The organism is Nocardia sp. NPDC050406 (genome assembly GCF_044459025.1).
Taxonomy (GTDB): domain Bacteria; phylum Actinomycetota; class Actinomycetes; order Mycobacteriales; family Mycobacteriaceae; genus Nocardia.
This window is the reverse complement of the sequence record NZ_JBITIM010000001.1, coordinates 2581536-2696878: the sequence shown is the minus strand read 5'-3', so window position 1 is coordinate 2696878 and position 115343 is coordinate 2581536. Positions and strand designations below refer to the sequence as shown.

Genomic DNA, 115343 nt, shown 5'->3' with positions numbered 1-115343 from the left:
GCGCAGGTGCTGATCGGCCATTCGATCGGCGAACTCGCGGCCGCTCACCTCGCGGGCCTGTGGTCGCTCGCGGACGCCTGCCGATTGGTGGCGGCGCGCGGCCGTCTCATGGGCGCGTTGCCCGAGGGCGGTGCCATGCTGGCGATCGGCGCACCCGAAGCCGAGGTGAACGACGTGGTGGCGCGGTATCGCGGCCGCGCGTCGGTGGCCGCGGTGAACGCTGCCTCTGCCCTGGTGGTCTCGGGCGACGAGGACGCCATCGTCGACACCGAGGCCCACTTCGCCGAGCGCGGCGCGCAGACCTCGCGGCTGCGGGTCAGCCATGCGTTCCACTCCCATCGCATGGACCCCATGCTGGCCGAATTCGAGTCTGTCGCACGGGATTTGACGTTCCACCGGTTGCGGCTGCCGCTGGTGTCGAATGTGACCGGACAGCTCGCCGGGGACGAGGTTCTCGAACCCGCCTACTGGGTTCGGCAAGTGCGCTCCGCCGTGCGCTTCGCGCCGGGCATCGACACGCTGTACGCCTCGGGCGTGCGCCGGTTCCTGGAGGTCGGGCCGGACGCGGTCCTGACCGCGATGGCCCGGCAGACCCTTCCGGAGGAGGTCGATCCCGGCACCGTGGTCGTCGCCGCCGCGCGCCGCGATCACGATGAGCCCCAACAGTTCTCGTCACTGCTGGCACATGCGCACACCTCGGGTGCGCATGTGGACTGGACCCCGCTGCTCGGTCACCGCACAACCCGAGTTCCCTTGCCCACGTATGCCTTCCAACACCAGCGCTTCTGGCTCCCGCCGCAGACCGAAGCCGGTTCGACACCCGGCCACCCCATCCTCACCGATGTGGTACCGGTGGCCGGTAGGGACGAATACGTTGTCACCGGCCGGTTCTCGCTCACCACCCACCCGTGGATCGCCGACCACACGGCGTACGGCACGGTGGTCGTGCCCAGCGCCGCCCTCGTCGAATTCCTCCTCGCCGCTGGCCACCGCATCGACTGCGGCGTCCTCGAGGAGCTGACCCTCGAAGCTCCCATCGCGCCCTCGGACACCGAGGAGATCGAACTCCAGGTAGCGGTACAGGAACCCGATCAGGCGGGGCGGCGATCGTTCAGCTTCCACTATCGCCAGGCGGGCGAGTGGGTGCGCAATGCCAGCGGCGTCCTGGCTCGGGAATGGGACGGCGACGACGCGCTGTCGGACCAGCTCCGCGACGAACCCTGGCCGCCGCTCGATGCCGAAACCCTCGACACCGCGGCGATTCCCGAGCGCATCGCCGCCTTCACCGGGCTCGAGTACGGCCCGGCCCTGACCGGCGTCACCGCCGCGTGGCGACGCGCGGACACCGTCTTCTCCGAGATCACCCTCGATACGACCGCCGCACCCGACTCGGAGCGGTTCGACCTGCACCCGGCCCTGCTCGACCTCGTCTTGCACGCCGGACTGGCGGGGCTGCTCTGGCGCGATCAGGACGTCGAGCCCGACACCGGCCGACTGCTGTTCCGTTGGGGCGGCGCGCGATCGCACCGGCCGCCGGTCCGGTCGACCACGCTCCGGGTCATCGCCACGACCTCGGGGACGGAGGCGATCTCCGTTGCGGCCGTGGACGATTCCGGTCGGCCCGTCATCTCCCTCGACGCCGTCGTCATGCGGGCCTTCGACGTGCGGCAGCTGCGTGGCACGGGTACGGCGGACTCCGCCGACCTCTACGAGATCGAGTGGACGCCCGCGCCCACGGCGGACGCCGCCATCGAGCGCATGGCTGTACTCGGCTTGGAGCCGATCGCGGGAATCGAAACCCGGTACCCGAGCGTCGCGGATATCGCGGCGGCGCGACAGCTGCCACAGATCGCGCTCTGGCAGGCCGGGACGGCTGCCGCCGCCGACGATCCGGCGGCGGTCCGCGACCACCTCGAAACGGTGCTGTCGACCGTCCAAACCTGGCTGGCGCAAGACCGACTGGCCGACACCACACTCTGCGTGCTCACCACGAACGGGGCCGCGTTGCCCGGCGAAGCCCCCGACCTCGCCGCGGCCGCGGTCTGGGGCCTGCTGCGCAGCGCCCAATCCGAATACCCGGGGCGGTTCACGCTGGTCGATGTCGCCTCTACGGTCGTCGCGACCGAGGATGTGCGTGCACTGGTCGCCGCGGTGGTCAGCGCGGGTGAACCGCAGGCCGCGGTGCGCGCCGGGGCGGTGCTCGTCCCCAGATTGGCGAAAACCCAAGCGGCCGACCCTCAACCCGCCCACGAGGACCGAATCGGAGCTGGTGACACCGTCGCGACCGGCCGCCCGGCGCTGCCGTTCGGCGACGGTACCGTCCTGATCACCGGAGGCACCGGCGGCCTCGGCGCGCTGCTGGCTCGCCATCTGGTCGCCGCTCACGGCGTTCGGCACCTACTGCTGGCGTCCCGGCGCGGCATGAACGCCGACGGCGCGGACACGCTGGTGGCCGAACTCGCCGCGGCAGGGGCCACGGCCCGGGTCGTCGCCTGCGATGTCGGGGACCGCGAAGCCCTACGCGCCCTGCTCGATTCGGTAGCGCCGGATCATCCGCTGACCGGCGTGATCCATGCGGCCGGTGTGCTCGACGACGCCACCCTCGCGGGCACCACCACCGAGCAGCTGCGGAAGGTGTTCGACGCGAAGGCCGCCGCCGCATGGCATCTGCACGAACTCACCCGGAACAGTGACCTGGCCGCTTTCGTCCTGTTCTCGTCGATAGCGGCGACGGTCGGATCGGCGGGCCAGAGCAACTACGCCGCCGCCAATGCCTTCCTCGACGCCTTGGCGCGCGGCCGCAAAGCCGAAGGGCTGCCCGCGATATCGCTGGCCTGGGGCCCGTGGGACTCCGCCAGCGGTATGGCCGGTCGCCTGGACCGCAGCGCCCTCGCTCGCTGGGAACGCCTCGGCCTGCACCCCATCGCCAACGATGCGGGGCTGCGGCTGTTCGACCGGGCCACCGGCCGCGCCGAGCCGTACCTCGCGGCGATGCGATTCGACCGAGCCCGGTTGCGTCGCGAAGCGCGGGACGGCGGCGTCCCGGCGGTATTGCGGGGATTCCTGCCCCGCGCCGCCCGCCGGGCGACGGCGGCATCGAGTTCACTGGCCGCCCGCCTCGGCTCGGTACCCGAAACCCAGCGCGCCGAAGTCGTCCTCGAGCTGGTCCGCGAGCATGCCGCCGCCGTCCTCGGGCACGGTTCGGCCGAAGACATCGCTCCCAGTGAGCGTTTCGACGCCCTCGGATTCGACTCCCTCGGCGGTGTGGAATTCCGTAACCGGCTGTCGAAGGCCACCGGGCTGCGACTGCCCTCCACACTGGTCTTCGACCACCCGACCGCGGCGGCGGTCGCGGCGTTCCTGCACGCCCGGACCGAGGGCGCGGACTCGAGCTCTCGCCAGCCCCGGGCAGTGCGGCGTGCCCGCGTCGACGAGCCCATCGCGATCGTGGGTATGGCCTGCCGGTACCCCGGCGGCGTCGAATCACCGGATGCCCTCTGGGATCTGGTCGCCTCCGGCAGCGACGGGACGGGTGATTTCCCGGCCGATCGCGGCTGGGATCTGGAGCGTCTGTTCGACGCCGACCCGGACAAGCCGGGAACGGTCGCCACCCGACGCGGTGGATTCCTCTACGACGCGGGCGATTTCGACGCCGGGTTCTTCGGCATCGGTCCGCGCGAGGCGATCGCCATGGACCCTCAGCAGCGGCTGCTGCTCGAAGTGTCGTGGGAGGCCCTCGAATACGCGGGCATCGACCCGATGTCGTTGCGCGGCAGCGATACCGGTGTCTACACGGGCGTGATGTACCAGGACTACGAGGCCGTCACCCGCAAGGCCGGGGCGGAGGTGGAGGGCTATCTCCTCACCGGAGGCCTGGGCAGCGTCGCCTCCGGCCGCGTCGCCTACGCGCTGGGCCTCGAAGGCCCGGCCATGACGGTGGACACCGCCTGCTCGTCGTCGCTGGTCGCCCTGCACCTGGCCTGCCAGGCGCTGCGTCAGGGCGAGAGTTCCCTCGCGCTGGTCGGCGGTGCGACGGTCATGGCGACACCCATGGTGTTCCAGGAGTTCTCGCGCCAACGCGGTCTCGCGCGCGACGGCCGATGCAAATCCTTCTCCGCCGCCGCCGACGGCGTCGCCTGGTCCGAGGGCGCGGCGGTGCTCGTGGTGGAGCGACTGTCGGACGCGCGACGGCTGGGCCACGACGTCCTCGCCGTGGTGCGCGGCAGCGCGATCAACCAGGACGGGGCCAGCAATGGCCTCACCGCCCCGAACGGACCCTCGCAGCAACGCGTCATCGCGGCCGCCTTGGCGAATGCCGGTCTACGCCCACGCGATGTGGACGCGGTCGAGGCGCACGGCACGGGCACCACACTGGGCGATCCCATCGAGGCGCAGGCCCTGCTCGCCACCTACGGGCAGGACCGCGCCGGAGCGCCGCTGCGGCTCGGCTCGCTCAAATCGAATATCGGGCACACCCAGGCGGCGGCGGGCGTCGGCGGTGTGATCAAGATGGTGCAGGCGCTGCGGCATCGGACGCTGCCCGCGACACTGCACGCGGAAGAACCGAGCCCGCACGTGGATTGGACGGCGGGGGAGGTCGAACTGCTGACCGAGGCCCAGCCGTGGCCGGTCGGCGACCGACCGCGCCGGGCCGGGGTGTCGTCGTTCGGCATCAGTGGCACCAATGCGCACGTGATTGTCGAAGAGGCTCCCGCCCCGGCGATTTCGGTGCCCGAGCCCGCCTCGACCGGACCGGGGACGGCGGTGCCGTGGATCGTGTCGGCCAAGTCGGACGAGGCATTGCGGCAGCAGGCCCAGCGGCTTCGCGCGTGGCTGACCGACCGTCCGGAGGCCGACATCTGGTCGGTGGCACGATCATTGATCGATTCGCGGGCACTGTTGGACCGTCGAGCGGTGGTCGTCGGGCGCAACCGGGACGAACTGCTCGCCGGTCTGGCCGAGGTGGCCGCCGCATCGCCCGGCGCCATCGAAGGCGTTGCCGGTGCGGGCAAGACGGCCTTCCTGTTCACCGGACAGGGAGCCCAGCGCGCGGGCATGGGCGCGCAACTGTATCGGGCGTTCCCGGCCTTCGCGTCGGCTCTGGACGAGGTGTGCGCGCGGATCGACCCGTTGCTGGGTCGATCACTGCGGGACCTCATGTTCGTCGACGCCGAGGGCGTCCTGCCTCGCACCGAATTCACCCAACCGGCCCTGTTCGCCTTCGAGGTGGCGGTCTTCCGCCTGCTCGAATCCTTCAGTGTGACACCGGATCTGGTGATCGGCCATTCGATTGGCGAACTCGCCGCCGCGTATGTGGCGGGCGTGTGGTCACTCGAGGACGCCTGTGCCCTGGTAGTGGCGCGCGGCCGGTTGATGGGCGCGCTGCCGGAGGGTGGAGCCATGCTCGCGGTCGAGCTCACCGAGGCCGAAGCGGCGCAGGCGCTCGCCGAATTCGACGGACAGGTCGCGCTGGCGGCGGTGAACGGGCCGACATCGGTGGTGCTCTCCGGTACGGCGGCCGCCCTGGACGAACTCGGCGAACGGCTGACATACGAAGGCGTGCGGACCTCCACACTGCGGGTCAGCCACGCGTTCCACTCGGCGCTGATGGATCCGATGCTCGACGAATTCCGCACGGTCGCAGCGAGATTGACCTATCGCACGCCACTGTTGCCGATCGTCTCCAACCTCTCGGCGACGGTGGTCTCCACGGAGCTGACCGACCCCGAGTACTGGGTCGAGCAGGTACGCGGATGCGTCCGATTCGCGCCGGGAATCGCCACCCTGGCCGAGGCCGGTGTGCGGCGATTCGTGGAGGTCGGCCCGGATGCGGTGCTGGCCGCCATGACTCGACAGTGCCTGGCCGAGAACCCCACCCACGAGGCCAAATCGACGGTCATCGCGGCCGCTCGGCGGTCGACCGAGGAATCGTCACAGTTCGTGTCGGCGCTCGCGCAAGCCGCCGTCATCGGCGTGGACGTGGATTGGGCTCCACTGTTCGACGGTCGACCCACGCGTCGAATCACATTGCCCACCTACGCCTTCCAGCATCATCGCTACTGGGCGCGGCCGGTCGACACGACGGATCTGCGGCAGTCGGGTCTCGACGTGGCCGGACATCCGCTGCTGAGCGCCCTGGTGCGATTGCCGGACTCCGAGGAACTCGTGTTCACCGGACAGCTCTCGCGAGCGAGTCAGCCCTGGCTGGCCGATCACGCCGTCGCCGGGGTGGCGCTGCTACCCGGTGCCGCCCTCGTGGAGCTGGCACTGCACGCGGGTACGGCAATCGCCCGCCCACACCTGGCCGAGCTGGTGATCGAGGCCCCCCTGCCGATTCCGCCGACCGGAACCGTCGACCTGCGCGTGGTGGCGGGCGGACCGGACGGGACCGTGACGGTGTACTCGCGGTCCAATGGCGAAGCTCCGGATTCACGCGGTGATGTAGCGCCGGACGGTGCGGCGGCACAGTGGACGCGCCACGCCGTCGCGACCGTCACGGCCGAGTCCACCACGCCCACAATCGATTCCGACCTGCTGGACTGGCCTCCCGCCGGTGCGACCGCGATACCGCTCGACCACTCCTACTCGAGTCTCGCCGAGCGCGGCTACGACTACGGCCCGGCCTTCCAGGGCCTGACCGCGCTGTGGGGCCGCGACGGCGAGGCGTTCGCCGAAGTCGCCCTACCCGAAGCCGCGGGCCCGGACGGCGCGAAATACGGGGTGCACCCGGCCCTGCTGGATGCCGCCCTGCACGCGATTCTGCTGGGCGGGCTGGTTCCCGCCGCCCAACACGGTGCGATCGCCGTCCCGTTCTCCTGGGAGAACATCGACCTGCACGCGACGGGCGCGACCACCGTCCGAGTCCGGGCCGCACGGACCGGTTCCGGGGCGGGCGGCGAGCGCATCACCCTGACCCTCGCCGATGTGGCGGGGCAGCCGGTGGCGGATATCGCGGCGCTCTCGCTCCGAACCATGTCGACCAACGCACTCGGCGCGGCCACCCGGCCTGCCGAAAGCATTGGCTACGAACTGAACTGGATCGCGGTGCCAGCCCCCGCCGACGAGGTCTTGGCGGTCCCCACCTGGACCGCCACGGACGATGGGGAAACCGTCACGGTCGCCGGAGAGGAAGCGACCGTGCTGCGGCTCGATACCCAGCATTGGGCGGAGTCACCGGATACCCGGGCGAATGTTCCTGGGGCAGTGGACGATTTGGTCGTCGAAGTCGCGGCGCGGGTGCGTGAACTGCTGGCGCGAGACCGACGGGCGGTCGTGGTGACCCGCCAGGCGGTCGCGGTACATCGGTACGAGCCAGTGGATCTCACCGCGGCGGCGGTTTGGGGTCTGCTGCGCACGGCGCAGAGCGAGAATCCCGGCCGCCTGCTCCTCGTCGATATCGAGGACTGGGCGGACTGCCGGACGGCGGTGGCCCTGGCCACCGATGCCGAACCCCAGATCGCCGTCCGTCGCGGCACGGCGTACGCGCCGCGCCTGCATCGCGGTGGCGCGGTCCCGCTCGATATCGCGGCGCGGGACTCGTCGGCTTGGGCGATGACGCTGCGGGACAGGGGAACACTGGCCGCGGACAACTTCGGTGTGAGCGACCGCCCGGAGGCGCTGGAATCCCTCGCGCCGGGGCAGGTGCGGGTGAGCGTGCGCGCGGTCGGCCTCAACTTCCGCGATGTGCTCATGGCGCTGGGCACCTACCCCGACAAGGCGGGCCGCCCCGGCGGTGAGGGTGCCGGTGTCGTCCTGGAGGTCGCCCCGGATGTGACCGAATTCGCCCCCGGCGACCGCGTTTTCGGTCTCATCCCGGGCGTCGGCTCGGTCGCGGTGGTCGATCGCCGACTGCTCGCGCCCATGCCGCGCGACTGGTCGTTCAGCCAGGCCGCCGCGATTCCCATCGTCTACGCGACCGCCTACTACGGCCTGGTCGACCTGGCCGCCGCGCAGCCCGGAGAGACACTGCTGCTGCACGCCGCCACCGGCGGCGTCGGCTTGGCGGCCGTGCAGCTCGCACGCCACCTGGGTCTGCGCATGCTGGTCACCGCCAGCGAACCCAAGTGGAATGTGTTGCGCGAACTCGGATTCGACGACTCGGCCATCGGCAACTCACGCACCCTGGACTTCGAGCAGCAGTTCCTCGACGCCACCGACGGTCGCGGCGTGGACATCGTCCTGGACTCCCTCGCGGGCGAATTCGTGGACGCCTCCCTGCGGCTGCTGCCGCGCGGCGGCCGGTTCGTCGAAATGGGCATGCTCGATCGGCGCGACCCCGCCGAGGTGGCCGTCGAATATCCCGGCGTCGAGTACCACAGCTTCATGCTCATGCAGGCCGGTCCGGATCGGCTGCACGAGATCCTCACCGCACTGGTCGAACTCTTCGACACCGGTGCGCTGCGACCGTATCCGTCCATCGCCTGGGATATGCGCTACGCGCCGGACGCCTACCGGTACCTGAGCCAGGCCCGCCACATCGGCAAGAACGTCCTCACCGTGCCCACCCCCCTGCACCCCGACGGCACCGTCCTCATCACCGGCGGCACCGGCGGATTGGGCGCTGTCACCGCACGCCACCTAATCACCGAATACGGTGTGCGCAGGCTGATCCTGGCGGGCAGGCGTGGCCCGGACGCCCCCGGCGCGGCCGAACTCGCCGCCGAACTGACCGATCTCGGCGCGCACGTGGAGGTCGTCGCCTGCGATGCGGCCGACCGCGCTGCCCTGGACGCGGTGCTGGCGGCCATCCCGCGGCAGCACCCGCTCACCGCCGTCGTACACGCCGCCGGTGTGCTCTCCGATGGCCTGTTCACCACCATGACCCCCGAGCAGTTCGCCACGGTACTGCGGCCCAAGGTGGCGGCGGCCTGGAATCTGCACGAGGCGACCGCGCACCTGGATCTGTCGGCCTTCGTGCTCTACTCCTCGATCGCGGGCGTGATCGGCAATCCGGGGCAGGCGAACTACGCGGCCGCCAATGTCTTCCTCGACGCCCTGGCACAGCACCGGCAGGTGCGGGGCCTGCCCGCGACGTCGGTGTTGTGGGGGCCGTGGGAGCAGAGCGGCGGTATGACCGCCACGCTCGGCGCGGCCGATATCGCGCGATTGCGCCGCGAAGGGCTGCTCCCGGTCGGCGACGCGGACGGCGTGCGACTCTTCGACGCCGCGCTCGCGGGCGGTCTGTCGGCCTTCGTCGCGGTGCGGATCGACCGGGTCGCGCTCGGCGAGGCGGAACCCGAGGCCGTGCGACCGGTCATGCGCGGCCTGGCGGCGACACCCGCGCGCCGGAAGGTCGAGGCGGGTGCGTCGCCGACCGGTGCCAGCGGGGGTGCGGGCGCGCTGGTGGCGCGACTGCTCGGCCGCCCGGTCGCCGAACAGGAACGCCTGCTGCTCGACGTGATCCGCGCCCAGGCCGCCGCCGTGCTCGGCCACGCCAGCGCGGACGCGACCCCGCCGGACAAACCGTTCAGCGATATCGGATTCGACTCGCTCGGCGTGATGGAGTTCCGCAACCGCCTGAAATCGGCTGTCGGCGTACAGCTCTCCGCGACCGCCATGTTCGACCACCCCACCCCGGAGGCCTTGGCCGAACACCTGCGCCAGGAGCTCGTACCGGTCGAGGACCCCACGGAACACATTGCGGCCGAACTCGATTCGCTGGCGCGCAGTGTCGGCGAGCTCGATCTGTCGGCCACCGACCGGGCGGCCATCGCGAGCCGGGTGAGCGCCCTGTTGCGCGAACTCGAAGGCGACGACACCGGCGGCGACCTCGATGCCGACGGACTCGACAGCGCGGACGACCGCGAACTCTTCGACTTCATCGACCACATCAGCTGACGCACGTTCAGCCGCCCCACAGCTGAGCACACACGATCTGGAGTTCCCCCGATGGCCGACAACGATGAGCTACGCCGGTACCTGAAGAAGACCGCGAAGGAGCTCTACGACACCAAGCAGCAGCTGCGCGCGCTCACCGACCGCACGCGGGAGCCGATCGCGATCGTCGGCATGGCCTGCCGCTACCCCGGCGGCGTGCGCTCCGCCGAGGACCTGTGGCGCATGACGGCCGAGGGCGTGGACGCCATCGGGACCTATCCGACCGATCGCGGCTGGGATCTCGACCGGCTGTACAACCCGGATCCCGATGTGCCGGGCGGCATCTACACCCGCGACGGCGGATTCCTCGACGCCATCGGCGAATTCGACGCCGCGTTCTTCGGTATCGGCCCGCGCGAGGCCGCGGCGATGGATCCGCAGCAGCGGCTCATGCTGGAGGCGTCCTGGCAGGCCCTCGAGGATGCCGGTATCGACCCGATGGCATTGCGCGGCAGCGATACCGGCGTCTTCGCCGGGGTCATCCATCAGAACTACGGCCCCCGCATCGGCTCGACGAGTATTTCGGCCGAGACCGAAGGACATGCCTACCTGGGTGTTTCGAATGCCGTGCTGTCCGGCCGCATCGCGTACTCCTTCGGTTTCAAGGGCCCGGCCATCTCGGTGGACACCGCCTGCTCCTCGTCGCTGGTGGCGCTGCACCTGGCCTGTCAGGCCCTGCGCCAGGGTGACACCTCGCTGGCCTTGGCGGGCGGGGTGACCATCATGTCCGATCCGTCGCTGCTCATCGCCTTCGCGCGACAGCGCGCGCTCTCGCCCGACGCACGCTGCAAGGCTTTCGCGGCGGCCGCCGACGGCACCGGCTTCTCCGAGGGCCTCGGCGTTCTCGTGCTGGAACGGCTTTCGGACGCGCGACGCCTCGGCCACACCGTGCTGGCGGTGGTGCGCGGCAGTGCCGTCAATCAGGACGGCGCGAGCAATGGCCTGACCGCGCCGAGCGGTCCGTCGCAGGAGCGGGTGATCGCGGCGGCCTTGGCGAACGCCGGACTGGAGCCCTGGGATGTCGACGCGGTGGAGGCGCACGGCACCGGCACCATGCTCGGCGATCCGATCGAGGCGCGGGCCTTGATCAGTGCCTACGGTGCGCGGCGCGACGGCGTGCCGCTGCGGTTGGGGTCGTTGAAGTCGAATATCGGCCACACCTCCGCGGCGGCGGGGGTCGGTGGCGTCATCAAGATGGTGCAGGCCCTGCGGTACGGGGTGCTGCCCAAGACCCTGCATGTGGACGCCCCCACCCCGCATGTGGATTGGTCGGCGGGGACGGTGCGGCTGTTGCAGGACAGCGAGCCGTGGCCGGTGGGGGAGCGGGTGCGGCGCGCCGGGGTGTCGTCGTTCGGTGCCAGCGGCACCAATGCGCACTTGATTCTCGAGGAAGCGCCCGCCGCACCGGCCGCCGCCGTGTCCGAGAGTGAGATCGCACCGAAACCCATTGCGGCCGAGGTCGTTCCGTTGGTGATCTCGGCCAAATCGGAGGAGGCCCTCCGTGCGCAGGCCGACCGGTTGCGGCAGTGGATGATCGACGACCCCGCCCGCGAGCCGCGCGATGTGGCGTATTCGCTGGCGACCTCGCGGGCCCGGCTGGGGCGGCGCGGCGCGGTGGTGGCGCGCGATAGGGACGAATTGCTCGCCGGGCTGGCCGCATTGGCCTCGGGCGCGCACGGCACGATCGAGGGGGAGGCCGGTGCCGACCGGACGGCGTTCCTGTTCACCGGTCAGGGTGCGCAGCGGGTCGGGATGGGCGCGGGTCTGTACCGGGCGTTCCCGGTGTTCGCCGCCGCGCTGGACGAGGTGTGCGCGCGGTTCGACCCGCTGCTGGGCCGGTCGCTGAAGGAGCTGATGTTCGCCGACGCCGACGGCGCATTGGACCGGACCGAATTCACCCAACCGGCGTTGTTCGCCTTCGAGGTGGCCTTGTTCCGGCTCGTCGAATCCTTCGGTGTCACACCGGATCTGCTCATCGGCCATTCGATCGGCGAGCTGGCGGCGGCGTACGCGGCGGGCGTGTGGTCGCTCGCGGACGCCTGCACGCTCGTGGCTGCCCGTGGCCGCGCCATGGGTGCGCTGCCGACGGGCGGCGCGATGCTGGCGGTCGCGGTGGAGGAGGCGCGGGCCGTTGAGATCGTCGCGGCGTACGCCGACCGGGTCTCGATCGCGGCGGTGAACGGTCCGTCTTCGACGGTCCTGTCCGGCGATACCGAGGCCGTCGAGGAGATCGAGCGGCAGCTCTCCAGCGCGGGTGTGAAGACGAACCGCCTGCGGGTGAGTCATGCGTTCCATTCGGCGCGCATGGACCCCATGCTGGACGAGTTCCGTTCCGTCGCCGCGAGTTTGACCTACCGCGAGCCCACCCGACCGATCGTCTCCAATGTCTCGGCGACGGTGGTCTCCGCCGAACTGACCGATCCCGAGTACTGGGTCGCGCAGGTGCGGGGTTGCGTGCGCTTCGCGCCCGGAATCGATGTGCTGATCGAGGCCGGGGCGCGACGGTTCGTCGAGATCGGACCGGATGCCGTGCTGGCGGCCATGACTCGGAGCTGTCTGGCCGAGCGGCCGCAGGTCGAGGCGAGCTCGATGGTGGCGGCGGCCGCGCGGCGCGCGGTCGACGAGGCGGAGCAGTTCGCCACCGCCCTGGCGCAGCTGCACGTCGCGGGTGCGCCGGTGGAGTGGGCGGCGTGGTTCGCTGGCAGCACCGCCAGTCGGGTGCCGTTGCCCACCTACGCTTTTCAGCGCCGCCGCTACTGGCTGTCGAGTGCTGTCGACTCCGCCCCGGCGACGGACCATCCGATCCTCACGGGCGTGGTCGGTGTCGCCGGAACCGACGAGTGGTTGCTGACCGGCCGATTCTCCCTGCGGACGCAGCCGTGGATAGCCGACCACAGGACCTACGGCGTGGTGGTCGTGCCCAGTGCGACCTTCATCGAATTCCTGCTCGTCGCGGGTCGCCGCCTCGGTTGCGGCACGGTCGAGGAGCTCACCTTGCAGGCCCCGATCCTGCCCACCGCCACCGACGAGGTCGAGGTACAGGTGCTCGTGCGGGCCGCCGACGACTCCGGCCGCCGCCCCTTCGAGTTCTACTTCCGCACCTCCACCGACACCGAGTGGACCCACAACGCCACCGGTGTGCTCGGCGCACGCGTGGAGGACACCGCCCCGCTGCTGGCGCGGTTGCGGGAGGACTGGCCGCCGGTCGATGCCGAAATCGTCGACAGCGCTGCGCTTCCGGCCCGGATCGCCACGCTCGCCGGACTCGAGTACGGCCCGGCCTTCCTCGGCGTGCGCGCCGTCTGGCAATCCGCCGACGCCGTCTTCTCCGAGATCACACTCGACACCGACGCCGCCTCCGATGTCGCCCGCCACGACCTGCACCCCGCCCTGCTGGATATGGTCATGCACGCCGGATTCGGATTGCTCTGGCGCGATGCGGATTCCGACCCCGACACCGGCCGACTGCTGTTCCGCTGGGCCGGTGCCCGCTTCTACGAGGCGACGACCAACGAAGTCACCTCGCTGCGGGTGGTCGCGGAATCCACCGGCCCCGAGACGATCTCGGTAGCGGCGGTCGATCCCGACGGCAATCCCGTCGTCTCGGTCGACGCGGTCGTCATGCGCCCCTACGCCGTCCGCGAATTCCGCGGCAGCCTCACGGGTGCGGCGGCGGCCCTGTACCAGCTGCGCTGGCAGCCCATGACGGAATCGCCTGCGGGAGCCAGCCAGCCAGCACCACTGCTCGCAACGCTCGGCAGCCCGACGGTGACCGGACTCGACACGGCATACGCATCCGTCGCCGAAGCTGTTGCGGCCGAGCACATTCCCAGCGCCTTGGTCTGGCGCGCGCCCGCACCCGCCGGGGCGAACCCGGAATCGGTGCGCGCGAGCGTGCACCAGACGCTGGCGACGGTACGGTCCCACCTCGCCGAGCAACGCCTCGCCACCTCGCAGCTGGTCGTGGTGACCACCGGTGTAGCCGACGAGACCCCGGACCCCACCGCCGCCGCCGTCTGGGGACTCGTCCGCAGCGCCCAATCCGAGCACCCCGACCGCTTCGTCCTCATCGACGAGGACCCGACCCAGCCGCTCGACGCGGCCCGGCTCGCGTCCGTCCTGCGATCGAACGAACCCCAGATCGCGGTCCGCGATGGAAACCTGCTCGTACCCCGGCTCGTGCGCGCGTCCATTCCGGACGAAACCGATGCGCGGTCGTCGGATCCAGGTAGCTCCGAAGCCCGCGCGGCGTTCCGCGACGGGACGGTGCTGATCACCGGTGGGACCGGCGGTTTGGGGGCGTTGTTCGCCCGACATCTGGTGGCCGAGTATGGGGCGCGCAGTGTGGTTCTGACGTCGCGGCGCGGGCCGCACGCACCGGGTGCCACCGAACTCGTGGCCGAATTGGCGCGCGGCGGGTCCGAGGCGCGGGTGATCGCGTGCGATATCGCGGACCGTGCGGCGGTGCGAAATCTCCTCGAGACGATCGGGTCCGGGCTCACGGCTGTCGTGCATACGGCGGGGACCCTGGACGACGGGACCGTCGAAACGCTCACCGCCGAGCAGGTGGACCGAGTGCTCGCGCCGAAGGTCGATGGGGCGTGGCATCTGGACGAACTGACGCGGGAACTGAATCTGTCGGCGTTCGTGATGTTCTCGTCGATCGCGACCGTGCTCGGGTCGTCCGGGCAGGCGAACTACGCCGCGGCGAATGGTTTCCTCGACGCGTTGGCGCAGCGGCGGCGGGCCGCGGGGCTGCCCGCCACCTCGTTGGCGTGGGGGCCGTGGGATCAGGGTGCCGGTATGACCGGCGGCTTGGACCGCGCCGCACTCGCCCGATGGGAGCGGATGGGGCTTCGCCCGATCGAAATCTCCGAAGGGACAGCGCTTTTCGACGAAGCGCTCGCACATCCGGACGCGCGACTGGCCCCGCTCCGATTCGACGCGAACGCACTGCGTTCCGAGTCCGCCCCGGCGGTGCTGCGCGGCTTCGTGCGCGCGTCCACCCGCCCGACCCCGAAGGCTGCCGCCGCGCCGACGGGCGCACTGGCCGCCCGAGTGGCCGAGGTACCCGAAGCCCGCCGCGCCGAGGTCGTGCTCGAACTCGTCCTGGCCCAGGCGGCGGCGGTGCTCGGGCACGACTCGGCCGCCGATATCCGTCCCGAACAGCGCTTCGACGAGATCGGCTTCGATTCGCTCGGCGGCGTGGAGTTCCGCAACCGGCTCGGCAAGGCCACCGGCCTGCAACTGCCGTCCACGCTGGTATTCGACCACCCCACCCCGGCGGCCGTGGCGAAGCTGGTGCACACCCGCCTGGAACCGACGGTCGGCGCACCGGCCAAGAAGACCGTGCGCCGCGTCCGCGCGGATGAGCCGATCGCCATCGTGGGCATGGCCTGCCAATTCCCCGGCGGCGTCCAATCACCGGAGCAGCTCTGGGAACTCGTCGCGTCCGGTATCGACGCGACCGGCGAATTCCCGTCGGATCGCGGCTGGGATCTGGAGCGGCTCTTCGACGCCGATCCGGACAAGCCCGGCACGGTCTACACCCGGCGCGGCGGATTCCTCTACAACGCGGGCGATTTCGATCCGGCGTTCTTCGGCATCGGCCCCAAGGAGGCCTCCGCCATGGACCCCCAGCAGCGCCTGCTGCTGGAGACCTCCTGGGAGGCCCTCGAAGACGCGGGCATCGACCCGAACACCTTGCGGGGCAGCGATACCGGCGTCTATGTCGGCGCGGGCTACTCGGGCTACGTCGACCGGGTGGCCGGTGACTTGGAGGGCTACCGGCTAACCGGCACCACGAGCAGCGTCATGTCGGGCCGGGTGGCCTACGTCCTCGGGCTCGAGGGCCCGGCGGTCACCGTCGATACCGCCTGCTCCTCGTCACTGGTCTCGCTGCACCTGGCCTGCCAGGCGCTGCGCCAGGGCGAGAGCTCCCTGGCACTGGCCAGCGGTGTGACGGTCGCGGCCAGCCCCTACCTCTATGTCGATTTCGCCCGCCAACGCGGACTCTCGCCCGACGGCCGATGCAAGGCGTTCTCCGCCTCGGCCGATGGCGTCGCCTTCGCCGAGGGCGTCGGCGTCCTCGTGCTCGAACGGCTCTCCGACGCGAAGCGTCTGGGCCACAACGTCCTCGCGCTCGTACGCGGTACGGCGGTGAACCAGGACGGCGCGAGCAATGGCCTGACCGCGCCGAACGGCCCTTCGCAGGAGCGCGTGATCGCGGCGGCACTGGCCAGTGCGGGACTCGAGCCCTCGGATATCGACGCGGTGGAGGCGCACGGCACCGGCACGCCACTCGGCGATCCGATCGAGGCGCAGGCGCTGATCGCCGCGTACGGACAGGACCGGGCGGGCAACCCGCTGCGCATCGGGTCGATCAAATCGAATATCGGCCATACGGTGGCCGCGGCCGGTGTCGGCGGCGTGATCAAGATGGTGCAGGCGCTGCGCCACGAAACCCTGCCCAAGACCTTGCACGCGGCGGAGCCGAGCCCGCACGTGGACTGGTCGGCGGGCGAGGTCGAGCTGCTGACCGAGGCCCTGCCGTGGCCCGCCGGTGGCCGGGTCCGTCGGGCGGGTGTGTCGTCGTTCGGTGTCAGCGGCACCAACGCACACGCCATCCTCGAGGAAGCGCCCGCCGCGCCGCCCGCCGCACCCCGCGCCGCCGACAGCCCGGCATTGTCCCCTTGGCTGCTGTCGGCCAAGAGCGACAATGCCTTGCGCGCGCAGGCGGCGCGGCTGCGGGACTGGGTGCTCGCGCACCCCGACGCGCACCCGGCGGACGTGGCGTACTCGCTCGTCTCGACCCGCGCTCAGCACGAGACGCGGGCGGCGATTCTCGGCGGTGACCGCGATGAACTGTTGGCACGGCTGACGCTGCTGGCTTCCGGAACCCCCTCTGCCGGAGTGGTTTCCGGAACGACGGGTGCCGGAAAGACCGCCTTCCTGTTCACGGGTCAGGGCGCGCAGCGGATCGGCATGGGCGCGGGCCTCGCCGCCGCGTTCCCCGTCTTCGCGACAGCCCTGGACGAGGTGTGCGCGCACTTCGATCCGCTGCTCGACGGCTCCCTGAAGCAGGTGATGTTCACCGGACACCCGACCGGCGATCACGGTGTCGCCGAAGGGATTCTGGATCGCACCGGGCTCACCCAGCCCGCGCTGTTCGCCTTCGAAGTGGCGCTGTATCGCCTGCTGGAATCGTTCGGAGTGGTCCCGGATGTGCTGATCGGCCACTCCGTCGGCGAACTCGCCGCCGCGCACGTAGCCGGTGTGTGGTCGCTCGCCGACGCCTGCGCGCTGGTCGCGGCGCGGGGACGGTTGATGGACGCGCTGCCCGAGGGCGGCGCGATGCTCGCGGTCGCTGTTTCCGAGGCCGAAATCGTCTCGGCAATAGCGGAATTCGGAGATCGCGTCTCCTTGGCTGCGGTGAACGGTCCGGCGGCCGTGGTGGTCTCGGGTGACGAGGACGCCATCGAGGTCATCGACCGCCAGTTCACCGAGCGGGGCCGCAAGACCACCCGGTTGCGGGTCTCGCACGCCTTCCATTCGCGGCGCATGGAACCGATGCTCGCGGAATTCGAGGCCGTGGCAGCTGGGGTCGCCTTCAACGCGCCACGGATCCCCTTGATGTCCAACGTTTCCGGCGAACCGGCTGGTGACGAGATCCTGACTCCGGGCTACTGGGCCGCCCAGGTGCGGGCAGCGGTGCGGTTCGCACCCGGTATCGAGTCGCTGGTCTCGGCGGGTGTCCGCCGCTTCCTCGAGATCGGGCCCGATGCCGTGCTGTCGGCGCTGACCCGGCACACCCTGCCCACGGAAATCGAGGCCAAATCACTGGTCGCCGCGGCGGCCCGCCGCGACCACGACGAGGTCGAACAGTTCCTGACCATGCTCGGCCAGGCGCACACCGCCGGTGTGACCGTCGACTGGCATCGCCTGTTCGCCGACCAGCCGGTGACGCGAGTCGCCTTGCCCACCTACGCCTTCGACCACCGCCGGTACTGGCTGGAACCCGCCCTCGGCGAGCCGCGCGACACCGCCGAACACTCGCTGCTCACCGATGTGGTGCGCGTGGCCGACCGTGACGAGTGGCTGTTCACCGGAAGGCTGTCGCTGCGCACCCACCCCTGGATCGCGGACCACACCACCTACGGCGTGGTGCTCGTTCCGAGCGCCGCGCTCATGGAGATGTTGCTGGTCGCGGGCGGCCGCATCGGCTGTGACGCCGTCGAGGAGTTCACCCTCGAGGCCCCGATCCTCCCGCCCGCCGAGGGAGCCGTCGACCTCCAGGTCCTGGTACGCGAACCCGATTCCGAGGGGCGACGGTCGTTCACCTTCCACTACCGCCTGGCCGAGGCCGCCGACGGTGCGTGGACGCGCAATGCCAGCGGTGTCATGAGCGGCCAACAGCTGCTCGATATCGGTCTCGTGGACATGCTGCGCACCGGCGCGTGGCCGCCGATCGACGCGGAACCCGTGGACGCCGAGTGGATTCCGGCCCAGGTGGCGCGGGTCGCCGGACTGGAATACGGTCCCTCGTTCCTCGGCATCGACGCCGCCTGGCGCAGCGGCGACACCATGTACTCCGAGGTCACCCTGAACCCGGAGGTTCCGGCCGACGGGTTCCGACTGCATCCGGCACTGTTCGACATGGCGCTGCACGCGGGTCTGGTCGGGCTGATCTGGTCGGATGGCGAAGGCGATCCCACGTCGGGCAAGCTCCTGTTCCGCTGGGGTGCAACGCAATTCCACACCACCGAGAAGGTCACCTCCCTGCGGGTGATGGCCATTCAGCGCAGCGCCGAGTCGATCACCGTGGTGGCCGTCGACCAGGACGGCAACCCGGTGATGTCCGTCGACGAAGTGGTCATGCGCTCCTACGACGTCGGGCAGTTCCGAGCCTCGCTCTCGGGTGGACGCGCCGCACGGTACGGCTTGCGCTGGACCGGCGTCGAGACCACCGAGGATTTCCCGGTTGGGGCGATGGCCGTGCTCGGGGACGCGCGGGTAGCCGGGATCGACGAAAGATATTCGGACCTGGCGGCATTGGCCTCGGCCGCGACCGTCCCCGAAGTCGTCGTGTGGTCAGAACACGCGGCAGTGCAGCGGGATTCGCTGTCGGCAGCCGATCGCGTGAAGGCCACTCTGCGACTGGTCCGAGACTGGCTGGCCGACGAGCGGTTCGCGCGGTCGCGGTTGGCGGTGGTGACGGGGCAGGCGGCCGTTATTGCCGACGAGACACCGGATACCGCCTCGGCGGCGGTGTCGGGGTTGATCCGGAGCGCGCAGACCGAGTACCCCGATCGGGTCGTGCTGATCGACACCTCCGAAACGGGTGATGGGCAGTCGATTTCGGCCGATGCGCTCCGCGCCGCACTGGCGACCGGAGAGCCCCAGCTCGCCCTGCGCGGCGACCGCGTCCTGGTCCCGCGCCTCGAGGCTCTGGCCTCCACCGCGGCCGAGCGAGTGTCGTTCGGCTCGGGAACCGTCCTGATCACCGGCGGCACCGGGGGATTGGGCGCACTGCTGGCCCGACACCTCGTCACCGCGCACGGCGTGCGCCGACTGCTGTTGGTCTCCCGCAGCGGCGAGCGAGCCGACGGCGCGAGCGAACTCGCGGCGGACCTGACCCGCGACGGGGCCGAGGTTCGGATCGCCGCATGCGATGTCACCGACCGTGCCGCTGTGCGCGACCTGCTCGCGACCGTGCCCGCCGAGCACCCCCTCACCGGTGTCGTGCACACCGCGGGCGTGCTCGACGACGCCACCTTCCACACCCTCACCGACGAACAGGTCGACCGGGTGTTCGCCCCCAAGGCGGAGGCGGCGTGGCAGCTGCACGAACTCACCCGCGACCTGAATCTCTCGGCCTTCGTGCTGTTCTCGTCCATCGCCGGAATGATCGGCTCCCCGGGCCAGGCGAACTACGCCGCGGCCAACAGCTTCCTGGACGCCCTCGCCGCGCACCGCCGGGCCGAGGGACTCCCGGCCCTCGCGCTCGCCTGGGGCCCATGGCAGCAGGACGCGGGTATGACCGGTGCGCTGGATCGCGGGGCCATGAGCCGCCTGGACCGCATGGGCCTGGCCCCGCTGGACCGCGTCGACGGCCTGCGACTGTTCGACGAGGCGCTGACCACGGCGGAACCGGTGTCGGCGCTACTGCACCTCGACACCGACAAACTGCGACTGGAAGCCCACACCGGTCCCGTCCCGCCCGTGCTGCGCGGCTTCGTGCGAGCCCGTGGCCGGACGGCCACCACCGCCAATGCCGGGCCGTCGCTCGGTGAGCGCCTGCACGGCGTGGCGGAGGCGAAGCGGCGCGGGATCGTGCTCGACCTGGTGCGCGAACATGTCGCGGCGGTGCTGGGTTACGCGTCCGCCGACGATATTCGGCCCGATCGCGGCTTCGACGAACTCGGCTTCGATTCCCTCGGCGGCGTGGAGTTCCGCAACCGGATGTCGAAGGTGACCGGGCTGTCGCTGCCCTCGACCCTGGTGTTCGACTATCCCACCGCGGGCGATGTCGCCGACTACCTGCTGACACAGGCCGAGGTGACCGAACCCGCCCAACCGGCGTCGGCGGTGTCCGACGACATCGCGCGCCTCGAGGCCGTGCTCGAGCGGGTCCTCGCGGGCGGCGACAGCGAGGAGACGCTGGCGCGCTTGCGCGGCGTACAGGAGCGGCTGCGCGCCCACCTGGGGGACAAGTGGTCCGACGGCGACTACGCCGATCTCGAATTCCACTCCGACACTGAACTTTTGGATCTGATCGACGAGGAGTTTGGCCCAGCATGAGCACCCCCGGCACCAGCAACGAGGAACGTCTCAGCCGGTATCTGCGCAAGCTCACCGGCGACCTCCGCACCGCCAAGAAGCACATTCAGCGACTGGAGGACCGCGCCAGCGAACCGATCGCCATCGTCGGTATGAGCTGCCGATACCCCGGCGGCGTCGAAACACCGGCGCAGCTATGGGATTTGGTCGCCTCCGGCACCGACGCCGTCGGACCCTTCCCCACCGACCGCGGCTGGGACCTCGAGCGGCTGTTCGACGCCGACCCCGAGCAGCCGGGCACCGTCTACACCCGCGAAGGCGGATTCCTGGACGCGGCAGGCGATTTCGATCCGGCCTTCTTCGGCATCGGCCCGCGCGAGGCCGCCGCGATGGACCCGCAGCAGCGGTTGTTCCTGGAAGCGGCCTGGGAAGCCCTGGAAGACGCGGGCATCGACCCGGTCTCGCTGCGCGGCGGCGACACCGGTGTCTTCGCCGGTGTGATCCACCAGGACTACGGCCCGCGCGTCGGCTCGCCGGGCCTCACCGCCGAAGCCGAAGGCCATGCCTACTCCGGTGTTTCGGCCAGCATCCTGTCCGGTCGCGTCGCCTTCACCTTCGGCTTCAAGGGCCCGACGCTTTCGGTGGATACCGCGTGCTCCTCCTCGCTGGTCGCCCTGCACCTCGCCTGCCAGGCCCTGCGCCAGGGTGAGACCTCGCTCGCGCTGGTCGGCGGCGTCACCGTCATGTCCGACCCGAGCCTGCTGATCGCCTTCGGACGCCAGCGCGCGCTGTCCCCGGACGCGCGCTGCAAAGCCTTCGCGGCCGCCGCCAACGGCACCGGGTTCTCCGAGGGCCTTGGCATGCTCGCCGTCGAGCGATTGTCGGACGCCCGCCGCAACGGCCACCGGGTACTCGCCGTCATTCGCGGCAGCGCGGTCAACCAGGACGGCGCGAGCAACCGGCTGACCGCACCGAACGGCCCGTCGCAGGAGAAGGTCATCGCCCAGGCCCTCGCGCAGGCCGGTCTGACACCGGCCGATATCGACGCGGTGGAGGCGCACGGCACCGGCACCAGCCTCGGCGACCCGATCGAGGCGCAGGCGCTCATCCGCGCCTACGGTCGCGAACGCGCCGGGAACCCGCTGCGCATCGGCTCGCTCAAATCGAATATCGGCCACACCTCCGCCGCGGCCGGTGTCGGCGGGGTCATCAAGATGGTGCAGGCGCTGCGGCACGAAACCCTGCCCGCCACACTGCATATCGACGAACCGACACCGCATGTGGACTGGACGGCGGGGACGGTGCGACTGCTCACCGAGGCGGAGCCGTGGCGCGCGGGCGAGCGGGTGCGGCGCGCGGGCGTGTCGTCGTTCGGTGCCAGCGGCACCAACGCGCACGTGATTCTCGAAGAGGCTCCGGCGCTGGAGGTTTCGGGCGATCCGACCGACGAGACCGCCGACAGCACGACAGCCGCCGCGGACGTGCGGGCGGTGACGGCCGCTGTCAGCCCGTTGCTGCTGTCGGCGAAAACCGAGGAGGGTCTGCGTGCGCAGGCGGCCAAACTGCTCGCGTGGGTGACCGAGAACCCCGGCCTCACCGTCGATGACATCGGCTATTCGCTGGCGACGACCCGGGCCAAGCTGGAGTGGCGGGGCGCGGTGGTGGCCGCCGACCGCGACGCCATGCTCGCCGGACTGGAGGTACTCGCCGAACCCGCGGGCACGGTCACCGGGGTGGCGACGGGCCGCGCGGTGACGCGTAAGACGGCCTTCCTGTGCACGGGTCAGGGCGCGCAGCGGGTCGGCATGGGACGTGAACTCTACGACGCGTTCCCGGCCTTCGCCGCGGCGCTGGACGAGGTCTGCGCGCAGTTCGATCCGCTGCTGGGCGGTTCGCTGAAGCAGGTGATGTTCACCGGCCGGGCCGACACCGACGAGGTACTGCACCGGACCGAATTCACCCAGCCCGCCCTGTTCGCGTACGAGGTCGCGCTGTACCGACTCCTGGAGTCCTTCGGTGTGACACCCGATGTGCTCATCGGACATTCGATCGGCGAGCTGGCCGCCGCGTACCTCGCCGGTGTGTGGTCGCTGCCGGACGCGTGCCGTCTGGTCGCGGCGCGGGGCCGCCTCATGGGGCGGCTGCCGGAAGGCGGTGCGATGCTGGCCATCGCGGCCAGCGAGCGCGAGGTCGCGGCCGAACTGGTCGAGGGCGTCGCGATCGCCGCCGTGAATTCGCCGGTGGCCGTAGTGGTCTCCGGCGACGAGGACGCTGTCGCGGCGCTCGAGCAGCGGTTCGCCGACCGTGGCCGCCAGACGTCGCGGCTGCGGGTGTCGCACGCGTTCCATTCCCCTCGCATGGAGCCGATGCTGGCCGAGTTCGAGACGGTCGCGCGCGAAGTGACCTACCGACGCCCTGAGATTCCGCTGGTCTCGAACCTCTCGGGGGCGATGGCCGGTGACGAGGTGCTGGAGCCGTCCTACTGGGTGCGGCAGGTGCGTGGAACAGTCCACTTCGCCAGGGGCATCGAGACTTTGATCGCCGCGGGCGTGCGCAGGTTCGTGGAGATCGGTCCGGATGCGGCGCTGACGGCCATGACCCGGCAGTGCCTGCCGGACGATATCGAATCCCAGGCCACCGTGTTCGCGGGCGCGCGGCGTGGGCACGCCGAGGTCCAGCAGCTCGTGACCTGCCTGGCGCAGGCACATACCGTCGGCTTCGAGGTCGACTGGGACGCGTACTTCGCCGCCCGCCCGGTCACCCGAGTGCCCTTGCCCACCTACGCTTTCCAGCGCCGCCGCTACTGGTTGGAGCCCTCGGCGGGTGCGGCCGGTGTCGAATCGGTGGGTCTGGGCGCGGTGGAGCATCCGCTGCTGGGCGCGGTGCTGTCCGTACCGGAATCCGGTGACGTGTTGCTGACCGGCCGCTTGTCGGTGGCGTCCCAGCCTTGGCTGGCCGACCACACCGTCGGCGGGTCGATTCTGTTGCCGGGCACGGGTTTCGTGGAACTGGCGCTGCGCGCGGGCGCGGTGGCCGGATGCCCGGCCATCGACGAATTGACATTGCGCGCGCCGCTGGTGCTGCCACCTGCGGGCGGCATCCACGTACAGGTCGTCGTCGGCGGACCCGGCGAGGGCGGCGCACAGCGGCCGATCTCGATCTACTCCCGTGGTGAGAACGACGGTGACGAGTGGGTACTGAATGCTCGCGGCCAGCTCACGGACCGCGACGAGCCGACCGAATTCCCCTCGCCCGCATGGCCTCCGGCCGCGGTGGACGATATCGACATCGCGGCCGCGTACACGGACCTGCTGGCGCGCGGCTACGACTACGGTCCGGCGTTCCAGGGCGTACGGGGCCTGTGGCGGCACGGCGCGGAGATCTTCGCCGAGATAGCCGTGGACATCGAAACCGGGGTACGCCCTGAAGGATTCGGTATCCATCCGGCCTTGCTGGACGCCGCCATGCACGCCGGACTACTCGCGAGTGTTGTCGAAAACGCGGCGACACAGGGTGATTCGCCGTTCGCCATCCCGCCCGGACAAGTCGTGCTGCCGTTCTCGTGGGAGTCGGTATCGCTCTACGCGTCCGCCGCGTCGGTGCTGCGCGTCCGGCTGACCACCTCCGGATCGTCGGTGGCGGTATCGATCGCCGACGAACAGGGACTACCCGTGTTGTCGGGAACACTGACGACCCGGTCGACGCCGCTCGCCCAGCTCACCGCAGGCACCGGCGCGGCCGCTCCGCTGCTGGAAACGCTGTGGTCACCTACCGCCGCCGAACCCCCGGCGACGACTGCGGCCGTCGGCCGATGGGACCGGTTGGCTGCCGAGTCCCCGGTTCCGCCGATCGTGGTGCTCGAGGCCGGATCGGGCTGGGGCGAGCCCGCCGACGTGGTCGCCGATACCCACACCGAGGTCGCCCGGGTACTCGCGGCGGTCCAGGAGTGGCTGGCGCACGACCGGTTCGCGTCGAGCACCCTGCTGGTCGCCACCCGAGGAGCTGTCGCACTGCCCGGCGCCGACCTCACCGACCTCCCGGGTGCGGCGGTGTGGGGTCTGGTGCGCACCGCGCAGACGGAGGACCCCGGCCGAATCGTTCTGGTGGACACGGACTCCGAGGTCGACGATCAGCTCGCGGCCACGGTGGTGGCCGTCGGCGAACCGCAGGCGGTCGTGCGCGCCGGTGTCGTCCACACCGCCCGCCTCGTTCGGTCCACGGCCGTATCCGACGGTGCCGCTGCCGGATTCGGCGCGGGCACGGTGCTCATTACCGGCGGCACCGGCGGACTGGGTGCGGTGGCGGCCCGGCACGTGGTGACCGAGCACGGGGTGCGGTCGCTCCTGCTGGTGAGCCGCAGCGGCCCGCGAGCCGCTGGCGTGGCGGAGCTCTGCGCCGAACTGGAACATCTCGGGGCGCGGGTGCGGGTGGTGGCCTGCGACGTCACCGACGCCGACGCGGTGGCCGCGCTGCTGGCCGACGTACCCGAGCAGTGGCCGCTGACCGGCGTGATCCACGCGGCGGGCGTCCTGGACGACGGCGTCATCGCGGCACTGACCCCGCAGCGGGTGGACGCGGTACTGGCCCCGAAGGTCGACGCCGCCTGGCACCTGCACGCCGCGACCGAGAATCTGAATCTCGCTGCCTTCGTGGTGTTCTCGTCGGCCTCCGGCACGGTCGGCGGCCCCGGACAGGCCAACTACGCCGCCGCGAACACCTTCCTCGACGCACTGGTGGCGCACCGGCGCGCCCGCGGGCTGGCGGGTCAGTCCCTGGCGTGGGGACCGTGGGCCCGCTCCAGCGGTATGACCGGACACCTCGACGACGCCGACGTGGCCCGGCTGAGCCGGGGCGGCTTCACCGCCATGCCCGACGAACAGGCCCTGGCCGGATGGCGGGCCGCCCTCGAACGGAATACGGCACACGCCGTCATCGCCGTGCTGGACACCGCCTCGCTGCGCGCCCAGGCCGAGGCCGGACTGCTGCCGCCGTTGCTGCGCGAGCTCGCCCCGGCGACCCGCCGCCAGGCGGCGGCGATATCGAGTCTGCGGCAACGGCTTTCCGGCTCGGACGCCGATCAGCGGCGGCAGACGCTGCTCGCCACCGTCCGCACCCATATCGCCGCCGTACTCGGCCATGACACCGTGGCCGCGATCGAACCCGATCGCGCCTTCCAGGATCTGGGCCTCGATTCGCTGAGCGCCGTCGAGCTGCGCAACCGACTCAAGACCGCCACCGGGCTGTCGCTCTCGGCCGCGGTGGTTTTCGACTACCCCACACCGCAGGCGCTGGCCGCCTACCTGGCCGACCAGCTCGCCGGAACCGGCGACGACCGCGCGTTCGTCGCCGCGAAAGCCGTTGTCGACGAACCGATCGCGATCGTCGGCATGGCCTGCCGCTACCCGGGTGACGTCGGATCGCCGGAAGAGCTGTGGACCCTGGTCGCCGACGGAATCGACGCCACCTCCGAATTCCCGGGCAATCGCGGGTGGGATACCGAACGCCTCTACGACCCCACCGGCGACAGGCCCAATACCACCTACACCCGCCAGGGCGGATTCCTGCACAGCGCGGGCGAATTCGATCCGGGCTTCTTCGGCATCAGCCCCAACGAGGCCGCCACGATGGACCCGCAGCAGTTCCTGCTGCTGGAGACCTCCTGGGAGGCCCTGGAACGGGCCGGTATCGATCCGGCGCGGCTGCGCGGCAGTGCGACCGGCGTCTTCGCGGGCATGATGTACCACGACTACCCGGCCAACGCGAACTCCGGATCCATTGCCTCCGGCCGGGTTTCGTACGTCCTGGGCCTGGAAGGGCCTTCGGTCACCGTGGACACCGCGTGCTCGTCCTCGCTGGTGGCCATGCACCTGGCCGCGCAGTCGCTGCGCTCGGGCGAATCCGATCTGGCCCTGGCCGGTGGCGTGGCGGTCATGGCGACGCCGGAGGTCTTCGTCGAATTCAGTCGCCAGCGCGGCCTCTCGCCGGACGGCCGGAGCAAATCCTTCGCCGATGCCGCCGACGGCGTCGCCTGGTCCGAGGGGGCCGGTGTCCTGGTGTTGGAGCGGCTCTCCGACGCCCAGCGCAACGGCCATCACGTGCTCGCGGTGATATCCGGTTCGGCGGTGAACCAGGACGGCGCGTCCAACGGTCTGACCGCGCCCAACGGCCCGTCGCAGCGGCGGGTGATCCGGCAAGCCCTGGCCAATGCCGGTATCGCCGCGGTCGAGGTCGACGCCGTGGAAGCACACGGCACCGGGACCACCCTGGGTGACCCGATCGAGGCCGAGGCACTGCTGGCGACCTACGGGCAGGACCGTGACCGGCCCCTCTGGCTGGGGTCGTTGAAGTCCAATATCGGCCACTCCCAGGCCGCCGCGGGCGTGGGCGGCGTGATCAAGATGGTCATGGCGATGCGATACGGAGTGCTGCCCCGCACCCTGCACGTGGATCAGCCGACGACCAAGGTCGATTGGTCCTCGGGACAGGTGCGCTTGCTGACCGAGCCGGTGCCGTGGCCGCGGACCGATCGGCCGCGCCGCGCCGGAGTGTCCTCGTTCGGTATCAGCGGCACCAACGCACACGTCATTGTCGAACAGGGCCCGGCACCGGCTCCGGCAATGGTGGACAAGAGCGTGCCAGCGGGCGGTCCGCTGCCGTGGGTGCTGTCCGCGCGCACCCGCGAGGCGCTCGCCGCGCAGGCCGCTCGGCTCGCGTCCTGGGTCGGCGACCAGGATGCGGACCCGGTGGACGTCGGGTTCTCACTTGCCGCCACGCGCGGGGTGTTCGAGCATCGCGCCGTTGTCCTGGCCGCCGATCGCGCTGGCCTGGTCGCGGGCGTGCGTGCACTCGCCGACGGCGGGCAGGCACCGGGCGTGGTCATCGGCCGCGCGACGTCCGGGTCGACGGGGCTGGTGTTCTCCGGGCAGGGCGCGCAGTGGGCGGGGATGGCCACCGCGCTGCGCGCCGGGTACCCGGTATTCGCCGAACACTTCGATGCGATCGTCACGCGACTGGAACCGCTGCTGGGGCAGACGGTTTCGCTGAGCTCCGCGCTCACCGACGCCGACCTGATCGATCGGACGGTGTTCGCCCAGGCGGGCCTGTTCGCCTTCGAGGTGGCGCTGTACCGCCTACTGGAGTCGTGGGGCGTGCGGCCGGACGCGGTGGCCGGGCATTCGATCGGTGAGATCGCCGCCGCCCATGTGGCGGGAGTGCTGTCGCTGGCCGACGCGTGCGCGCTGGTTGCCGCACGAGGAAGGCTGATGCAGGCCCTGCCCACGGGCGGGGCGATGGTCGCGGTGGGTGCGTCGGAATCCGATGTGCTGCCGCTGCTGTCGGACGGGGTGTCCATCGCGGCGGTCAACGGCCCGCGGTCCGTCGTGCTCTCCGGTGTCGAGGACGCGGTGCTCGCCGTCGTGGACACGTGTGTCGAACGTGGTTGGCGCACACACCGGTTGCGTGTCTCGCACGCCTTCCACTCGGCCCTGATGGAGCCGATGCTCGCCGAATTCGCCACGGTGGTCGAGGGTTTGGCCTTCGGCCGCCCCACCCTTCCGTTGATCTCCACGGTGACCGGCGCGCCCGTCGTCGACGAGATGAGCGACCCGGCGTACTGGGTCGGCCAAGTCCGCGAGACCGTGCGCTTCGCCGACGCCGTTGCCGCCATGGCGAATTCGGGCGTGACGCGGTTCGCCGAGGTCGGCCCCGATGCGGTGCTGACGCCGATGATCGCGCAGACGCTCGACGACGGCGCCGCCGTGGCCGTGGCGCTGGCGCGTCGCGAACACGACGCGTCCGCCATGGTGACCGGGTTGGCCGGGCTGTTCGTCTCCGGTGCCGATATCGACTGGAGCGCACTCTTCTCCGGTACCGGAGCCCAGCGCATCGACCTGCCCACCTACGCCTTCCAGCACGAGCGCTTCTGGCTCGATGCCCGACAGGCCTTGGCGCGGTCGTGGCTCGGCGCGGAGCTCGGCGGGGTCGACGCCGTCGGACTCGAGGCCGTGGATCACCCGCTGCTCGGCGCCCTTGTGCCGCACCCGGATTCGGGGGCGGTGAGCTTCACCGGCCGCTGGTCGATGGAGTCCGTCGAATGGCTCGCCGACCACAGGGTGCACGGGGTGGTACTGCTGCCGGGCACCGGTTTCGTCGAGCTGGCCAGCCACGTCGGCGGCCTGCTGGGCTGCGCGATGGTGGAAGAACTCGTCCTGCACACCCCGTTGACCATGCCCGCCACGGGCAGCGTCGCGGTCCAGGTGGTGGCGGCCGCCGCCGACGAGGCCGGTCGCCGCCGGTTGAGCGTGCACTCGCGCCAGTCCGGCGAGGGGCCGTGGACCCTGCACGCCGAGGGCGTGCTCGCACCGGCCGAGGTCGCCGCCGATTTCGATTCGTCCGAGTGGCCGCCCGCTGGTGCGGAGCCCCTGGATGTCGACGGCGCCTACGACGAACTGCTCGACCGGGGGTACGGGTACGGCCCGCACTTCCAGGGTTTGCGGGCGGCGTGGCGGCGCGGCGACGAACTGTTCGCCGAAGTCGCCCTGCCGAACCCGGAGGCGGCCAACGGTTTCGGCATCCACCCCGCGCTGTTCGACGCCGCCCTGCACGCCGGAATCGTGCACAGCGGCGGCGGGGGCGCGGTGCTGCCGTTCGCCTGGAACCGGGTGATCCTGCACGCTTCCGGTGCCGCCGCCGTGCGGGTGCGCAGTGTCCCCGAGGGGGACAACTTCGCCATCCAGATAGCCGACGACCGGGGCCGTCCGGTGCTGTCGGTGGGCGCGCTCGTGTCGCGTCCCGTCTCGGCCGAGCGGCTGGGGGCGGACCGCGTCTCCGATGCCCTCTTCGGTGTGGAATGGGTGACCGCACAACCGCTTTCGGGTCACCCGACCGACACCGGCCGGGTATCGGTGCTCGGTCCCGGCGGCCTCGCGGCATTGATCGCCGAGGCGGAGCCGAACGTGCCGGACACCGTGGTGGTCGACTGCGCCCGCCACGACGGCCCTCCGACGACGGCGGCACGGCGAGTGCTGTCCGATGTCCTCGACCTGGTCCACGCCTGGCTGGGTGAATCTCGTTTCGCCGCATCCCGTTTGGCGGTGGTGACCAGACACGCCGTCACCGTCGACGACACGGAACAGGTGCGTCTGGAACAAGCGCCGGTATGGGGGTTGCTGCGCGCGGCGCAGGCCGAGCACCCCGGCCGGTTCCAACTCGTCGACGCGGATCACGACGACCTGTCCGCTGTCGCGACCGCGCTGGCGGCCGTCCCCGGCGAACCGGAGGTCGCGCTGCGGGGCGGGGCCGTGCTCGTACCACGCTTGACCCGACACGCTCCGGGCACGATCGCTCGGTCGCTCGGGTCGGGCACCGTGCTTGTGACCGGCGGCACCGGAGGTCTCGGCGCGGTGATCGCGCGGCATCTGGTGACCGAACACGGTGTGCGCCACCTGCTTCTGACCTCCCGACGTGGCCTGGACGCACCCGGTGCCACCGAACTGCGCGGCGCATTGGCCGAACTCGGAGCGGCGGTCACCATTGCCGCCTGCGATGTCTCCGATCGCGCCGCCGTGGCCGCACTGCTGGACGCCATCCCCGACGAGCACCCCCTCGTCGGTGTGGTGCACGCGGCGGGCACCGCCGACAATGCCGTGATCGAGTCGATGACACCCGATCGCCTCGCGCACGTGTTCCGCCCCAAGGCCGATGCGGCCTGGCATCTGCACGAGCTCACGCGGGGCCGTCCGCTGTCGATGTTCGTCTTGCTGGCCTCGGCGGGCGGTCTCGTACTGGCCGCCGGGCAGGCGAATTACGCTGCCGCGAACGTCTTCCTGGACGCGCTCGCCGCGCACCGGCGCGGCCTGGGCCTGCCCGCCACCGCCCTCGACTACGGCATGTGGGCGCGGTCCAGCGGACTCGGCACCGAACTGTCCGAGGACGATTTCGAGCGGATGCGCAGGCAGGGCTTCCCGCCGCTGACCGAAGCCGAAGGGCTGGCGCTCTTCGATGCCGCCATCGCCACCGACACCGCCCAACTGGTGGCGTTGCGGGTGGATCCGGCGGTGCTGCGACAGCGGAGCGAGGTTCCGGCGCTCGTGCGCGCCCTCGCGCCGATTCCGGTCCGCCGCCACCGAGCCGTGGCCGACCAGGCGTACGTCCAGCAGCTCGCGGGCCTGTCGGACGCCGACCGCGACAGCGCGCTGATCGACCTGGTCCGGTCGACCGCCGCGGCCATTCTCGGGCACGCCACGGCGGCGGCCGTCGAACCCGACCAGGCTTTCCAGCACCTCGGGTTCGATTCCCTGAGCGCCATCGAGTTCCGCAACCGGCTCAATACCGCGACGGGACTGCAACTTCCGGCGACGCTCATCTTCGACTACCCCAACCCGCGGGTGGTCGCCGAGTTCATCGGCTCGCAACTCACCGGCACCGAAGCCGTCGAACAGCGCGCGGTCCCGCGGGTTCGGGCCGACGACGAACCCATTGCCGTGGTGGCGATGGCCTGCCGCTACCCGGGTGGCGTCGCCTCACCGGAGGACCTGTGGGACCTCGTCGTCAGCGGCACCGACACCACCGGCGCGATGCCCACCGATCGCGGCTGGGACCTCGACGGCATCTACGACCCCGAACCCGGCAAGCCCGGGAAGACCTACACGCGCAATGGCGGATTCCTGTACTCCGCAGCCGAATTCGATGCCGACTTCTTCGGAATCAGCCCCAACGAGGCCACCGTGATGGACCCCCAACAGCGTTTGCTGCTGGAGGTCTCGTGGGAGGCGCTGGAACGCGCCGGTCTGGACCCGCAGGCATTGCGCGGCAGCGCCACCGGCGTGTTCACCGGCCTGATGTACCACGATTACGCCCAGGCGACCGGAACCGGCAGCGGCGCGGCGGGCAGCCTGGTCTCCGGCCGGGTGTCCTACGTCTTCGGTCTGGAAGGGCCGTCGGTCACCGTGGACACCGCCTGCTCGTCCTCGCTCGTCGCCCTGCATCTGGCCGGGCAGTCCCTGCGGTCGGGGGAGTGCGATCTGGCCCTCGCGGGTGGCGTCGCCGTCATGGCCACCCCGGATATGTTCCTCGAATTCGGCCGCCAACGCGGCCTGTCGCCGGATGGCCGGTGCAAGTCGTTCGCCGAGGCCGCCGATGGCGTCGGCTGGTCCGAAGGCGCGGGTGTGCTGGTGCTGGAGCGGCTCTCCGACGCTCAGCGCAACGGCCATCGGATCTTGGCGGTACTGGCCGGATCGGCGGTGAACCAGGATGGCGCGTCGAACGGCTTCACCGCGCCCAACGGCCCGTCGCAACAACGCGTGATTCGCCAGGCGCTCGCCAACGCCGGGGTCGCGCCGACCGAGGTCGACGCGGTCGAAGCACACGGCACCGGAACGACTCTGGGCGATCCGATCGAGGCGCAGGCCCTGCTGGCCACCTACGGTCAGGGCCGCGACGCGCGGCATCCGCTGTGGCTGGGTTCGCTGAAATCCAATATCGGCCACGCGCAGGCCGCGGCGGGTGTCGGCGGTGTCATCAAGATGGTCATGGCACTGCGGCACGGTGTCCTGCCGAGCACCCTGCACGTGGATCAGCCCTCCACGAAGGTGGACTGGTCAGAGGGGCACGTCCGCCTGCTGACCGAAACGGTGCCCTGGCCGGAGGTGGATCGCCCGCGTCGCGCCGGTGTGTCGTCCTTCGGTATCAGCGGCACGAACGCGCACGTCATTGTCGAACAGGCCCCGGCGACGGCTCCCGCGCCCGTGGAACGGACCGCTCCTGGAGTGTTGCCGTGGGTGCTGTCGGCTCGCAGTGGCGTCGCTCTCGCCGAACAGGCCGAGCGACTGACATCCGTTGCGGCCGAGCGCGATCCAGTCGACACCGGCTTCTCGCTCGCCTCGACACGCGGTGTGTTCGAGCATCGGGCCGTCGTTGTTGGCCAGAACCGCGCGGACCTCCTCGAAGGGGTGCGGTCGGTGGCCGCCGGTACCCGGGCCTCGGGGGTCGTGGCCGGTCGTGCGGTGGCGGGCTCCACCGGTGTGGTGTTCTCCGGTCAAGGCGCGCAATGGGCCGGGATGGCCGCGGAACTGCATGCCGCCTACCCCGTCTTCGCCCAACACTTCGACGCCTTGGTCGCCGAACTGGATCCCGCACTCGGTCAATCGGTTTCGCTGAACGATGCGCTCGCCGACGAGGAACTGATCGACCAGACCGTGTTCGCGCAGGCGGGTCTGTTCGCCTTCGAGGTGGCCTTGTTCCGGCTGCTCGAATCCTGGGGTGTCCGTGCGGATGTCGTGGCAGGTCATTCGATCGGGGAGATCGCCGCCGCCCACGTGGCGGGCGTGCTGTCCTCGGCCGATGCGTGCGCACTGGTCGCCGCCCGCGGTCGGCTGATGCGGGCGCTGCCCGCCGGTGGGGCGATGGTGGCGGTGGGAGCCTCGGAAATCGATGTGCTGCCGCTGCTGTCCGACGGAGTGTCCATCGCGGCCGTCAACGGCCCGAAGTCCGTGGTGCTCTCCGGAACCGAGGACGCCGTCCTGGCGCTGACCGCCCGGTGCGCCGAACAAGGCTGGCGCACACACCGATTGCGCGTCTCGCACGCGTTCCATTCGGCACTGATGGAGCCGATGCTCGACGAATTCTCCTCGGCGATAGCGGGTTTGGTGTTCTCGCAGCCGACGATGCCGCTGGTGTCCACGGTGACGGGCGCCCGCGTGGACCAGGAGATGTCCAGCCCGTCGTACTGGGTCGACCAAGTCCGCGACACGGTGCGCTTCGCCGACGCGGCCACCGCGATGGCGGCCTTGGGCGTCACCAGGTTCGCCGAGGTCGGCCCCGACGCCGTCCTGACCCCCATGATCGCCCAGACCCTCGAGGACGGCGTCTCCCCGGTGGCCTTGGCCCGTCGGCGCCGCGCCGACGCGGCAACGCTGCTGACCGGTGTCGCCGAACTGTTCGTCACCGGCGCTCGAGTGGACTGGGCCGCCCTGTACGCCGGTACCGGAGCCCAACGAATCGACTTGCCCACCTACGCTTTCCAGCGGCGGCGCTACTGGATGCTCGAGGGCTCCGCCGCCAGCGGCGACGCCCGCTCCATGGGTCTGTCGACCACCGGGCACCCGCTGATCTCCGCGGTCATCGCCCAACCGGACTCCGGCGCGGTCATCCTCACCGGCCGTCTCGCGGTGCCGACGCACCCTTGGCTCGCCGACCACCGGGTCATGGGCACGGTGCTCTTCCCCGGCACGGGTCTGGTCGAACTCGCCCTGCACGCCGGGGAGCAGGTGGGCTGTTCGACCCTGGAGGATCTGGTCCTTCAGGCTCCGCTGGTATTGCCCGAATCCGGTGGCGTCGCGGTGCGCGTCGTCGTCGCGGCCGAGGACGAGACGGGTCGCCGCGCGGTGCGGATATTCTCCTGTCCCGAAGGGGAAGCCGACGCGACCGCGTCGTGGACCTCGCATGCCGAAGGCGTTCTCGCGCCGGAGTCGCTCGCGGCCGGTGGCGATCTCACCGCGTGGCCCCCGGCCGGTGCTCAGCCATTGGAGACCGACCGCGTCTACGCCGAATTGCTCGACGCCGGTTACGGATACGGCCCGGCATTCCAAGGGCTGCGTGCGGCCTGGCGGCGCGGCGAGGAACTGTTCGCCGAGGTGGCGCTCCCGGATCCTCAGGAGGCCAACGGTTTCGGACTGCATCCGGTCCTGCTCGACGCCGCACTGCACACCCTGCGGCTGGGCGGTCACCTCACCGCCGAGGACGGCGCGGTGGCCCTGCCGTTCGAATGGAACGGCGTCACCGTGCACGCGGCGCGAGCCAGCGCGGTGCGCGTCCGGCTGACCCCCGTCGGCGCGCACGCGGTGGCCGTGGAGGTCGCGGACCCGACCGGTGCGCCGGTGGCGACGGTGCGCCACTTGGCCTCTCGGCCCATGGATCTCGCACAGCTCACCGCTGGCATATCCGCCGTCGACAAGGCGCTGTTCCAGGTCGAATGGACACCGATCTCGGTATCCGACAGCACCATCGACGCTGTCGCCTGGCCGGAGCTCGGTGACGCGACCCCGGCCGTCGTGCGGTGGGACTGCCCCACGGGCAACGATCCCGCCGCCGTCCGGGCCGCGACACACGAGGCGCTGCACGTACTTCGGACCTGGATCACCGATCGCCGATTCTCGGAATCGGTGCTGGTGGTCCACACGGTGGGCGCGGTCTCGGTCGCGGGGGAGGACGTACCGAACCTCGCCGGTGCCGCCGTGAGCGGCCTGGTGCGTTCGGCGCAGGCCGAATCCGCCGGGCGAATCGTGCTGGTGGACAGTGATTCCGGCGTCCACGGGCTCGGCGGGATTCTCGAGGCCGAGGAACCGCAGGTGGCCGTGCGCGACGGTCAGGCGCATATCGCGCGGCTGACCCGAGCGGTCACCACTTCGGTCCCGGCTCCCGTATTCGACCCCGACGACACCGTCCTCATCACCGGTGCCAGCGGCTTCCTCGGTGGACTGTTCGCTCGACACCTGGTCGCCACGCGCGGTGCCCGTCGTCTGCTCCTGCTCAGCAGGCGCGGTGAATCCGCGCCCGGCGCACGGGAATTGCGCGCGGAACTAGCGGATCTCGGTGCCGAGGTCGAGTTCGCCGCCTGCGATGTCACCGACCGTGCCGCGCTCGCCGAAGTAGTGGCCGCCATCCCGGCGGACCGTCCACTGGCCGGTGTCTTCCATACGGCTGGCGTTCTCGACGATGGAGCCATCGGATCACTGACGCCCGAGCGCATGGATACGGTGTTGCGTCCCAAGGTCGATGCCGCGCTGCATCTGCACGAGCTGACGGCCGATCTGCCGTTGAAAGCATTCGTGCTGTTCAGTTCGGCGGCGGGTGCGTTCGGCAATCCGGGTCAGGGCAACTACGCCGCGGCCAATGCCTGCCTGGACGCCCTGGCCGCACACCGCAGAGCCACCGGACGCAGCGGGCAATCGCTGGCCTGGGGCCTGTGGGATATGGCCGGAGGTATGGCGGCCGAACTCAGCGATATCGACCGATACCGCATGTCGCGTTCGGGCATGCTGCCGCTGACGCGACAGCAGGGTCTGGCGCTGTTCGACGCTGCCGCCGGAATCGACACGGCGGCACCGGTTCTCGCCCGCCTCGATCCGGAGGCACTGCGCAGCGCCGGATTCGCCGCCGCCCTCGTCTCCGGACTGGCACCGGCGCGCCGTACCGCGGCCGCGGCCGCACCCTCGGCGCTGCGCGCCCGACTGGCCGACACCCCAGAGCCGGAACGCCTCGGCGTGCTCGTCGAGGTCGTGCGCGGCCAGGTCGCGGCCGTACTCGGCCACCGAAACGCGAATTCCGTCGCCGCGGACCGGGCCTTCAACGACCTGGGCTTCGACTCGATCACCGCGATCGAATTCCGCAATGCCCTGAAGGCCGTGACGGGGCTGCGGCTGCCCGCGACGCTGGTCTTCGACTACCCGTCTCCGCAAGCCCTGGCCGAGTACCTGGCCGACGAGCTCACCGACCACGCCACCGACCGGTCGACCGAGCACTCGGAGATCGATATCCGCACAGCCCTCCAGTCGATTCCGGTCGCGCGGCTGCGCGACGCGGGCCTGCTCGACGCTCTCCTGCGGCTCGCCCAGAGCCCGGACGCGCCCGGCGAGACCGACCGCGGCGAGGCGCAGGAATCGATCGACGAGCTCGATATCGACGACCTGATCGACCTGGCCTACAACAACTCCGCGGAGGACTGACGGCATCATGACCAAGCCCGACGACAACACTCAGAAGCTCGCTCAGGCCCTGCGCGTCTCGCTCAAGGAGACCGAGCGGCTGCGCGCCCGCAATCGCGCCCTCGACGCTGCCCTGCGCGAACCCATCGCGATCGTGGGTATGGCCTGTCGGTACCCGGGCGGCGTCGAATCTCCCGAACAGCTGTGGGATCTGGTCGCGGCCGGAACCGACGCGACCACCGAGTTCCCGGCGAATCGCGGCTGGGATATCGACCGCCTCTACGATCCGACCGGGGCAGCGCCGAACAGCACCTACACCCGCCAGGGCGGATTCCTGCACGGCGCGGGCGAATTCGATCCGGCGTTCTTCAACATCAGCCCCAATGAGGCCGCGCTCATGGACCCGCAGCAGTTCCTGCTGTTGGAGACCTCGTGGGAGGCGTTCGAGCGGGCCGGAGTCGACCCGACGACATTGAAGGGCAGCCGCACCGGGGTGTGGGTCGGCATGATGTACCACGACTATCCGGCCAACGCGAACTCCGGATCCATTGCCTCGGGCCGGATTTCGTACGTCTTCGGGCTGGAGGGGCCGTCGGTCACCGTCGACACCGCGTGCTCGTCGTCGTTGGTCGCCATGCACTCGGCCGCCGCGGCCCTGCGCGCGGGCGAATGCGACCTCGCCTTGGCCGGTGGCGTCGCGGTCATGGCCTCGCCGGAGACCTTCGTGGAGTTCAGCCGTCAGCGCGGGCTCTCGGCGGACGGACGGTGTAAGTCCTTCTCCGACAGCGCCGACGGCGTGGGTTGGGCCGAGGGCGTCGGCGTGCTCGTGCTGGAGCGACTGTCGGACGCCCAGCGCAACGGGCACCGAATTCTCGCCGTCCTCGCCGGTTCGGCGGTCAACCAGGACGGGGCCTCCAATGGCCTGACCGCACCCAACGGGCCATCGCAGCGGCGGGTCATCAAGCAGGCCCTGACCAATGCCGGGCTCACCCCGGCCGATATCGACGTGGTCGAGGCGCACGGTACCGGTACGACGCTGGGCGACCCGATCGAGGCCCAGGCCCTGCTCGCCACCTACGGGCAGGACCGCGAACAGCCGCTGTGGTTGGGGTCGTTGAAATCCAATATCGGTCACGCCCAAGCCGCGGCGGGTGTGGGCGGCGTGATCAAGATGGTCATGGCGATGCGCCACGGTGTGCTGCCGAAGACCCTGCACGTGGACCGACCCTCCACGAAAGTCGACTGGTCCGACGGGCAGGTGCGGCTGCTGACCGAACCGGTGCCGTGGCCGCAAGGGGATCGTCCGCGTCGCGCGGGGGTGTCGTCCTTCGGTATCAGCGGGACCAATGCGCACGTCATCATCGAGCAGGCTCCCGTGGCCGAACCGGTGACGCGGGAGGCCCCGGCGCCGGTCCACGGGCCGCTGCCCTGGGTGGTGTCGGCCCGTGGTCGTGACGCGTTGGCCGAGCAGGCGGCCCGACTGGTATCGCATGTGGGAGACCATGATCCGAGGGATATCGGATTCTCGCTGGCGTCCACGCGCGCGCTCTTCGAGCATCGGGCCGTGGTTCTGGGTCAGGACCGAACGGACCTACTTGCTGGATTGCGGGCGGTGGGTCGCGCCGACACCGTCTCCGGTGTGGTGACCGGTCGTGTGGTGCCGGGCACCACCGGCGTGGTGTTCTCCGGTCAGGGCGCGCAGTGGGCGGGTATGGCCGAGGCGTTGCGCGGGTCCTATCCGGTGTTCGCCGAGAGGTTCGATTCGATTGTCGCCGAGCTGGAACCGCTGCTGGGGCAGCAGGTTTCGCTGAGCGCCGCGCTGGCGGACGGCGAGCTGGTGGATCGGACGGTGTTCACGCAGGCGGGGCTGTTCGCCTTCGAGGTGGCCTTGTTCCGGCTGTTGGAGTCCTGGGGCGTGCGGGTGGACGCCGTGGCCGGGCACTCGATCGGTGAGGTCGCCGCCGCCCATGTGGCGGGGGTGCTGTCGCTGCCGGACGCGTGCGCGTTGGTGGCGGCGCGGGGCCGGTTGATGCAGGCGCTGCCGTCGGGTGGGGCGATGGTCGCGGTGGGTGCGTCGGAATCCGATGTGCGGCCGCTGCTGTCGGAGGGGGTGTCGATCGCGGCGGTCAACGGGCCGAAGTCCGTGGTGCTCTCCGGTGTCGACGATGCGGTCCTCGCTGTGGTGGACACGTGTGTGGAACGTGGTTGGCGCACACACCGGTTGCGTGTCTCGCACGCTTTCCATTCGGCGCTCATGGAGCCGATGCTCGACGAATTCCGGTCGGTCGTCGCCGGTTTGACGTTCGCGCGCCCCGCGATCGCCCTCGTTTCCACGGTGACCGGCGCGCGGGTGACCGACGAGATGTCGAATCCGTCGTACTGGGTGGGTCAGGTCCGGGATACGGTGCGGTTCGCCGACGCCGTCACCGCCCTGACCGATCTGGGAGTCGCCCGATTCGCCGAGGTCGGCCCCGACGCGGTGCTGACCCCGATGATCGTCCAGACCCTCGACGACACTGTAGCGGTTCCGCTGGCTCGCCGCGACCACGCCGAACCGGCCACCCTGTTGAACGCGGTGGCCGCGCTGTTCGTGGCCGGTGCGGCTGTGGGCTGGGCGGGCTTCTACACCGGTGCGCGGCATATCGACTTGCCCACCTACGCCTTTCAGCACGAGCGGTTCTGGCTCGACGCCAAACAGGTCCTGGCGCAGTCGTGGCTCGGAGCCGACCTGGGCGGCGTCACCGAGGTCGGACTCGATGTGGTGGACCACCCGCTATTGGGTGCCGTTGTGGCGCATCCGGATTCGGGCGGCATGACCTTCACCGGGCGGTGGTCGGTGGGCTCGGTGGAGTGGTTGGCCGACCACAGCGTGCTCGGCACCGTCCTGCTGCCGGGGACCGGCTTCGTCGAGCTGGCCAGCTATGTCGGTGGTGAAGTCGGCTGCGCGGTGGTGGAGGAACTGGTCCTGCACGCCCCGCTCACCATGCCCGCCGAGGGCAGTGTCGCGGTGCAGGTCGTGGTGTCCGCCGCCGACGAGACCGGCCGACGGCGGCTGCGCGTGCACTCCCGCCAGGCGGGCGAGGGGCCGTGGGTGCTGCACGCCGAGGGCGCGCTCGCACCGGGTGCGGTGGCGGCCCATTTCGATCTCGCGGTGTGGCCGCCAGCGGGTGCGCGGCCCGTGCCCATCGACGGGGTCTACGACGAACTGCTCGACATCGGATACGGGTACGGGCCGCGGTTCCAGGGGCTGCGGGCGGTCTGGCAGCGCGGCGACGAGCTGTTCGCGGAGGTCGCGCTGCAAGATGCGAAGGAGGCCGAGGGCTTCGGTATCCATCCCGCCCTGTTCGATTCGGCTCTGCACGCCGCCATCGCGCACGGACTGCGCGGTGCGGGGGAGGTATCCCCGGCGCTGCCGTTCAGCTGGAACGACGTGGTTCTGCACGCGGCGGGCGCCGTCGCGCTGCGAGTGCGCATTCGGACCCAGGGCGACCGGTTCGCGGTGTGGCTCGCCGATGAGCGGGGACTCCCCGTGCTCTCGGTGGGTAGTTTGGTGTCGCGTCCCGTCTCGGCCGAGCGACTGAGCGCGAAACCGGTGTCGGAGGCTCTTTTCGGCGTGGAGTGGGTCGCCGCCGCACCGTCGTCGAGTGTCGAACCGAGCCGAGTGGCGGTACTCGGTGCGGGTGTGAGTTCGTCCGAGGTTCGGGCGTTCGAGGACCTCGCGGCCTTGATCGCCGACCTGGACGCGGCCGCTGATTCGGTTGTCCCCGAAGTGGTTCTGTTCACCTGCCCCGATCCGCAGGGTGCACCACCGGAGGTGGCACGACAGCTCGCCGCCGAGGCGCTCGACACCGTGCGCGGCTGGCTGGCCGAAACTCGTTTCGCCGCATCCCGTTTGGTCGTCCTCACCGAAAACGCGGTGGCCGTCAGCGATACGGAGCGAGTGAACCTGGGACAGGCACCGGTGTGGGGTCTGCTGCGCGCCGCACAGGCGGAACACCCGGGACGATTCCAACTCCTGGACCTGGATCGTGGCGACCACGACCTGGCTTCCCTGGCCGCCGCCACGACGGAACCGGAAGCGGCGCTGCGCGGTACCGATCTGCTCGTCCCGCGCCTGACCCGGCACACGCCGGGCACCACCGCGCGATCGATCGAGCCGGGCACCGTGCTGGTGACCGGCGGCACCGGTGGACTCGGCGCGGTGATCGCCCACCATCTGGTGACCGAACACGGTGTGCGCCACCTGCTTCTGACTTCACGTCGCAGCCTGGACGCGCCCGGTGCCGCCGAGTTGCGCGCGGCATTGAGTGAACTCGGGGCCGAGGTCACCATTGCCGCCTGCGACGTTTCCGACCGAGCGGCGCTGGCGTCCCTGCTGGACGCCATTCCTGCCGAGTACCCCCTGGTCGGGGTGGTGCACGCCGCCGGGATCGCGGACAACGGTGTCATCGAATCGATTACGCCCGAACGTATCGACCGTGTCTTCGGCCCCAAGGTCGACGCGGCCTGGCATCTGCACGAGCTCACGCGGGATCGTCCGCTGTCGATGTTCGTCTTGCTGGCCTCGGCGGGCGGTCTCGTGCTCGCCGCCGGGCAGGCGAATTACGCTGCCGCGAACGTCTTCCTGGACGCACTCGCCGCGCACCGGCGCGGCCTAGGATTGCCCGCGACCGCAGTGGATTACGGGCTGTGGGCGCGCACGACCGGACTCGGCGCGGAGCTGACCGACGACGACTTCGAGCGGATGCGCAGGCAGGGCTTCCCGCCGCTGACCGAAGCCGAAGGGTTGGCGCTGTTCGACGCGGCCATCGCCACCGACGCCGCCCAGCTGGTGGCGTTGCGGGTGGATCCGGCGGTGCTGCGACAGCGGGGCGAAGTCCCGGCGCTCGTGCGTGCGCTCGCGCCGACCCCGGTGCGACGCGACAACCGCGCCCCGGCGGGTCAGGCGTTCGCGCGCACGCTCGCCGGTCTCACCGAGGCCGAGCGCGCGGGTGCGCTGCTCGACCTCGTCCGGTCCACGGCCGCCGAGGTGCTCGGACACGGCTCCCTCGAAGCCGTGGAACCCCAGCAGGCTTTCCAACAGCTCGGCTTCGATTCGTTGAGCGCCATCGAATTCCGCAACAAACTCAATACCGCGACGGGCCTCGCGCTACCGGCCACCCTCGTCTTCGATCAGCCCAACCCGCGCGCCGTCGCCGACTTCATCGATTCCCAATTGACCGGTGCCAGTGCCGATCTCGCGATCACCGCGACCCGAACCGGCGGCGACGACCCGATCGCGGTGGTGGCTATGAGCTGCCGCTACCCCGGCGGAGTGGACTCACCGGAGGCGCTGTGGCGGCTCGTCGTCTCCGGTGCCGACACCACCGGTGAACTGCCGGACGATCGAGGCTGGGACCTCGACGGCATCTACGATCCCGAACCCGGCCGAGCGGGCAAGACCTACACGCGACGGGGCGGATTCCTGTATGGGGCAGCGGAATTCGATGCCGAGTTCTTCGGCATCAGCCCCAACGAGGCCCTGGCCATGGACCCGCAGCAGCGGCTGCTGCTGGAGGTCTCCTGGGAGGCGCTGGAGCGCGCCGGTGTGAATCCGGCTGTGCTGCGCGGCAGTTCGACCGGCGTATTCACCGGTGTGATGTACCACGACTACGCGCAGGGGACCGGCAGCGGCGGCAGTGCGGGCGGCAGCCTGGTGTCCGGCCGCGTCGCCTACACGCTGGGGCTGGAAGGTCCCGCGGTCTCGGTGGATACGGCCTGCTCGTCCTCGCTGGTCGCCCTGCATCTGGCCGCGCAATCGCTGCGGTCGGGGGAGTGCGACCTCGCCTTGGCCGGTGGCGTGGCGGTCATGGCCACCACGGATATGTTCCTCCAGTTCAGTCGCCAGCGCGGATTGGCTCCGGACGGACGCTGCAAATCCTTCGCCGACGCCGCCGATGGCGTGGCCTGGTCCGAAGGTGCTGGCGTCCTGGTGTTGGAGCGACTCTCCGACGCGCGCCGCAACGGCCACGAGGTGCTCGCGGTCCTGGCTGGCTCGGCGGTGAATCAGGACGGCGCGTCGAACGGCTTCACCGCGCCCAACGGTCCCTCGCAGCGGCGTGTGATTCGCCAGGCACTGGCCAATGCGGGCATCGCGCCGAGCGAGGTGGATGCGGTCGAAGCGCACGGCACCGGAACGACTTTGGGCGATCCGATCGAAGCGCAAGCGCTGCTCGCCACGTATGGGCAGGACCGAGAGCACCCGCTGTGGTTGGGGTCGTTGAAGTCCAATATCGGTCACGCGCAAGCGGCGGCGGGTGTCGGCGGCGTCATCAAGATGGTGATGGCCATGCGGCATGGGCTGCTGCCACAGACCCTCCACATCGACCGCCCCAGCACCAAAGTCGACTGGTCCGAAGGGCATATCCGCCTGCTGACCGAGCCGGTGCCGTGGCCGGAGGTGGATCGACCGCGGCGTGCGGGCGTGTCCTCGTTCGGTCTCAGTGGAACGAATGCCCATGTCATTGTCGAGCAGGCCCCGGTGGTGGAGCGTGCTCCGGCGGTACGGGAAGTCCCGGTCGGTGGGCTGGTGCCTTGGGTCGTTTCGGCGCGCGGCGGCGCGGCCCTCGCCGACCAAGCCGCCCGCCTCGCCACGAGTGTCGAGGAGCAGGATCCGGTCGACGTCGGATACTCGCTGGTGACCGCGCGGGCGCTGTTCGATCATCGGGCCGTGGTGTTGTCGCCCGACCGTGACGGGCTGCTCGCTGGCATTCGTGCGGTGGCGCGCGGTGAATCCGCGACCGGCGTGGTGTCCGGACGGGTGGTCTCGGGGTCGACCGGCCTGGTCTTCTCGGGCCAGGGCGCGCAGTGGGCGGGTATGGCCGCCGAGCTGTGCGCTGGCCATCCGGTCTTCGCCGAGCACTTCGACGCCATTGTCGACACGCTGGAACCCCTGCTGGGGCAGACGATTTCGCTGCGGACGGCAGTGGCATCCGAGGAACTTGTCGATCAGACCGTGTTCGCGCAGGCGGGTCTGTTCGCGTTCGAGGTCGCGTTGTTCCGGCTGCTCGAATCCTGGGGTGTCCGAGCCGATGTCGTGGCCGGGCATTCGATCGGGGAAGTCGCTGCCGCGCACGTGGCTGGCGTGCTGTCGCTCGCGGATGCGTGTGTGCTGGTGGCCGCGCGTGGTCGGCTGATGCAGGCGCTACCGACCGGCGGGGCGATGGTCGCGGTCGGTGCGTCGGAATCCGATGTGCTGCCGCTGCTTTCCGCAGGGGTATCGGTCGCGGCGATCAACGGACCGTCCTCGGTGGTGCTCTCGGGCGTCGAAGCCGATGTCGTCGCCGTCGCGGACCGGTGCGCCGCACAGGGGTGGCGTACGCATCGACTGCGCGTCTCGCACGCGTTCCATTCGCCTCTCATGGAGCCCATGCTCGACGAATTCGCCACGGCGATAGCGGGTTTGTCCTTCTCGCGCCCGAGCATTCCGCTGGTGTCCACGGTGACCGGCGCCCGCGTCGATCAGGAGATGTCGGACCCGTCGTACTGGGTGGGCCAAGTCCGGGACACGGTGCGCTTCGCCGACGCGGTCACCGCCATGGCGGGCGCGGGCGTGACCCGGTTCGCCGAGGTCGGACCCGACGCGGTGCTGACCCCGATGGTCGCCCAAACCCTCGACGACGCCACCACCGTGGTGGCACTGGCGCGTCGAGACCACGCTGAACCGGGCACGGTGCTGCGAGGTACCGCCGAATTGTTCGTGACCGGTGCCGAGGTCGACTGGGCCGTCTTCTACACCGGGGCCCAGCGAATCGACCTGCCCACCTACGCTTTCCAGCGCCAGCGCTACTGGATTGCCGAAGGCTCCGCGGGCAGCGGTGACGCGCGGGGAATGGGTCTGGTGGCCACCACCCACCCCCTGGTCGCCGCCGTCGTCTCCCAACCGGACTCCGACGGTCTCGCCGTCACCGGCAGATTGTCGATTCAGACCCAGCCGTGGCTCGCCGACCACCGCGTCATGGATACCGTGCTGTTCCCCGGCACCGGCTTCGTCGAACTCGCGCTGCACGCCGGTGGTCAGGTGGGCTGTGCGAGCCTGGACGAACTGGTGCTGCGCGCGCCGCTGGTGCTGCCCGAGTCCGGCGGGACGGCGGTCCGTGTCGTGGTCGCCGGTGTGGACGAGACCGGTCGTCGCGCGGTCCGCGTCTTCTCGCGCCCCGACGAGGACGCGGTCGCGGCGTGGACGCTGCACGCCGAAGGGGTCCTCTCGTCGGAATCCGAGGACGCGCCAACGGTTCTCGGGCACTGGCCACCCGCCGGGGCGGCCCCGGTCGATGTCGAGGGGCTGTACGACGCGCTGGATGCGCAGGGCTACCACTACGGTCCGGTGTTCCAGGCGCTGAAATCGGTGTGGCGCACGGCGGATGCGGTCTACGCCGAAGTGGAGCTGCCCGAACAAGCCCGCGAGCAAGCGCAGCGGTTCGGCCTGCACCCGGCGCTGCTGGACGCGGCATTGCACGCCCTGCGCTCGGCGGAGGACTCGTCCCTCGGCGGGGCCTTGGCCTTGCCGTTCGAGTGGTCCGGGGTGACGGTGCACGCTACCTCCGCCGACGCGCTGCGGGTTCGGCTCACCCGGATCGGTGAGCACGGCGTGGCGCTGGAACTGGCGGATACCACGGGTGCTCCGGTCGCGTCGGTGCGGCATTTGGCTTCGCGGCCCATCGATCCCGCGCAACTCTCCGCGGGCGCGGCCATTGCCCGTAGTGCGCTGTTCCAGGTCGAGTGGACGCCGGTCTCGGTGCCCGAAGCCGAATTCACGGGCGTGGTGTGGGACTGCCCGGCGGGCAATGATCCGGCCGCCATCCACGCCGCGACGCATGAGGCCCTGCGAGTACTGCAATCGTGGTCCACAGAACAACGCTCTACCGATGCGGTACTGGTGGTCCGTACCAGTGGGGCGATAGCCGTTGCTGGAGAGGAGGTTTCGAACCTGGCGGCCGCCGCGGTGGGTGGCTTGGTTCGCTCGGCCCAAGCGGAGCACCCGGGCCGAATCGTCCTGGTCGATACGGATTCCGAAATCGACGGGCTACTCGGCGGGATTGTGGCCGCGGCGGAACCACAGGTGGCGGTGCGTGCCGGGCAGGTCCATGTCGCGCGCCTCGGACGGACCGTTGCTGACGAAAACAGCGCGCCCACCCTGGCTTTCGGACCGGAGGAGACCGTCCTCATCACCGGCGCGGGTGGCCTGCTCGGCAGCCTGTTCGCCCGACACCTGGTGAGTACGTACGGTGTCCGCCACCTGCTATTGCTGAGTCGGCGCGGTGAATCCGCACCCGGCGTCGCTGAATTGCGCACGGAATTGCGGGATCTCGGTGCCGAAGTCGATGTCGCCGCCTGTGACGTCGCCGACCGCGACGCACTCGCCGCCGTCGTGGCCGCCATTCCCGAGGATCGCCCACTCGCCGGTGTCTTCCACATGGCTGGCGTTCTCGACGACGGAGCCATCGCCTCACTGACGGCTGACCGCATGGATACGGTGTTGCGTCCCAAGGTCGATGCCGCGCTGCATCTGCACGAGCTGACGGCCGGTCTGCCGTTGAAAGCATTCGTGCTGTTCAGTTCGGCGGCGGGTGCGTTCGGCAACCCTGGCCAAGGCAACTACGCCGCGGCCAATGCCTGCCTGGATGCCCTGGCCGCACATCGCCGGTTCTCTGGTCGTCACGGACAATCCTTCGCCTGGGGCCTCTGGGACGGCGGGATGGCCGGGGAGCTCACCACCGCCGACCTGCATCGCATGTCTCGTTCCGGACTGCTGCCGCTCTCGGCCGAACATGGACTCGCGCTGTTCGACGCGGCTACTCGAATCGACGCGGCCACCCTCGTTCTCGCCCGGCTGGACCTGAACGCCTGGCAGGGCGGGGCGACCGCCGCGCCCACACTGCTGGCCAACCTGGTGCCCGCGCGCCGCCGAGCGGTCTCCGGCGCTGCCAGCGCCCTGCGCACTCGACTGTCGAGTACTCCCGACGGCGAGCGCCTCGGCGTACTGGTCGAGATCGTGCGCGGACAGGTCGCGGCGATTCTGGGGCACCGGGACACCGGTGCCATCGCGGCCGACAAGGCCTTCGGCGACCTTGGATTCGACTCGCTCACCGCCGTCGAATTCCGCAATGCCCTCAAAGCCGTGACCGGACTACAGCTGCCCGCGACCATGGTGTTCGACTACCCGACGCCGGAGGCACTGGCCCGCTATTTGGCCGATGAACTCACCGGCACGGGCGAGGATGTCGCGGTCACCGCCACGCGGATACTCGACCACGATCCGATCGCCGTGGTCGGCATGGCCTGTCGTTATCCCGGCGGCGTCACCTCACCCGAGGACCTCTGGGAACTGGTGCGCACCGGCGGGGATGCCATCACCCCGCTGCCGGTCGACCGCGGGTGGGATATCGACGGCCTCTACGATCCCGAACCGGGCCGGGCGGGCAAGTCCTACACGCGCGAAGGCGGATTCCTGCACACCGCCGCCGAATTCGACGCGGACTTCTTCGGTATCGGCCCCAATGAGGCCACGATGATGGACCCGCAGCAACGGCAGCTGCTGGAGACCACGTGGGAGGCGCTGGAACGCGCCGGTGTGAATCCCGCTGTGCTGCGCGGCAGTTCGACCGGGGTGTTCACCGGCGTGATGTACCACGACTACGCCCAAGGGTCCGGCAACAATGCTGGCGGCAGCCTGGTCTCGGGTCGCGTCGCGTACACGCTGGGGCTGGAAGGTCCTGCGGTCTCGGTGGACACGGCCTGCTCCTCGTCGCTGGTGGCCATGCATCTGGCGGCGCAATCGCTGCGGTCGGGGGAGTGCGATCTCGCCTTGGCCGGTGGCGTCACCGTCATGGCGACGCCGGAGACGCTGGTGGAATTCAGTCGCCAGCGGGGCCTGTCGCCGGATGGACGGTGTAAGTCCTTCTCCGACAACGCCGATGGCGTCGGCTGGGCCGAGGGTGCCGGTGTGCTGGTGTTGGAGCGGCTCTCCGATGCCCGCCGCAATGGGCATCAGGTGCTCGCGGTACTCGCTGGCTCGGCGGTGAACCAGGACGGCGCGTCGAATGGTTTGACCGCGCCGAACGGTCCGTCGCAGCGGCGTGTGATCCGCCAAGCGCTGGCCAATGCGGGGGTATCGCCGGGTGAGGTGGATGCGGTCGAAGCGCACGGTACGGGAACGACTTTGGGTGATCCGATCGAGGCGCAAGCCCTGCTGGCGACGTACGGTCAGGATCGGGAGCGCCCCCTGTGGTTGGGGTCGTTGAAGTCCAATATCGGTCACGCGCAAGCGGCGGCGGGTGTGGGCGGCGTGATCAAGATGATCATGGCCATGCGGCACGGCGTGCTGCCCAGGACGCTGCACGTCGAGACGCCCAGCGCCGAAGTCGACTGGTCCCAAGGGCATATCCGGCTGCTCACCGAACCCGTGCCGTGGCCGGAAGCGAATCGGCCGCGACGTGCGGGTGTGTCCTCGTTCGGTATCAGCGGGACCAACGCGCACGTCATTGTCGAGGAAGCGCCGGTGGTGGATACCGCCTCGGTGGTGAAGACCTCGCCTGCCGGTGGTGTGCTGCCGTGGGTCGTGTCGGCGCGCAGTGCGGAGGCGCTCGCCGACCAGGCCGCGCGCCTGGTATCGGGTGTGGGCGACCATGACCCGATCGACATCGGCTACTCGCTGGCCTCGACACGAAGTGCGTTCGAACATCGTGCGGTCGTCACCGCCGAGGACCACGACACTCTGCTCGCGGGGGTGCGGGCGCTCGCCGAGGGTGCTCCCGGTGTGGTGACCGGGCGGGTGATGTCTGGGACCACCGGCGTGGTGTTCTCGGGACAGGGTGCGCAGTGGGCGGGTATGGCCGCTGGGCTGCACCGCGCGTATCCGGTCTTCGCCGAACACTTCGACGCCCTCGTCGCCGAGTTGGAACCGAGTCTGGGACAAGCTGTTTCGCTGACAGCGGCGCTGTCGAGCGAGGAACTTGTCGATCAGACCGTGTTCGCCCAGGCGGGTCTGTTCGCGTTCGAGGTCGCGTTGTTCCGGCTGCTCGAATCCTGGGGTGTCCGAGCCGATGTCGTGGCCGGGCATTCGGTCGGTGAGATCGCTGCCGCGCATGTGGCCGGGGTGCTGTCGCTCGCGGATGCGTGTGTGCTGGTGGCCGCGCGTGGTCGGCTGATGCAGGCGCTGCCCGCCGGGGGCGCGATGGTGGCCGTCGGCGCGTCGGAATCCGATGTGCGGCAGCTGCTCTCGGGCGACGTATCGATCGCCGCGGTCAATGGGCCGTCGTCGGTGGTGCTCTCGGGTGTCGAAGCCGATGCCGTCGCCGTCGCGGATCGGTGTGCCGAACAGGGTTGGCGGACACATCGGTTGCGGGTGTCGCACGCCTTCCATTCGGCGGCCATGGAGCCCATGCTGGATGAGTTCGCCACGGCGATAGCGGGTTTGACGTTCTCGACGCCGAGTATCCCGCTGGTGTCCACGCGGACCGGTGTTCGTGTCGAGCACGAGATGTCGAATCCGTCGTATTGGGTCGCTCAGGTTCGCGGCACGGTGCGTTTCGCCGATGCGGTCACCGCGATGGCGGGTGCGGGGGTGACCCGGTTCGCCGAGGTCGGACCCGATGCCGCGCTGACCCCGATGATCGCCCAAACCATCGACAGCGCAACCACTGTCGCTCTCGCCAGGCGCACCACCGCCGACCCCGCGACCCTGCTGACGGGCCTCGCCCGCCTGTACGTCACCGGCGCGACGGTGGATTGGGCGAGCTACTACTCCGGTACCGGGGCCGCGAAGGTCGACCTGCCGACCTACAGCTTCCAGCACCGGCACTTCTGGACCACGGGCTCCCAACACGCCGGTGAGGCGCACGCGCTCGGCCTGCGGGCAATCGACCACCCCATGCTCGGGGCCATGGTGGCGCAGCCGGAGAGCGGCGGCGTGAGGTTCACCGGTCGGCTCTCGGCGGCCACCCAACCCTGGCTGGCCGATCACGACGTGCTGGGCGCGGTGCTGCTGCCCGGCACCGGATTCGTCGAACTGGCCCTGTACGCCGGAGACCAGATCGACTGCCCGGAACTGGAAGAACTCACGCTGCTCGCGCCCTTGGTGTTCCACGGGCACGGCGGCGTCCAGATCCAGGTGATCATCGGTGACGGTGACGAGAACGGACGCCGACGGCTGGAGATCTTCTCGCGCCGGGACGCGGACGATCCGGCACAACCCTGGACCCGCCATGCCGAAGGTGCCGTGGGTCCCGGGACGAGCGAACCGGGGGACTGGGACGACTTCGCGCACTGGCCACCCGCCGGTGCCACGGAGGTCGACGTGGACGGCGCGTACGACGAACTCGCCGATGGCGGGTACAACTACGGCCCCGCCTTCCAAGGATTGTCGGCGCTCTGGCGGCGCGGCGCGGATCTCTTCGCCGAAGTCGCGCTGCCGGAACAGACTGCCGCACAGGGCTATGGCGTCCACCCGGCGCTGTTGGACGCGGCCATGCACGCGCTGCCCTTCGGTGCTCGCGACGATGCGGACGAGCGGCCGACGCTCGTACCGTTCGTGTGGTCGTCGGTGCGCCTGCACGCGGCGGGGGCGCGGCGGGTGCGCGTGCGGCTGACAGCGGCGGACGAAGGTTCGGTCGCACTGTCCATAGCGGATTCCGTTGGCGCGCCGCTGCTCTCCGTCCGGGCCCTCGCCTTGCGTCCATTGTCCGCGGAACTGCTCTCGGCGGCACCTCGGTCGCAGGACGCGCTCTACGAGCTCGTCTGGCGGTCCGGACCGGAGCCACGATCCGCCACCGAAGTGTCCTGGGCCGACTGGGAGGCGGCCGAATCGGCGTCGGTGGTGATCTTCCGGCCACCGGCCGACAGCGCCGATGTGCCGGTCCGGCTGCGCACCGCACTGCACCGCACGCTGAGTGTCATTCAAGAATTCATCAGCGAAGAGCGCTATGCCGCAAGCACTTTGGCCGTGGTCACCGACAGTGCCGACGATCCGGCGGTTGCGGCGGTCTGGGGACTGGTGCGCGCGGCGCAGGCGGAGCACCCCGGGCGCATCGTGCTCATCGAAGCCGCCGCGTCGACGCCGCCGGAACGTGTTGTCGCAGCGGCCATTACGGGTGAACCGGAGTCGGCCGTCGATGCGGAGGGTATCCGCGTGCCACGGATCGTGCGTGCCACAGCTCCGGAAACGGCGCGGCCCGCACCCTGGGATGCCGAACGGACCGTGCTGATCACCGGCGGTACCGGCGGAATCGGTCGCCGTCTCGTCCGGCACCTCGTCGACGAACACGGTGTGCGACACCTGCTGCTGGTCGGGCGGCGCGGACCGGAGGCCGCCACCGATCTCGTCGACGAACTCGAGGCGCTCGGCGTCGACATACGGGTAGCCGCTTGTGATGTCACCGACCGGACCGCGCTGCGCGAGCTGCTCGCGTCGATTCCCGAGGCGCATCCGCTAGGAGCGGTCGTCCATGTGGCGGGCGTGGCCCACAACGGCCTCGTCGACACCCTGACACCGGCGCAGCTCGACTACTCCCTGGCCGCCAAGGCCGACGCCGCCTGGTATCTGCACGAGCTCACCCGCGACGCCGGACTCTCCGCCTTCGTCCTGATCTCCTCGGTGGCGGGGTCGATCCTGCCCGCCGGGCAGGGCGGTTACGCGGCGGCCAACCTCTTCCTCGACGCGCTCGCCGCCCATCGGCACGCCGAGGGGCTCCCGGCCACCTCGCTCGCGTACGGGCTGTGGGATATCGACACCGGACTCTCGCAATGGCTCAGCCAGGCCGACCGGCAGCGTATGCGCCGCCAAGGGCTGCCGCCGCTGGGCGCGGACAAGGCGCTCGAATTGTTCGACGCGGCAGTGTCTTCCGGACGACCGACCCACATACCGGTCGAGATCGACCTGGCCGCGCTGCGTGGCCGCGAGACCGTGCCCGCGGTGCTGCGGGACCTCGCGAAGAAGGCCGGGCGGCGACAGAGCGCGGGAACCGCGGACGCGGGAACGGTGCGCAGGCGCTTGGCGCAGCTCGCCGAACCCGAGCGCGAACAGTGGCTGCGCGACCACATCCTGGAGACCGCCGCGCGGCTGCTGGGACACGACAGCGCCGAGAACCTGGACCCGGAGCGGGACTTCCTCGAATCCGGATTCGACTCCCTCGCCGCCATGGAGTTGCGCACCACACTCAACGCCTCCACGGGACTCACACTGCCGACCGCCGCCGTCTTCGACCACAAGACACCGGCAGCGCTGGCGCGCTACCTGGTACGGGAGTTGAACGCCGCCTCGCGCGGCGACGAGCCCGGCGCGGACGACTCGCTGTACGGCATGTTCCGGGGTGCGGTGGCTTCCGGCCAGGCGGACAAGGGATTCGGGCTGCTGCGGGCTGTCGCGGAGTTGCGCGAGCAATTCACCACGGCACGGGAACTCGAGCGGCTACCGGCGCCCACCCGGCTGGCCGAGGGCACCGCCGCGCCGCGTCTCATCTGCCTCGCGCCGCCCCTGGTGACCGGCGGCGCGCATCAGTACGCGCGGCTGGCCTCCCACTTGCGCACCGGCCGTGACGTTCTGGCGCTGTCACCGATCGGATGCCGTGCGGGAGAACCACTTCCGGCGACGCCCACCGCGGCGTTGGAAGCGGTGGCGCGCAATGTCGTCGAAGCGGCACAGGGCGAACCGTTCGCGCTGCTCGGATACTCCTCCGGCGGGTTGTTGGCCTATCTCGTCACCGAGCACCTGGAGGCGGCCGGTGGACCGGCGCCTCAGGGCGTGGTCATGCTGGACACCTACAAGGTCAACGAGGACGGTGAATGGCTACTGCGCGCCATGGCCGAGCACATGGTGTCCAACGAGGCCGTCTTCGGACGCTTCGACCAGGCACGGCTGACCGGTATGGGCCGGTGGGTGCAGCTGCTCCAGCAGACCGTCCCCGGCTCGGTCACCGCGTCCGCACTGTTCGTCCAGTGTGAGCGGACCTTCCTGGGAGACGCGTCGGAGCGCATGAACTGGCAGGCCGCACCGTGGGATGCCGCGCACACCGTGGTGCCGGTACCGGCCGACCACTTCACCATTCTGGAGGACGGGTCGGAGCAGGTCGCGGCGGTGATCGAGGACTGGCTCGAGCGGTAGCGGAAAGGACCGGGCGGGCTCGCGCCCACCCGGTCCCCGGCCTAGGTCGACAGGAGCCGCGCGCTGTGTTCGCGGATCAGATCGCCGACCGCGCGGGCATTCGCGTCGAGGAAGAAGTGCCCGCCCGGAAAGGATTTCGCGACGAAGTCGCCGCGGGTGTGCGCGCCCCAGCCCTCGATCTGGGTGAAGCTCGCATCCGGGTCGCGGTCGCCGACCAAGGCCACGATCGGGCAGGCCACCGACGCGTTCGGCGCGCATTCGTAGGTCTCGATGGCCCGATAGTCGTTGCGGACCACCGACAGGATCAAGGCCCGGAATTCGGGGTCCTCCAACAAGGCCGCCGGGGTACCGCCGAAGCTCAACAGCTGCTCACCGAGCTCCCGGTCGTCGAGCAGGTGAATCCGCTGCTCGGGTATCGGTGCCGACGGCGCGCGCCGACCCGAGGCGAACAGGATCTTCGGATGCGCACCTTCCCGCTCGAGCCGTCGACAGGTCTCGAAGGCGACCACGGATCCCATACTGTGCCCGAACAGGGCGAAATCCTCGGAATCGCCTACCGCTTCGAGCAATTCGGGAAGTACGCCCTCGACGAGGTCGGCGATATTCCCGATGAGAGGTTCGCGTCGTCGGTCCTGTCGCCCCGGATACTGGACGGCCAGCACCTCGAACTCCCCGCCGACGCATTCGGCCAAGCGGCCGAACGACATCGCGGCGCCACCGGCATGCGGGAAGCAGACCAGGGTCGGAGCACCTTCCGTCGCCGAGGAGAGGCGACGCAGCCAGCTGTTACCCATGGGTGAGTCGCACCACCGCGCTCCACGGCTTCCACGCCTGGTTGATCGGCGCCCGCGGATCCGGCTGCGGGAGCAGCGTGAACGGCTTCATGAACCACGGCAGCCGGTGAAAGCGATGCGCCGCCCAGGCCAGATGCTCCACCTCGTCGGCGGTCCAGCCGAGGTCGGCGAAGAAGCGCAGCGGATCCACGGGGCCGAACTGCCAGGGCGCGTTGGCGAGCAGCTCGGTGGTGGCCTTGCTGATGCGCTTCACGATCGCCTTGTTGTTGACATCCACAGCCCACCAAGCGATCTCCGGGCGCGCGAGGGCGGCGGCCAGGCTCGTGACATCGTCGTCGGAGAGGTAGTAGATGAGACCCTCGGTGAGGACCAGCGCACGCTGCGCGCCCGCGAGGGCTTCGTCCAGGAACCGTTGGCGCGCTTGGGGATCGGCGAGATCCACCGCCGTGCGGGTGAGGGCGCAGCGCGGGGTCTCGTCGGCGAGCAGCGCGTCCTTCTCCGCGATCAGAGCGGGGAGATCGGCCTCGATCCAGGTGAGTTCGGCGGGCAGGTCCAGCCGATAGGGGCGGGTATCCATGCCCGCGGCCAGATTGATCACCCGGTCGCAGCCCTCGGCGATGGTCTGGATGATCAGATCGTCGATGAGTTTGGTTCGGGTGACGAGGTTCCAGCCATCGCGCATCATGCGCGGTCCGTGGGCGACTATGGCGCGGCCCCGGTCCCCGGCGACGCGGTCGGCGAGCGGATCGTGGAAAAGCGCGTCGGGGCGGGCGGATTCGGCGGCACGGAAGGCGGCCACCCAGCGGGCGGTGTCGGAGACATTCGTAACGAGTTCAGCGGTGTCGGCCACGGGTGCAGTCTTGCACAGCAAACCAAACAATGCTCAACGTTACGGGGCGGTCGGGGGTGCCGAGCCGACCTTCCGCCCTCTCTGCTTCGGATAGTGAATTCCGGTGTCCAACAAACATTCTCGTCGTATCCGACGACATGGGGCGAAGTGTCGTATCGTCAGTGCCCAGCACCGTCCGTCGCTGCCGGAACCCGGCGTGGAGGCCCTCCGCGTCACCGGGGCAGCCGAGCGGGCTGTGGAGTTTTCGCATGGCACAGGGGTTTCGATGAACGCACGGTACGCGGTCAGATGGCTTGCCGAACACGGGCTGCCGAGGGTGGCATTGCGAGTCCACAACCGGATGGGCGACCCATTCGCCCGGCTGCTCGGCTCCGAGGAGGGCCACCGCGATCCCTATGCGCTGATCGAGACCCTGCGCGGCACGGGCGGGGTGCGCAGCGGGCCGGTCGGATACGCCGCCTTCGACTATCAGTTGTGCCGGGAGATCCTGCGCGACAACAGCTTCGGCGTGCGCACACCCTTCGACCCGGCCGTGCCCGGTCCGCTGCGCCGCTACGCCGAACGAGTCGTCCTGCCGCCCAACCCGATCGAAGCGCCGTCGATGTTCATGGCCGACCCGCCGCAGCACGGTCGGTTGCGCAGGCCGGTGGCGTCCGCGTTCACTCCGCGCGCGGTGGCCCGGCTGGGCGACCGGGTGCGGGAGGTCACCACCGAACTGCTCGACGACATGGCCGCGCGCGGCTCGGTCGACCTCATCGGTGATTTCGCCGCGCGGGTTCCCATCGCCATCATCGCGGACATGCTGGGCTTCCCGGCCGCCGACCGGGAACTGTTCCTGCGCTGGGGCGATGTGGTCACCCCGCTGCTCGACGTCGGCATCTCCTGGCGGGCGCACCGTCGCGCCATGGCCGCGACGGCGGCGATGGAGGACTACCTGCGCGCCCACATCGACCAGATGCGCCGCGACCCCGGCGACGACATCTTCAGCACGCTGGTCTCCTCCGGCGACCTGGACACCACCGAGTTGATGGCCAGCGCGAACGTGCTCATGGGCGCGGGCTTCGAAACCACCGTCAACTTGATCGGCAACGCGATTCCGCTACTGCTGTCCCACCCCGACCAACTCGACCTGCTGCGGGCCGAACCCGAGCGCTGGCCCAACGCCATCGAGGAGGTGCTGCGCTTCGAACCACCGGTCCAGATGACCTGCCGCCGCGCCCTGCGAGCCGTCGACCTCGACGGCGTCGTCTTGCGGCCCGAGGAACGAATCATCATCTCCCTCGCCGGAGCCAATCGCGACCCCGCCAAGTTCCCCGACCCTCACCGCTTCGACATCACCCGCCCCAATGCCAAGGAGCATCTCTCCTTCGGCTCCGGCATCCACGCCTGCATCGGCGCGAGCCTCGCCCGCCTGGAAGCCGCACACGCCCTGCCCGCGCTCTTCGACCGCTTCCCCCACCTGCGCCTGGACGGCACCCCCCGCCCCTGCGGCCTGTCGACCCTGCACGGCTACGAGCACATGCCCGCCCGCCTGGGCCGCCCGGCGAATACCCAAGCCGTCTCAGCCCTGTCGGTCGATCGCACGCTCGGCAGCTGACGCGTCAACCGCCGAACTCCAAGATCGCTAGGCGCGGGCGTCCTCGCCCAGGGCCGCCCGTGCCTCTTGGCGCAGCCGCGCGACCTCTTCATCGAATCGAGTGGGCCCCCACCCGGCCCGATTCCGCCGTGCTCGCTTCCCGGTGACAGCCGCCTCGGCACTCACCGAGTGGAACTCGCCCCGCTGTTTCGACATCATCGTCGGCCTCCCGGCTTCGGTTCGACTCACAACGGCTCGCTCGAGGAGGGTTACCCGAAAACCGCAGCGGTGAATCCTGGGGCCTGGTCAATCCCGATGGTGTGCCGGTGCATCCCGAATCGCGCGCAGTATGCCGTCGAAAGCCTGGCGCTGTGCTTCGGTCAACGGGTCGAGGAGGCGACGCTGAAGGATTGCCAGATGACCCGGGAGGATGGCGGCGGCCTTGGCGGCACCGGCATCGGTGAGGCAGGCCAGCACCACGCGGCGGTCGGTGGGGTCGGGCGAGCGTGTCACGAAGCCTTGGGAATCGAGGCGGTCGATGAGGCGGGTCATCCCTCCGGAGGTCAAACCGGTCTGGGTGTAGAGGTCGGTGATGCGAAGCTGTCGCCCCGGGGAGCGACCGAGCCTGAGCAGGACGTCGAACTCCGCGACCGACAGGCCGTGGGCGCGTTCCTGGGCGGAGACCTCCCGCATGAGATCGGCGTAGGCCTCCACGAACAGGCCCATCAGCGTGATGCGGGGATCGCTCAGCAGGTCGGTCGAGGTCATGGCCCGAAGACTAACACTTGTCGACCTTGCTCAGTATCTGTACAGTCAGTCACTGACCAGTCAGATAACTGAAGGATTGCTATTTACTCGAAGGGGTGTCGTGCGATGACCGGTTACACAGTCGACAGAAATGTGCCGTGGCCCGTGCCGATATGGGATGCCGATACCGTGCGGCTGATCGCTCAGGATCTGGGATCCGGGGCGTACGCGGTGGTGGCCGACACCGCCGACGAACAGACCACACGCGGAATTCCACAGGCCACCTCGGGTGGGTTCATCGTCGGGGACGAGGCCGTATTCGTCGTCGAATCGATGATGACCCCGGGCTTGGCGCGGCAGGTATTGGATCTGGTGGCCGGAGTCACCGACAAGCCGATACGGTTCGTCGGCGTCACGTCCGACCATGGCGACCACTTCTTCGGCAACTACCTGATGCCCGCCGAGGCGCGAATCATTCAGCACGAGAACGCTTTCCGTGCCATCGAGGAGACCGGAATCGAACCGCGCAAACAAGCGCAGATCGGCTGGTTCGACCTGGGCCGAGGTATCGAGGACGTTCGCTACCGTCCCGCCGACCTCTTGGTCCCACCGGACGGCAAACTCACCGTCAACCTCGGCGGCGGAAAGTTCGTCGAGGTTCTCGACCTCGGTCAGGGGCAGACGTCGGGTGACCTCTGGTACCACGACCCGCATGCCAAGGTGATCTACGCGGGCAATGCCTTCATCGGTGAAAAGCCCGCCATCCCTTGGCTTTTGGACGGCGTCGCCGAGCGGCCCGCGCGAACACTACGCCGCATCCACGACTGGGTTCCCGACGGCACCCGCATCGTCCCCGGACACGGCCGGGTTACCGACAAGGACGGCATGCGCTTCTTCGTCGACTACACCGAGCAACTGGTCCAACGCGTCGGCGAGGCCGTCGCCGACAGACTGACCCTCGAAGAAACCCAACGCACCGTCACCATGCCCGAATTCGACGCGGGCTACCCGCTTTTCGGCTGGCTCCATTTCGACATCAACATCCCCTGCGCGTACACCGAAGCGCGGCAGCGCAACGCGTAGCCTCCGACCGCCCTCGCGCGGATGTCGCCACTGACATCGACTCGGCAGTGAGCTGCGCGAGGGCATTGCGGATCGTTGCGTCGAGCATTCGGTTCAGGCCGCGTCGAGCGCCTCGCCGATCTTGCGGGCCATGGCGGTGACGGCGGGGCTGGGCTTGCCGGACCGCGCGGCGGCCTCCACCGCGACCAGCACGGTGGCGCGGAAGTTGGCGGCCTCGGCGGGATCCTGGTCGTTGAGCAGGCACATCGCCGCCGTTACCGCGGGCAGTACCTGTTCGGCGAGTTCGGCGGTGTTCTTGCCCTTCAACTCGATGTCCTTGGACTTCGCGGCGAGAACGTGCCCGACCAGACCCGTCGCGGAAGTCAGGGCGATGGATCCCTGGGTGACGCCCTTGTGCGAGGCACCGGCGGCGGCGAGCAGCGAGACCGCGCCGTAGGCGGCGACGCGCACGATGGACTTGTCCTGGTCGGTCAGGGTGATGGTGGCGGACATGGTGTGCTCCTTCGGCTTTCGTGTTTTCGATCGGAACCGGGTCGGTCCCGGTCGCTTCGTTCGATGTACACACATTCGCCGGTCGCGCTGACAGCGCACTGATTCCGCGCTGACACAACCACTGACACCACGCGATCACAGCGGAGGGTTCGCGTCAGACCAGGGGCTTGCCGCGCCGCACCCACCCATCCGCGCCACCACTGATGCTGATTTGGCCTGGGCGGTCGGAGATCGTCTCGAGGGGGCGGAATTCGCTGTTGTGGTGCGATCTTCGACCGGTTAGGCCAAACTTGCCGACCTTGGATCTATCCGAACCAGAAACCGATGAGATCCTTGTTCGCCATTGTGGATTCACGGAACCATTCGACGATGGTGTCGGCGTAGTCGTTGTCGGGGCTGGCGGCGAGGGCTTCCCATTCGGGGAGTTGTTCCGCGCAGCTTTCCTTGTCGATGTGGCCCCAGCCGTTGTCCTCGGTGGAGGGGAATGGATCTTCGCCGTCCATATTGGTTGCCAGGCTGACGATTACGTCGGGGAGGCCGTCGTAGCCGAACCAGAAGTTCGTTTCACCGACGCTGTTGCCGAGGTCGGCGCAGATCGATTCCAGGGCTGAGACGTAGGCGTGGGCGTGGTTCTCGTTGAAGGGGCCGCCAGCGAAGATCGCGCGCAGTGCCAGTGGGAGAGCGGCGTCTTCGCAGAGGTAGCAATCCTCGCAGTCGGGGCCCTCGCAGTCGGGCTGGTCGCACGGATCGCAGCAGTCGTCTTCGGGGTCGTGCTGGGGGACGTCGACCAGGAGGCGGTCGAGAAACGCGTCGTCCTTGGAGCCGATGACGGCCTCGAGTTCCGTCAGATCGAGCAGGTAGACGTTCAAAGTGTGTGACACGCCGCGAATCCTAGCCAGCCACAAAGACACTCGAATTTGTCAGTGCCAGGCGTGGCGCGCGGGGTACCACTGCTCACCCACGGGTTCGCCCGCAATGTTCCAACTCCACGACTGCACCGGCGTGACTCGTAGATAGTGCCCGGGGCCCACCATGCCGACCCGTTCGATGGGCGGTTCGGCGCGGCCGTAGACGCGGATGCCGCGGGCTATGAACGGGTCGAAGGAGATGAGGTCGTCGATGACGAGGGCGACTTCGGTATTGCCCGCGGCGACATTGCGGGCCTTGCGAGTGGCCGGGAAGGTCGCGCCGCCGCCAATCCAGAAGTAGCTGCCGTCGTATTCGAAGGCGACGGGCACCACATCGGGTTGCCCGCCCGCCGTGTGGGTGGCGAACCGCGCGAGCGGTTGTGACCGGAGGTAGTCGATTTCGGCGTCGGTGAAGGCCATGTCCTCGGATTATCCCGGTCGGGGCAACCGACCCGCCGGGTTCGCCCGGATCGCGGGCAAGCGCCGATAGGATTCGCCACGCCTCGCCGGGCGGCGATCGGGCATCAATCGACGGACGGAGAAGGCGTGTACTGGGAGGTGTGGCAGCAGAGCTGGGATCGGCAGCAGGAGCTGTACATGCCCGATCGCGAGGAGCGATTCCGGGTGATGTGGCACGACATCGCCGCCGACCCGGTCCTCGCCGACGAATACGCCGCCAGCCGCGCCATTTTCGACGCCAGAACCCCCGGCGTGCCCCAACCCCTCACCTGGCATCTCGACCGCCTCGCCGAAGCCGGTTTCACCGAATCCGGCACTGCCTGGCGTTCCATCACCGACGCGGTGGTCGTCGCCATCCGGTGACGACTGCCGGATAGCCCGCGCGCCTGAGCGCGAATGCATTCTGGCGTTTGCTCGATGGTTACGGCGAGGGTGGGCAGAGGGCGTCCGTGCCGACGAAACGGACAAAACGGGTGGTCGGCGGGAGTAGCCGACGGAAGGTGAAACGTTGTGCGCGAGGGGGGACTTGAACCCCCACGTCCGTGGACACCAGAACCTAAATCTGGCGCGTCTGCCAATTTCGCCACTCGCGCTGATGGTACGACCGTCCAAACTCTACCGGGCTGAACGCGGTTCGCGAAGTACCGGGGAGGTGTGGCGTACTGGTCGGTAACCCTACCTGGGATTATAACAATTTGATTAAGAGGAACATGAGGGGGACTCAACTTTCCTTCAGTGGTGTAACCGGCTGGACCAGGGGGTTCAAACATGAGGCGGAGTCATGTTTCTGAATGTTCTGGTACGCGTGTACAGGAATACTCGGGGGTAGGGGGTCGGTCGTAGGGGCAAACATGAGGATCTCCTCATGATTTTGTGGAATCCTCGGCGTCTACCAGGGCCGGTTGGCCGAGGGAAGACCTGCGCGACGAGAGCGCGGCCCCGTCCTGCGGGGGCAAGCCGCTACGAGAAGGAAGTCGAACGCCTTGACGATCAACGAGAGCACCGGCACGGGACAGAGGGCCAAGGTGGCCCGCAAGAACTCTGAGGGTGGGATCCGGGCATCGTTGCTCGACAGGTTGCTGGGTGGCGCGCCGTACGCGCTGGCCTTCGGCGGACAGGGTGCGCAGTGGTTGCGTGAACTGGAGGAGATCGGGCGCGACTCCGCGCTCGAACCGGAGCTCACCGCGCTGGTGAACGAGGCCGCGCAGCGCCTCGAACCCGTTGCCGCGCAACTGCTCGTGGTCCGCCCGGTCGGTTTCGACCCCATCGGCTGGATGCTCGAAGAGGAGATCGCCGACCCGGAGCAGGGCGAGATCTCGGCCGCCCCGTCGCAGCAGGTGCTGCGCTCGGCCGCCGTCTCCATGCCCGGCGTCTACCTCACCCAGATCGCCGCGCTGCGCGCCTTGAGGTTGCAGGGCCTCGATATCGCCGCGCAGGCCCCCGTCGCCTACATCGGCCACTCGCAGGGCCGCCTCGCCGCCACCGCCGCCGCCGCGCACGGCCAGCGCGACGCCGAACTGCTCGCCCTGGCCCAGCTGATCGGCGCGGCCGCCGGACTCGTCGCCCGCCGCCGCGGCCTGGTCCCCGTGGGCGAGCGCATGCCCATGGTCGCCGTCTCGAATGTCGACCCCGAGAAGCTGCGCGCCGTCGTGCAGGAGCTCGCCGCGGGCGTGGAGCCCAGCCAGGCCGCCGTCATCTCCATTCGCAACGGCCGCCGCCGCGTGGTGCTCTCGGGCCCGGTGGCGCAGCTGGACCGCGTGCGCCAGCGCTGCGCCGAGATCAGCGCCGAGCAGACCCGCGATCGCGAGGCCAAGAAGCGCGGCGGCGCGACCTTCGCCCCCGTCTTCGAGGACATTCCGGTCGAGGTGGCCTTCCACCACCCGGCCCTGGCCGACACCGTCGAGCTGGTGAGCGGCTGGGCCGGACAGTGCGGGCTCGACACCGAGCTGGCCGCCGCGCTCACCAAGGAGATCCTGGTCGACCCCATCGACTGGGTCGGCACCGTCGACGAGGTGGTTGCCGAAGGCGCGCAGTGGATTCTGGACCTGGGCCCCGGTGACCTGCTCACCCGCCTGACCGCCGGATCGCTCAAGGGCACCGGCGTCGGCGTGCTCGCCGCCTCCACCCGCCCGGGCCAGCGCAGCCTGTTCACCCCCGGCGCGGCCCCCGAGATCGCCCCCGCCTGGGCGGAATTCGCGCCCAAGCCGGTTCGCCTGCCCAATGGCCGCATCGTGGTGGAGACCGCCTTCACCCGCATCACCGGCCGCTCGCCCATCCTGCTGGCGGGTATGACCCCCACCACCGTGGACGCGAAAATCGTTGCCGCCGCGGCCAATGCGGGCCACTGGGCCGAACTCGCCGGTGGCGGCCAGGTCACCGAGCAGATCTTCGCCGACCGCGTGGAAGAGCTGAAGACCCTGCTGCACCCGGGCCGCGCTGTGCAGTTCAACTCGCTGTTCCTCGACCCGTACCTGTGGAAGCTCCAGCTCGGCGGCAAGCGCCTGGTGCAGAAATCCCGCAGTGCCGGAGCGCCTTTCGACGGCGTCATCGTCACCGCCGGTATCCCGGAGCTGGAAGAGGCCGTCGCCCTCATCGAGGAGCTCACCGAGGTCGGCATCACGCACGTGGCGTTCAAGCCTGGCACCGTGGCCCAGATCCGGGCCGTGCTGCGCATCGCCGACGCCGTGCCGGACTACCCGGTCATCATGCATATCGAGGGCGGCCGCGCCGGTGGCCACCACTCCTGGGAAGACCTCGACGACCTGCTGCTCGAGACCTACGCCGAACTGCGCAACCGCACCAATGTGATCGTCTGCGTCGGCGGCGGCATCGGCACCCCCGAGCGCGCCACCGAATACCTCACCGGCACCTGGGCACAGCAGCACGGCTACCCGGTCATGCCGCTGGACGGCGTGCTGGTCGGCACCGCCGCCATGGCCACCCTCGAGGCCACCACCGCGCCCGAGGTCAAGCAGATGCTGGTGGACACCCCCGGCACCCCCGACTGGGTCGGCGCGGGCACCGCCAGCGGCGGAATGGCCTCCGGCCGTAGCCAATTGGGCGCGGACATCCACGAGATCGACAATGCCGCCTCGCGCACCGGCCGCCTGCTCGACGAGGTCGCCGGTGACGCCGACGCCGTCGCCGCGCGCCGCGACGAGATCATCGAGGCCCTCGACCGCACCGCCAAGCCCTACTTCGGCGACGTCGCCACCATGACCTACGTGGAGTGGCTGGAGCGCTACGTCGAGCTCGCCGTGGGCCTGGACCGCCGCAAGGACTTCGACTGCGGCGGCGATTTCGCCGACGCCATCGCCGAGGCCACCAGCTCGGTCTGGCTCGACATCACCTGGCGCGACCGTTTCGCGGAGATGATGCGCCGCACCGAATCTCGCCTCAACGAGGCCGACCGCGGCCGCATCGAAACCCTCTTCGCCGACGACACCGCCTTCGAGGAGCCGGTGCGCGCGCTGTGCACGCTGAAGGAGCGCTACCCCTCCGCCGCGGACACCGTGCTGCACCCCGCCGACGTGCCGTTCTTCATCTCGCTGTGCAAGACCCCCGGCAAGCCGGTCAATTTCGTGCCCGTCGTGGATCAGGACGTGCGCCGCTGGTGGCGCTCGGATTCGCTGTGGCAGGCCCATGATCCGCGCTACAGCGCCGACCAGGTCTGCATCATCCCCGGCACCGTCGCCGTCGCGGGCATCACCCGCGTGGACGAGCCCGTCGGCGAACTCCTCGACCGCTTCGAGCAGGATGCCGCCTACTCCATGGTGCGCGCGGGCCTCGTCCCGGCCGCCGTGGACGGCCGCCGCCGCGCCGACCTCACCTCCGGCGCGATCGACACCGTTCTCGCCGCCCCCGACGTGCAGTGGGCCGGACGCACCACCGTCAACCCGGTGCACCGCCTCGGCGCGGTGGACGAGTGGACCGTGGACGACAAGGGCGCGGTGCACCCCCGCACCGGATCGACCCTGCGCCCCGGCACCGGACCCGAAACCGACAGCGCCTACGTGGAATTGACGGTTCCGCTGCTCGGCCGCGACGCGGTGCGCATTCGCCTCACCGTGCCGGTCTCGGTGTACAACGGCGGCGCGCCGGTCATCACCGAAGACGATGCCGAGGCCGCCATGTCGGCGCTGCTGGCCGTCGCCGCCGGACAGTCGCTGCCGGAGGTCAAGACCATCGACGGCGCGAAGGTCGCGCACGTGAACCTCGCCTGGACACCGGATCTCATCGCCGACCACGCGGGCGTGACCGGCTCCGGACTGCCCGAGCACCTCTCCACCATCGGCCGCACCGTGCCCGACGTTCTCGTAGGCGCTTGCTGGCCAGCCGTTTTCGCGGTGCTGGGCGCGACACGCACCGATGCGGGCGCGAGCGTGATCGAGGGCATGCTGGACCTGGTCCACTTGGACCACCAGATCCAGCTCGTCGGCCAACTGCCCGACGGCGCGAGCGTGCTCGCGGTCCGCGCGGAGGCCGGGGAGACCCTCGACACCGACCTCGGCCGCGTGGTCGAGGTGCGGGTGAAGATCACCGGCATGCTGGACAAGCCCGAGACCGGTATGTCCATGCCGACCATCGCCACCCTCACCGAGCGTTTCGCCATTCGCGGCCGCACCGGCGCGGGTGAGCTCACCGATCCGCCGCGGGCCGCGGGCGCGCTGTCCGAGGAGGCCGCCGACACCCCGCGTCGCCGTCGCCGCGACGTCACCATCACCGCGCCGCGCGCCATGGCCGCCTTCGCGCAGGTCTCCGGCGACCACAATCCGATCCACACCTCCGAGGCCGCCGCCAAGCTGGCCGGACTCGGCAGCCCGATCGTGCACGGCATGTGGCTCTCGGCCGCCGCGCAGCACGCGGTCTCGGCCATCGACCCGACCGAGAAGCTCGCGCCGCGCACCATCACCGCGTGGACCACCCGCTTCCTGGGCATGGTCCGGCTGGGCGCGCAGATCGACGTGCGCGTCGAGCGCGTCGGCATGGACCGGGGCAGCGAGGTCGTCGAGGTCTCCTGCCGCATCGGTGGCGATCTCGTCATGACGGCCACCGGCCGCATCGCCCCGCCCAAGACCGTCTACGCCTTCCCGGGCCAGGGCATTCAGACCAAGGGGATGGGTCTGGACGCACGCACCCGCTCCAAGGCGGCCAAGGAGATCTGGGACCGCGCCGACAAGCACACCCGCGAGGCCCTCGGCTTCTCGATTCTCGCTGTCGTGCGCGACAACCCGACCTACCTCAAGGCGCGGGGCGTCGAGTACCGGCATCCGCAGGGCGTACTGCACCTGACCCAGTTCACCCAGGTCGCCATGGCCACCCTCGGTGTCGCCCAGGTCGCGGAGCTGCGCGAATCCGGCGCGTTCGTGGAGGGCGCGATGCTGGCCGGTCACTCGGTCGGCGAGTACAACGCGCTCGCCGCCGTCGCCGGTGTGCTGCCCCTGGAAGCCGTGCTCGAGGTGGTGTTCCAGCGCGGCTCGGCCATGCACGAGCTGGTGCCCCGGGATGCCCAGGGCCGCAGCGACTATCGGATGGCCGCCATCCGCCCGTCGCAGATCGGCGTGCCCGATGCCGCGGTGATCGACTTCGTCGCCACCGTCGGCGCGAAGGCCGGGGAATTCCTCGAGGTGGTGAACCTCAACCTGCGCGGCTCGCAGTACGCCATCGCGGGCACCGTCGCCGGACTCGAGGCCCTCGAGGCCGAAATCGAGCGTCGCCGTGCGGAAACCGGCGGCAAGCGCGCCTTCGTGCTGGTGCCCGGTATCGACGTGCCGTTCCACTCCACCGTGCTGCGCGCCGGTGTGCCGGAGTTCCGGCACAAGCTCCAGGAGCTGCTGCCCGCCGACCTGCACCCGGAACTGCTTGTCGGACGCTACATTCCGAACCTGGTGCCGCGGCCGTTCACGCTGGATCGCGAATTCGTCGCCGAGGTCGCCGATTACGTGCCGTCCGAGCCCCTCGCCGAGGTGCTCACCGATTACGACAGCTGGGCCGCGCGCCCGACCGACCTGTGCCGCGTGCTGCTGATCGAGCTGCTGGCCTGGCAGTTCGCCAGCCCGGTGCGCTGGATCGAGACCCAGGACCTGCTGTTCACCGATACCGCCCACGGCGGACTCGGCGTCGAGCGGTTCGTCGAAATCGGTTTGGCCGCAACGCCGACCGTCGCGAACCTGGCGACCAACACCCTCAAGCTGCCCGCGTTCTCGAACGCGACGGTCGAGGTGCTCAATATCGAGCGCGAGGCGGCGGTGGTGTACGCCACCGACACCGATCCCGCGCCGGTGGAGGAGCCGGAGGAGACGCCCGCCGAAACCGCTTCGGCCGCAAGCGCTCCCGCTGCCGCCGCACCCGCGGCCGCCCCCGCCGCCCCCACCGGCGGCCCGCGCCCGGACGACATCGCCTTCACCGCCGCCGACGCCACCCGCGTGCTCATCGCGCTCTGGACCAAGCTGCGGCTGGACCAGATCGGCCCGGTGGACACCATCGAGGGCCTGTGCGACGGCGTCTCCTCGCGCCGCAACCAGCTGCTGGTGGACCTCGGTTCGGAGCTGTCCCTCGGTGCCATCGACGGTGCCGCCGACGCCGATATGGGCGCGCTCTCCGCCACCGTGGAGCGCCTGGCCCGTACCTACAAGCCGTTCGGCTCGGTGCTCTCCGATGCCATCGGCGATCACCTGCGCAAGGTCTTCGGACCCTCCGGCAAGCGGCCCGCCGCCATCGCCGAACGCGTCAAGAAGGTTTGGGATCTGGGTGACGGCTGGGCCAGCCACGTCACCGCCGAGGTCTCGCTCGGCACCCGCGAGGGCGCTTCGGTGCGCGGCGGCGATCTCGGCGGACTGGTCTCCGGTGCGCTGAGCGACGGCGCGTCCGTGGATGCCGCCATCGACGCGGCCGTACAGGCCGTGGCCGCCCGTCGCGGTATCGCGGTCTCCATGCCCTCGGCCGGAGGTGGCGGCGGCGCGACCGTCGACGCCGCCGCGCTGGGCGAGTTCACCGAGCAGATCACCGGTCGCGACGGCGTGCTCGCCACCGCCGCCCGGGTGGTGCTCGAGCAGCTCGGCCTGGCCGAGAAGCTCACCGCCCCCGAGGCTTCCGACGACACCCTGGTCGATCTGGTCTCCGCCGAACTCGGCACCGACTGGCCGCGCCTGGTCGCCCCCGCCTTCGACGCCAAGAAGGCCGTGCTCATCGACGACCGCTGGGCCACCGCCCGCGAGGATCTCGCGCGGTTCTGGCTGGGCAACGACGCCGAGATGGCCGAGCTGCCCGTGGACGGCTTCGTGGGCGCGGGCGAAGCCGTCGCGGTACAGGCCACCTGGTGGCGTGAGCGCGCCATGCACGAGGCGCGTTCGGTGCTGGCCGGGCTCTACGGCCGCATCGCCGAGGCCGCCCGCGAGGTCTCCGAGCCGGGCGTGTGGTCCAGCGAGATCGCCGTGATCACCGGCGCCAGTAAGGGTTCCATCGCCGCGGCGGCCGCCGGACGACTGCTCGGCGGCGGCGCGACCGTCCTCGTCACCACCTCCAAGCTGGACGACAACCGGCTCGCCTTCTACAAGAAGCTCTACCGCGACAACGCCCGCCACGGCGCGGCGCTGTGGGTGGTGCCCGCGAATATGGCCTCCTACAGCGATATCGACGCCCTCGTCGAGTGGGTCGGCGGCGAGCAGATCGACAATGCCGGTGGCGCGAAGGTGCTCGTCAAGGAGGCCATGACCCCGACCATGCTGCTGCCGTTCGCGGCGCCGCGCGTGGCCGGTGACCTCTCCGACGCCGGTGCGCGCGCCGAGATGGAGATGCGCGTACTGCTCTGGTCGGTGGAGCGCCTCATCGGCGGACTGTCCAAGATCGGCGCGGACCACGATGTGGACGCCAAACTCCATGTGGTGCTGCCGGGTTCGCCCAACCGCGGCCTCTTCGGCGGCGACGGCGCCTACGGCGAGTCCAAGGCCGCGCTGGACGCGGTGGTCGCCAAGTGGCGGGTCGAGAAGGCGTGGTCGCAGCGGGTCACCCTGGTGCACGCGCTGATCGGCTGGGTGCGCGGCACCGGCCTGATGGGCCACAACGATCCGCTGGTCGAGGCCGTCGAGAAGGCGGGCGTGCACACCTGGTCCACCCAGGAGATGGCCGACGAGCTGCTCAAGTGGTGCACCGAACGGGCCCGCGCCGTCACCTCCGACGGGCCGCAGCAGATCGACCTGACCGGCGGTCTGGCGGGAGCCAAGCTGGATCTGTCCGCGCTCGGCAAGGAAGCCGCCGAAGCGGCTGCGGCCGAAGCGGATTCGCAGGAGCAGGCGGCCACCATCGGCGCACTGCCCGCCCCGCCGACCCAGCTCTCCTCGGCGCTGCCCGTCCCCGAATGGGGTTCGGTCACCGCGGATCTCGACGATATGGTCGTCATCGTCGGCGCGGGTGAACTCGGCCCCTACGGCTCGGCGCGCACCCGCTTCGAGATGGAGGTCTCCGACGAGCTGTCCGCGGCGGGCGTGCTCGAACTGGCCTGGACCACCGGCCTGGTCACCTGGGAGAACGAGCCCAAGCCGGGCTGGTACGACACCGAATCCGGTGAGTACGTGGACGAATCGGAGCTGGCCGAGCGCTACCACGACACCGTGGTGGAGCGCTGCGGCGTGCGCCGCTACGGCGACGACGGCGCGATGGTGGACAACACCGCGCCGCTGCTCACCTCGGTGTTCCTGGACAAGGACCTGACCTTCGTGGTCAACAGCGAGGCCGAGGCGCGCGCCTTCTACGCCGCCAGCCCGGAGAGCACGGTCGTCAGCCCCGTGGAGGGCACCGGCGACTGGCAGGTGATCCGCAAGGCGGGCACCGAGATTCGGGTGCCGCGCAAGGCCAAGCTCTCGCGCACCGTCGGCGGCCAGATCCCCACCGGCTGGGATCCCACCAAGTGGGGCATCTCCGCCGATATGGCGAGTTCGGTCGACCGGGTGGCGCTGTGGAACATCGTCTGCACCGTGGACGCCTTCCTGAGCTCGGGCTTCAGCCCCGCCGAACTCATGAACTGGGTGCACCCGGCCATGGTGGCCAACACCCAGGGCACCGGTATGGGCGGCATGTCCTCGATGCGCTCGCTGTACATCGACAACCTGCTCGGTGAGCCGCGCGCCAACGACATCCTCCAGGAGGCGCTGCCCAACGTCGCGCTGGCGCATGTGGTGCAGAGCTACGTGGGCTCCTACGGCGGCATGGTGCACCCGGTCGCGGCGTGCGCCACGGCGGCGGTCTCGGTCGAGGAGGGCGTGGACAAGATCCGCCTCGGCAAGGCCGATCTGGTGGTGGCCGGTGGCTACGACGATCTCGGCATCGAGGGCATCGTGGGCTTCGGCGACATGTCGGCCACGGCGGACTCGGCGGCCATGAGCGCCAAGGGCATCAGCGACCGGTACTTCTCCCGGGCCAACGACCGCCGTCGCGGCGGGTTCGTCGAATCCCAGGGCGGCGGAACGGTTTTGCTCGCCCGCGGCAGCGTCGCGGTGGAGATGGGCCTGCCGGTGCTCGGCGTGGTGGCCTTCGCGCAGTCCTTCGCCGACGGCGTGCACACCTCGATTCCGGCTCCCGGGCTCGGCGCGCTGGCCGCCGGTCGCGGTGGACCGGAGTCGAAACTCGCGGCGGCGCTGAAGAAGTTGGGCGTCGCGCCCGACGAGGTGGCGGTGGTCTCCAAGCACGACACCTCGACCGCGGCCAACGACCCCAACGAGTCCGAGCTGCACGAGCGCCTTGCCACGGCCATCGGAAGGTCCGACGGCGCACCGCTTTTCGTGGTGTCGCAGAAGACCCTCACCGGGCACGCCAAGGGCGGCGCGGCGGCGTTCCAGCTCATCGGCCTGTGCCAGGTGCTCGAACAGGGCGTCATCCCGCCCAACCGCAGCCTCGACTGCGTGGACGAGAAGATGCGCGAGTACCCGCACCTGGTGTGGCTGCGCGAACCGTTGCAGCTGGGAGATCGCTTCCCGCTCAAGGCCGGTCTGGTCACCTCGCTCGGCTTCGGGCACGTCTCCGGGCTGCTGGCGATCGTTCACCCGCAGGCGTTCGTGCAGGCGATCGACCCGCAGCGGCGCGAGGAGTACCTGCGAAAGGCGCAGCGGCGCAAGCTCGATGGCCGTCAGCGGTTCGTGGAGGCCATGTGCGGCGGCGACGCGCTCTACGAGCGTCCGGCCGACCGTCGCCTCGGCGGGGACGGCACCCCGGCCAAGCAGTCGCGCCAGCTCGAGGCCGACATGCTGCTCTCCCGGGAGGCGCGGCTCGGGACCGACGGCGTGTACGTCGCCAAGTACGGACCCGCGTGCAGCTGAGTCCGATACCCGCCGCGGCCCGCTGACCGGGCCGCGGTGGAAGCCACGACAGCGGAGCCTACGGTTACGTAGGCTCCGCTTGGTATATGTTGCAGCCGATCACGACTGCATGTCACAGACGACGAGGAGCTGCCACACCGTGACGATCCTGGGTATCGGGCTGGACCTGGTGACGATTTCCGAATTCTCCGAGCAGCTCAAGCGCGCCGGAACCACCATGATCCGGGAGAGTTTCACCGCGGGGGAGCGGCGCTACTGCGAGAGCAAGGGCACCGATCCCGCCCGCAGCTACGCGGCCCGCTGGGCGGCCAAGGAGGCGGTTATCAAGGCGTGGGCCAACTCTCGCTTCGCACGCAGCCCACAGGTCGGTGACAACCCCTATCCGCTCATCGAGGTCGTCAACGACGCCTGGGGGCGGCCCAGCATCAAATTGCACGGCCTCGCAGCGGAATTCCTGCCCCGGGCCCGAGTTCACCTGTCGCTCACCCACGATGGCGATACGGCGGCCGCCATGGTGGTGCTGGAGGATCCGGGCGAGCTAGCCGACCTGATCGAAGGCTGAGGCCGCCGCGGCGACGAGGGGATCGCCGGATCGACAGCGCCGCATCAGCTTTCGCTGGCGCGCTGTCCCCCCGTCCGCGATTCCTTCTCCGCGATCAGCAGATACGCCACCATCAACCGCTTGAGCTCGGCGACGGCGTCCTCGTGGCTGAGGCCGTCCTGCACCGAGAAGTTCAGCATCGAGTACACGACGTGCACCAGCACCTGCGCCATCATGGAGCGGCGGGTGCGCGGGGTGCGCGGCATGAGCGGGCGCAGCATCTGCGCTACGGCATCGGCGAATTCCTTCTCGTGGATCGCCCCGGTGGCGCGCGTCGACGGGGTCGACTGCATGGCCAGCCACACCTCGCGCCGGGACGGATCGGTCATCCACAGCTGCGCCAGATGGTCCACGAAGCTGTTCATGTACCGCAGCCAGTCCATGGACGGGATCTCGCCGTGGAACTCCGCGAGCTCCTGCGAAACCGCCACCAGGTCTTGGCGATTGAGCTCGCAGACGATGACGTACTTGTTGGCGAAGAACTGGTACAGCGTGCCGATGGGGACCTCGGCGCGGGCCGCCACCTCTTCACAGGTGAACGATTCGAAGCCGACCTCGACGAGCAGTTCCCTGGACGATTGGAGCAGTGCGTCGAATTTCCGTTTGCTCCGCTCCTGCGTCGGGCGGCGGCGAGGCATCAACTCTTGCGGGTCGTCCTGCAACTCCAACGCAGGGTCGGGCCGACGTGCTGCCCTCGCTCCCGTGCGCGTTTCCACGTTCAACAGGCTACTGGTAGCGACACGCGGATGACACGCGGCGGTGTCCTGCGTGTTTACCAATGCCCCAACAGTTATGACCAATCCGCGCCGGGAGTGGCGTCGAACACTCATTGCAGCTGCTCCAGCGGCTGAAGTCCATGGCGTAGGCGGAAGGCTGATATCAGTGGTTGTTCCTGCGGTTGTTCGCTCTGCGGTGACGATCGGTGTATCCACCGAACGCGGCACCGTACACGCGGTGGCCCTCGCAGACGGCGGCGACAAGTTGTCGGAGCGGGTGCTGCACCACATCACCGGAAAAGTCGGTGGCGAGACCAAGGCGGATCTCGCCGCCTCGGTCGAGGCGGTGATGGATGCCGTCGCCGACAAGATCGGTCCCGACCGGGACATCGTGGGGGCGGCCGTCGCCTACCGCGATGCCGCCGAGCGGCGGGCCATCGTCACCCGGCTGGCCTCGGGCCAGTGGCACGAGGCGTCCCTGGTCTCGGCCAAGTCCTCCCATCTGGCCGTGGCGCGCGCCATGACCTGGGTGGACGAATTCGACGATCTCGCCATCTGCGAGGTGGTGCCCGGCTTCCAGGCGTTCTCGCTCATCGACGGTGAGCGCACCCGGGTGCTGGCGGCCGTGACCCTCAACGGTGGCGCGACCACCGAGGAGGCCATGCGGGCCGCCGTGACCGCGGCCTGGGACCAGTTCGACGCGGCCGGGGTGCGACCCGACGCGGTCGTGCTGATCGGTTCCGCCGCAAGCGAACCCGCCGTGGTGGCGGCGCTCGAGGCGGGATTCGGCGCGCCGATCATTCCGTGCCGGGTGGCGGCCGCGGCCCCGGCCATCGGCGCCGCGCTGGCGGCACTGCCGGAGACCGAGCTCGTGGGTGAGGTGGCCGAGCGCATGAAGCGCACGCGCGGTACGGCGGCGCTGTTCGCGGCGGCGAGCGTATTGGCGGGCGGACTGGTGGCCGGTGGCGTGTACACCGCCAGCAGCAATTCGCGCACGGTGCCCGAGCCCATGCTCACCGACGCGCGGGTGCGCGCCCAGGCGGAGCACGGCGGACAGCCGGTCGTGGATACCGGTTCCTCGCTCGGCTCCTCCAACGAGACGCATTGGGAGCCCGCGATCACCGAGCCCACCCCCGCCGGGGCGGGCCTGCCCGCCGAGCCGGTGGCGGTGACCGAGCCCGATGTGGTGACCCTGGAACCGATGGGCAGCACGTGGGGGCCCGAGTCGGAGTCCGAGTCGCTCGGCATCATGGGGCCCAAACAGCTGCACAAGGCGCAGCCGGAGCACGAGGGCGGCATCGGCCAGCAGTCCATCATTCCCGCGCCGACCAATCCGGTCGGTGCGCCCGACGGGTTCGGGCTGTTCCCGGGCGAGACCGCGCCGCCCGCGCTCGGCACCCCCGAATTCCAGAAGTGGTGGGACAGCCACTGGAAGCTGATGGTGCAGTGGGCCGTTCAGCTGCTGCCGAAGGCATAGCCCTGTCGCACAGCGCAATACGAGCGAAGGTCCGGCCAGCGCGGCCGGACCTTCGTCGTCCACGGTGTGCGCCGGGTGGGCGCGCGACCGTCGGTCGGTGGGCGGTGGGCCTACACCGACAGGTCGCGACGCAGCTTGGCGACGTGGCCGGTGGCGCGGACGTTGTACTGGGCCAGTTCGATCTTGCCCTTCTCATCGACGAGGAAGGTGGAGCGAATGACGCCGGTGACCTTCTTGCCGTACATCATCTTCTCGCCGAAAGCGCCCCACTCGGTGAGGACCGCCTTGTCCGGATCGGACAGCAACGGGAAGGTGAGGCCCTCGTTATCGCGGAATTTGGCCAGCTTGGCGGGCTTGTCGGGGGAGATGCCGATGACTTCCAGGCCCGCGCCCTGCAATTCGGCCAGGCTGTCGCGGAAATCGCAGGCCTGTTTGGTGCAGCCCGGGGTGCTCGCCGCCGGGTAGAAGTAGACGATCACCTTGCGGCCCTCGAAGTCGGAGAGCGACACCGGATTGCCGTCGGCATCGGGCAGGGTGAAGGCGGGGGCGGGGTCGCCGGGACTGAGGCGGGGATTCTCGGTCATGCCAGCACGCTAGCGGACGGGCCGGACAGCGCGTTGGCGATACACTCGCTGGCAGGTCAGCCCGCGCCCGAGTCGTGCCGGTATGACCTCATCGGACGACAATGCCGCCGCCGTGCGCGGCCGAAGACAGGAGTGTGACGTGGCGAGGGATACCGACGACATTCAGCGGGAGATCGAGGCCGCGCGCCATCGGCTCGCGAATACCCTCGACGAACTGGCGGTCCGCGCCGATCCCCAGCGCCTGGCCGACAACACCAAGCACGCCCTGGTGGCGAAGGTCAACGAGCCCAAGATCAAGTACAGCCTGATCGGCGCGGGCGCGCTCGTGGTGGCGCTGGTCCTGGTCAAGATCTTCAAGGACTGACGCCAACTCTCGGGGACTCTCAGGGGTTTCGCCCCTGAAACCCCAGGTGCGGGGGAGGAGCCCCTTAAACGACGAACACCCGGTGCGGTCGAGGCACCGGGTGTTTTTGTGTCCGCGTGAATCAGACTGTCGGGCAGGCGAATCCGTCGCCGTCGGGGTCGAGGTGGGGGCCGTAGCCGTCCTCGCCTCGGAAGATGGGGGCGCGGCCTGCGGCGCGGGCCTCGTCACAGTTGCGGAACGAGCCACCGGCCGAACCGGTCTGGGTCAGCTGCGCCGAACCAATGGCCGCCGAGCCGGTGTCGATGGTGGACGAGCCGGTGCCGGAGGACCCGGTGGGGACCTCGGCGGTGGCGACCGCGGCCGGGGCGAAGCTCGTCAATCCCGCGATGCTGGCAGTGACGAGGAGCCTACGAACGTTCATGTATTCCTCTATGTTTTGTGCGCGATGGTGGGGGTGAACCGGCTCGGCGCGAGACGCCACCGCTGCCGAGGCGCGGCACGGTGGCCGGTCCGGTCCGCCGTCCACCCTGGTTGCGCACCGTTGCATTGTCAACCGCTTGGGCTATTCATCGAGGCAGAAGCATTGTGCGAGGACCCGTTTCGCCCGCTTTTCACTCTCCGAGGCGCTGCCCGACGAGGTGTTCGGCAGGGATTCGCCCCATTCGTCCGGCTTGATAATCCTCGATCGCCTCGATGATTTCCTGCCGGGTATTCATGACGAACGGCCCGTACTGCACGACCGGCTCCCGAATGGGCTGACCGCCGAGCAGCAACACCTCCATATCGCCGGTGCGCGAATCTTGTTTCGCGTCAGCGCCGACGGTGATGGAATCGCCGTGCCCGAGCACCGCGAGCTGTCCGGAGGTGACCGGCCGCCGATCCGCGCCGACCGTGCCGCTGCCGGAGACCACGTAGACCATGGCGCTGAACTCTTGCGGCCAAGGCGTTTCCAGCTGTCCGCCCGGTGCGATCGAGGCGTGCGCGTACGCGATGGGCGTGTACGTCGAACCCGGTCCGGCGAATCCCCCGATATCGCCCGCGATGATGCGCACGAGCGCGCCGCCGTCGTGCGAGCTCACCAAGGTCAGCTCGCCGGACTTCAGATCCTGGTAGCGCGGCGCGGCCATTTTCTTGTCGCGCGGCAGATTCACCCACAGCTGGAAGCCGTGCATGATGCCGCCGTGCACCACCAGGTCCTCGGCGGGCAGCTCATCGTGCAGAATTCCGGACCCGGCCGTCATCCACTGGGTATCGCCCTCGGCGATGACGCCGCCACCGCCGTGCGAATCGTGGTGGACCATACTGCCGTCGAGTACATAGGTGACGGTCTCGAATCCGCGATGCGGATGCCACGGCGCGCCCTTGGCCTCGTGTGGCTCATAGGTCACCGGCCCCATCTCATCGAGCAGGATGAACGGGTCCGCGGTGCGCAGATCCATACTGGGGAACGGCCGCCGCACCTCGAAGCCCGCGCCCTCGCGCTGGGAATGGGCGGTGACCAGGCGGGTCACCGAGCGCTCGCGGGTGACGGCGGCATCGGGCCGGGGCAGCCGCGGCAGCACCAGAATGTTCTCGACGGTGATGGCGGGCATGGGGACCTCCTCTATGTTGGCCTCGGGACGGACCCGGGGCCGTTGGTGTCCATGTCAACCAAGAGGGGCTAGGATCTATTTCATGGTGCGCTGGCTGAACGACGAGGAGCAGAGGACCTGGCGGTCCTTCATCCGCATGCGGCAGCGGCTCGACGCCGCCATCGCGGCTGGATTGGCCGCCGACGGACTCTCGCTCCCGGATTACGAGATCCTGGTGGCGCTGTCCGGGGCCGGGGGCGAGATGCGCGCCAAGGATCTCGGCGCGGAGATCTGCTGGGACAAGAGTCGGCTCTCCAAACATCTGGCGCGCATGGACAAGCGGGGGTTGGTCTCGCGGTGCACCGCCACCGAGGACGCGCGCGGGCGCGAGGTGCGGCTGACCGAGGCCGGTGAGCGGGCCCTGGAGAAGGCCGCGCCGAACCATGTGGAACTGGTCCGGCGGGCCTTCATCGACCCCATGGACGACGACGAGGCGCGGGCGCTGCGCTCGCTGTCGGAGAAGGTGGTGGGGCGGGTCGAGCGCGAGACGGTGCTCGACTGATCTCGGTCGGTCCGGCTCCGGGTGGGCCGGGTCGATCTCAGTCGGCGCTGTCGGATTCCGCAGCGCCCGAGGGCTTGTCGAACTGCGCTCGCTTCCAGTCGCCGAAGGGCTCGTCGCGCTCGCGCACCGCTTGGCGGAAACCGGCTGTCATGGAACGCAATTGGAAGGCGTAGCCCTCCCGGGTGTGCCGGGAGATGCCGTCGAAGACCGTGCTCACCATGCCGGAATTGGCCACGCCCTGATTGAGCAGCGCGCTGTTGAGCGCCAGTTTGGCCATGATGAGCTGGTTGATCGGCACCCGCGAAATCCGTTGCAGCAGTTCCTCGGTGCGCTCGTCGAGCTCCGCGGCGGGCGGGGCCTCGATGGCCAGGCCCCATTCGGCGGCCTGTTTGCCGCTGAGGCTGTCGCCGGTGAACAGCAGCCGCTTGGCGCGCTGGTCGCCGACACGGTGTGCCCACATGCCCGCCGCCGGAATGCCCCAGGTGCGGGTGGGCGGGTAGCCGAAGCGGGCGTCCTCGGCGCAGATGATCTGGTCGGCGAACAGGGCGATATCGGTGCCGCCCGCGATGGCGAAGCCGTGCACCTTCACCACGGTCGGCTTGTTGGCGTAGAGCAGGCTGGCGAAGCCGCGGTTGAACCGCGACATCATCTGGTAGTCCACCATGGGATCCCAAGTGCCCCAAGGGTTGTGGTTGCGCGCCTGCGCCACCGCATCCAGGATGGTGCCGTCCGCGCTGCCCCCGGCCGGGCCGAATCCCGTCGAGCTCTCCGCGAAGATCGACAGGTCGTACCCGCCGCAGAACCCCTTCCCGCGCCCGCTCACCACGATCACGTGCACGCGCGGATCGAGATCGGCCAACTCCACCGCCGCCGCGAGTTCCACCGGCGTATCGGAGGTGATCGCGTTCCCCTGCTCGGGCCGATTGAAGGTGATCCGCGCGATCCGCCCGGTCACCTCATAGGTGAGCGTCCGCGCCTCATAGGAGTTCACCGGCTCCGGCCGATCCGCGAACAGCGAATCCGGCCCCCCGGTCAGGTCATCGCGCCAAGCCGCCGGGCGCGTTCCGGCATGGTTCTCGTAATCGGGTGACACCCAAGCAGTGAACCCCCGTTCATTTCTTGCTGTCAAGGGTTGGGGGATCGGCTGTCGATTCCGGCCGAGAGAGTGTGGGGGCGGCGGCCAAGTGCGCATGGGGGCGGCGGCGCGCCCGATGTCACCGTCGAGCCTTCCGGAAATCCACGCCCGCGATCGGAATGCGCCAGCGTCTGGGCGGGGCAGGCGGACGGAAGTGCGCGTCAGGGGTGGCGGACGAGAGCGCGTCGGAATTCCGGTCGAGAGCGTGTCGGGTCGGCGGCCGAGAGCGCGCAGGGGATGCGTCGGGGGTGGAGCGGGGGTAGGCGAAGGGAGCGCGCGCCGTGCGGTCGATCCCCGATTCGGCCCGGCCGCTCGGCCCGCCGACCAGTCATTCCGGCGTGCGCAGCGCACGCACCTGGCTGTCGCGCTAGTGGTCGCCCGGCGTCCAGGGTTTGACCGGGGGTTTCACCCAGGTGATCTTCTCGTCGGTGTGTTGGCGTCGGGCCGCGGGATGGCCTGGGTTGCGGGTTGCCCAGGCGTCCTTCTCGTCGAGTAGCCGGGCCACCACCTGCCAGGTTTCGTCCGTGCTGGGCGGGTTGGCGTTGGCCTCGCGGGCGAGTTTGCGGCGTTGGGGCATGGGCATGTTCAGGAGTTCCGCGCTGGTGATGTCGCGGTGCCAGACGTAGGCGGCCAACCGTCGCGCCTTGTCGAGGCGGGCGTGTTCGGCGGCATTGCTGTGGGCGTAGGCGTTGGTATCCGCGGAATCGGTCATGGGTCAGCTCCGATGGGTGTCGCGTATCAGCGTAATCCGGACGTCCGACACCGAGCCCGGCCGCCTGTGCGGCTGCCCGATATTCGGCTGCCGATCTGTCGGCCCGGTACGGCATACTGCGCGAAACCGCTTCGGAAACTGGGGGATTGGCATCATGGGTGCAGAACTGCCGGAATTGTTCGTGGACCCGCCGTGGGCGCGGGAGGCGCGCGCGGCGGCGGCCGTCGCCGCGGCGGAACGGGCGCGCGAGGTACCGCTCGTCCCGGGGCTCCAACCGCCCGCGCAGCGCGTCGTGGCTTGGGAGCCGGGCGAGCGCGAGCAATGGCAGGCGGAACGCCTCTACACGACCTATGTGGTCTATTCGCCGGGCAACTCCACCGACGTCTTGGAGTCCGAGGGCTGGCCCGGCGTGGTTCGCGCGTATCAGGAAGGCAAGCTCACCTACACGCCGTCGCAGGTCGGCATGTTCCGCCACGGCCCGGAGGAACTCGTCCGACCCCTGCTCGCGGACTGGCGTCCGAGCGTGACCGGATCCGGCGCGCACCGCTACCTCCAGGCCGTGGCCGCGCGCTTCGAACTCGACGCCCTGCCCGCCGTGGTCGCGAACGCGAAATCGAGTGCCTACGACTGCGGCCCGGCGCTATTGCCCTTCCTCGACGTGGACGTCGCCCGGCTGATGGCGGATTGGCTGGTGCGGCTGAAATCGGCACAGCACCTGACTCGCGGCTGGTTCGCCCGGCACGGGCTTACGGTGGTGCCGTACCTGGTCCCCGACGCCCTGGGCAAGACCCGCGTGCCCCGCGAAAAGGCCACGGCGGCACTGTCTCTCCTCGCCGCCACCCACGGCGCGGCCGCGGTGGTGGCGGCCGCCGCGCCCTACGGCGACGCCGCCACGGCGGGTATCGCGCGGATCCTCGAGGGCGACACCACACCGGTGGTGCACTCCGGCCCAGTCGACAAACCCGTCAAACCGCTGAAACTTCCTTGGCTGGACCGAGATCGGCTGCCACAGGTGCGCCTGCGCGATGGCCGGGCGCTGCCCGCCGAGGCGGTGGAGAACCTCCTCGGCGCACTGACCCTCGCACCCAGTTGGGTGCAGGCGGAACCGCGCACCTATCCGGGTCTCCCGCAGGCCCTCGACGCCTGCGACAGCGCCTCCCTCGCCGCCTTCGGCTGGGCCGTGTTCGAGAACTGGGTCGCCGCCCACATGCCGCCGCGCAACGGCTGGGTCATCGATCAATTCCTGTATCTGGCCGATGACGAGTCGGTGCGGCGGCTGGGCGCGGTCCTGTTGAACTGGCCGGGCTCCAATACCGACAAGCACGCCGCCGGGGTGCTCGGGACGATCGGCACCGACACGGCGTTGATGCAGCTTCATCGAGTCTCCCAGCGGGTCAAGGCTCCCGGATTGCGGCGCATGGCCGAGCAGCGCCTGTCCGCGGCGGCCCGGCGTCGCGGCCTCACCGCCGAGGAACTCGCCGACCGGCTCGTCCCCGATCTGGGCTTGGACGCCGACGGCACCCTCGATCTCGACTACGGCACTCGCCGTTTCACGGTCGGATTCGACGAGAACCTCATGCCGTACGTGATCGACGAGGCGGGAACGACCCGCAAGGCCCTGCCCAAACCCGGCGTGAAGGACGACCAGACGCTCGCACCGGCCGCCTACCGCCGCTTCGCGGAGCTGAAGAAGCAGGCGCGCGGGGTCGCCGGTGACCAGATTCGACGCCTGGAACTCGCCATGACGACCGGACGGCGCTGGAGCACAGCGGAATTCGAGCACTATCTGGTGGCGCACCCGCTGCTGCGGCACATCGCGCGCCGCCTGGTATGGACCACCGGCGACACCTTCTTCCGCATCGCCGAGGATTTCACGCTGGCCGATATCGAGGACACCGTCATCGCCCTGCCCGACGCGGCGCGAATCGGCATAGCGCACCCGCTGGAACTCGGTGCCGCCGTGGCGGATTGGAGCGACGTCTTCGCCGACTACCAACTCACCCAACCGTTCCGCCAGCTCGGTCGTCCGGTGTACACCCTCACCCCCGAGGAACGCGAGACCGGCCGCATCCACCGATTCACCGACACCGTCGTCCCGGTCGGCGCAGTGCTCGGCCTCACCCGACGCGGCTGGGAGCGCGGCCCCGCCGAGGACAACGGCATCCAGCATTCGATCAGCCGCCCCCTGGGCGACCGGCGCTACCTGACAGTCGAATTGGATCCCGGTATCGCCGTCACCGCCGTGGACCTCTTCCCCGAGCAGAAGCTGCGCGAGATCTACTTCACCCGAGGGGCTTCCGCGGATCTCGACGCCGTGACCGCCTCCGAACTCCTGGCCGACCTCGCCGGTCTGACCTGACGCGTCGGGACGTGGTTGTCGATCATCTCGGGGACAACCACCGCGCGGTCGTGGGTGCCCCCGCGAGTGCCAGGGTGAGGAGGGGAAATACCAGCGCTATCGCCACCGTCACGGAGAAATCGACCGCGTCCGAATCGGTGATGGTGCCGTTTCCGATGAGTATCGCGACGACAGCCAGGCCGATCAGGTGCCCGACAATCACGAGCGTGGAGCCGATCAGCACCTTCCTTCGTCCCTCGGGTCGCCGACGAAACAGCCCGCGCGCTCCCGCTCCGAGCAGCCAGCCGACGCCGAGCAGCAGACTGCCGACACCCGCCGTCACCGCGAGGTAGGGCAGGTACGCGGGCTGCGGACAGGGCGAGACAGCGCAATCCACCCGAGGGGGCATCAGTGCCAGGACGAAACCGCAAGCGGCACCGAGCAAGTGGGCCAGGCTGCCGAGCGCTGCCAGCACCGCGGCGCAGATCGCGGTCACGCCACTCGGCGCTCGAGTTTTCGACTCGATCATCGCTACCCCTCCGGCACCCGACGTCGCCACGTGCCTCCCAGCACCAGGGTAGGCGAGGAATGACGCGGTGCCGCCACGGTTCGGGTGATCCGGTCGGACAATGGCGGCAGGGATATGCCCGCCCTCCACATCGAGCCGAGGCCCTGATCGGTCAGGGGCCGAGTGTCGTCGCGGACCGAACGGTCCGCTTCGGCGTAGGTTCGATATGTCCGTGCCGCCTGTTCGACCGATCGAAAGGGACAGCCGTGACCGCCCCGATCGCGCTGAGTTGCGTCACTCTCGACACCGCCGACCCGCCTCGGCTCGCCGAGTTCTACAGCGAGTTGATGGGCTGGAAGGTCATGCACAGCCAGCCCGAATACGCCCTCATCACCGACGGCCGCTCGGTGCTGTGCTTCGGATTCGCCGAAGGCCATGTCGCCGCGCCCTGGCCGGACGATCCCAGCAATCCCAAGCGCGTGCACTTCGATCTCAATGTGGACGATATCGATCAGGCCAGCGCGCGGGCGACGGAACTGGGCGCGACCGTGCCCGACTTCCAGCCGGGGCTGAACCCGGATTGGGAAGGGCAGCAGCCCTGGGGAATCGTCCTGGACCCCGAGGGCCACCCGATCTGCCTCAATCTGCGCGAGTAGCCGCTGCTCCGGCTACCGTGAAGGCATGCCGGACACCGGAATCGGAGCCGACTTCGTCATCGACCGGGCCAAGCCCGACGACTGGGCCACCGTCACGGGCTGGGCCGCCGCCGAGGGTTGGAACCCCGGACTCGGCGACGTCACCCCCTTCTTCGCCCAGGATCCGGACGGATTCCTCATGGGACGGCTGGCGGGTGAGCCGGTCGCGGCGGTCTCGGTGGTCAACTACGGCGACGAATACGCCTTTCTCGGTTTCTATCTCGTGCGCCCGGACCTGCGGGGCCGAGGACTCGGCATGGCGATCTGGCAGGCCGGGCTCGCCCATGCCGGACACCGCGTCGTCGGACTCGACGGCGTACCCGACCAGCAGGACAACTACCGCCGCAGCGGCTTCGAACTCGCCTACCGCAGTGCGCGATTCGCCGGAGTGCCGCGCCTCGTGCCGCCGGACGGCACCGTGCGCCCGCTGACCCCCTCGGACCTTCCGGATATCCACGCCTACGATTGCGCCTGCGTACCCGCGGACCGGTTCCGATTCCTCACGGCCTGGCTCTCCGAGCCCGGGCATCACACCGTTGTCCGGGTGGTCGACGGGGCTGTCACCGGCTACGGCACCCTGCGTCCGGCCCGGGACGCGCCGCGGGTCGGGCCACTGTTCGCGAATACCGCCGACGACGCGCGGCAGTTGCTGTCGGCGCTGGGGGCGTGGGCACGGGGCGCGCCGGTCGCGATCGATGTGCCGCTGTGCAATGAGCCCGCCGTGGACCTGGTGCGCGCCGCCGGACTGGCACCGGGCTTCGAAACCGCGCGCATGTACACCGGGCAGGTGCGGCCATACGCCGTGGAGCGCGTATTCGGTGTCACCACACTGGAATTGGGGTGAGCGGCGCTCGGTACGTCCGCTAGGCCGCGAAACTCACAGAGGCCGAATGGATTCCGCCAGCGCGTGCGCGGCCTGGCGATCGACCGGAACCGTGGCATTGCCCAGCCAGGTGAGCCACCAGCGCTGGTCACCGGACCGCACCACCGCCGCGTACACCTCCGCATCCGGATCCCCACTGCTGAATTCGACCCGGTAGTAGCACGAATCGCCGGTCACCTCAGCGCCTTTCACCGGTTTGCTCTCCCGGTCGACGCGCTCACCCGATTCGGGGAAGAAGAACTCGCCCATCCCCGAGGCCAGTGAGCACGCGGCGCGAGCGTCATCGGATTCGGCGGCCGCGAACAGGGAATCATCCAGCTTGCCGAGCAGAATCATCCCCTCGCCGGTGGGTTTGGACAGGGCGACCTGCCCGTAGACGAGCCGGTCGTCGCCCTCCTGTGGCACCTCGTCCCAGCCCTGCGGCGCGACGAAACTCATTCCGGCGGCGGCACTCACGATCCGCTCGCCGTCCTCGGTGCTCGAACGCCATTGGGACAGGCCCAGATACGCGAACGCGGCCAGTGAACCGAGCAGCAGGACGCCGCAGAGCGCGAGGATCCACCGGGCGGCCCGCCGCGACACCTGGGGCGGTGGCGCATCGGAGTGGTTGGGGTCCACCCCAGTGACGCTAACAAACGCGCTGGTAGAAGCGGTGTATACGGACAAATCGCCAGGCTGGACGCGCGCGTCGCGGCTCACCACGCCGCCGGTCGCACCCGTCCCGGCGTGACGACCTCGGCCAGCGCATCGCGCACGCCGACCACCCCGTCCGCGCCCAACACCGCCTCCCACCGCCGGGTGAACTCCACCATCGCCGCATCGGCGGCCCGCGTGCATGCCCAGCCCCGCTCGGTCAGCGTGATCAGCCGCGCGCGCGAATCGTGCGGGTGCGGATTGCGTTCCGCGTAACCCTTGCGCACCAACTCCTCCACCAACTGACTCGCCGCCTGCTTGGTCACCTCGAGATGTTCGGCGATCTCGCCGACCGTGGCCCCGTCCGGCGCCATTCGCACGAAGGCGAACCCGTGCGTCGGCCGCACATCGGTGAATCCCGCCGCCACCACGCCCGCGTGAATGACGTCGGCCACCTCCGCGGCGGCGGCGAGCAACAGCAGCGGCAGATCCCGAGCGGATGCGGACATGCCTGCATCTTGGCACTTGACAGAAAAGACAACAAGCTTGACTATATGACACATAGACAAGCTGCTTGACTAAAGGGAGCCCGCAACGCCCGTCATCCGCACCGCCGAAGCCGTAGTCCACGACCTGCACAATGCCCGCTTCACCGCCCTGATCAACCCCAGCAGCGGCAGCGCCGAACTCTGCGTCTGGCGTGTCGAAGTCGCCCCCGGCACCACCGGCGTCCCGCACAAGATCCACCGCGAGGAAGCCTTCGTGGTCCTGACGGGCACCCCCACCCTCACCATCGACGGCGTCGCAGCGCCCCTCGAGCCGGGCGACGCCGCCGTAGCCCCCACCGGCTCGACCATCAGCCTCGCCAACCCGGGCGACACCCCGGCCACCCTGCTGGTGACCACCTCGGTCGGGTTCACCGGCGAACTCCCCGACGGCACCATCATCAGCCCGCCCTGGACGAACTGAATACGGTTGCTACCCAGTGAAACCCGCGTCCCGGGCGAGTAGGGCGGCCTGCACCCGGTTGGTGACTTCCAGGGTGGTCAGGATGCGGCTGACGTGGGCCTTGACCGTGCTCTCGCGCATACCGAGCGCGCTCGCGATATCGGCGTTGGTATCCCCCTCGGTGAGCAGCGCCAGCACATCCCGCTCGCGCGGGGTGAGGCGGTCGATGCGGGATTGGGCCTCGGCGGTGCGGGGGCGGGCGCTGTGGTGGTACCGGTCGATGAGGCGGCGGGCGGCGGCGGGGTGCAGCATGGCCGAACCGGAGGCGACGAGATGGACGGCGCGCAGGATCTCGGCCGGATCGGTGTCCTTGAGCAGGAACCCGTCGGCCCCGGCCGCCAGCGCGTCGTAGACGTATTCGTCGAGGTCGAAGGTCGTCAGCGTGATGACCTTCGGGGGATGGGGGAGGGTGCGCAGGCGGGCGGTGGCGGTGATGCCGTCCATGCGGGGCATGCGCACATCGACCAGGGCGACGTCGATGCGGTGGGCGGTGGCCTGGTCGATGGCGGCCAGACCGTCGGCGGCCTGGGCGACGACTTCGATATCCGGGTCGCCGTGCAGCAGATCGGCCAGGCCGAGGCGGACGAGCGCGTCGTCGTCGACGATCATTGTGCGAATCACGGGTGTGCGCCGTCCTGTTCGGTGGATGCCGGATGGGGAATGCGGGCGGACAGGGACCAGGTGCCGTTGCCGCCGGGGCCGACCTCGAGTTCGCCGCCGAGCGCGGCCACCCGCTCCCGCAATCCTATGAGCCCGAAACCGGACGACACCGTCGCCGCCGAGGTGCCGGGTGCGTTGACGACCTCGACGAGCGTGGCGGGCGGGCCGTAGTCGACCCGGACCGACACCGGCGCGCCGGTCGCGTGCTTGCGGGCATTGGTCAACGCCTCCTGCACCAGGCGGAAGACGGCGAGACGGTGGGTCGCGGGCGCGCGGTCCGGGTCGCCCGCGATCGCCGCGTCGATCACCTGTCCGGTGGCGCGCGCCTGCTCGATCAATTCCTGGACGTCGCGCAGCACCGGGGCGGGCGCGGCGGTGGTATCGGTCTTGGGTTCGTGTAGCGCGCCGAGCACATCGCGCAGATCGGACAGCGCGCCGGTGGCGGCGGTGCGCAGCAGGGCGAGGCGTTCGGCGATCGGTTCGGGCAGGGTGTCCTTCTTGGTGGCCAGCACTCCGGTGTGCAGGGCGATCAAGCTCAGTCGGTGAGCCAGCACATCGTGCATCTCCGCGGCGATGGCCGAGCGTTCGGTGGCGCGGGCGGCCTGTTCGCGCAGTTCCCGTTCGATGCGCAGATGCTCCACCTGGGCATTGAGCGCACCGACCAGTCGGCGTCGATTGCCCGCCCACATACCGCACACCACGGCGAGGACGAGGAACAGCGACGAACCGTACTGCTGCGGCGTCCACAGCGACATGGTCGGGTGGATCCACAGATTGATGATCTGGGCGAGGGCGGCGCAGACCACGGCCGCGGCAATGCGGCGGCGGGCCGCCAGATCGAACAGGGCGAGCAGCAGCAGCGGCAGCATCACCCAACCCCACAGGCCCGCACCGACGGTCGTGACGGCCGGGGCCAGCAGCCAGTGGGCGCGCGGGAAGACGAGCAGGAAGCCGCTGAGCACCGCGACGGCCGTGGCGGCTGTCAGGTACTGTCCGGCGTTGGTCGAAGCGCCGTTCTGCACCGCGGTCAGGGTCAGCGCGAGCACCAGGGCCCAGCGCCCGACGGTCGTCCATTTCTGGCTTTCGCTCCAGCTCACCGAGCCGATCCTAGGCGCGAGAGCCGCGCTCGCCCTCCGCCGAACCGCCGCGTCGACCCCCTACTTTCGTCGTGGTCGCCCGGCGCACAAGGGCGGATTCGCTTGGCGGGCAACGTCCATAGCGTCGAAGCCATGGATTACTGGACCCCCTCGCACGACCGTGACCTCGCGCCGCGTGACGCCGCGGGCTGGATGTTCCTCCGCGAAGCCATCAAGAATTCGCGTAGTACGGGGGCCGTCGCGCCCAGTGGGCGACGGCTGGCTCGACTGCTCGCCGATCCGGTGCGCGCCGAGGGCGGGCCGGTGGACGTTCTCGAAGTGGGGGCGGGCACCGGATCGGTGACCCGCACTCTGCTGGCGCGGCTGGGGTCGGGGAGCCGTCTCGACATCGTGGAGGCGAATCCTCGGTTCGCGCAACGGCTGGAGCGATTGATCGGTGCGCATCCGGCGGCGCGGCGAGCTCGGCTGTACGAGGAGTTCATCGAGGACTATCGGCCCGCTCATCACTACGACGTGATCGTCTCGGGGCTGCCGTTCACGAATTTCACACCGGCGCAGGTGCATACGATCATGGGCCGGTATCTGACCATGCTGCGGCCGGGCGGAACCCTCACGTACTTCACATATCTGGGGACGGGGGCGGCGCGCGGCATCGTGGCCTCGCGCGCCGAAGTCGAGCGTCACCGGTCCGTGGAAGGTGTCCTCGCGGCGTATCAGCGGCGCTACGGCACCGGCTGCCGGACCGTCTGGGGGAACCTGCCTCCGGCCCACGTCTGGCGGCTGCGGGGTGCGGCGCACCCGCTCGTCCTGACCGGAGCGAACCGGTGAACGCGCTCACCGACCTGCTCACCGGCGCGCCCGCGGCCGCGGCGTACGCGGTGCTGGCCGTGGCCCTGCTGGCCGAATCCATCCTGCTGATAGGGGTTTTCGTGCCGACGCTCACCCTCATGCTGAGTGCCGGTGCGCTCGCGCGGACCGGCTCGCTGCACCTGCCGCTCATCATCGTGATCGCGGCCGCGGCGGTGGTGGCCGGTGATGCCCTGGCCCATCGCACCGGCCGCGTGCTCGGTGGCGGTCTGCGCACCGGCCGCCTCGCGCGCCGCATTCCGGACGCGGCATGGGAACGCGCCACCGTGCTGATGAACGCGCACGGCGGCAAGGCGATTCTGCTCTGCCGTTTCGTGCCCGTCCTGCGCACGCTCGCCCCACATCTCGCCGGAGCCACCGACCTGCCTTATCGACGGATCGCGCCGTACAGCGTGACGGCCGCGCTGCTGTGGGCGATCGTCGAGGCCGGGGCGGGGTACGTGGCGGCCACCTCGCTCGAGCGACTGTTCTCGATCGGCGGTACGGCCATGGCGCTCGCCGCCGGGGTCGCCGCGGTCGGCCTCGCCGTGTCCGTGGCGCTGCGTCGCCGAAACCGCCGTCGCGCAGCGGCTTCGGCGGATCTCAGGCCGTCGCCTCCCGTGCCGGTGCCGCCGCGCGAATGCCGTCGAGGATGGTCTGTGCGACGAGCGTCGGGGCATCCGACATCGGCACATGTCCGCAGCCGGGCAGGCGCACCCAGCGGGTATGGGCGGGCAACTCGCTGCGCAGCTGGCTCACCCGTGGCGGGAGCATGAGATCGCGGGTGCCGAATGCCACCGTGACCGGAGTCGCGATGCGCTGCCCGCCCTCGAACCGCAGCCCGCGCGCATGCCCGACCGCGATGCGCAGGGCGCGTTCGGAGCGGTCGAGGTCGCGCACCATGCGAATGCCCTCGGCGGCGTCGATGCGCCACGGGCGGCTGGCGATCACCGCCAGCCCGGCGTACCGGATGGCGGGGATGCGCAGGAACGCGCCGCCCGCTCCACGCGTCAGCATGCTGCCCGCCAGCATGGCTTGGAACTGGGCGTACAGCAGCGGCGGCATGCCGTGCTGCCAGAGCCCGGCCGGTGCGACGGCCACGACCGCGCCCGCCATCCCGCGCTTGGCGGCCTCCAGCGCGAACCATCCGCCCATGGAATTGCCCGCCAGATCCACCGGACCGTCGAGGCCGAGTCGCTGGAACTCCGCGGCGAGCTGTGCCATGGCCCAATCCATCGAGAATTCGGCGTCATCGGGGAACGGTGTCCGCCCGAAGCCCGGGAAGTCCAGGGCGATGACTCGGCGCTCCTGTGCGAGCCGGTCCATCACCGGCAGCCAATTGCGCGCGGTGCCACCGGCTCCGTGCAGCAGGACCAGCGGCCGCCCGCTACCTCGCTCGATGCGATTCCATTCCGACATTGGCTGACTCCTTCGGCAGCTGGAAATTTCAAGCATGCCGAACAATCCACCGCCCGCGCCATGGTCACTTCACCGACATTCGGTCTCTCGAATTCGACATTCCGACAACCGAATGCGCACAGGCCACCAGGCTGCCGGACCGCTGGCTACCGTGAGCCATGCGCGAGCACCCTATGCGCCTCCTGGCCCGTCTCAACCGCCACCTGACCAACCCGCTGTTCCTCCCCATCGCCGCCCGAATCCCGGGCTACGCCAACGTCATCCACATCGGCCGCCGAACCGGCCGCCGCTACCGCACTCCCGTGGGAATCACCTGGCACGGCCCCCAACTCCGCACAGCCCTCAACTACGGCCCCCACAGCGATTGGACCCGAAACATCCTCGCAGCAGGCCGATTCGATCTCGAACACCGCGGCCGCCGCCTCACCCTCACCGACCCGCAGCTCACCACCATCGACGGCCGCCCTTTCCTGACGGCCGTCATCGACGATCGTTGACCGACTACAGGGCGGGCTGCTGCTCGCCTTGGACGACTTCGATGTCGAGTTCGATCTTGACGGTGGTGCCGATGGCGGCTACTCCGGCGCGGACCACCGCGTTGTAGTCGATGGCGAAATCATTGCGGTGGAGCTGGGTTTCGGCGTGGAAGGCGGCACGGACGCCGCCCCAGGGGTCCGCACCGAAGCCGCCGTAGGTCAGGTCGAGTTCTACGGGGCGGCGTTGGCCGTGCAGGGCGAGTTCGCCGGGCATGACCCAGGTGTCGCTGCCGGTGCGGCGTAATCCGTTGCCGGTGAACGAGATCACGGGGTAAGTGTCGACGTCCAGGAATTCCGGGGAGCGAAGGTGGTTGTCGCGCATGGCGATTCCGGTGTCGATACCAGCGGCCTTGATTTCGGCGTAGCCGGTGGAGCGCTCGAAAGGTTCGGCGATGTCGAGCCGTCCGCTCACCTCGGCGAAGCGGGCCTTGATGCTCGCGATACCGAGGTGGCGGGCGGTGGCGATGACCGTCGAATGCGCGGGGTCGATCGTCCACGGGCCCGGCGGGGGAGTGGATATCGCCGTGGCCACCGGCGTCAGAACCAGCTCACCGAGCGCACCCGCTCCGGCCGCGGAGATATTCGCGATCTGGGCCATGGGCTCGAAGCCGACGGCGGTGAGGACCGCGGTGTGCACTCCCGGGGGCAGCGGGTCGGTGCGCACGGAACCGGTGTCGTCGGCGAGTGCGCGGGCGAGCTGGCGGCCCGTCATATCCGTCACCGTCAATACCGCGTCCGCGACCGGCCACCCCTCGGCGGTGCGGACGCGGGCGGTCAGCCCGCTCATCGACGATCCTCGAGCTCGTAGCCGAGCCGCACATCGTGGGCGACCTCGCCGCCGGTCACGCTGACCTGTCCGGTCACCGGCGGGTAGCCGCGGGCGACCACGGTGTACTGCCCTTCGCGCAGATCGGGGACCACATAGCGGCCGTTCTCGTCGGTGCGCGCCCGCGCGATCACCGCACCGTTCTCGTCGAGCAGGCTGACCAGGGCGTCCGGAATGGCGCGCCCGTCCTCGGTCCACGCGACGCCGGTGAGGACCGCCATAGCGGCCAGCTCGATGTCGTGGCGCAGCACGCCGCTGTCGGGCACCGTCAAAGTCGTTGCGCTGGGGCGCATGTGCTCGGCGGCCGCGACCAGGGTGTAGACGCCGGACACCACGCCGTGGCACGCATAGCTGCCGTCGCCGCCCGAGACGGCGGCCGCGACCACCTCGCCGCGCGTATCGGTCACGGTGACGGTCGCACCCGGCAACGGCGTGCCGTCGGCGGCGGTTCGGACCACGCCGGACAGCTCTCCGGAACCCGCCAGGGTCAGATCCACGCGTTGGCCGGTCGACACGGTGACCGCGGTGGGCTGATGCCCCATCGCCGAGGCGATCAAGACATAGGCACCGGAATCGGGGACGTCGATGGCATAGCCGCCATCCGAACCGCTGCTCGCGCGCCCCACCTGGCGGCCGCCCTGATCGATCAATGTCAGCATCGCGCCGGGGACCGGGTTGCCGTCCTCGCGGTGCACGCGGCCGCCCACCGATCCGAGATTCGAGTGGTTGGCGAGCGGGGCCCGCGCGGCCTCGACGCGGTAGACCTGGTGTCCGTTCTGTTCGGCCGTCGCGTGCCGACCGCCGGTCGGTACCGGTGCGGCCTCGGCCAGCACCCGCTGGTCGTCCCAGCTCTCCGTGAGCGCGTCCAGTTCGGCGTCCAGCGACGCCATACTGTCCGAATCGTCTTGTACCGGAGTCTTTTCCGTGGTCGCGTCCGCGGCGATATCGATGGTGTTGCGCAGCGGACGGTTCGGCAGCGCCGCGGTCGCGAGGAGCGCGACGACCGCCGCTCCCGCGGCAATCAGGAAGATCCGACCGGTCGCGTCACCGTAGGCGGCACGCACCACCTCGACGATCGGCGCGGGCAGCCCGTGCAGATTCAGCGAGCCGCCGCCGGACGCCCCGGCGGGCACGCCCAGCCGGGCGAAACCCTCCGCCGAGAGTTCGCTCACGCGAGTGGCCAGCACCGACCCCAGCACCGAGACGCCGATCGCGCCGCCGAAGGTCCGGAAGAACGCCACACTGCTGGAGGCCGCGCCGATATTGTGCACGCTGACCGTGTTCTGCACCGCCAGCACCAGGTTCTGCATCATCATGCCGACGCCGAGCCCGACGACCGCGATATACGCGCCGACCAGCCACAGATTGGTGGCGTGATCGATGGTCGACAGCAGCGCGAATCCGACCACCAGCAGCGCGCCGCCGCTCACGACGAAGGCCTTCCACTTACCGAACCGGGTGATCAGCTGTCCCGATCCGGTCGAGGCGATGAGCATGCCCACGACCATCGGAATGGTCAGCACACCGGCGATGGTGGGGGAGTATCCGCGCGCGGTCTGGAAGTACTGGCCCAGGAAGGTGGTCGCGCCGAACATGCCGACACCGACCGCGATCGAGGCGATGATCGCCAGGCCGGTGGTGCGCTCGGTGACGATCTTCAGCGGAATGATGGGCGCCTTGGCGCGGGCCTCGACCAGCACGGTCGCGAGCAGCAGCACCACACCGGAGCCGACATACAGCGCCGATTCGCGGGAGATCCAGTCGTAGTAGTCCGCCTTTCCGGCGAACGACACCCAGATGAGCAGCACCGACACACCGGCCGTCATGAGCGTGGCGCCGAGCCAGTCGATCGACACCCCGTCCTTGCGTTCGGTGGGCAGTTTCAGGGTGCGCTGCAACAGAATCAGAGCGATCACGGCCAGCGGCACGCAGACGAAGAAGCACCAGCGCCAGCCGAGCGGGCTGTCGACGATGACGCCGCCGAGAATCGGTCCGCCCGACATCGACACCGCCATCACCGCGCCCATGTATCCGGAGTAGCGCCCGCGTTCGCGCGGCGCGACGATGGAGCCGATGATGGCGACGACGAGCGCCGTCAACCCGCCCATGCCGATGCCCTGAATGACACGGGCCGCCAACAGCACCGGCACATTGTGCGCGAATCCCGCGACCACCGAACCGATGACGAAGATGACAATGGCCGACTGCACCAGCAGTTTCTTGTTGAACAGGTCGGCGAACTTGCCCCAGATCGGCGTGGACGCGGCATTGGCCAGCAGCGCCGTGGTGATGACCCAGGCGTACGCGGTCTGCGACCCCTCCAGGTCGCCGATGATCGTGGGCAGCGCGGTGGACACGATGGTGGTGCTGAGCAGCGCGGTGAACAGCGCCGCCAACAGCCCCGTCATGGCTTCCAGGACTTGACGATGGGTCATCACGTCCGGGGCGCGCGTCCCCGTATCGACTGGGTTAGACATCCACTTCCTGACTTTCTGTCGAAACAGGTCGGCGCTCGCCCACAGCACTGTGGTGCGCAGCGGCCGCCAGTGAATTCCTGAGCTTGCGAACAACCTCGGTGGCCTGCTCGGCTTCGCTCTCCGTCCAATGGGCAAGTGCGGCCTGCAATCCCCGCGCCCGCGACACCCGAATGCGCCGCAGCAGATCGCGCCCCTGGTCGGTGATCTGAACGAGCGTGGCCCGCCCATCGCTGGGATCGGCCTGGCGGACAACGTTTCCGGAGCTCACCAACTCGGCGACATGCCTGCTCAGCGTCGATTGGCTGATACACAGCTCCCCAGCCAAATCCACCTGCCGACAAGGCCCCTTCGCCTCGAGCGACCCCAACACCCCCGCACCCCCAGGAAGCAGATCCCCTTCCTCCGGATGCGAGAGCGCCGCCCGAATCGCCCGCCCCATGAAGTACAGCTCCTTGATCAGGCCCTGAGCCGAATCGGGTGACACTCCCATGCCCACTCCCCGCCAAGGTTACTTGCTTGCGGTACGCAACTATATATAACTTACTTTAGCTAAGCAAATGGGACGGTGGGGCCTGGTTTCTCGCTGAGGTGTGGCTATGACTTCTGTTGCCTGCGTCGATATTCGGCGGCCCTGGCCTTGTAGTTCTCGTGTTCCCGCGCGTGGTCTGGGGGCAGGTGCGGTGAGTCGGGGGATGTCGTGGCGAAGAACCGCGTGAGCGCGGTGTTCGAGCTGACGGCGAGTTCCGCGGATCGTGGGAACATCGCTGTCTCGTAGCGTGTGATCGCGTCGTCGAGATCGTTCTCTTCGTGGATGGCGTGCGCGAGTTCCGCGCCATCGAGTAACGCGAGATTGGTGCCGTGGCCGCCGAAGGGGGCCATCAGATGGGCTGCGTCGCCGATCAAGGTGACGCCGGGGACATGGTTCCAGGTCAGCGGAGCGGGCAGGGCCCAGAAGCTGCGTGGCACGTAGTCGCCGTCGATGTCGGTGAGCAGCGGGCGCATGAGCGGGGACCAGTGGCTGAATTCCCGCAGCAGGAAGGACCGGACGGCCTCGCGGTCGGTGATGTCCACGCCCGCGGTGACGTGCCAGTCGAGTTCGGCGCGGAAGGCGACGTAACCGCGGACCACGCCGTTGCTGTTGCGCTGGACGATCACCGCGCGGCCGTCGCCGTCGGAGGAGAACATGTGGCCGTCACCGACGATCGCGGCGATTTCGGGGTGTCTGGTGTCCACGTCGTCGAATCGGGCGTCGAGAAAGCAGACCCCGAGGTACTGCGGGACCGCGGCGGTGAGCAACCGACGAACCGGCGACCATGCGCCGTCGGCGCCGATGACGAGGTCGGCTTCGGTGCTGGTGCCGTTGGCGAACTCCAGTCGGTGCGTGCCACCGTCTTGCGGGATCGCGTGTAGGAGTTTGTGCCCCCAGGCGACCGTGCCGGGACGCAGGTGCTCATAGAGCATGGTCCGCAGTTGCCCGCGGTCGATCTCGGGAGCCGCGTCGTCGCCCTCGGCGGGGGTGAACTCGGCCAGGACGGTGCCGTGGTGGTCGCGGCGGCTCTTGGCCTGGCCCTCGACCCGGGCCAACGCCCGGAAAGCGTCCATCAGCCCGGCGTCCTCCAACGCGATCTGGCCGGAGTCGGCGTGCAGGTCCAGCGTCCCGCCCGGGTCACGGGAGTCCACGGCGGCGTCCGCGTCGTACACCGTGGGCTGGATGTCATATCCCTGCAGGACACGGGCGCACATCAGACCCGCGGGGCCGCCGCCGACGATGGCGATACGGGGTGTGGTCATGAGGGTGGCTCCTCTCGAACTTGTTGCGGCGGTGTGGTTGTCGCCGCTGGTTGCAGGCCGAGTCGGCCTCGCTCCACCCAGGGTAAGTGAAACCGTGTCAAAAGTATATCAGTTCTAGTTTCCAACCGGTTCTACCCATGCGCTAAGGTAGGCGCATGCCCGAACCAGGACGCCGCGAGCGCAAGAAAGCCGCTAACCGCCAAGCCCTGGCGGATGCGGCGCTGAGGCTGTTTCTGGAGCGCGGCTACGACGCGGTCGGCGTGCGGGAGATCGCCGACGCCGCCGACGTCTCGGTGGCCACGCTGTTCAAGCACTTCCCCGACGGCAAGGAAGCACTGATCTTCGACCAGGATGCCGACCGCGAGGAGGCGCTCGTCGCCGCCGTCCGCGAGCGCCCGACCGGCCAGTCGATCCCCCAGGCGCTGCGCGCGCTGCTGCACGACGAGCGCTCTCGACAGGTCCGCACCGACCCTCGCTTCCCCGAGTTCCTCCACCTGATCGAGACCACACCGGTCCTGCGCGAGCGGGCTCGGCGCATATGGCTGCGCCACGAAAACGCCTTGGCCGCAGCGATCGTCGCCGACACCGGACTACCCGACAACGACCCCGCCGCCCACGCTCTGGCCCACTTCGCCCTCGAAGCCGTCAGCCTCGTCCACGGACGAGACGACCCCGAGCGGGCACTCGACCGAATCTTCGCCCTTCTCGACACCGGATGGACGGCCGCGACGCGGGAATCCGCTCGGCACGGCAGCGCCTGACCACACGCCCGCGCCGCAGACGCTCAGCGTCGCCAGAAGAAGTGATGCACCATCCCGCTCGGGCTCGGGACCCGCTCCATATGAAAGCGCTCGGCGAGTTCGTCAGGACCCGTCCAGAACCGTTCGCCACGACCCAGTTCGACCGGCGCGACGGCGACATGCATGGTGTCGATCAGGTCGGCGTCGAGGAATGCCCGAACCGTGGCAACACCGCCGCCGATCCGTACGTCCTTGCCTTCGGCCGCATCGAGGGCCTGCGCCAGCGCGTCCTTCGGAGACGTGTCGATGAAGTGGAACGTGGTGTCCCCCAGCGTGAATGAAGGCCGCGCATGGTGCGTGAGGACGAATACCGGTGTGCGGAACGGAGGTTCATCACCCCACCAGCCCTGCCAGTCGTAGTTATCCCACGGCCCCCGCTGCGGGCCGAATTTGTTGCGCCCCATGATCTCCGCGCCGATGTTGTTGGCGTAGTCGCGCGTGATGTAGTCGTCGAGGCCGTAGGTGCCCCCGGGCTCGGTCCGGTTGACCCAGTGCGCGGTAGCGCCCGCCCAGGACATGAGGTCACTGGGATCGGCGTGGCCGAACGGACGCTCGAGGCTTTGCCCTTCCCCGGCACCGTATCCATCGGCGGACACGGAGAAGTTCTGAACGCGGACGAGTTGTGTCATCGGAACCCCTTCCGATTGCAATCTGCAATCAGTTGGGAACCTACCTAGACTGATCCCATGGCGCAACCAGTTGCACACGACAAACTGCCGGTGCCCCCCGGCAAGTCGGGCTGTCCGATCAATATGACCATCGAGCTTCTCGGGGACCGATGGAGCCTGATTGTCCTGCGCGACATCATGTTCAGTGGCAACACGCACTTCCGAGAACTGCTCACCGCATCCCTCGAGGGCATCGCGTCCAACATCCTGGCCGCTCGCCTCGCGAAACTCGTCGCCGCGGGCCTGCTCACCCGCGACGACGACCCGAGCCACCGCCAGAAGGTCGAATACCATCTCACCGAGGCGGCCATCGAACTCGTCCCGGTGATGGCCCAACTGGGCGCGTGGGGCGCCCGCTGGCTGGACACGGCACCGGAACTACGGGTGCGGGCCGAACTCTTGGCCGCTGGTGGCCCCCCGCTGTGGGAACGATTCATGGCCGAGCTGCGCACCATCCACTTGGCAAGAGCGGCGATCCCCACCGACGGAGTGCTCGCGGAACTGACCGCCGCCTACGACGAAGCAGCCGGTACCGCATCCTTCGGTGCGACGGGGTCGATCCGAGCTGCCGGGGCCCTCTAGCTTGCGAACGGCGGTCGTGTGTCGGGGGCGAAAACGCGAGCGAGGTCGAGCAGGGTCACCGGCTGGCCGCACAGGTGCCAACCACACTCGGTGGCGACGACGATCTCGATGTGACGGTCGGCGAACAGCACACAGTACTCGCACACCTGCCCCGGGGTGACATGCTCGGGGCCGCAGCGCAAGTCGTCGTGCAGCACCTGGGCGCCGATGACCTCGGCGGCGACCAGACGACCGTCGCGGTAGCGGATCCGAAACGGCCGGGGCGGATCGACCGTCAGATAGTCAGTCCAGCGCAGAGCCATCGCGAATGCCTCCTTCCCCTGAGCGCGGGCACCCACGAGACCGGATGCGCGCGGCGCGGCGGCTTGCTACTGCTAATCGGACGATAGCGTGACGGGAGAAGACCGGTAAGTCGGATTTTGGTTACAAATCAGCGAATTGAGATGGCGCGCTAGGGTCGAGCCGGATCGAAACGGGTCGATGCCTGACATTTCGTGCCGTTCACTGCGCTTCGGCGGCGCGTCAGGTGGATATCGGAAGCACGATCCGCGAGGGGTGGGCCGGGTCGTGGAAGATCTCAACGTTGTAGGCGGCGGAGCTGACAGCGGTGGCGGTGGCGTCGCCGGTGCCGTGGTTGCGGGCGAAGCGTGGGAACGCACCGCCACAGACCTGCACGCGAAGGCGATGACCGCGCCGGAATCGGAAGGCGGTGCCGGTGAGTTCGACCTGGACCGTGGCCACGCCGTCGTCATCAACGGCGTGCTTATCGGGATGCAGGCGCACGATTCCATCGGTGACGTTGCGCGATATTCCGCGGGCGTCGACATCGCACACACGCACGAATACATCGGCATGGCCGGATCGGGTGCGGACGTGGATGGTGGCGCTGACCTCGCCGATGACATCGAGATCGCGGTCGAGACGCTCGCTGGTGTACACGAGAACGTCGGGGCGGGCCTCGACGGAGCGGTTGTCTTGGCCGTGGGTCTTGCCCAACAGCATCAACCCGCCCACCGACGGAGTGGGGTCGGCGGGGTCATAGGTGAACGAGTCGGGCTCTGATTCGACGGAGGTCTCGCCGAGGTGTCCGGCGGCGCGCAGGAACAGCGGGGTCGGGGTCGACGGTGGTGGCCAGGTCGCGAAATCGCGCCAGGCGTCAGCGCGCTGCACGTACAGCCGCACGGCGGAGCGTTGCGGGTGTGTGCGGTCGTCGAGCAGATGTGATGTCAGCCAGGACAATTGGTCGGCGACGAGAGTCGGGTAGCTGCGTATCTCGCCGTGTCCCCATGGGCCGATGGTGAGGCGCGCCGATGTTCCACGAGCGCGTAGTCGAGTGAAATCGCGCAGTGCCGCAGGCAGAAAGAGATCGTGCCAGCCGGTGGCGATGCTGACCGGGGTGGTGAGGCTGTCCGCGCCCGCGCTGTGGTCGATCGAGTCCCAGCGTTGGGTCGATTCGACGTTGCCGACCAAGTCGGCGAAGAACGGCGAGGGTCTGCCCATCGCGGCGAGGTCGGCCTGGGTCAACGGCAGCGTGTGCATGGCCTTGCGGGTGCGGCGCCTGAATCCGAAGCCAGGTGAGATCTGCTGCATCCCACCGAGGCCCTGTTCCTGTACACCGATCAGCACCGACCAGGACAGCGAATTGTCCAGGGCGAATGCGCCGCCGGGGTACATCGAGCTGACGTACTCCGACGCGCCCACCGCGATACACATCGCTTCGAGTGGTTTGTCGAGATACGGGGCGACCGCCCATTGGGTGTGGCCGAGATAGCTTGCTCCGGCGGTGGCGATGCGACCGTCGCACCAAGGTTGTTCGCGCAGCCACGCGATCACGGCCAGTCCGTCGGACTTCTCGTCGTCGAACGGTCGGAAGGTGCCGCCGGAGCCGAAGGTGCCGCGCGAGCTGACGGTCACCACTTGCAGCCCGCGGCGGGCGAAGACCGGGCCGAACAAGGCCATGAACGCACCCCTTCTCCCGTAAGGGCTGCGCAGCAGTACCACCGGCAGCGGTGTCTCGCCGGGCGGGCGCAGCCGGTCGGCGAGCAGCTCGACACCGTCGGGCATGGGGATGACCAGGTCTCGGGTTTCCTGCGGTACGGGCACGGTCGCGGGTGGGACCTTCAGCCACGCGTCGACCACGCGTCCCGCCGCCGCGCGCAGCCCTTCGCGCCAATCCCGGTTCATCGCCGATCCCCGATCTCGCGGCGGGTGCACCCGCCGGTGCCATAGGCGCTGTCCAAGGGGTCTGCGGGAGGGTGTGTGGGGCTGGTGGCGCGTGCGCGGGCTTGCGCGACTTGTCGTTTCATGGTGATTTCCTCTCGAGATCCCCATTGACCTACAAAATGTAACCTACAGTTTGTAGCGTACGCTGGAGGCGATCACAAGGGAGGAAAATTGCCGACGACGACCCGTCTGACGCGGCAGGCCCGCCGCGAGCAACTGCTCGACACGGCGCTGGGCATGGTGCGCACGCAGGGCACCGACAACCTGAGCCTGGTCAGCCTCGCCGAGGCGGCCGGTGTCAGTCGCCCGATCGTCTACGACCACTTCGGCACGCGCTCCGGGCTGCTGCTGGCGCTGTATCGCCAACTCGCCGACCAGCTGCGCGAGGCGTCCACGCGAGCGCTCGACGACGTGTCACCCGAGCCGCGCGCGTTGGCGCGGGCGGTGAGCGCCGCCTACTTCGGGTGCGTGAGCGAGATACCCGAGTGGACCGCGGTGTCGGCGGCGTTGAAGGGCGACCCCGAGCTCGACGAGATCGAACTCGAACTCTGTGACAGCTATGCCGAGGTGATGCTCACCGCGTTCGGACCGTATTCGACCCTGCCCACCGAGGCGCTGCGGCTGCGGTGTTTCGGAGTGATGGGCGCGGCCGAAACCATTGCGGCCGAACTGATCCGAGGACGCGCCAGCCTCGCCGAGGCTACCGAAGCACTCACCGGCCTCATCGTGGCGGGGATCGACCTCGCCATCGACGACGCCTAGGCATCGGCAGGCAAATCCCACACGCCGGGCGGCCGCGCATGCCCGCTCGACGTGTGGTGTTGACTGTCAGCCTATTTCGCGGCGTTGGCCGCGAAGTGGCCTTCGATCGGGCGGCAGGTGGCGGCGTCGAGGAAGGCGCTGCCCATCTCGACCATGCGGCCCACCGCGTACGCGGGCGCGAGGATGGCCTCGGGGGTTTGGATGCCCGCGTCCACAGCGGGCTCGTCGCCCAGACCGAGCATGCGCTCCACGCCGAGCGCCACGCCCAGCGAGGTCAGCGGTGCCTGGCCTTGGGGGTGAAGGAGGTAGTAGCCGCGGCTCAGCGGATTACCCGCGGCGTCGACGCCGTCGAGGTCGATGCGGATCTCCATCGTCGGAGCCTCACCGCGGCGGCGGCCCGAGGATTCCCCGATCGCGAGATCGAAGCGCACCTCGCGTGCTCCGGTGGCCAGGGCCAGGCTCGGCACATCGGGGTAGGCCATGGCGAACCCCGGCACCAGCACGCCGTCGACGGCGCGCACGCTGGCCTGCGCGTCCTCGCCTCCGATCCACACGAACACCCCGCCACGGCGCACGTAGCCCGCGGGCGGCAACCCGCTCCAGCGCGCCAACTCCTCCATCCCGGCGGGGCCACCGAGGTCTTGATCGTCGATCAGCGCACCGAGCCGGATTCCGTCGACCTGGTCGAACTCACGCGCCAACTCCATCGTGGCCAACACCAGCAGCCCGGCGAACCAGTGGCTGCTCACCAGCACCGGCGTCGCACCGCCACGTTGCGCGCTCGCGATGACCTCCGGCGCGAGATCGACCATGCCGCTCGAGATGCTCAGATACGGCAGCGAATGCCGTTGCGCGTAGGCCAACCCCTGCAACTGCTCGTCCCACACCGTCGCCACCACCGCCGAATACCGCGAATCGACCGGCATCCCCAAATCCTCGCGGCTCAGGTCCACCGTGATCGCCGCCGCGCCGCCGAGCTCATCGGCGATCCGCCGCGCGCGGTCGAGATTTCGACCGGCCACCGTCAGTCGCAGCGACGGATGCCACCGACGTAGAAATCGCGCGGCACCCGCCCCCACCACGCCCGAGCCACCCAGCATCAGTACCGATTTCGGCTGCTCCACAGTCATTTCCTCGCCTCTGTCTCAAACACACACTTAAGCTACGTTATGTAACCTACTTTTTGTAGCTAAGTTGGTGAGACAGCGCAAGGAGCACGAGTGACCGCCCCAGCCCCCTGCCCAAGCAACGTCGGACCGATCGGGTTGATGGTCGCGGAAGTGGATCTCGCCCGATCGGAAAAGAGCGGACACCGGGCCGACTGGTGCGGGCGAGGGTCGCTGTCAGCTGAGGCGGAGCCGAGGTCCAGTGTGGACGATCGGATACCCGCTCAACCGTTACCGGGCCCAAGCCGCTGGTGCACGGTGAGCAGCAGATGGTCGAACGCGGCGACCGTATCCGGCGCGGCGGGCGGCAATTCCGGCAGCGCGATGAGCAGGGCCTCGGCCAGATCCCGCAGCTTGATGTTGGTCTCCTGGGATCGCCATTTCAGCAGTTGGAAGGCTTGGTCGGCGCTGATGCGGTAGGTGCGCATCAGCACTCCTTTGGCCTGTTCGATCGCCGCGCGGGCCGCCACGACTTCGGGCATCACCGCATCGAGGGTGTCGCGTTCGGCCGCGGCGAGGGTGGCGTCGAGATCGATGTAGAACCCGCTGGTGCCCACCGCGCGTCCGGTGGCGTCGAGGATGCGATCGGACACCAGCATCACCTGGCGCACCCGACCGGTGATGTCGATGATGCGATGACGGCTCGAGAACGGCCGCTCCTCGTGCAGCGAACCCAGAATGGCCTCGGCCACCCGATCCCGGTCGTCGGGATGTTTGTGGGAGAGCAGCAATTCCGTGGTCGGCTCGACCTCTCCCGGGGTGTAGCCGTGCATCGTGTACACCTCTGGCGACCAGTCCCAGCGGCGGGACAGAAACCAGAATCGGAAACTGCCCACCACCGGGCCATGATCGGCCTCGGTGGTGGGGTCCTCGGGTCGCCCGGCGACCGGGGTGGGCTCGGACAGCGTCACCGAGCCATTATCCGGTGTCCAACACGAAGTTGGACCTCACCGCCCGAAACGCGGGTCCGCTCATCTCATCGGCCACCGACGGTGTCGCGGCCGCTGTCGTTGCGGCTGGGCTTGTTACCGCGAGGATCGGAGCCGTCGGGGCACGCGGTCCTGTCCGGGTTCTTGCACTTGCTGGGATTGCTCCCACTACCGTTTCCGCGATCGGAACTCGTGGCGAGATAGCTCGTCTGCGCGATATCGGACGTTGTCGCCGAAGCCTGGCCGAGCCCCAACAAGCTGAATGCCGCGATCATGATGGCGGCGATTGCTGACTTCATCGTGTTCCTTTGCGTTGTCCCGCAACATCACTACAAGCAGTCGGCTGGTAATGGTCCTTCACCACTGCTGGGCCCGCCCTCCGTTGCAGGCGTACATCTGTACCTTGCCGGTGAGCGTGCGTCCGTCGAGGGTTTGGGCGTCCAGGCACAAGCCCTGATTGAGGCCGTTGCGCAAGCTGTTTCCGGATCCACTGATCCACTGCTGCGCTCGTCCCCCGTTGCAGGCGTACATCTGCACCTTGCCGGTGAGCGTGCGTCCGTCGAGGGTTTGGGCGTCCAGGCACAAGGCCTGATTGAGGCCGTTGCGCAAGCTGTTTCCGGATCCACTGATCCACTGCTGCGCTCGCCCTCCGTTGCAGGCGTACATCTGCACCGCTCCGGTGAGTGTGCGCCCATCGAGGGTTTGCGCATCCAGGCACAGACCAGGGTTGAGGCCGTTGGGCAGCGTCGTGCTCGCGGCCCAGCTCGACGGTGCGCCGATCATCACCGCCGCGGCGGCCAACGCCGCCGCTTGTCCGAGCAGACTCCCGAGACGTCGCCGCGCCATCCGCGACGACTTTCCCGAGGCGCGATTCATATCAGTGGTCGAGTTCTTCATACCGTTCCCCCTCCAAAGCACAGCCGACCGACGAAGCGACTTCCTTTGCGGCTGAATGCTTTTCATTCGATACACGCAAATCTAACCGGCGCCGATTTCAAGATCCTCAACAATCTCTTATCGTCATTGCTCGCCGGTGTCGACGATCCCCCGACAGCCCTGCCGGGTTCGTTCAGGCCAGCGCGCGGCGCAGCAGTATGTCGGAGGCGGTCATGAACTGTTGCACGCGTTCGGGGCTCATGCCTCGCGACGCCAGGGTCGGCTGGCCTTTGCCATTGATCATGACCGCGGTGCGGTTGTCGAGGCCAGGAGCGAACAAGACCGGCACGATCCGTGTGGCGAAGGTTTCCGGGGATTGTCGGACCAGCCCGATGATCGTTTGCGCGAGCCGGTGAGTGAGGCTGCCTTCGCCGAGGTTGTTGGCCAGGATGTCGGTCTTGATCGGTCCGGGGTTGATGCCGAAGAAGTTCAGGTGCGGCCACCGGTCCTTACCGGCGAGCACCAGCGCCTCGTTGGCGGCGACGGTGTTCTGATGTGCTGTCACTCCGCGATAGTGGTGTTCGGCGTTGAGGTCGTCGGGATTGCCCAGGGCCGCCGTGCCGGGGGCGCCCATCACGAACACGCGTGCGGTCTTCGCGGCGGGGCCACGGGCGGTGCCCAGTCGCGGGGCCAGGCCCTGCAAGACGGCCAGCCGACTCAGGTAGCTGGTCGCCATGTCGCGTTCGATGCCCTCGGCGGTTTCCTGCCGGGTCTTGGCGGCGAAGATGCCCTGGCTGAACACGACGACGTCGGCCGATTCGACCGGTAGCTCCCGGCCCAGCCGCGACGCCTCGACCATGGAGGACAGATCGGCTCGCACGAACTCCGGCCTCGTGCTGGTTTCCTCGCGCAGGGTGCGCCCGACCACAGTGACATTCGCGCCGAGGTCGGCTGCTTGCCGGGCCATCGCGCGCCCGAGTCCGTTGGTGCCGCCGATGACGACCAGGCGCTGGCCGTGCAGATCCAGCTGTCCAACGGGCACAGCGCGCAGGTCGGTGTGGTGGTCGCGTATTCCGTTGAGGCGCATGGCGTAGTCCTTCCGAATCGAGTCGGGGCTGTGCAGGGCGGGGGTCGCGCTCGCGCTATCCGTTGGGGTTGTCGCACATCCACTCGGTGCCGTAGTGGGCGGCGTTGCCGCCCTCGAGGTGCACCCACCGCCCATGCCCCTCGTAGCCGCACGGGGCACCCTCGACCGGAGCGGGCTCCGATGCGGGCGGGGCCGGACACATCTGGCGTTCGAGGTCGTACAAAGCCACCGCGGCCGGGTTACTGGGCGGGTCATTGGAGTCCAGCGCGTAGGCGAGCATGTGCGCGGGGACGCCGATGAGCTGGCATTGCGGCGCGGGGGCGGTGCTGGGTGGATTGGCCTGGGCACTGCCCGCGGCGGTCGAGAGGAATCCGCCGACCGCCGTCGCGGCAAGGAGGGCGGACAAGACTGTGGTGCGCATGATCGAACCTCGCTCATCTGTCGTGGTGTCGGTGCTCATGGGGTCGGCGCTTGCGTAGTGCCGTGGGTTAGCTGGAGTGTTGTTCCCTGCCGCGCCCGCATCCAGTAGAGTTAAACATCAGATGTTTGTCAACAATGTCGTGTCGTGGTGTGACACCGGCGACAGTTCGCATAATCGAAGGAAGTGTTCGTGGACGAGTTGGCTCAACCCATCCGCAATCCACCACTGTCACAGCAGGTAGCCGACACGTTGCGGGAGAAGATCACGCGCGGCGAGTGGCCGATTGGCACCCGGATTCCGGCCGAACCTGAACTGATTTCGGCCTTGGGTGTGGGCCGGTCCACGGTGCGTGAGGCGGTGCGGGCGCTGGTGCAGGTGCGGATGCTCGAACCGCGCCCGGGTGATGGAACCTACGTGCGGTCCGACAGCGCCCTGGAATTCCCGCTGGTCGAACGCGTCTCGCGCGCCCGCCCGCGGGAGGCGCTGGAAGTCCGGGCCATGCTCGAACAACGCGTCGCCCGTCTGGCCGCGATCCGGGCGACTGAATCCGACATCGAGCGCTTCCGGGCACAGCTGGCCGGTCTCGAACCGGGGTGCCTGGACGCCGAGCATCTGGCCGACTTCCTACCCGCAGCGCTGGCATTGTTCTACGCGATTGCCGAGACCGCGGACAATCCCCTGCTGGGCGAGCTCTACCGGTTCGTCCTCGACACCCCCACCACCGGTGTGCCGACCGACATCGACTGGAGCGCCGCCGCCGGTCGACGGTGGATCGCGGGGATGGGCGCGCTCATCGACGCGATTGCCTCCGGTGACCCCGACCGCGCCGAACACGCGGCCCGCGACTACTCCACGGCATGGCTGTCCCTGATCCCCTCCTCCGAACGTCCAGCCTTGTGAAATTCCGTCACCATGGGCGAATGCATCGGGTGCGTACTGCAGCCGCAGTACGGCCTGTCGACGTCGAGACCGCGAAGCACGGTGCGGTTCAACGGTTTCGAACACAGTCGATCCCACGCACGGCCGAGACAACTACGGCTGGCGTACGCGGGCGAGGCATGCGTCCCAGGCCAGGCGGGTGGCCGCGGCCAATTCGGCTGGCCGGAAGATCCCTTGTCGGGCCATGAGTTTGTAGGCGAGGGCCTTCGTCTTGAGGGAGGCTTTGCTGGTGTGGCCCGAGTCGAAAGGAGGTTGGGGGTCGTACTCCAAGGACAGTTGGACTGCCTCGGCGTAGGACCTTCCGGCTATTTCGCCGAGCAGGAACAGGCCGAGGTCGATTCCGGCTGATACTCCGGCGGAAGTGACTATTTTTCCCGCGCGGACGATGCGTGAATCGCCCTGTGGGCGTGCGCCGAAGGGGCGCAGCAGATCGAGGGCCTGCCAGTGGGAGGTGGCGGGTTTGCCGTCCAGGAGTCCGGCCGCGGCCAGGATGACGGAGCCGCTGCATACCGACAGCGTCCAGGTCGAGGTTTCGTGTGCCGTCCGTAACCAGTTCTGTAGCACCGCATCTCGTGCGGTGCTGGGCGTGGATACGCCCGAGCCCGGGACCAGGACGATATCGGGATGCGGTGTTTCGGCGAGGGTGTGCGTCGCGCCCAGGACCAGGACGCCGGAATCGGTTGTGATCGGGCCGATTTCGTGCCAGACGAAGCGCACTTCGGCATGGGGGATGGTGCGCAGGGCCTCGTACGGGCCGATGAGGTCGAGTGCTGTCAGTCCGGGGTAGGTCACGAAGGCGATCTGCATGGCTTCCAGCATGTAAGCGCGAGAGCGGTGGCCGCTACGACGCATTCATTGCGATTCCAGCCAACCTTCGGATCAGTCTTCTCGAACTGAGGCCGACGCGCGGGGCTGGGCGAATCGTTCTCGGTACGCGCCGGGAGCGACGCCGAGTTGTCGCTGGAATGTCCGGTACAGCGTCTCCGGGCGAGGCAGCCCGACCGCCGCGCCGATGCGGTCCAACGGGTAGTCGGTGGTCTCGAGTAGACGTCGCGCCGCCGCGGTGCGGGCCTTCTCGACGTATCGCGCCGGTGTGGTACCGAACTCCGCCGCGAAGACCCGCGTGAAATTGCGGGTGCTCATATTCGACTGTGCCGCCAGCGTTTCCAACGTCAGATCGGCGGCGAGGTTCTCCTCGATCCATATCTGCAACGCCCGCAGGGGTTTTCGGCGCGGTGGCCCGGCGGCGACCGGGACGCTGAACTGGCTCTGCCCGCCGGGACGGTGCAGATAGACCACGAGCCAGCGCGAGATCTCGCGCGCGAGGTCGGTCCCGTGATCGTCGGCCACCATCGCCATGGCGAGGTCGATACCGGCCGTGACACCCGCTGAAGTCCAGATTTCGCCGTCCTGGACATAGATGCGGTCGGGCTCCACCCGGATATCGGGATACCGCTCGGCCAGCCCACTGCTGCCCGCCCAATGCGTGGTCACCCTGCGACCACGCAACAGACCGGCTTCCGCCAACAGGAAAGCCCCCGAACACACCGATGCCACTCGACGGGCCCGCTCCGCGGTGCGCCGAATCCCGTCGATCAGAACGGCGTCTCGCGACGCGGGCGCACTGACCACACCCCCTGTCACGATCAGGGTGTCGACCGCTTCCGACTGCTCACCGATCGCGCGGACGGCGTGAACCCCAATGCCGCTCAGCGTCCGTACCAACCCGGGCCGCGCGGCCACGATTTCGATCTCGTACAGCGGAGCCCCGCCCAGCAGGGCGGCGGCGTTGAACACATCCGCCGGTCCGGAGAGGTCGAGCAGTTGGAAGCCGTCGAACACCGCCAACTGAATCAGTCTCGTGGGCATCAGCACATCGTGGCGAGGCGAGGGGCGTGGCGTCAACGACGCAATGATTGCGGTTTCAGCCACGAAGCCGTAGAACGTGGCACCGACGACGGCGCGCGTGACATGGACAGGAGGTTGGTGCTCGACTGCCTCGCTGGTTGTTCTTAGACTGACCCGCAGTAACAGCAATCGTTCAGCTATCTATATATCGAGCGTCCAGTATCAATTGGGTGGCGCGACATCGTGCTGTGGCGCTGTGCGACCGCGCACCTGAAACGCGGATCAGCCCCGCGATGGGCGCTGATCGAAGGGAGAGTCATGAAACGAGCCCTCGTGTGCACGACGCTGTTGATCGGAGCGGGTCTCGGCGCGGGTGGGGTGCTTGCCCCGACCGCATCGGCGGTGCCACCCCAGAGCTGGCATCCGTGCTCGGACTACTTCCGTGACGTCACCGACGGCCAGGCTTGGGACGGTCGCCATCAGCCGGTGATCAGCCCGTGGGGCAACAGCAATATTCAGTGCGCGTTCGAGTGGAACGACGAGGTCGGTGGCTGGGTCGGCTGGGCCGACGCGGCGTACCAGATCGACCCCTCCGGGCGTCCCCACGCGATGTACGCCCTTCCGGGCTCGAACACCAGAATCTTCATCACCAACCCCTTCTGAGCAACAGGTCGCGGCGTCGGTCAGATCGAGCGCGGCGCCTGAAGACCTGTGCGGCGCTGAAGTTTTGGTGCTTCCTTCGAAGAAGGCCCGATCCAGCGATAGAACGAAACAGTCCCCTGACCGTACTGCCTGGTCAGGGGACTGCTTTGTGCGCCATCAGGGACTCGAACCCCGAACCCGCTGATTAAGAGTCAGCTGCTCTGCCAATTGAGCTAATGGCGCGTGCTCCTGGGGGTTCCGGCTGGGCCGGGCTCCTCGGTGCGGAAAGAACATTAACAGGCGGGGGTGGAGAAAGTGAAATCGGGTGTTCTAGCTGGGGTTTTGTCCGGGTGGAAGAAAGTGATCAACCGTGTTAACGGAACGGGGTCGAGTTCGGATGAATGGGTCGAGCCCTGTGGAGGGTGCTCGTGTGCGTCCAATGGGACCTCTGGACCTGGCAGAATGGGCGTGTCTCGACCGCTCCCCGCAGGTGTGGTGGGTCGAGCAGGCGTAGTCGGGGCACTGGCAGGGGGCTCTGGACGCGCACCGAGACGTTGAAGTGGGGTTGAACATGAGTATGAGTCCGGGTCGGCGCAGGTCGAGGAAGCTTTTGGGTTCCGTGGCCGTGTTGTCGGCGCTAGTACTCGCGCTGGGGGCGTGCTCTTCCGGATCGTCGGATTCGTCGTCGGTGGCGATCGATTCGAATCCGATCAGCGAGCTCATCAAGCCGAAGATCACCGCGCCCATCAAGGACGGTCAGAAGGGCGTATCGCCCGGCGACCCACTGGTTTTGCAGGTCGCGGACGGCAAACTCACCAGTGTGAGTTTGGTCAACCCGGAGGGTCGTCAGGTCGGCGGCGAGATCGCCCCGGACGGACTGTCGTGGAAGTTGACCGAGCCCTTGGGATTCGGCCGCGCCTACACGCTGACCGTCGACGCCATGGGTCTGGGCGGCAAGTCCACCACCTCCATGAACTTCACCACGATCTCGCCGAACAACCGCACGCACCCGTACCTGCTCCCGGGTGAGAACGAAGTGGTCGGTATCGGCCAGCCGGTCGCGATTCAGTTCGACGAGAACATCCCGGACCGCAAGGCCGCGCAGGCCGCGATCAAGATCACGACCACGCCCGCGGTCGAGGGCGCCTTCTACTGGGTGAACAATCGTGAAGTCCGGTGGCGGCCAGAGCATTTCTGGGCCCCGGGCACCAAGGTCGATATCGCCGTGCAGACCTACGGCAAGGATCTCGGCAACGGCCTGATCGGTGACGCGGACATCAACTCGTCGTTCACCGTCGGCGACGCGATGGTCTTCACCGCCGACGACAACACCCATCAGGTGGTGGTCGAGAAGAACGGTCAGGTGATCAAGACCATGCCGACCTCCATGGGCAAGGACGCGACGCCCACGGACAACGGCATCTACATCGTGTCCGACCGGCACGAGAAGATCATCATGGACTCCTCCACCTACGGTGTGGCGGTGAACTCGCCCGACGGCTACAAGACACCCGTCGACTGGGCGACGCGAATCTCGTACTCCGGCATCTTCTTCCACTCGGCTCCGTGGTCGGTGGGCGCGCAGGGCTCCTACAACACCAGCCACGGCTGTCTGAACCTGAGCCCGGACAATGCCCGCTGGGTCTACGAGAACGCCAAGCGCGGTGACATCACCATCATCAAGAACACGGTCGGCGGCACGCTGTCGGGCGTGGACGGCCTGGGCGACTGGAACATTCCGTGGAATGTCTGGAAGGCCGGGAACGCGGACGACAACCGCTGATCCGACACGCGAAGGGGCCCGGCCATCCAAGGCCGGGCCCCTTTTCGGTGCTCGCTACAGAAAGCCGACGTGCTCAGCCGAGGCCGTCGGCGACGGTGGCCGGTGGCTTGTTGTCCTTGATGCCGTCGCAGCCGAATCCGGTCTTGCCCGAGGGCGTGAACGCGCTGCCGGTGACCGCGCACAGCACATCGAAATCCCCGAACAGCATCTTGTCGAGATTGGGCAGGCCGAACGATCCGGTGCCGGTGGACCCGGTGGTGGCGAGCCCGCCCGCCGAACCGGTCTGTACCGAGCCGAAACCATCGACCTCGGCCTCCATCGGATCACCGACCGTATCGGCGGCCGGGGACGCCGGTTCCAGCGGAATCGCGGAGGCGGCGGCGGGAGCCGCCGTGAGAATGGCGGCGGTCGCCAGGAAAGTGGTTACGGCGCAACGCTTCACAAGTGAGGTCTTTCTGATCGAGCGGTCGGGGGACCCCGACTTCCCCCGTGTTCTCGTGAAGTCTACGAAGATCGAGTGACCCGCGCCATGGATTCGAAGCGTTGTTGTTTCAATTGGAAGCGGCCCCGGGTCCGGATGGACCCGGGGCCGCTGTGCGCGGGGTCCCGGCAGACGCGCTCGCGCTATCGCACCGGCAAGAAGCCGGGGTCATCGGCCTGCTGCTGCTGGCGCAGCACGGAGTGCCGACGGCCGTAGGCCAGGTAGACGATCACGCCCAGCACCATCCAGATCACGAACCGCAGCCAGGTCTCGATGGAGAGGTTGAGCATGAGCCACAGGCAGGCCAGCGCGGCGAGAATCGGAATCAGCGGCACGAGCGGAACGCGGAATCCACGCGGCAGATCCGGACGGGTGCGCCGCAGCACCAGCACGCCGATCGACACCATGACGAACGCGACGAGGGTGCCGATATTCACCATCTCCTCGAGCGTGCCGAAATCCACGAATCCGGCGAGCAGCGCGCAGACCACGCCGACGATGACGGTCAGCCGCACCGGCGTGCCCTTGGATCCGGTGTGCGCCAGGCTCTTCGGCAGCAGCCCGTCCCGCGCCATGGCGAACAGCACTCGCGTCTGGCCCAGGTACATGACCATGACGACGGTCGACAGACCCGCGATGGCGCCGATGGAGATGATGTTCTTCACCCAGGTCGCGCCGTGCAGGGCGAAGGCCGTCGCGAGCGTGGCATTGCCGTCGGCGAGCTGGGTGTAGGACACCATGCCGGTGAGCACCAGCGAGACGCCGACGTAGAGCACGGTGACGATGGCCAGCGAACCGAACAGCCCCCGCGGCACATCGCGCTGCGGATTGCGGGTCTCCTCGGCCGTGGTGGCGACGACGTCGAAGCCGACGAAGGCGAAGAACACCAGGCTGGCCGCCGACAGCAGACCGAACCACCCGAAGCTGGTGCCGCCGGAGCCGGTGAGGAAGGCGAACAGCGACTGACGCAGGCCGTCGGCCTTCTCCGACGCCTCGGCGGGCGGAATGTAGGGCGACAGGTTGGAGGCCTTGAAGTAGGTCGCGCCGACGACCAACACCAGCGCGATGACACCCAGTTTGATGGCGACCGCGACGGCCGAGACCCGCGAGGACAGCTTGGTGCCGGTGGCCAACAGCGTGCCGACCACCGCGATGATCGCCACCGCGCCCCAATCGAAGTGCAGCGATCCCACTTCGAGCACGGTCGCGCCGGTTCCCAATAGTTCACCGAGATATTGCGACCAGCCCTTGGCGACCACCGAGACCGCGAGCGCGAACTCCAGAATCAGATCCCAGCCGATGATCCACGCGATGATCTCGCCGAAGGTGGCGTAGGCGTAGGTGTAGGCGCTGCCCGCCACCGGCACGGTCGAGGCGAATTCGGCGTAGCACAGCGCCGTGAGCCCGCAGGCGATCGCCGCGAAGACGAAGGCCAGCGAGACCGAGGGCCCGGCCACCGACCCCGCGGTGCGCGCGGTGAGGGTGAAGATGCCCGCGCCGATCACCACGGCCACACCGAAGATGGTGAGGTCGCGGGCCGTTAGATCCTTGCGTAGCTTGGAATCCGGATCATCGGTATCCCGTATCGACTGTTCGACGGATTTGGTGCGGAACAACCCGCTCGCGATCGCCACTGATCTATCTCCTCTGTAGAAACTTTCGCGCGATCAGAGCGATCGCGGGATGGCGTCGAGCCGCCGCTCGGCGAATCGGTTCGCGGCCGCGCCGGTCCCGATACCCTCCGCCCGGGCGACGGTGATGATGTCGCGGCAGCGCTCGAAAATGCCTGCCACATCGGCCTCCACCTCGGTCGCGGCGGCCTTGCGCAGTTCGCCCGCGACCTGGATGAGCCCGCCCGCATTGGCGACGAAATCGGGTACCCAGGTGATGCCGCGCTCCATGAGCGCCTGCTCCACCAGCGGATTGGCGAGCTGGTTGTTGGCCGCGCCACAGATGAGCTTGGCCTCGATGGCCTCGGCGCTCGCATCGGTGAGGGTGCCGCCCAGGGCACAGGGCGCGTAGACGTCGACCGGTGCGGTGGCCACGGTGCTCAGCAGGCGCACCGAGGGGTGCTCTTGCGAAACCCGCTGCATGGCAGCCTCGTTCACATCGGTGACGCATACCTCCGCGCCGTCGGCGAGCAGCAGCGCGGTGAGTTCGCGCCCGACCTTGCCGACGCCTTCGATGCCCACGGTGCGACCCGCCAGTGATGCTGTGCCCCAAACGGATTCGGCTCCGGCGCGCATGGAGTGGAAGACGCCGAGCGCGGTCAGCCGGGCGCTGTCCCCGGAGCCGCCCGCGGCGACGCTGCGGCCCATGACGTAGTCGGTGTGGCGGCCGATCACATCGAGGTCGTCGGTGTTGGTGCCGACGTCACCGGCCGTGATGTAGCGCCCGCCAAGGGTTTCCACGAACCGCGCGTAGGCGGCGAGCAGCGCTTCGGTCTTGGCCACCGCGGGGTCGCCGATGATCACGGCCTTGCCGCCGCCGAGGTCGACGCCCGCTGCCGCCGCCTTGTAGGTCATTCCCCAGGACAGCCGCAGCACATCCTCCAGCGCCGCGGATTCGGTGGCGTACGGGTAGAACCGGGTGCCGCCGAGCGCCGGGCCGAGCGTGGTGGAGTGAATCGCGATAATGGCCTTCAGGCCGGTCTTGTCGTCCTCACAGAACATCACCTGCTCGTGGCTGCGGGCGCTCAGTTCGTGCGAGCGGCCGAAAACCCCTGCGTCGGTGTGCATTGCGGTCACGATCGATTCCTTTCCTGGGTGCCGCGTGGTGGCGGCTCGGGGTGGTCGCGGGGTGGCGACCGGTGGGATTGCCGCGTGGTGACGGCATGGGTGGACCACATGGGTGGTGGTCCGGGGGTGACTCGGGTCAGAAGTCGATGCCGAGTTCGCGCAGTCCGGCGCGGTAGAGCTCGACATTGCCGAGTTTGATGTCCTCGTAGCCGCGCACCACATCGGGCAGTGCGGCGGCCTTGACGGCGGTGTCGTAGTTCTCGGTATTCAGTTCGGCCGCGAAGCGCCGCACCATATCGGTGTAGTGCGCCAGCAGCTCCCGCTCCACCTTGCGGACATGGGCGTAGCCGAACGGGTCGAGCTTGGTGCCGCGCAGCACCTTGGCCTTGGCGAGCATCTTCAGTGCCACATGCGATTTCGGTCCGAGCCCGATCTTCTTGTCGCGGCCCATGGCCCGAAGCATCGGCGGATGCAGTTTGTAGGTGAGGTTCTCGCCGCCGGGCACCTGCGCCTGCACCTGGGCGAGGAAGGCGGGATCCACCAGCAGGCGGGCCACCTCGTACTCGTCCTTGTAGGCGGTGAACTTGTAGAGCCCGCGCGCGACGGCCTCGCTGAAGTCGGTGCGCTCGGTGACGGTGCGCTCGGTGGCCCACGCCAGCTGCACCGTATCGATGTAGCGCCGTGCGACTTTGGCGTTCTGGTAGCCGATCAGTTCGGCGGCGCGCAGTTCCACGAGGCGGCGCACCTCACCGTCGAAGGTGGTGTCGGCCAGCAGTTCCGAGGGGAGCACCGGCACGGTGCGCCGCGGCTGATCGGATTCGACGGCGGCGGCGAAGGCGGCCGGATCGGCGAAAGCCACACGGCCCCAACGGAACGCCGCGATATTGGCGGCCACCGCGACACCGTTGATGCCGATGGCCTCCTCGATGGCGGCCGCGGGCAGCCGCAGTCCGCCGCTCTGCACCGCCGCGCCGACCATGAGGAAATTGGCCGCGGCGGTATTGCCGAACAGCTTCTGCGCGGCGTCGAGCGCGTCGAAGTGGCTCACCGAATTCGACACCGCCGCAAGACGATCCAGCAGGTCCTGGGTGGGCGGGTAGGTGACGGACTTGTCGTAGACCATATCGCCGGTCGGCGTCTGACTCGTCGACGCGACCGCGATGGTGCTCGCCGGATCGCCGTACTGGAGGTTCTTGGGGTCGGTCGCGGTGAGCAGGTCGATGGCCACGATGCAGTCGGCGCTGCCCGGGGTGAGCCGGTTGGACGGCTCCAGTTCGGTGGCCGAGAACCGCAGATGCGAGACCACCGGCCCGGCCTTCTGGCTCAGGCCGATCTGGTCGAGGCTCTCCACCTGATATCCGGCCCGCAGCGCGGCGGTGGCCAGCACCTGGTTGACCGTCACGATGCCGGTGCCGCCGATACCGGTGATGAACACGTTCTGCGTGCCCTGCGGCGCGCCGAGGCCCGGATCGGCGACCACGGGCGGCTCGGCGGGCTTGTTGCGCTTGGTCTTCTTGCGGCCCTTGGCATCCGGCGTCAGCTCGACGGTCACGAACGACGGGCAGTCGCCGTCCAGGCAGCTGTAGTCGGTATTGCAGGAGGTCTGGTCGATGCGGGTCTTGCGGCCGAACTCCGTCTCGACCGGTTGCACCGACAGGCAATTGGACTTCACGCCGCAGTCGCCGCAGCCCTCGCAGACGGCCTCGTTGATGACCACGCGGGTGGTGCGGGTGGGCAGGGTGCCGCGCTTGCGCTGGCGTCGGGCATCGGCCGCGCAGTGCTGGTCGTAGATCAGGACCGTGACGCCCTCGATCTCGCGCAGCACCCGCTGCGCCTCGTCGAGCCGGTCGCGATGCCACAGCAGCGTGCCCTTGGCGAGCGCTTTCTTGTTGTGCCGCTTGGGTTCGTCGGCGCAGATGATGATCTGCTTGACGCCCTCCACGGTGAGCTTGTGCGTCAGCCCCGCGACGGTGAGTCCGCCCTCGACATCCTGTGCGCCGGTCATGGCGACGACTTCGTTCCACAGCAGCTTGTAGGTGATGTTCACCCCGGCGGCCACACACGCCTGCACGGCCAGCTGCCCGGAGTGGAAGAAGGTGCCGTCGCCGATGTTCTGGAACAGGTGCGGCACATCGGTGAACGGGGCCTGCCCGATCCATTGGCTGCCCTCGCCGCCCATCTGGGTCAGGCCGGTGACCGCGCTGTCGCTGCGGCCGGACATGGTCACCAGGGTGTGGCAGCCGATGCCGCCGCCGCCGATGGAGCCCTCCGGCAGTGCGGTGGAGCGGTTGTGCGGACAGCCGCTACAGAAGTACGGGGTGCGCTTGGCGGAGAGCACCTCCAGCGAAAGCGGCGGCGGCGCGGCCTTTTTCAGCTCGACGCGGTCGCGCAGGACGCGGCGCAGCGGACCGAGCAGGCGGCCCGCGGTCAGTTCGCCGTCGAAGGGCATGAGCACCGCGCCGCGCTCGTCGTGCTTGCCGAGGATGCGCGGGGCATCCGGTGTGCCGTAGAGGATCTCGCGAATCTGGGTCTCGATGAACGCGGTCTTGTCCTCCACCACGATCACCTGCTCGAGGCCGCGGGCGAACGCGGTGACCTGCTGTGCGCCAACCGGATACGGCATGCCGATGCGCAGCAGTCGGATTCCGGCGCGGTGCATGGCCGCTTCGTCCACGCCGAGGTCCAGCAGCGCTTGGCGGACCGCGTCGAACGTGGTTCCGGTGGCGGCGATGCCGACCTTGGCGTCGGCGGGATCCACCTCGATGACGTCCAGCTCGTTGACCGCGCCGAAGGTGCGCACCATCTCCCAGCGCGGGCCGTACAGGTCGGCCTCGGCGAGCACACTGTCCGTCGGGGCCGCCATCGGCCGCTGCCGGTAGACGAAAGGTCGTCCTTCCCACTGGATTTCGGGCACGCGCAGCGCTAGGTCCGCGACCGAGGCGTCGACGGTCCACGCGCCGTCTGCGACATCGGCGACGATCTTCATGGCCACCACGCAGCCCGAGGCGCGCGACAGCGCCACGCCCCGCATACCCATGGTGATGATCTCCTCGGCATTGCGCGGGAACAGCACCGGGATACCCATGGCGGCCAGCGACCGCTCGCTCACCGCGGGCACGGTCGAGGATTTCGAGGCCGGATCGTCGCCGACCAGCAGCAGCACACCGCCGCGCGGATTGACCCCGTACATATTGGCGTGCCGCAGCGCGTCGGTGGCGCGGTCCACGCCCGGGCCCTTGCCGTACCAGACGCCGACGACGCCGTCGTGGGTCGCGCGTCCGGCCGGGAGATCGGCCTGACTGCCCCACACCGAGGTGGCGGCGAGTTCCTCGTTGAGTCCCGGCACGAAGGTGATGTCGTGTTCGGCGAGCACATTCGGCATGCCCAGCAGCATCTTGTCGACGCCGCCCAGCGGGCTGCCCTGATAACCGGAGACGAAGGTCGCGACGCGGCGTCCGGCGCGGATATCGCGGACGTGCTGTTCGACCAGCAGGCGGGCGATGGCCTGCACACCGGTCAGCAGTACCGGACCCGCTCCCGAGCGATATCGGTCGGCGAGGTCGTACGGTGCGGTCGGTTCGGCCTGTGTCCGCGATGACGGGCAGGCAACGCTGGTCATGAACTCCCACCACACTTTCCACAACCCAGATCGTGAGCTGCAAACGAAGGGATTAGCGATCGGTGCAGCGCAATTTGCCGTGTATGTGTGATCTGTGTCAACAGTCGGGCGGAAAACTGATCAGATTGCTCAAAAGTGATCTAGAGCACTGTCGCGAGTGCGGCATTCTGCTCGAGGGTGGGAGATCCGGGTCACATGCCGGAGCCCTTCGTCAGGTGTTCGACGAGCGGGAGGCTGCGGTACTCGATCGGGGTGGCCAGCGCGAGCATGGTCTCGGTGTGCTTCACGCCGTGAATGGCGTGCACGCGCTGAATGATCTCCAACAGATCCTGCTGCGACTGCGCCGCGATGCGCACGAGCAGATCCGCCCGTCCCGTGGTGGCGTGCACCTCGAGCACATGCGGAAAGGCCCGCAGCGCCTCCACGATCGAATCCATCTTGTTCTGGTCGAGTTCGATCCCGAGCAGCGCGTGTACGGCGAACCCGACGGCCTGGAGATCGATATTCGGCGGATACCCCCGCACCACCCCCGACGCCTCCAGCCGCTTCATCCGCGCCTGCACCGTATTGCGGGCGATCCCCAACCGTTGCGCCAACTCCAGAATCGGCGCACGCGGGTCGGACGCC

General features: G+C 69.3%; 61 protein-coding genes, 2 tRNA genes and 2 pseudogenes (2 of these 65 cut by a window edge). 25 read left to right on the top strand and 40 right to left on the bottom strand.

Going from position 1 to position 115343, the window contains the following annotated elements:
• The 4 genes and pseudogenes from ACIBH2_RS12650 to ACIBH2_RS12635 all read left to right on the top strand — a co-directional run.
• Positions 1–9837, top strand: the 3' portion of a protein-coding gene (locus ACIBH2_RS12650) for an SDR family NAD(P)-dependent oxidoreductase (protein ID WP_397116392.1). Its footprint begins 4143 nt before the window's first position; 9837 of the gene's 13980 nt are visible here — the last part of the coding sequence; its start codon lies off the left edge, out of view; the stop codon is at positions 9835–9837.
• 63 nt (positions 9838–9900) lie between these two features.
• Positions 9901–20676, top strand: a pseudogene (locus ACIBH2_RS12645) (type I polyketide synthase); the annotation flags it as partial.
• Positions 20673–36377 carry an SDR family NAD(P)-dependent oxidoreductase gene (locus tag ACIBH2_RS12640; RefSeq protein WP_397116390.1) on the top strand — a complete coding sequence of 5235 codons (15705 nt, stop codon included), beginning with the start codon at positions 20673–20675 and terminating at the stop codon, positions 36375–36377. The pseudogene ACIBH2_RS12645 and the gene ACIBH2_RS12640, both read left to right, overlap by 4 nt.
• 7 nt (positions 36378–36384) lie before the next feature.
• Positions 36385–52494 carry an SDR family NAD(P)-dependent oxidoreductase gene (locus ACIBH2_RS12635; protein ID WP_397116388.1) on the top strand — a complete coding sequence of 5370 codons (16110 nt, stop codon included), beginning with the start codon at positions 36385–36387 and terminating at the stop codon, positions 52492–52494.
• A 41-nt stretch (positions 52495–52535) separates the two neighbouring features.
• Here ACIBH2_RS12635 and ACIBH2_RS12630 read toward each other — a convergent pair whose 3' ends face one another.
• Together ACIBH2_RS12630 and ACIBH2_RS12625 are read right to left on the bottom strand one after the other, a co-directional pair.
• Positions 52536–53288: a thioesterase II family protein gene (locus ACIBH2_RS12630; protein ID WP_397116386.1), complete on the bottom strand. Its 753-nt coding sequence runs from the start codon at positions 53286–53288 to the stop codon at positions 52536–52538.
• Positions 53281–54138 (bottom strand): class I SAM-dependent methyltransferase, encoded by an 858-nt coding sequence (locus tag ACIBH2_RS12625; protein ID WP_397116384.1) that lies wholly within the window; start codon positions 54136–54138, stop codon positions 53281–53283. Before ACIBH2_RS12625 ends, ACIBH2_RS12630 begins: the two co-directional genes overlap by 8 nt.
• 265 nt (positions 54139–54403) lie before the next feature.
• On the opposite strand from ACIBH2_RS12625, the gene ACIBH2_RS12620 reads away from it, so the two are divergent.
• Positions 54404–55735 carry a cytochrome P450 gene (locus tag ACIBH2_RS12620; protein WP_397116382.1) on the top strand — a complete coding sequence of 444 codons (1332 nt, stop codon included), beginning with the start codon at positions 54404–54406 and terminating at the stop codon, positions 55733–55735.
• Between the two features lie 285 nt (positions 55736–56020).
• On the opposite strand, the gene ACIBH2_RS12615 is transcribed toward ACIBH2_RS12620, so the two are convergent.
• Complete coding sequence (locus tag ACIBH2_RS12615; protein WP_397116380.1) at positions 56021–56482, bottom strand: MarR family winged helix-turn-helix transcriptional regulator; 462 nt, start codon at positions 56480–56482, stop codon at positions 56021–56023.
• A gap of 105 nt (positions 56483–56587) precedes the next feature.
• On the opposite strand from ACIBH2_RS12615, the gene ACIBH2_RS12610 reads away from it, so the two are divergent.
• The gene (locus ACIBH2_RS12610; protein WP_397116378.1) at positions 56588–57544 is read left to right on the top strand and encodes an MBL fold metallo-hydrolase; all 957 of its coding nucleotides are present in this window, start codon (positions 56588–56590) and stop codon (positions 57542–57544) included.
• A 93-nt stretch (positions 57545–57637) separates the two neighbouring features.
• On the opposite strand, the gene ACIBH2_RS12605 is transcribed toward ACIBH2_RS12610, so the two are convergent.
• The 3 genes from ACIBH2_RS12605 to ACIBH2_RS12595 form a co-directional block, all read right to left on the bottom strand.
• A complete protein-coding gene (locus tag ACIBH2_RS12605; RefSeq protein ID WP_397116376.1) occupies positions 57638–58036 on the bottom strand; it encodes a hypothetical protein in 399 nt (132 codons plus the stop codon).
• A 305-nt stretch (positions 58037–58341) separates the two neighbouring features.
• Positions 58342–58917: a hypothetical protein gene (locus tag ACIBH2_RS12600; protein WP_397116374.1), complete on the bottom strand. Its 576-nt coding sequence runs from the start codon at positions 58915–58917 to the stop codon at positions 58342–58344.
• 39 nt (positions 58918–58956) lie between these two features.
• Positions 58957–59364, bottom strand: a complete 408-nt coding sequence (locus ACIBH2_RS12595) for a PPOX class F420-dependent oxidoreductase (protein WP_397116372.1) — start codon at positions 59362–59364, stop codon at positions 58957–58959.
• Positions 59365–59490: 126 nt separating this feature from the next.
• Between ACIBH2_RS12595 and ACIBH2_RS12590 the strand changes: the two genes are divergently transcribed.
• On the top strand, positions 59491–59766 hold the full coding sequence (locus ACIBH2_RS12590) for a hypothetical protein (protein ID WP_397116370.1): 276 nt from the start codon (positions 59491–59493) through the stop codon (positions 59764–59766).
• 148 nt (positions 59767–59914) lie between these two features.
• Here the strand turns inward: ACIBH2_RS12590 and ACIBH2_RS12585 are convergent.
• A tRNA-Leu gene (locus ACIBH2_RS12585) sits at positions 59915–59996 on the bottom strand.
• Positions 59997–60386: 390 nt separating this feature from the next.
• Here ACIBH2_RS12585 and ACIBH2_RS12580 point away from each other — a divergent pair.
• Together ACIBH2_RS12580 and ACIBH2_RS12575 are read left to right on the top strand one after the other, a co-directional pair.
• Positions 60387–69713, top strand: a complete 9327-nt coding sequence (locus ACIBH2_RS12580) for a fatty acid synthase subunit beta domain-containing protein (RefSeq protein ID WP_397116367.1) — start codon at positions 60387–60389, stop codon at positions 69711–69713.
• Between the two features lie 139 nt (positions 69714–69852).
• On the top strand, positions 69853–70275 hold the full coding sequence (locus ACIBH2_RS12575) for a holo-ACP synthase (protein ID WP_397116365.1): 423 nt from the start codon (positions 69853–69855) through the stop codon (positions 70273–70275).
• Between the two features lie 44 nt (positions 70276–70319).
• Here ACIBH2_RS12575 and ACIBH2_RS12570 read toward each other — a convergent pair whose 3' ends face one another.
• Positions 70320–70952, bottom strand: a complete 633-nt coding sequence (locus ACIBH2_RS12570; RefSeq protein ID WP_397117009.1) for a TetR family transcriptional regulator — start codon at positions 70950–70952, stop codon at positions 70320–70322.
• Positions 70953–71268: 316 nt separating this feature from the next.
• Here ACIBH2_RS12570 and ACIBH2_RS12565 point away from each other — a divergent pair, with 316 nt between their 5' ends.
• The gene (locus ACIBH2_RS12565; RefSeq protein WP_397116363.1) at positions 71269–72507 is read left to right on the top strand and encodes a hypothetical protein; all 1239 of its coding nucleotides are present in this window, start codon (positions 71269–71271) and stop codon (positions 72505–72507) included.
• Positions 72508–72617: 110 nt separating this feature from the next.
• On the opposite strand, the gene bcp is transcribed toward ACIBH2_RS12565, so the two are convergent.
• Positions 72618–73091: a thioredoxin-dependent thiol peroxidase gene (gene bcp / locus ACIBH2_RS12560; protein WP_397116361.1), complete on the bottom strand. Its 474-nt coding sequence runs from the start codon at positions 73089–73091 to the stop codon at positions 72618–72620.
• Between the two features lie 139 nt (positions 73092–73230).
• On the opposite strand from bcp, the gene ACIBH2_RS12555 reads away from it, so the two are divergent.
• A complete protein-coding gene (locus ACIBH2_RS12555) occupies positions 73231–73455 on the top strand; it encodes a DUF3618 domain-containing protein (protein WP_397116359.1) in 225 nt (74 codons plus the stop codon).
• A gap of 121 nt (positions 73456–73576) precedes the next feature.
• On the opposite strand, the gene ACIBH2_RS12550 is transcribed toward ACIBH2_RS12555, so the two are convergent.
• Both ACIBH2_RS12550 and ACIBH2_RS12545 read right to left on the bottom strand, forming a co-directional pair.
• Positions 73577–73876 carry an excalibur calcium-binding domain-containing protein gene (locus ACIBH2_RS12550; RefSeq protein WP_397116357.1) on the bottom strand — a complete coding sequence of 100 codons (300 nt, stop codon included), beginning with the start codon at positions 73874–73876 and terminating at the stop codon, positions 73577–73579.
• A 190-nt stretch (positions 73877–74066) separates the two neighbouring features.
• Complete coding sequence (locus tag ACIBH2_RS12545; protein WP_397116355.1) at positions 74067–75047, bottom strand: pirin family protein; 981 nt, start codon at positions 75045–75047, stop codon at positions 74067–74069.
• Between the two features lie 82 nt (positions 75048–75129).
• Between ACIBH2_RS12545 and ACIBH2_RS12540 the strand changes: the two genes are divergently transcribed.
• Positions 75130–75588 carry a MarR family winged helix-turn-helix transcriptional regulator gene (locus tag ACIBH2_RS12540; RefSeq protein ID WP_397116353.1) on the top strand — a complete coding sequence of 153 codons (459 nt, stop codon included), beginning with the start codon at positions 75130–75132 and terminating at the stop codon, positions 75586–75588.
• 37 nt (positions 75589–75625) lie between these two features.
• On the opposite strand, the gene ACIBH2_RS12535 is transcribed toward ACIBH2_RS12540, so the two are convergent.
• Complete coding sequence (locus ACIBH2_RS12535) at positions 75626–76681, bottom strand: crotonase/enoyl-CoA hydratase family protein (protein WP_397116351.1); 1056 nt, start codon at positions 76679–76681, stop codon at positions 75626–75628.
• Between the two features lie 409 nt (positions 76682–77090).
• A complete protein-coding gene (locus ACIBH2_RS12530; protein WP_397116349.1) occupies positions 77091–77435 on the bottom strand; it encodes a hypothetical protein in 345 nt (114 codons plus the stop codon).
• A 154-nt stretch (positions 77436–77589) separates the two neighbouring features.
• Here ACIBH2_RS12530 and ACIBH2_RS12525 point away from each other — a divergent pair, with 154 nt between their 5' ends.
• Entirely contained in the window at positions 77590–79794 is a 2205-nt protein-coding gene (locus tag ACIBH2_RS12525; protein WP_397116347.1) for a DUF4132 domain-containing protein, read from the top strand.
• A gap of 22 nt (positions 79795–79816) precedes the next feature.
• Here the strand turns inward: ACIBH2_RS12525 and ACIBH2_RS12520 are convergent, their stop codons facing one another.
• Complete coding sequence (locus ACIBH2_RS12520; protein WP_397116345.1) at positions 79817–80302, bottom strand: hypothetical protein; 486 nt, start codon at positions 80300–80302, stop codon at positions 79817–79819.
• A 245-nt stretch (positions 80303–80547) separates the two neighbouring features.
• Between ACIBH2_RS12520 and ACIBH2_RS12515 the strand changes: the two genes are divergently transcribed.
• Positions 80548–80937: a VOC family protein gene (locus ACIBH2_RS12515; RefSeq protein WP_397116343.1), complete on the top strand. Its 390-nt coding sequence runs from the start codon at positions 80548–80550 to the stop codon at positions 80935–80937.
• A gap of 25 nt (positions 80938–80962) precedes the next feature.
• Entirely contained in the window at positions 80963–81820 is an 858-nt protein-coding gene (locus ACIBH2_RS12510; RefSeq protein ID WP_397116341.1) for a GNAT family N-acetyltransferase, read from the top strand.
• A gap of 33 nt (positions 81821–81853) precedes the next feature.
• On the opposite strand, the gene ACIBH2_RS12505 is transcribed toward ACIBH2_RS12510, so the two are convergent.
• Both ACIBH2_RS12505 and ACIBH2_RS12500 read right to left on the bottom strand, forming a co-directional pair.
• On the bottom strand, positions 81854–82477 hold the full coding sequence (locus ACIBH2_RS12505; protein ID WP_397116339.1) for an APA family fibronectin-binding glycoprotein: 624 nt from the start codon (positions 82475–82477) through the stop codon (positions 81854–81856).
• Between the two features lie 77 nt (positions 82478–82554).
• The gene (locus tag ACIBH2_RS12500) at positions 82555–83001 is read right to left on the bottom strand and encodes a MarR family winged helix-turn-helix transcriptional regulator (protein ID WP_397116337.1); all 447 of its coding nucleotides are present in this window, start codon (positions 82999–83001) and stop codon (positions 82555–82557) included.
• Between the two features lie 94 nt (positions 83002–83095).
• Here ACIBH2_RS12500 and ACIBH2_RS12495 point away from each other — a divergent pair, with 94 nt between their 5' ends.
• Positions 83096–83461, top strand: coding sequence for a cupin domain-containing protein (locus tag ACIBH2_RS12495; RefSeq protein ID WP_397117007.1), 366 nt, complete (start codon positions 83096–83098; stop codon positions 83459–83461).
• 9 nt (positions 83462–83470) lie between these two features.
• On the opposite strand, the gene ACIBH2_RS12490 is transcribed toward ACIBH2_RS12495, so the two are convergent.
• Positions 83471–84121, bottom strand: a complete 651-nt coding sequence (locus tag ACIBH2_RS12490) for a response regulator (protein WP_397116334.1) — start codon at positions 84119–84121, stop codon at positions 83471–83473.
• The gene (locus ACIBH2_RS12485) at positions 84118–85257 is read right to left on the bottom strand and encodes a sensor histidine kinase (protein WP_397116332.1); all 1140 of its coding nucleotides are present in this window, start codon (positions 85255–85257) and stop codon (positions 84118–84120) included. Before ACIBH2_RS12485 ends, ACIBH2_RS12490 begins: the two co-directional genes overlap by 4 nt.
• Positions 85258–85389: 132 nt before the next feature.
• Here ACIBH2_RS12485 and ACIBH2_RS12480 point away from each other — a divergent pair, with 132 nt between their 5' ends.
• Positions 85390–86085, top strand: a complete 696-nt coding sequence (locus ACIBH2_RS12480) for a class I SAM-dependent methyltransferase (protein ID WP_397116330.1) — start codon at positions 85390–85392, stop codon at positions 86083–86085.
• Positions 86082–86552 (top strand): annotated as a pseudogene (locus ACIBH2_RS12475) (DedA family protein); the annotation flags it as partial. The gene ACIBH2_RS12480 and the pseudogene ACIBH2_RS12475, both read left to right, overlap by 4 nt.
• A gap of 154 nt (positions 86553–86706) precedes the next feature.
• Here ACIBH2_RS12475 and ACIBH2_RS12470 read toward each other — a convergent pair.
• On the bottom strand, positions 86707–87522 hold the full coding sequence (locus ACIBH2_RS12470; RefSeq protein WP_397116327.1) for an alpha/beta fold hydrolase: 816 nt from the start codon (positions 87520–87522) through the stop codon (positions 86707–86709).
• Positions 87523–87680: 158 nt separating this feature from the next.
• Between ACIBH2_RS12470 and ACIBH2_RS12465 the strand changes: the two genes are divergently transcribed.
• Positions 87681–88019 carry a nitroreductase/quinone reductase family protein gene (locus tag ACIBH2_RS12465; RefSeq protein ID WP_397116325.1) on the top strand — a complete coding sequence of 113 codons (339 nt, stop codon included), beginning with the start codon at positions 87681–87683 and terminating at the stop codon, positions 88017–88019.
• A 4-nt stretch (positions 88020–88023) separates the two neighbouring features.
• Here ACIBH2_RS12465 and ACIBH2_RS12460 read toward each other — a convergent pair whose 3' ends face one another.
• The 4 genes from ACIBH2_RS12460 to ACIBH2_RS12445 all read right to left on the bottom strand — a co-directional run bounded on the left by ACIBH2_RS12460 (position 88024) and on the right by ACIBH2_RS12445 (position 93152).
• Positions 88024–88845: a YceI family protein gene (locus ACIBH2_RS12460; RefSeq protein WP_397116322.1), complete on the bottom strand. Its 822-nt coding sequence runs from the start codon at positions 88843–88845 to the stop codon at positions 88024–88026.
• Complete coding sequence (locus tag ACIBH2_RS12455; RefSeq protein WP_397117005.1) at positions 88842–91319, bottom strand: MFS transporter; 2478 nt, start codon at positions 91317–91319, stop codon at positions 88842–88844. The genes ACIBH2_RS12460 and ACIBH2_RS12455 overlap by 4 nt, the downstream gene beginning before the upstream one ends.
• A gap of 34 nt (positions 91320–91353) precedes the next feature.
• Complete coding sequence (locus tag ACIBH2_RS12450) at positions 91354–91851, bottom strand: MarR family winged helix-turn-helix transcriptional regulator (RefSeq protein ID WP_397116320.1); 498 nt, start codon at positions 91849–91851, stop codon at positions 91354–91356.
• Positions 91852–91955: 104 nt separating this feature from the next.
• Positions 91956–93152 (bottom strand): FAD-dependent oxidoreductase, encoded by a 1197-nt coding sequence (locus ACIBH2_RS12445; protein WP_397116318.1) that lies wholly within the window; start codon positions 93150–93152, stop codon positions 91956–91958.
• A gap of 155 nt (positions 93153–93307) precedes the next feature.
• Here ACIBH2_RS12445 and ACIBH2_RS12440 point away from each other — a divergent pair, with 155 nt between their 5' ends.
• Positions 93308–93913 carry a TetR/AcrR family transcriptional regulator gene (locus tag ACIBH2_RS12440; protein WP_397116315.1) on the top strand — a complete coding sequence of 202 codons (606 nt, stop codon included), beginning with the start codon at positions 93308–93310 and terminating at the stop codon, positions 93911–93913.
• 23 nt (positions 93914–93936) lie between these two features.
• Here ACIBH2_RS12440 and ACIBH2_RS12435 read toward each other — a convergent pair whose 3' ends face one another.
• Positions 93937–94581, bottom strand: a complete 645-nt coding sequence (locus ACIBH2_RS12435; protein WP_397116313.1) for a dihydrofolate reductase family protein — start codon at positions 94579–94581, stop codon at positions 93937–93939.
• Between the two features lie 57 nt (positions 94582–94638).
• On the opposite strand from ACIBH2_RS12435, the gene ACIBH2_RS12430 reads away from it, so the two are divergent.
• Positions 94639–95202 (top strand): winged helix-turn-helix transcriptional regulator, encoded by a 564-nt coding sequence (locus tag ACIBH2_RS12430; RefSeq protein ID WP_397116310.1) that lies wholly within the window; start codon positions 94639–94641, stop codon positions 95200–95202.
• Here ACIBH2_RS12430 and ACIBH2_RS12425 read toward each other — a convergent pair.
• Together ACIBH2_RS12425 and ACIBH2_RS12420 are read right to left on the bottom strand one after the other, a co-directional pair.
• Positions 95199–95504: a hypothetical protein gene (locus tag ACIBH2_RS12425; RefSeq protein WP_397116308.1), complete on the bottom strand. Its 306-nt coding sequence runs from the start codon at positions 95502–95504 to the stop codon at positions 95199–95201. The two genes, ACIBH2_RS12430 and ACIBH2_RS12425, sit on opposite strands and share 4 nt — an antisense overlap.
• Positions 95505–95724: 220 nt before the next feature.
• Positions 95725–97386, bottom strand: coding sequence for a CocE/NonD family hydrolase (locus ACIBH2_RS12420; RefSeq protein ID WP_397116306.1), 1662 nt, complete (start codon positions 97384–97386; stop codon positions 95725–95727).
• 210 nt (positions 97387–97596) lie between these two features.
• Between ACIBH2_RS12420 and ACIBH2_RS12415 the strand changes: the two genes are divergently transcribed.
• Positions 97597–98187 carry a TetR/AcrR family transcriptional regulator gene (locus ACIBH2_RS12415; RefSeq protein ID WP_397116304.1) on the top strand — a complete coding sequence of 197 codons (591 nt, stop codon included), beginning with the start codon at positions 97597–97599 and terminating at the stop codon, positions 98185–98187.
• Positions 98188–98258: 71 nt separating this feature from the next.
• Here ACIBH2_RS12415 and ACIBH2_RS12410 read toward each other — a convergent pair whose 3' ends face one another.
• From ACIBH2_RS12410 to ACIBH2_RS12385, 6 genes are all read right to left on the bottom strand, one after another.
• Complete coding sequence (locus ACIBH2_RS12410; protein ID WP_397116302.1) at positions 98259–99317, bottom strand: saccharopine dehydrogenase; 1059 nt, start codon at positions 99315–99317, stop codon at positions 98259–98261.
• A 260-nt stretch (positions 99318–99577) separates the two neighbouring features.
• Positions 99578–100258 (bottom strand): PAS and ANTAR domain-containing protein, encoded by a 681-nt coding sequence (locus tag ACIBH2_RS12405; RefSeq protein ID WP_397117003.1) that lies wholly within the window; start codon positions 100256–100258, stop codon positions 99578–99580.
• 71 nt (positions 100259–100329) lie between these two features.
• Positions 100330–100581: a hypothetical protein gene (locus tag ACIBH2_RS12400; protein WP_397116300.1), complete on the bottom strand. Its 252-nt coding sequence runs from the start codon at positions 100579–100581 to the stop codon at positions 100330–100332.
• A 58-nt stretch (positions 100582–100639) separates the two neighbouring features.
• Positions 100640–101179, bottom strand: coding sequence for a ricin-type beta-trefoil lectin domain protein (locus tag ACIBH2_RS12395; RefSeq protein WP_397116298.1), 540 nt, complete (start codon positions 101177–101179; stop codon positions 100640–100642).
• 172 nt (positions 101180–101351) lie between these two features.
• Entirely contained in the window at positions 101352–102245 is an 894-nt protein-coding gene (locus ACIBH2_RS12390; protein ID WP_397116296.1) for an SDR family NAD(P)-dependent oxidoreductase, read from the bottom strand.
• A 55-nt stretch (positions 102246–102300) separates the two neighbouring features.
• Positions 102301–102666, bottom strand: coding sequence for a hypothetical protein (locus ACIBH2_RS12385; RefSeq protein ID WP_397116294.1), 366 nt, complete (start codon positions 102664–102666; stop codon positions 102301–102303).
• Positions 102667–102855: 189 nt separating this feature from the next.
• Here ACIBH2_RS12385 and ACIBH2_RS12380 point away from each other — a divergent pair, with 189 nt between their 5' ends.
• Complete coding sequence (locus ACIBH2_RS12380) at positions 102856–103566, top strand: FadR/GntR family transcriptional regulator (RefSeq protein ID WP_397116292.1); 711 nt, start codon at positions 102856–102858, stop codon at positions 103564–103566.
• Positions 103567–103698: 132 nt separating this feature from the next.
• Here the strand turns inward: ACIBH2_RS12380 and ACIBH2_RS12375 are convergent, their stop codons facing one another.
• Together ACIBH2_RS12375 and ACIBH2_RS12370 are read right to left on the bottom strand one after the other, a co-directional pair.
• A complete protein-coding gene (locus tag ACIBH2_RS12375) occupies positions 103699–104412 on the bottom strand; it encodes a DJ-1/PfpI family protein (protein WP_397116290.1) in 714 nt (237 codons plus the stop codon).
• A gap of 72 nt (positions 104413–104484) precedes the next feature.
• Positions 104485–105474 carry a GlxA family transcriptional regulator gene (locus ACIBH2_RS12370; RefSeq protein WP_397116288.1) on the bottom strand — a complete coding sequence of 330 codons (990 nt, stop codon included), beginning with the start codon at positions 105472–105474 and terminating at the stop codon, positions 104485–104487.
• A 297-nt stretch (positions 105475–105771) separates the two neighbouring features.
• Here ACIBH2_RS12370 and ACIBH2_RS12365 point away from each other — a divergent pair, with 297 nt between their 5' ends.
• Positions 105772–106116 carry a hypothetical protein gene (locus tag ACIBH2_RS12365; protein ID WP_397116286.1) on the top strand — a complete coding sequence of 115 codons (345 nt, stop codon included), beginning with the start codon at positions 105772–105774 and terminating at the stop codon, positions 106114–106116.
• Between the two features lie 149 nt (positions 106117–106265).
• Here ACIBH2_RS12365 and ACIBH2_RS12360 read toward each other — a convergent pair.
• A tRNA-Lys gene (locus ACIBH2_RS12360) sits at positions 106266–106338 on the bottom strand.
• Positions 106339–106666: 328 nt separating this feature from the next.
• Between ACIBH2_RS12360 and ACIBH2_RS12355 the strand changes: the two genes are divergently transcribed.
• A complete protein-coding gene (locus tag ACIBH2_RS12355) occupies positions 106667–107878 on the top strand; it encodes an Ig-like domain-containing protein (protein WP_397116284.1) in 1212 nt (403 codons plus the stop codon).
• A gap of 73 nt (positions 107879–107951) precedes the next feature.
• Here ACIBH2_RS12355 and ACIBH2_RS12350 read toward each other — a convergent pair whose 3' ends face one another.
• The 5 genes from ACIBH2_RS12350 to ACIBH2_RS12330 all read right to left on the bottom strand — a co-directional run.
• On the bottom strand, positions 107952–108320 hold the full coding sequence (locus ACIBH2_RS12350; protein ID WP_397116282.1) for a hypothetical protein: 369 nt from the start codon (positions 108318–108320) through the stop codon (positions 107952–107954).
• A 182-nt stretch (positions 108321–108502) separates the two neighbouring features.
• Positions 108503–109993 (bottom strand): APC family permease, encoded by a 1491-nt coding sequence (locus ACIBH2_RS12345; protein ID WP_397116280.1) that lies wholly within the window; start codon positions 109991–109993, stop codon positions 108503–108505.
• 33 nt (positions 109994–110026) lie between these two features.
• Positions 110027–111097 (bottom strand): Glu/Leu/Phe/Val dehydrogenase, encoded by a 1071-nt coding sequence (locus tag ACIBH2_RS12340; protein WP_397117001.1) that lies wholly within the window; start codon positions 111095–111097, stop codon positions 110027–110029.
• Between the two features lie 136 nt (positions 111098–111233).
• Positions 111234–114716 (bottom strand): indolepyruvate ferredoxin oxidoreductase family protein, encoded by a 3483-nt coding sequence (locus ACIBH2_RS12335; RefSeq protein ID WP_397116278.1) that lies wholly within the window; start codon positions 114714–114716, stop codon positions 111234–111236.
• Positions 114717–114907: 191 nt separating this feature from the next.
• A protein-coding gene (locus ACIBH2_RS12330) for an Lrp/AsnC family transcriptional regulator (RefSeq protein ID WP_397116276.1) crosses the window boundary here: on the bottom strand, positions 114908–115343 show its 3' portion. The gene runs 47 nt beyond the window's last position; only the last 436 of its 483 coding nucleotides appear in the window; the start codon falls outside the window, past its right edge — the gene reads right to left on this strand; its stop codon occupies positions 114908–114910.

Bases quoted from the DNA above. Each gene is read 5' to 3' on its own strand.
- ACIBH2_RS12610 (WP_397116378.1), top strand. From the start codon at position 56,588: ATGACCGGTTACACAGTCGACAGAAATGTGCCGTGGCCCGTGCCGATA.
- ACIBH2_RS12385 (WP_397116294.1), bottom strand. From the start codon at position 102,666: ATGCGCACCACAGTCTTGTCCGCCCTCCTTGCCGCGACGGCGGTCGGC.
- ACIBH2_RS12375 (WP_397116290.1), bottom strand. From the start codon at position 104,412: ATGCAGATCGCCTTCGTGACCTACCCCGGACTGACAGCACTCGACCTC.
- ACIBH2_RS12605 (WP_397116376.1), bottom strand. From the start codon at position 58,036: ATGTCCGCCACCATCACCCTGACCGACCAGGACAAGTCCATCGTGCGC.
- bcp (WP_397116361.1), bottom strand. From the start codon at position 73,091: ATGACCGAGAATCCCCGCCTCAGTCCCGGCGACCCCGCCCCCGCCTTC.
- ACIBH2_RS12420 (WP_397116306.1), bottom strand. From the start codon at position 97,386: ATGAACCGGGATTGGCGCGAAGGGCTGCGCGCGGCGGCGGGACGCGTG.
- ACIBH2_RS12630 (WP_397116386.1), bottom strand. From the start codon at position 53,288: ATGGGTAACAGCTGGCTGCGTCGCCTCTCCTCGGCGACGGAAGGTGCT.
- ACIBH2_RS12395 (WP_397116298.1), bottom strand. From the start codon at position 101,179: ATGAAGAACTCGACCACTGATATGAATCGCGCCTCGGGAAAGTCGTCG.
- ACIBH2_RS12335 (WP_397116278.1), bottom strand. From the start codon at position 114,716: ATGACCAGCGTTGCCTGCCCGTCATCGCGGACACAGGCCGAACCGACC.
- ACIBH2_RS12465 (WP_397116325.1), top strand. From the start codon at position 87,681: ATGCGCGAGCACCCTATGCGCCTCCTGGCCCGTCTCAACCGCCACCTG.
- ACIBH2_RS12520 (WP_397116345.1), bottom strand. From the start codon at position 80,302: ATGATCGAGTCGAAAACTCGAGCGCCGAGTGGCGTGACCGCGATCTGC.
- ACIBH2_RS12540 (WP_397116353.1), top strand. From the start codon at position 75,130: ATGGTGCGCTGGCTGAACGACGAGGAGCAGAGGACCTGGCGGTCCTTC.
- ACIBH2_RS12620 (WP_397116382.1), top strand. From the start codon at position 54,404: ATGAACGCACGGTACGCGGTCAGATGGCTTGCCGAACACGGGCTGCCG.
- ACIBH2_RS12635 (WP_397116388.1), top strand. From the start codon at position 36,385: ATGACCAAGCCCGACGACAACACTCAGAAGCTCGCTCAGGCCCTGCGC.
- ACIBH2_RS12390 (WP_397116296.1), bottom strand. From the start codon at position 102,245: ATGCGCCTCAACGGAATACGCGACCACCACACCGACCTGCGCGCTGTG.
- ACIBH2_RS12370 (WP_397116288.1), bottom strand. From the start codon at position 105,474: ATGCCCACGAGACTGATTCAGTTGGCGGTGTTCGACGGCTTCCAACTG.
- ACIBH2_RS12400 (WP_397116300.1), bottom strand. From the start codon at position 100,581: ATGAAGTCAGCAATCGCCGCCATCATGATCGCGGCATTCAGCTTGTTG.
- ACIBH2_RS12340 (WP_397117001.1), bottom strand. From the start codon at position 111,097: ATGCACACCGACGCAGGGGTTTTCGGCCGCTCGCACGAACTGAGCGCC.
- ACIBH2_RS12545 (WP_397116355.1), bottom strand. From the start codon at position 75,047: ATGCCCGCCATCACCGTCGAGAACATTCTGGTGCTGCCGCGGCTGCCC.
- ACIBH2_RS12510 (WP_397116341.1), top strand. From the start codon at position 80,963: ATGCCGGACACCGGAATCGGAGCCGACTTCGTCATCGACCGGGCCAAG.
- ACIBH2_RS12430 (WP_397116310.1), top strand. From the start codon at position 94,639: ATGGCGCAACCAGTTGCACACGACAAACTGCCGGTGCCCCCCGGCAAG.
- ACIBH2_RS12550 (WP_397116357.1), bottom strand. From the start codon at position 73,876: ATGAACGTTCGTAGGCTCCTCGTCACTGCCAGCATCGCGGGATTGACG.
- ACIBH2_RS12435 (WP_397116313.1), bottom strand. From the start codon at position 94,581: ATGACACAACTCGTCCGCGTTCAGAACTTCTCCGTGTCCGCCGATGGA.
- ACIBH2_RS12355 (WP_397116284.1), top strand. From the start codon at position 106,667: ATGAGTATGAGTCCGGGTCGGCGCAGGTCGAGGAAGCTTTTGGGTTCC.
- ACIBH2_RS12365 (WP_397116286.1), top strand. From the start codon at position 105,772: ATGAAACGAGCCCTCGTGTGCACGACGCTGTTGATCGGAGCGGGTCTC.
- ACIBH2_RS12460 (WP_397116322.1), bottom strand. From the start codon at position 88,845: ATGAGCGGGCTGACCGCCCGCGTCCGCACCGCCGAGGGGTGGCCGGTC.
- ACIBH2_RS12525 (WP_397116347.1), top strand. From the start codon at position 77,590: ATGGGTGCAGAACTGCCGGAATTGTTCGTGGACCCGCCGTGGGCGCGG.
- ACIBH2_RS12440 (WP_397116315.1), top strand. From the start codon at position 93,308: ATGCCCGAACCAGGACGCCGCGAGCGCAAGAAAGCCGCTAACCGCCAA.
- ACIBH2_RS12595 (WP_397116372.1), bottom strand. From the start codon at position 59,364: ATGGCCTTCACCGACGCCGAAATCGACTACCTCCGGTCACAACCGCTC.
- ACIBH2_RS12450 (WP_397116320.1), bottom strand. From the start codon at position 91,851: ATGGGAGTGTCACCCGATTCGGCTCAGGGCCTGATCAAGGAGCTGTAC.
- ACIBH2_RS12445 (WP_397116318.1), bottom strand. From the start codon at position 93,152: ATGACCACACCCCGTATCGCCATCGTCGGCGGCGGCCCCGCGGGTCTG.
- ACIBH2_RS12410 (WP_397116302.1), bottom strand. From the start codon at position 99,317: ATGACTGTGGAGCAGCCGAAATCGGTACTGATGCTGGGTGGCTCGGGC.
- ACIBH2_RS12470 (WP_397116327.1), bottom strand. From the start codon at position 87,522: ATGTCGGAATGGAATCGCATCGAGCGAGGTAGCGGGCGGCCGCTGGTC.
- ACIBH2_RS12425 (WP_397116308.1), bottom strand. From the start codon at position 95,504: ATGGCTCTGCGCTGGACTGACTATCTGACGGTCGATCCGCCCCGGCCG.
- ACIBH2_RS12640 (WP_397116390.1), top strand. From the start codon at position 20,673: ATGAGCACCCCCGGCACCAGCAACGAGGAACGTCTCAGCCGGTATCTG.
- ACIBH2_RS12570 (WP_397117009.1), bottom strand. From the start codon at position 70,952: ATGCCTCGCCGCCGCCCGACGCAGGAGCGGAGCAAACGGAAATTCGAC.
- ACIBH2_RS12530 (WP_397116349.1), bottom strand. From the start codon at position 77,435: ATGACCGATTCCGCGGATACCAACGCCTACGCCCACAGCAATGCCGCC.
- ACIBH2_RS12500 (WP_397116337.1), bottom strand. From the start codon at position 83,001: ATGTCCGCATCCGCTCGGGATCTGCCGCTGCTGTTGCTCGCCGCCGCC.
- ACIBH2_RS12615 (WP_397116380.1), bottom strand. From the start codon at position 56,482: ATGACCTCGACCGACCTGCTGAGCGATCCCCGCATCACGCTGATGGGC.
- ACIBH2_RS12480 (WP_397116330.1), top strand. From the start codon at position 85,390: ATGGATTACTGGACCCCCTCGCACGACCGTGACCTCGCGCCGCGTGAC.
- ACIBH2_RS12455 (WP_397117005.1), bottom strand. From the start codon at position 91,319: ATGACCCATCGTCAAGTCCTGGAAGCCATGACGGGGCTGTTGGCGGCG.